The sequence below is a fragment of the Labilithrix sp. genome (assembly GCA_019637155.1).
Lineage (GTDB): Bacteria > Myxococcota_A > Polyangia > Polyangiales > Polyangiaceae > Labilithrix.
On record JAHBWE010000008.1, the window covers coordinates 1 to 112,083 of the forward strand.

General features: G+C 70.7%; 107 protein-coding genes and 1 tRNA gene (1 of these 108 only partly in view). 58 read left to right on the forward strand and 50 right to left on the reverse strand.

The window, feature by feature from the left end; translation table 11 throughout:
• Positions 1-618: sigma-70 family RNA polymerase sigma factor (locus KF837_17740; GenBank protein ID MBX3229166.1), on the reverse strand; the 618-nt coding region annotated here is incomplete at its 3' end.
• A 142-nt stretch (positions 619-760) separates the two neighbouring features.
• Between KF837_17740 and KF837_17745 the strand changes: the two genes are divergently transcribed.
• A complete protein-coding gene (locus KF837_17745) occupies positions 761-1,750 on the forward strand; it encodes a hypothetical protein (protein ID MBX3229167.1) in 990 nt (329 codons plus the stop codon).
• A 24-nt stretch (positions 1,751-1,774) separates the two neighbouring features.
• Here the strand turns inward: KF837_17745 and KF837_17750 are convergent, their stop codons facing one another.
• Positions 1,775-2,539 (reverse strand): hypothetical protein, encoded by a 765-nt coding sequence (locus KF837_17750; GenBank protein MBX3229168.1) that lies wholly within the window; start codon positions 2,537-2,539, stop codon positions 1,775-1,777.
• A 219-nt stretch (positions 2,540-2,758) separates the two neighbouring features.
• On the opposite strand from KF837_17750, the gene KF837_17755 reads away from it, so the two are divergent.
• The gene (locus KF837_17755; protein MBX3229169.1) at positions 2,759-3,985 is read left to right on the forward strand and encodes a PQQ-dependent sugar dehydrogenase; all 1,227 of its coding nucleotides are present in this window, start codon (positions 2,759-2,761) and stop codon (positions 3,983-3,985) included.
• Here KF837_17755 and KF837_17760 read toward each other — a convergent pair whose 3' ends face one another.
• Both KF837_17760 and KF837_17765 read right to left on the reverse strand, forming a co-directional pair.
• Positions 3,986-4,786, reverse strand: a complete 801-nt coding sequence (locus tag KF837_17760; protein ID MBX3229170.1) for an alpha/beta fold hydrolase — start codon at positions 4,784-4,786, stop codon at positions 3,986-3,988. It abuts the gene before it with no gap.
• A gap of 8 nt (positions 4,787-4,794) precedes the next feature.
• Positions 4,795-5,733, reverse strand: coding sequence for a hypothetical protein (locus KF837_17765; GenBank protein MBX3229171.1), 939 nt, complete (start codon positions 5,731-5,733; stop codon positions 4,795-4,797).
• A gap of 50 nt (positions 5,734-5,783) precedes the next feature.
• On the opposite strand from KF837_17765, the gene KF837_17770 reads away from it, so the two are divergent.
• The gene (locus KF837_17770) at positions 5,784-6,548 is read left to right on the forward strand and encodes a hypothetical protein (protein MBX3229172.1); all 765 of its coding nucleotides are present in this window, start codon (positions 5,784-5,786) and stop codon (positions 6,546-6,548) included.
• Positions 6,549-6,730: 182 nt separating this feature from the next.
• On the opposite strand, the gene KF837_17775 is transcribed toward KF837_17770, so the two are convergent.
• Positions 6,731-7,267, reverse strand: a complete 537-nt coding sequence (locus KF837_17775) for a GNAT family N-acetyltransferase (protein ID MBX3229173.1) — start codon at positions 7,265-7,267, stop codon at positions 6,731-6,733.
• 60 nt (positions 7,268-7,327) lie between these two features.
• On the opposite strand from KF837_17775, the gene KF837_17780 reads away from it, so the two are divergent.
• From KF837_17780 to KF837_17790, 3 genes are all read left to right on the forward strand, one after another.
• Complete coding sequence (locus KF837_17780; protein MBX3229174.1) at positions 7,328-7,645, forward strand: hypothetical protein; 318 nt, start codon at positions 7,328-7,330, stop codon at positions 7,643-7,645.
• A gap of 109 nt (positions 7,646-7,754) precedes the next feature.
• Positions 7,755-8,993, forward strand: coding sequence for a PH domain-containing protein (locus tag KF837_17785; protein MBX3229175.1), 1,239 nt, complete (start codon positions 7,755-7,757; stop codon positions 8,991-8,993).
• An 18-nt stretch (positions 8,994-9,011) separates the two neighbouring features.
• Positions 9,012-9,959: a serine/threonine protein kinase gene (locus KF837_17790; protein ID MBX3229176.1), complete on the forward strand. Its 948-nt coding sequence runs from the start codon at positions 9,012-9,014 to the stop codon at positions 9,957-9,959.
• 309 nt (positions 9,960-10,268) lie between these two features.
• Here KF837_17790 and KF837_17795 read toward each other — a convergent pair whose 3' ends face one another.
• Positions 10,269-10,664 (reverse strand): hypothetical protein, encoded by a 396-nt coding sequence (locus tag KF837_17795; GenBank protein MBX3229177.1) that lies wholly within the window; start codon positions 10,662-10,664, stop codon positions 10,269-10,271.
• Positions 10,665-11,976: 1,312 nt separating this feature from the next.
• On the reverse strand, positions 11,977-12,453 hold the full coding sequence (locus KF837_17800; GenBank protein MBX3229178.1) for a hypothetical protein: 477 nt from the start codon (positions 12,451-12,453) through the stop codon (positions 11,977-11,979).
• 260 nt (positions 12,454-12,713) lie between these two features.
• Here KF837_17800 and KF837_17805 point away from each other — a divergent pair, with 260 nt between their 5' ends.
• The gene (locus tag KF837_17805) at positions 12,714-14,291 is read left to right on the forward strand and encodes a serine/threonine protein kinase (protein ID MBX3229179.1); all 1,578 of its coding nucleotides are present in this window, start codon (positions 12,714-12,716) and stop codon (positions 14,289-14,291) included.
• 34 nt (positions 14,292-14,325) lie between these two features.
• Here KF837_17805 and KF837_17810 read toward each other — a convergent pair whose 3' ends face one another.
• The gene (locus tag KF837_17810) at positions 14,326-15,249 is read right to left on the reverse strand and encodes a pyridoxal-phosphate dependent enzyme (GenBank protein ID MBX3229180.1); all 924 of its coding nucleotides are present in this window, start codon (positions 15,247-15,249) and stop codon (positions 14,326-14,328) included.
• A 64-nt stretch (positions 15,250-15,313) separates the two neighbouring features.
• Here KF837_17810 and KF837_17815 point away from each other — a divergent pair, with 64 nt between their 5' ends.
• From KF837_17815 to KF837_17825, 3 genes are all read left to right on the forward strand, one after another.
• A complete protein-coding gene (locus KF837_17815) occupies positions 15,314-15,652 on the forward strand; it encodes a P-II family nitrogen regulator (protein ID MBX3229181.1) in 339 nt (112 codons plus the stop codon).
• A gap of 10 nt (positions 15,653-15,662) precedes the next feature.
• Entirely contained in the window at positions 15,663-17,078 is a 1,416-nt protein-coding gene (gene glnA / locus KF837_17820; protein MBX3229182.1) for a type I glutamate--ammonia ligase, read from the forward strand.
• A 364-nt stretch (positions 17,079-17,442) separates the two neighbouring features.
• On the forward strand, positions 17,443-18,432 hold the full coding sequence (locus KF837_17825; protein ID MBX3229183.1) for a phosphatase PAP2 family protein: 990 nt from the start codon (positions 17,443-17,445) through the stop codon (positions 18,430-18,432).
• Between the two features lie 56 nt (positions 18,433-18,488).
• Here KF837_17825 and KF837_17830 read toward each other — a convergent pair whose 3' ends face one another.
• The 3 genes from KF837_17830 to KF837_17840 all read right to left on the reverse strand — a co-directional run bounded on the left by KF837_17830 (position 18,489) and on the right by KF837_17840 (position 20,911).
• A complete protein-coding gene (locus KF837_17830) occupies positions 18,489-19,544 on the reverse strand; it encodes a serine/threonine protein kinase (GenBank protein ID MBX3229184.1) in 1,056 nt (351 codons plus the stop codon).
• 162 nt (positions 19,545-19,706) lie between these two features.
• Positions 19,707-20,531 (reverse strand): bacteriocin family protein, encoded by an 825-nt coding sequence (locus tag KF837_17835; protein MBX3229185.1) that lies wholly within the window; start codon positions 20,529-20,531, stop codon positions 19,707-19,709.
• A 14-nt stretch (positions 20,532-20,545) separates the two neighbouring features.
• A complete protein-coding gene (locus tag KF837_17840) occupies positions 20,546-20,911 on the reverse strand; it encodes a ferritin (GenBank protein ID MBX3229186.1) in 366 nt (121 codons plus the stop codon).
• A gap of 80 nt (positions 20,912-20,991) precedes the next feature.
• On the opposite strand from KF837_17840, the gene KF837_17845 reads away from it, so the two are divergent.
• Both KF837_17845 and KF837_17850 read left to right on the forward strand, forming a co-directional pair.
• On the forward strand, positions 20,992-22,101 hold the full coding sequence (locus tag KF837_17845) for an S-(hydroxymethyl)glutathione dehydrogenase/class III alcohol dehydrogenase (protein MBX3229187.1): 1,110 nt from the start codon (positions 20,992-20,994) through the stop codon (positions 22,099-22,101).
• A 45-nt stretch (positions 22,102-22,146) separates the two neighbouring features.
• Positions 22,147-23,553, forward strand: a complete 1,407-nt coding sequence (locus KF837_17850; protein ID MBX3229188.1) for a hypothetical protein — start codon at positions 22,147-22,149, stop codon at positions 23,551-23,553.
• Here KF837_17850 and KF837_17855 read toward each other — a convergent pair.
• The 3 genes from KF837_17855 to KF837_17865 all read right to left on the reverse strand — a co-directional run bounded on the left by KF837_17855 (position 23,525) and on the right by KF837_17865 (position 27,442).
• Positions 23,525-24,865 carry an SH3 domain-containing protein gene (locus tag KF837_17855; protein MBX3229189.1) on the reverse strand — a complete coding sequence of 447 codons (1,341 nt, stop codon included), beginning with the start codon at positions 24,863-24,865 and terminating at the stop codon, positions 23,525-23,527. The genes KF837_17850 and KF837_17855 overlap by 29 nt on opposite strands.
• A 273-nt stretch (positions 24,866-25,138) precedes the next feature.
• Entirely contained in the window at positions 25,139-26,410 is a 1,272-nt protein-coding gene (metK, locus tag KF837_17860) for a methionine adenosyltransferase (protein ID MBX3229190.1), read from the reverse strand.
• Positions 26,411-26,530: 120 nt separating this feature from the next.
• The gene (locus tag KF837_17865) at positions 26,531-27,442 is read right to left on the reverse strand and encodes a class I SAM-dependent methyltransferase (GenBank protein ID MBX3229191.1); all 912 of its coding nucleotides are present in this window, start codon (positions 27,440-27,442) and stop codon (positions 26,531-26,533) included.
• Positions 27,443-27,545: 103 nt separating this feature from the next.
• Between KF837_17865 and gcvT the strand changes: the two genes are divergently transcribed.
• The 3 genes from gcvT (at position 27,546) to KF837_17880 (ending at position 30,715) form a co-directional block, all read left to right on the forward strand.
• The gene (gcvT, locus tag KF837_17870; protein MBX3229192.1) at positions 27,546-28,640 is read left to right on the forward strand and encodes a glycine cleavage system aminomethyltransferase GcvT; all 1,095 of its coding nucleotides are present in this window, start codon (positions 27,546-27,548) and stop codon (positions 28,638-28,640) included.
• 16 nt (positions 28,641-28,656) lie between these two features.
• Entirely contained in the window at positions 28,657-29,040 is a 384-nt protein-coding gene (gene gcvH / locus KF837_17875) for a glycine cleavage system protein GcvH (protein MBX3229193.1), read from the forward strand.
• A gap of 193 nt (positions 29,041-29,233) precedes the next feature.
• A complete protein-coding gene (locus tag KF837_17880; protein ID MBX3229194.1) occupies positions 29,234-30,715 on the forward strand; it encodes a serine/threonine-protein kinase in 1,482 nt (493 codons plus the stop codon).
• An 11-nt stretch (positions 30,716-30,726) separates the two neighbouring features.
• Here KF837_17880 and KF837_17885 read toward each other — a convergent pair whose 3' ends face one another.
• Both KF837_17885 and KF837_17890 read right to left on the reverse strand, forming a co-directional pair.
• On the reverse strand, positions 30,727-33,129 hold the full coding sequence (locus tag KF837_17885; protein ID MBX3229195.1) for a DUF2309 domain-containing protein: 2,403 nt from the start codon (positions 33,127-33,129) through the stop codon (positions 30,727-30,729).
• A complete protein-coding gene (locus KF837_17890) occupies positions 33,126-34,748 on the reverse strand; it encodes an NADH-quinone oxidoreductase subunit L (protein MBX3229196.1) in 1,623 nt (540 codons plus the stop codon). Before KF837_17890 ends, KF837_17885 begins: the two co-directional genes overlap by 4 nt.
• A gap of 130 nt (positions 34,749-34,878) precedes the next feature.
• Between KF837_17890 and KF837_17895 the strand changes: the two genes are divergently transcribed.
• The 4 genes from KF837_17895 to KF837_17910 all read left to right on the forward strand — a co-directional run bounded on the left by KF837_17895 (position 34,879) and on the right by KF837_17910 (position 38,227).
• Positions 34,879-35,196: a hypothetical protein gene (locus tag KF837_17895; protein ID MBX3229197.1), complete on the forward strand. Its 318-nt coding sequence runs from the start codon at positions 34,879-34,881 to the stop codon at positions 35,194-35,196.
• Between the two features lie 134 nt (positions 35,197-35,330).
• Positions 35,331-36,800: an FAD-dependent monooxygenase gene (locus KF837_17900; protein MBX3229198.1), complete on the forward strand. Its 1,470-nt coding sequence runs from the start codon at positions 35,331-35,333 to the stop codon at positions 36,798-36,800.
• Positions 36,797-37,309, forward strand: a complete 513-nt coding sequence (locus KF837_17905) for a damage-inducible protein DinB (GenBank protein ID MBX3229199.1) — start codon at positions 36,797-36,799, stop codon at positions 37,307-37,309. The genes KF837_17900 and KF837_17905 overlap by 4 nt, the downstream gene beginning before the upstream one ends.
• Before the next feature lie 24 nt (positions 37,310-37,333).
• Positions 37,334-38,227, forward strand: coding sequence for a serine acetyltransferase (locus KF837_17910; GenBank protein ID MBX3229200.1), 894 nt, complete (start codon positions 37,334-37,336; stop codon positions 38,225-38,227).
• A gap of 29 nt (positions 38,228-38,256) precedes the next feature.
• Here the strand turns inward: KF837_17910 and KF837_17915 are convergent, their stop codons facing one another.
• The 4 genes from KF837_17915 to KF837_17930 form a co-directional block, all read right to left on the reverse strand.
• A complete protein-coding gene (locus tag KF837_17915) occupies positions 38,257-39,870 on the reverse strand; it encodes a HEAT repeat domain-containing protein (GenBank protein ID MBX3229201.1) in 1,614 nt (537 codons plus the stop codon).
• A gap of 6 nt (positions 39,871-39,876) precedes the next feature.
• Positions 39,877-40,524 (reverse strand): hypothetical protein, encoded by a 648-nt coding sequence (locus KF837_17920; protein ID MBX3229202.1) that lies wholly within the window; start codon positions 40,522-40,524, stop codon positions 39,877-39,879.
• 450 nt (positions 40,525-40,974) lie between these two features.
• Positions 40,975-44,040, reverse strand: coding sequence for an FAD-binding oxidoreductase (locus KF837_17925; GenBank protein ID MBX3229203.1), 3,066 nt, complete (start codon positions 44,038-44,040; stop codon positions 40,975-40,977).
• A 139-nt stretch (positions 44,041-44,179) separates the two neighbouring features.
• Positions 44,180-45,151: a hypothetical protein gene (locus KF837_17930; protein ID MBX3229204.1), complete on the reverse strand. Its 972-nt coding sequence runs from the start codon at positions 45,149-45,151 to the stop codon at positions 44,180-44,182.
• A gap of 27 nt (positions 45,152-45,178) precedes the next feature.
• Between KF837_17930 and KF837_17935 the strand changes: the two genes are divergently transcribed.
• Together KF837_17935 and KF837_17940 are read left to right on the forward strand one after the other, a co-directional pair.
• Positions 45,179-46,468, forward strand: coding sequence for a TIGR02996 domain-containing protein (locus KF837_17935; GenBank protein MBX3229205.1), 1,290 nt, complete (start codon positions 45,179-45,181; stop codon positions 46,466-46,468).
• Positions 46,469-46,532: 64 nt separating this feature from the next.
• Positions 46,533-48,764, forward strand: coding sequence for a carboxy terminal-processing peptidase (locus tag KF837_17940; GenBank protein MBX3229206.1), 2,232 nt, complete (start codon positions 46,533-46,535; stop codon positions 48,762-48,764).
• 41 nt (positions 48,765-48,805) lie between these two features.
• On the opposite strand, the gene KF837_17945 is transcribed toward KF837_17940, so the two are convergent.
• On the reverse strand, positions 48,806-49,546 hold the full coding sequence (locus tag KF837_17945) for a methyltransferase domain-containing protein (GenBank protein ID MBX3229207.1): 741 nt from the start codon (positions 49,544-49,546) through the stop codon (positions 48,806-48,808).
• 50 nt (positions 49,547-49,596) lie between these two features.
• Here KF837_17945 and KF837_17950 point away from each other — a divergent pair, with 50 nt between their 5' ends.
• Both KF837_17950 and KF837_17955 read left to right on the forward strand, forming a co-directional pair.
• Positions 49,597-50,121: a DUF1697 domain-containing protein gene (locus KF837_17950; protein MBX3229208.1), complete on the forward strand. Its 525-nt coding sequence runs from the start codon at positions 49,597-49,599 to the stop codon at positions 50,119-50,121.
• Positions 50,122-50,179: 58 nt separating this feature from the next.
• Positions 50,180-50,755: a hypothetical protein gene (locus KF837_17955; protein MBX3229209.1), complete on the forward strand. Its 576-nt coding sequence runs from the start codon at positions 50,180-50,182 to the stop codon at positions 50,753-50,755.
• Between the two features lie 13 nt (positions 50,756-50,768).
• Here KF837_17955 and KF837_17960 read toward each other — a convergent pair whose 3' ends face one another.
• A complete protein-coding gene (locus KF837_17960; GenBank protein ID MBX3229210.1) occupies positions 50,769-51,188 on the reverse strand; it encodes a YeeE/YedE family protein in 420 nt (139 codons plus the stop codon).
• Positions 51,185-52,384 (reverse strand): sulfite exporter TauE/SafE family protein, encoded by a 1,200-nt coding sequence (locus KF837_17965; GenBank protein ID MBX3229211.1) that lies wholly within the window; start codon positions 52,382-52,384, stop codon positions 51,185-51,187. Before KF837_17965 ends, KF837_17960 begins: the two co-directional genes overlap by 4 nt.
• Before the next feature lie 103 nt (positions 52,385-52,487).
• Between KF837_17965 and KF837_17970 the strand changes: the two genes are divergently transcribed.
• Complete coding sequence (locus tag KF837_17970; protein MBX3229212.1) at positions 52,488-53,525, forward strand: hypothetical protein; 1,038 nt, start codon at positions 52,488-52,490, stop codon at positions 53,523-53,525.
• A gap of 6 nt (positions 53,526-53,531) precedes the next feature.
• On the opposite strand, the gene KF837_17975 is transcribed toward KF837_17970, so the two are convergent.
• On the reverse strand, positions 53,532-54,374 hold the full coding sequence (locus KF837_17975) for a sigma-70 family RNA polymerase sigma factor (GenBank protein MBX3229213.1): 843 nt from the start codon (positions 54,372-54,374) through the stop codon (positions 53,532-53,534).
• Positions 54,375-54,440: 66 nt separating this feature from the next.
• Here KF837_17975 and KF837_17980 point away from each other — a divergent pair, with 66 nt between their 5' ends.
• Positions 54,441-55,784 carry a hypothetical protein gene (locus KF837_17980; GenBank protein MBX3229214.1) on the forward strand — a complete coding sequence of 448 codons (1,344 nt, stop codon included), beginning with the start codon at positions 54,441-54,443 and terminating at the stop codon, positions 55,782-55,784.
• Here KF837_17980 and KF837_17985 read toward each other — a convergent pair whose 3' ends face one another.
• Positions 55,785-59,513 carry an AAA family ATPase gene (locus KF837_17985; protein MBX3229215.1) on the reverse strand — a complete coding sequence of 1,243 codons (3,729 nt, stop codon included), beginning with the start codon at positions 59,511-59,513 and terminating at the stop codon, positions 55,785-55,787.
• A gap of 468 nt (positions 59,514-59,981) precedes the next feature.
• On the opposite strand from KF837_17985, the gene KF837_17990 reads away from it, so the two are divergent.
• The 3 genes from KF837_17990 to KF837_18000 all read left to right on the forward strand — a co-directional run bounded on the left by KF837_17990 (position 59,982) and on the right by KF837_18000 (position 61,643).
• Entirely contained in the window at positions 59,982-60,194 is a 213-nt protein-coding gene (locus tag KF837_17990) for a hypothetical protein (GenBank protein MBX3229216.1), read from the forward strand.
• 460 nt (positions 60,195-60,654) lie between these two features.
• On the forward strand, positions 60,655-60,840 hold the full coding sequence (locus tag KF837_17995) for a hypothetical protein (GenBank protein ID MBX3229217.1): 186 nt from the start codon (positions 60,655-60,657) through the stop codon (positions 60,838-60,840).
• A 332-nt stretch (positions 60,841-61,172) separates the two neighbouring features.
• Positions 61,173-61,643: a hypothetical protein gene (locus KF837_18000; protein ID MBX3229218.1), complete on the forward strand. Its 471-nt coding sequence runs from the start codon at positions 61,173-61,175 to the stop codon at positions 61,641-61,643.
• Between the two features lie 34 nt (positions 61,644-61,677).
• Here the strand turns inward: KF837_18000 and KF837_18005 are convergent, their stop codons facing one another.
• The 4 genes from KF837_18005 to KF837_18020 all read right to left on the reverse strand — a co-directional run bounded on the left by KF837_18005 (position 61,678) and on the right by KF837_18020 (position 64,759).
• Positions 61,678-62,481, reverse strand: a complete 804-nt coding sequence (locus KF837_18005; GenBank protein MBX3229219.1) for a hypothetical protein — start codon at positions 62,479-62,481, stop codon at positions 61,678-61,680.
• Entirely contained in the window at positions 62,478-63,089 is a 612-nt protein-coding gene (locus KF837_18010) for a hypothetical protein (protein ID MBX3229220.1), read from the reverse strand. The genes KF837_18005 and KF837_18010 overlap by 4 nt, the downstream gene beginning before the upstream one ends.
• Before the next feature lie 72 nt (positions 63,090-63,161).
• Positions 63,162-63,992 (reverse strand): hypothetical protein, encoded by an 831-nt coding sequence (locus KF837_18015; protein ID MBX3229221.1) that lies wholly within the window; start codon positions 63,990-63,992, stop codon positions 63,162-63,164.
• A gap of 293 nt (positions 63,993-64,285) precedes the next feature.
• The gene (locus tag KF837_18020; GenBank protein ID MBX3229222.1) at positions 64,286-64,759 is read right to left on the reverse strand and encodes a hypothetical protein; all 474 of its coding nucleotides are present in this window, start codon (positions 64,757-64,759) and stop codon (positions 64,286-64,288) included.
• A 149-nt stretch (positions 64,760-64,908) separates the two neighbouring features.
• Here KF837_18020 and KF837_18025 point away from each other — a divergent pair, with 149 nt between their 5' ends.
• Positions 64,909-65,466 (forward strand): recombinase family protein, encoded by a 558-nt coding sequence (locus KF837_18025; protein MBX3229223.1) that lies wholly within the window; start codon positions 64,909-64,911, stop codon positions 65,464-65,466.
• 64 nt (positions 65,467-65,530) lie between these two features.
• On the opposite strand, the gene KF837_18030 is transcribed toward KF837_18025, so the two are convergent.
• Entirely contained in the window at positions 65,531-66,052 is a 522-nt protein-coding gene (locus KF837_18030; GenBank protein ID MBX3229224.1) for a hypothetical protein, read from the reverse strand.
• Between KF837_18030 and KF837_18035 the strand changes: the two genes are divergently transcribed.
• A complete protein-coding gene (locus KF837_18035) occupies positions 66,024-66,725 on the forward strand; it encodes a zinc ribbon domain-containing protein (GenBank protein ID MBX3229225.1) in 702 nt (233 codons plus the stop codon). The genes KF837_18030 and KF837_18035 overlap by 29 nt on opposite strands.
• A gap of 49 nt (positions 66,726-66,774) precedes the next feature.
• On the opposite strand, the gene KF837_18040 is transcribed toward KF837_18035, so the two are convergent.
• Positions 66,775-66,848 (reverse strand) — tRNA-Met (locus KF837_18040).
• Positions 66,849-67,274: 426 nt separating this feature from the next.
• Between KF837_18040 and KF837_18045 the strand changes: the two genes are divergently transcribed.
• Complete coding sequence (locus tag KF837_18045) at positions 67,275-68,837, forward strand: SulP family inorganic anion transporter (GenBank protein ID MBX3229226.1); 1,563 nt, start codon at positions 67,275-67,277, stop codon at positions 68,835-68,837.
• A gap of 40 nt (positions 68,838-68,877) precedes the next feature.
• Here the strand turns inward: KF837_18045 and KF837_18050 are convergent, their stop codons facing one another.
• A complete protein-coding gene (locus KF837_18050) occupies positions 68,878-69,384 on the reverse strand; it encodes an SRPBCC family protein (protein ID MBX3229227.1) in 507 nt (168 codons plus the stop codon).
• Positions 69,356-69,709: a winged helix-turn-helix transcriptional regulator gene (locus KF837_18055; GenBank protein ID MBX3229228.1), complete on the reverse strand. Its 354-nt coding sequence runs from the start codon at positions 69,707-69,709 to the stop codon at positions 69,356-69,358. The genes KF837_18050 and KF837_18055 overlap by 29 nt, the downstream gene beginning before the upstream one ends.
• Positions 69,710-69,794: 85 nt before the next feature.
• On the opposite strand from KF837_18055, the gene aceK reads away from it, so the two are divergent.
• From aceK to KF837_18070, 3 genes are read left to right on the forward strand one after another with little or no spacing between them, the layout of a single operon-like run.
• Positions 69,795-71,528 carry a bifunctional isocitrate dehydrogenase kinase/phosphatase gene (aceK, locus tag KF837_18060; GenBank protein MBX3229229.1) on the forward strand — a complete coding sequence of 578 codons (1,734 nt, stop codon included), beginning with the start codon at positions 69,795-69,797 and terminating at the stop codon, positions 71,526-71,528.
• A gap of 34 nt (positions 71,529-71,562) precedes the next feature.
• On the forward strand, positions 71,563-72,687 hold the full coding sequence (locus KF837_18065; protein MBX3229230.1) for a hypothetical protein: 1,125 nt from the start codon (positions 71,563-71,565) through the stop codon (positions 72,685-72,687).
• A gap of 9 nt (positions 72,688-72,696) precedes the next feature.
• A complete protein-coding gene (locus KF837_18070; GenBank protein MBX3229231.1) occupies positions 72,697-73,101 on the forward strand; it encodes an RpiB/LacA/LacB family sugar-phosphate isomerase in 405 nt (134 codons plus the stop codon).
• Positions 73,102-73,105: 4 nt separating this feature from the next.
• Here the strand turns inward: KF837_18070 and KF837_18075 are convergent, their stop codons facing one another.
• The 3 genes from KF837_18075 to KF837_18085 are packed head-to-tail and all read right to left on the reverse strand — an operon-like array spanning position 73,106 to position 76,268.
• Positions 73,106-74,197 (reverse strand): response regulator, encoded by a 1,092-nt coding sequence (locus KF837_18075; protein MBX3229232.1) that lies wholly within the window; start codon positions 74,195-74,197, stop codon positions 73,106-73,108.
• Positions 74,194-75,333: an HDOD domain-containing protein gene (locus tag KF837_18080; GenBank protein ID MBX3229233.1), complete on the reverse strand. Its 1,140-nt coding sequence runs from the start codon at positions 75,331-75,333 to the stop codon at positions 74,194-74,196. The genes KF837_18075 and KF837_18080 overlap by 4 nt, the downstream gene beginning before the upstream one ends.
• Entirely contained in the window at positions 75,330-76,268 is a 939-nt protein-coding gene (locus KF837_18085) for a HAMP domain-containing histidine kinase (GenBank protein MBX3229234.1), read from the reverse strand. Before KF837_18085 ends, KF837_18080 begins: the two co-directional genes overlap by 4 nt.
• Positions 76,269-76,425: 157 nt before the next feature.
• Between KF837_18085 and KF837_18090 the strand changes: the two genes are divergently transcribed.
• On the forward strand, positions 76,426-77,775 hold the full coding sequence (locus KF837_18090; protein ID MBX3229235.1) for a PAS domain S-box protein: 1,350 nt from the start codon (positions 76,426-76,428) through the stop codon (positions 77,773-77,775).
• A gap of 10 nt (positions 77,776-77,785) precedes the next feature.
• Here the strand turns inward: KF837_18090 and KF837_18095 are convergent, their stop codons facing one another.
• The 4 genes from KF837_18095 to KF837_18110 all read right to left on the reverse strand — a co-directional run bounded on the left by KF837_18095 (position 77,786) and on the right by KF837_18110 (position 84,110).
• A complete protein-coding gene (locus KF837_18095; protein ID MBX3229236.1) occupies positions 77,786-80,950 on the reverse strand; it encodes a hypothetical protein in 3,165 nt (1,054 codons plus the stop codon).
• A 65-nt stretch (positions 80,951-81,015) separates the two neighbouring features.
• On the reverse strand, positions 81,016-82,554 hold the full coding sequence (locus KF837_18100; protein ID MBX3229237.1) for a uroporphyrinogen-III synthase: 1,539 nt from the start codon (positions 82,552-82,554) through the stop codon (positions 81,016-81,018).
• A 15-nt stretch (positions 82,555-82,569) separates the two neighbouring features.
• Positions 82,570-83,565, reverse strand: coding sequence for a hypothetical protein (locus KF837_18105; GenBank protein ID MBX3229238.1), 996 nt, complete (start codon positions 83,563-83,565; stop codon positions 82,570-82,572).
• Positions 83,562-84,110: an AgmX/PglI C-terminal domain-containing protein gene (locus tag KF837_18110; protein ID MBX3229239.1), complete on the reverse strand. Its 549-nt coding sequence runs from the start codon at positions 84,108-84,110 to the stop codon at positions 83,562-83,564. Before KF837_18110 ends, KF837_18105 begins: the two co-directional genes overlap by 4 nt.
• Here KF837_18110 and KF837_18115 point away from each other — a divergent pair.
• From KF837_18115 to KF837_18125, 3 genes are read left to right on the forward strand one after another with little or no spacing between them, the layout of a single operon-like run.
• Positions 84,109-84,786: a methyltransferase gene (locus tag KF837_18115; protein ID MBX3229240.1), complete on the forward strand. Its 678-nt coding sequence runs from the start codon at positions 84,109-84,111 to the stop codon at positions 84,784-84,786. The genes KF837_18110 and KF837_18115 overlap by 2 nt on opposite strands.
• Before the next feature lie 9 nt (positions 84,787-84,795).
• Positions 84,796-85,782 carry a porphobilinogen synthase gene (gene hemB, locus KF837_18120; GenBank protein ID MBX3229241.1) on the forward strand — a complete coding sequence of 329 codons (987 nt, stop codon included), beginning with the start codon at positions 84,796-84,798 and terminating at the stop codon, positions 85,780-85,782.
• Between the two features lie 12 nt (positions 85,783-85,794).
• The gene (locus KF837_18125; GenBank protein ID MBX3229242.1) at positions 85,795-86,298 is read left to right on the forward strand and encodes a hypothetical protein; all 504 of its coding nucleotides are present in this window, start codon (positions 85,795-85,797) and stop codon (positions 86,296-86,298) included.
• A gap of 3 nt (positions 86,299-86,301) precedes the next feature.
• Here the strand turns inward: KF837_18125 and KF837_18130 are convergent, their stop codons facing one another.
• Entirely contained in the window at positions 86,302-86,832 is a 531-nt protein-coding gene (locus KF837_18130; GenBank protein ID MBX3229243.1) for a hypothetical protein, read from the reverse strand.
• Between the two features lie 149 nt (positions 86,833-86,981).
• Between KF837_18130 and KF837_18135 the strand changes: the two genes are divergently transcribed.
• Genes KF837_18135 through KF837_18175 form a run of 9 tightly spaced genes read left to right on the forward strand, consistent with a single transcriptional unit; the run spans position 86,982 to position 93,216 of the window.
• On the forward strand, positions 86,982-87,635 hold the full coding sequence (locus KF837_18135; GenBank protein ID MBX3229244.1) for a riboflavin synthase: 654 nt from the start codon (positions 86,982-86,984) through the stop codon (positions 87,633-87,635).
• A gap of 6 nt (positions 87,636-87,641) precedes the next feature.
• On the forward strand, positions 87,642-88,793 hold the full coding sequence (ribB, locus tag KF837_18140; protein MBX3229245.1) for a 3,4-dihydroxy-2-butanone-4-phosphate synthase: 1,152 nt from the start codon (positions 87,642-87,644) through the stop codon (positions 88,791-88,793).
• A gap of 2 nt (positions 88,794-88,795) precedes the next feature.
• Positions 88,796-89,284 carry a 6,7-dimethyl-8-ribityllumazine synthase gene (locus tag KF837_18145; protein MBX3229246.1) on the forward strand — a complete coding sequence of 163 codons (489 nt, stop codon included), beginning with the start codon at positions 88,796-88,798 and terminating at the stop codon, positions 89,282-89,284.
• A gap of 3 nt (positions 89,285-89,287) precedes the next feature.
• Entirely contained in the window at positions 89,288-89,698 is a 411-nt protein-coding gene (nusB, locus tag KF837_18150; GenBank protein MBX3229247.1) for a transcription antitermination factor NusB, read from the forward strand.
• Positions 89,695-90,228, forward strand: coding sequence for a leucyl aminopeptidase (locus KF837_18155; GenBank protein MBX3229248.1), 534 nt, complete (start codon positions 89,695-89,697; stop codon positions 90,226-90,228). Before nusB ends, KF837_18155 begins: the two co-directional genes overlap by 4 nt.
• A gap of 16 nt (positions 90,229-90,244) precedes the next feature.
• Positions 90,245-91,063, forward strand: a complete 819-nt coding sequence (locus tag KF837_18160) for a hypothetical protein (GenBank protein MBX3229249.1) — start codon at positions 90,245-90,247, stop codon at positions 91,061-91,063.
• Positions 91,036-91,560: a helix-turn-helix domain-containing protein gene (locus tag KF837_18165; GenBank protein MBX3229250.1), complete on the forward strand. Its 525-nt coding sequence runs from the start codon at positions 91,036-91,038 to the stop codon at positions 91,558-91,560. The genes KF837_18160 and KF837_18165 overlap by 28 nt, the downstream gene beginning before the upstream one ends.
• A 50-nt stretch (positions 91,561-91,610) precedes the next feature.
• Complete coding sequence (locus KF837_18170) at positions 91,611-92,768, forward strand: glutathione-dependent formaldehyde dehydrogenase (protein MBX3229251.1); 1,158 nt, start codon at positions 91,611-91,613, stop codon at positions 92,766-92,768.
• A gap of 10 nt (positions 92,769-92,778) precedes the next feature.
• Complete coding sequence (locus tag KF837_18175) at positions 92,779-93,216, forward strand: hypothetical protein (protein MBX3229252.1); 438 nt, start codon at positions 92,779-92,781, stop codon at positions 93,214-93,216.
• A 4-nt stretch (positions 93,217-93,220) separates the two neighbouring features.
• Here KF837_18175 and KF837_18180 read toward each other — a convergent pair whose 3' ends face one another.
• Complete coding sequence (locus KF837_18180; protein ID MBX3229253.1) at positions 93,221-94,876, reverse strand: N-acetylmuramoyl-L-alanine amidase; 1,656 nt, start codon at positions 94,874-94,876, stop codon at positions 93,221-93,223.
• 29 nt (positions 94,877-94,905) lie between these two features.
• Between KF837_18180 and KF837_18185 the strand changes: the two genes are divergently transcribed.
• From KF837_18185 to KF837_18195, 3 genes are read left to right on the forward strand one after another with little or no spacing between them, the layout of a single operon-like run.
• The gene (locus KF837_18185) at positions 94,906-95,370 is read left to right on the forward strand and encodes a YbjN domain-containing protein (GenBank protein ID MBX3229254.1); all 465 of its coding nucleotides are present in this window, start codon (positions 94,906-94,908) and stop codon (positions 95,368-95,370) included.
• 27 nt (positions 95,371-95,397) lie between these two features.
• Positions 95,398-96,576, forward strand: a complete 1,179-nt coding sequence (locus KF837_18190) for a hypothetical protein (GenBank protein ID MBX3229255.1) — start codon at positions 95,398-95,400, stop codon at positions 96,574-96,576.
• 20 nt (positions 96,577-96,596) lie between these two features.
• The gene (locus tag KF837_18195) at positions 96,597-97,682 is read left to right on the forward strand and encodes a hypothetical protein (protein ID MBX3229256.1); all 1,086 of its coding nucleotides are present in this window, start codon (positions 96,597-96,599) and stop codon (positions 97,680-97,682) included.
• Between the two features lie 10 nt (positions 97,683-97,692).
• Here the strand turns inward: KF837_18195 and KF837_18200 are convergent, their stop codons facing one another.
• A complete protein-coding gene (locus KF837_18200; GenBank protein ID MBX3229257.1) occupies positions 97,693-98,058 on the reverse strand; it encodes a hypothetical protein in 366 nt (121 codons plus the stop codon).
• A 294-nt stretch (positions 98,059-98,352) separates the two neighbouring features.
• On the opposite strand from KF837_18200, the gene KF837_18205 reads away from it, so the two are divergent.
• Positions 98,353-99,465, forward strand: a complete 1,113-nt coding sequence (locus KF837_18205; protein MBX3229258.1) for a response regulator — start codon at positions 98,353-98,355, stop codon at positions 99,463-99,465.
• Positions 99,462-99,812, forward strand: coding sequence for a PDZ domain-containing protein (locus tag KF837_18210; GenBank protein ID MBX3229259.1), 351 nt, complete (start codon positions 99,462-99,464; stop codon positions 99,810-99,812). The genes KF837_18205 and KF837_18210 overlap by 4 nt, the downstream gene beginning before the upstream one ends.
• Before the next feature lie 2 nt (positions 99,813-99,814).
• Here the strand turns inward: KF837_18210 and KF837_18215 are convergent, their stop codons facing one another.
• Together KF837_18215 and KF837_18220 are read right to left on the reverse strand one after the other, a co-directional pair.
• Positions 99,815-101,131 (reverse strand): hypothetical protein, encoded by a 1,317-nt coding sequence (locus KF837_18215; GenBank protein ID MBX3229260.1) that lies wholly within the window; start codon positions 101,129-101,131, stop codon positions 99,815-99,817.
• Positions 101,132-101,151: 20 nt separating this feature from the next.
• Positions 101,152-102,420 carry a sigma 54-interacting transcriptional regulator gene (locus KF837_18220; GenBank protein ID MBX3229261.1) on the reverse strand — a complete coding sequence of 423 codons (1,269 nt, stop codon included), beginning with the start codon at positions 102,418-102,420 and terminating at the stop codon, positions 101,152-101,154.
• Between the two features lie 77 nt (positions 102,421-102,497).
• Here KF837_18220 and KF837_18225 point away from each other — a divergent pair, with 77 nt between their 5' ends.
• The 3 genes from KF837_18225 (at position 102,498) to KF837_18235 (ending at position 106,403) form a co-directional block, all read left to right on the forward strand.
• Positions 102,498-104,237 (forward strand): hypothetical protein, encoded by a 1,740-nt coding sequence (locus KF837_18225; GenBank protein MBX3229262.1) that lies wholly within the window; start codon positions 102,498-102,500, stop codon positions 104,235-104,237.
• Positions 104,222-104,965 carry a transporter gene (locus KF837_18230; protein MBX3229263.1) on the forward strand — a complete coding sequence of 248 codons (744 nt, stop codon included), beginning with the start codon at positions 104,222-104,224 and terminating at the stop codon, positions 104,963-104,965. The genes KF837_18225 and KF837_18230 overlap by 16 nt, the downstream gene beginning before the upstream one ends.
• Positions 104,966-105,056: 91 nt before the next feature.
• Positions 105,057-106,403, forward strand: coding sequence for a HAMP domain-containing histidine kinase (locus KF837_18235; protein MBX3229264.1), 1,347 nt, complete (start codon positions 105,057-105,059; stop codon positions 106,401-106,403).
• Positions 106,404-106,499: 96 nt separating this feature from the next.
• On the opposite strand, the gene KF837_18240 is transcribed toward KF837_18235, so the two are convergent.
• Entirely contained in the window at positions 106,500-107,981 is a 1,482-nt protein-coding gene (locus tag KF837_18240) for a chloride channel protein (GenBank protein MBX3229265.1), read from the reverse strand.
• A gap of 34 nt (positions 107,982-108,015) precedes the next feature.
• Here KF837_18240 and KF837_18245 point away from each other — a divergent pair, with 34 nt between their 5' ends.
• The 3 genes from KF837_18245 to KF837_18255 all read left to right on the forward strand — a co-directional run bounded on the left by KF837_18245 (position 108,016) and on the right by KF837_18255 (position 109,462).
• On the forward strand, positions 108,016-108,270 hold the full coding sequence (locus KF837_18245) for a hypothetical protein (GenBank protein ID MBX3229266.1): 255 nt from the start codon (positions 108,016-108,018) through the stop codon (positions 108,268-108,270).
• A gap of 84 nt (positions 108,271-108,354) precedes the next feature.
• Positions 108,355-109,104, forward strand: coding sequence for a response regulator transcription factor (locus KF837_18250; GenBank protein ID MBX3229267.1), 750 nt, complete (start codon positions 108,355-108,357; stop codon positions 109,102-109,104).
• Positions 109,094-109,462, forward strand: coding sequence for a response regulator transcription factor (locus KF837_18255; GenBank protein MBX3229268.1), 369 nt, complete (start codon positions 109,094-109,096; stop codon positions 109,460-109,462). The genes KF837_18250 and KF837_18255 overlap by 11 nt, the downstream gene beginning before the upstream one ends.
• Positions 109,463-109,467: 5 nt before the next feature.
• Here the strand turns inward: KF837_18255 and KF837_18260 are convergent, their stop codons facing one another.
• The 4 genes from KF837_18260 to KF837_18275 all read right to left on the reverse strand — a co-directional run.
• A complete protein-coding gene (locus tag KF837_18260) occupies positions 109,468-110,964 on the reverse strand; it encodes an Hpt domain-containing protein (GenBank protein MBX3229269.1) in 1,497 nt (498 codons plus the stop codon).
• Positions 110,951-111,346: a hypothetical protein gene (locus tag KF837_18265; protein ID MBX3229270.1), complete on the reverse strand. Its 396-nt coding sequence runs from the start codon at positions 111,344-111,346 to the stop codon at positions 110,951-110,953. The genes KF837_18260 and KF837_18265 overlap by 14 nt, the downstream gene beginning before the upstream one ends.
• Positions 111,343-111,861, reverse strand: a complete 519-nt coding sequence (locus tag KF837_18270) for a hypothetical protein (protein ID MBX3229271.1) — start codon at positions 111,859-111,861, stop codon at positions 111,343-111,345. Before KF837_18270 ends, KF837_18265 begins: the two co-directional genes overlap by 4 nt.
• Positions 111,862-111,937: 76 nt before the next feature.
• Positions 111,938-112,083, reverse strand: the 3' end of a protein-coding gene (locus tag KF837_18275; protein MBX3229272.1) for a serine/threonine-protein phosphatase. It continues 1,150 nt past the right edge of the window; only the last 146 of its 1,296 coding nucleotides appear in the window; its start codon lies off the right edge, out of view — the gene reads right to left on this strand; its stop codon occupies positions 111,938-111,940.

Genomic DNA, 112,083 nt, shown 5'->3' on the forward strand with positions numbered 1-112,083 from the left:
CATCGGCTGCGCCGCGGCGGCACGCGGCGGCGGCGCTCCGCCGAAGCTCATCGGCTGCGCCGCGGGGGCGCGAACGGTGTCGAGCTCGAGGACCTGCCGCATCCGCGCGAGCGCGCGCGACACGCGCATGCGGACGGTGCCCTCTCGAAGCCCGAACGCGTGCGCGAGCTCGTCGTAGTCGAGGCCGTTCTTGAAGCGGAGGACGACGAGCGCGCGATCGCCCTCGGCGAGCGCGTCGAGCGCCCGGAGGACGAGCGATCGATCCGCGAGCCACTCGCTCCCGAACGCGGTCGTGTCGGGATGCTCGTCGGGATCGGGCGCGCCTTCGTCGAGCGTGCCGCCCCACGGGTCACGCTTCCGCGCGCGCAGGTAGTCGATGCAACGGTTCCGCGCGATCGAGAGGAGCCACGTCCGCGGCGCGGCGTCGCCGCGGTACGAAGCGAGCCCGCGGATCGCGTCCCCGAAGACGTCCTGCGTGAGGTCCTCCGCGGCGGAGCGATCGCGCACCATCGCGACGCACGTCGCGAGCACGTCCGAGCCGTACGCGACGACGAGCGACGACGCCGCGCGGCGGAGGTTCCCGGCCTTGATGTGCTGCTCGAGCTCGGACGAAGACACGACGCCGAGGATACGACGAACGGCGCCCGTGATCTGTCACACGGCCCTCGACGATTTTTCGCAAACGCCGGTAACGACGCGACTCTTTCACCATCGCACGGAGACCGTGTGACGGCGCGCGGAGGTCGTTCGTCCCATCGGCATGACCCTCCAAGACACCCTCGCGCTCGGCGACGGCCTGACCGTCTCGTTCCTCCGCACGCTCCGCATCCCCGACGACGGCAAGACCTACCCGCTCCCGCCCGGCCTCGGTCGCTTCCCGATCCGGCGCGTCGACGACTACGCCTCGAAGGTGCCGGCCGAGTGGCGCGAGCACGGCGGCGTCTTCCTCCCGATGTACCAGCGCGAGGCGATGTGGATCTCGTTCGCGGGCGAGCACTGGAAGCCGCGCGCGGTGAAGGTCGGCCTCGGCAAGGTGTGCGCGCTCACCGGCGAGCGATGGAAGGACGGGCTCTCGTCGCGTCCGCAGAACTACCTCGTGACGCCGCCGCAGCCGTGGCTCGACGGCATCGCGGTGAAGAAGGGGATCATCCGCCAGTTCGTCGCGATGCCGCTCGGCCTCGGCTACACGGTCGAAGGTCAGGTCACCGGCGACGAGTCGGTCGGCGGCCTCCAGCTCCAGGTCTTCGAGCCTAAGCCGGGCCGCTTCCCGAACGAGCCGCCGGAGCGGCTCTGGCGCGCCGGCTTCGGCGGCGCCCCGTGCATGCCGATGTGCGCGGCCCCGGCGCCGGGCGGGGCGATGGGGCTCGCCGCCGGCGGACGCATGAAGCAGAGCATCTACCCCGATCCGCACGGCATCGACGCGTGGGACCCGGCGCGGACGTCCCGCGTCTTCGTCCACATCGTGAGCTCCGAGCTCTGGCGCGAGATCACGGGCGAGGAGCCGCCGGCGTCGCCGATCACGGCGCGCGACTACGCGCAGCACGGCCTCCCGTGGTTCGAGCTCTACGACGAAGCGCGCGGCGCGATCGCAGGCAGCGATCGCCTCGCCGGGATCAAGAGCGTGAAGGAGATGGACATGGAGAAGAGCAAGCTCCCGCTCCAGGACGACGCGCCGGTGAACGTCGGCCCCGTCACGAAGCTGTGGAACGCCCTCGGCCACGCGGTCGGCGTCCGCGACGGCAAGTGGTGAGCGCGCCTTCGATCCTTCTGCTCCTCATCGTGGGGGCGCGCCGCAGTTGGGGCACGACGGGGTCTGCCGGACGAGGAAGCGCGAGCGACAGTACGAGCACGTCATCGGCTCGGAGCCGGAGAGCGACGGGGGCGCGCCGGGAGGAGGGAGCGGCGCCGGGTCGACACGCGCGATCCCGAAGGCGACCTGACCGAGCAGCCATGCTCCCCGCGCGACCCGGTCGAAGACGCCTGCCCCGAGCTGGTGCAAGCCGTCGGACCACATGAGGAACAGAGAGCCTCCGTCGCGAACGAGGAGCCGCGAGATGCGGTCGCCGACCATGCACGCAGCGAGGTTCTGCCGAACCTCGGGGGGCAACGCGTCGTAGATCGCGAGCACGCGCGGGAGCTCGGCGCTCGTCGCTTCGACGAAGTACCCTCGCCCGAAGAAGACCTTCTCCTTCTCCTTCGCTCCTCGATCTTCCCAGGCGCTCGCGTTCGCTCCGCTGAAGGCTCCCGCCTTGGGGATCGCGTCCTCGTCGAAGCACAGGTGGATCGTGGTCGCGGTCGGGTTGGGCGCCCGCATCTCCCACTCGAAGAGCGCGAAGTTGGTGTCGATCTTCCCGCGCACGGGCGCGCCGTGCCAGGTGCCGCGCATCTCGACCTCGGCGTCGGCGCCGCGCTCGACGATCTCGTGCCCTTGCAGGTACTGCCTGCCGATGGCGTCGAGGAACGCGCGCGCCATCGACAGCTTCGCCGGGTCGGCCTCGTCGAGGGCGTAGAGCTGTTGGACGTGCTGCTCCCAGGACATCGCCTTCTCCAAAATCTCCGCGAGCAGTCTAGCAGACCTGCGAGGACGTCGACCCGTGACGCCTCACGTGCCCCTCGACGGCCGGCGCGGCGCTCGCTGCGGCGCTCGGCGCGGCGTCGGGTGCGGCGCCCGGCGCGTTCGTCTTCTCCTGACACGCGACGACGGTGAGGCGAGAACGAGCGCGTATCTTTTCATCATCCGCGCGCGATACTACATGCCATGTCCCGCGTCCGCCTCGCCTCGCTGATCGCCCTCGTCGCTCTCGCCGGCTGCAGCAAGAAGGCGACCGGCCCCGGCAACCAGGTGCCGGGGCAGCCGGTCGAGACGAAGGCGGCGAACGCGCCCGAGCAGCGAGCCGCGTTCGCGGGGCAGACGCGCGCGCCCTTCCGCGGCGCCGGGGTCGCGTTCGACGTGCGCGTCGTCGCGCGCGGCCTCCATCATCCGTGGTCGGTCGCGTTCCTCCCCGATCGGCGCATGCTCGTCACCGAGCGCCGCGGGCGCCTCCTCTTGATCGGGACCGACGGCGCGAAGTCGGAGGCGCTCGCGGGCGTGCCGAAGGTGATGGCGGAGGATCAGGGCGGCCTCCTCGACGTCGCGGTCGCGCCGACGTTCGCCGAGGACGGCGTCGTCTACCTCACGTTCTCGGAGCCGCGCGAGGGAGGAAACGGGACCGCGCTCGCGCGCGCGAAGCTGCTCCTCGACGGTACGCCGCGGCTCGACGGCGCGCAGATCGTCTGGCGCATGACGCCGACGCTCGAGTCGACGAAGCACTTCGGCGCGCGCATCGTGTTCGCGCCCGACGGGAACCTCTTCGTCACCCTCGGCGAGCGATCGATCCTCGAAGGCCGGCGCCAGGCGCAGCGCCTCGACAGCGCCTTCGGCAAGGTCGTCCGCCTCCGCCCGGACGGGAGCGCGCCGCCGGACAACCCGTTCGTCGGACGCGCCGGCGCGCTGCCGGAGATCTGGTCGATCGGGCATCGGAACATCCAGGCCGCCGCGCTCCACCCGCAGACGAAGGAGCTCTGGGTCGTCGAGCACGGCGCGCGCGGCGGCGACGAGGTCAACGTCGCGCGCAAAGGAAAGGACTACGGCTGGCCGACGATCGCGTACGGCATCGAGTACGGTGGCGGGAAGATCGGCGAGGGCATCACGCAGAAGGAAGGGATGGAGCAGCCGGTCTACTACTGGGATCCGATCATCGCGCCGTCGGGCGCCGCCTTCTACGACGGCGCCGCGTTCCCGGCGTGGAGAGGCAGCTTGTTCGTCGGCGCCCTCGCGGGCAAGCACCTCGCGCGCCTCTCGCTCGAGGGCGATCGCGTCGTCGGCGAAGAGCGGCTCCTCGTCGATCGCGCGCGCGTCCGCGACGTCCGCGTCGGCCCGAGCGGCACGCTCTTCGTCCTCACCGACGCCGAGGACGGCGAGCTGCTCGAGCTGGTCGCGAAGTAGCTATTCGTCGAGGAGCGCGCGGATCGCGGCCTCGGCCTCGGCGGCCGCCTCGATCCAGAACATGTGACCGATCCCTTCGAGCATCACGAGGCGCGCGCCGGGGATCGCGTCCGCGAGGAGCCGCGCGTTCCCGGGCGGGATCACGCGATCGAGATCGCCGGTGAGCACCAGCGTCGGCGCGCGGATGCCCGGGAGGCGCGCCGCCGCGTCGTGGCTCGCGACCGCGGCGAGCTGTCCTTGGAAGCCCGCCGGCGTCATCCGGTTCGCGAGCCCGTACGTCACGAGCTCCTCGAAGACGTCCGCGCTCGCCGCGAGGAAACGCGGGCTGAAGTTGAGCGCGAGGAGGCGGCGCACCGTCGCCTCCGCGCCGCCCTTCCCGACGTTCGCGAAGGAGGCGAGGACGTCGGGCCCCGGGAGGATCGCCCCGCGTCCGCCCGGCGTCGTGCAGGCGAGGACCAGCTTCGCGACGCGATCGGGCGCGCGCAGCGCAAGCTCCTGCGCGATCATCCCGCCCATGCTCACGCCGAGGACGCTCGCCTCCGCGACGCCGAGCTGATCGAGGAGCGCGAGCGCGTCGCCCGCCATCTGCGCGGTCGAATACGGACCGGCCGGCGCCGACGTCTCGCCCGCGCCGCGGTTGTCGAACGTGACGACGCGGTAGCGGTCCTCGAAGCGCGCCGGGAACCCGCGCCAGTGTCCGGACGTCCCGCTGAGCCCCATGATCGCGAGGAGCACCGGCGCGTCGTCCCTCCCGCGCGACTCGTAGGCGAGCTCGAGATCCCCGATGACGACCTTGGGCATCGCTCGTCCTACCGCGCCGGGAGGGCCGTCGACGGCGGCGGCGGCGGCGTGGCGGCGGCGGACGGTCCGGAGAGCTGCGGCAGGTTGAAGGGGTTGGGCGCGGCGAGGATCATGTTCCCGCGCGCGCCGGCCTCGCGGTAGATCTCGGGCAGGCGGAGCACGAGCTCGTACTGCACGTAGGCCGGGTTCTTCGCGAGCGCGGCGCCGACCTTCTCGATCTTCACGACCGCGACCTCGGCCTCCTGCTCCGCGAGCTTGCGGCGGATCGTCATCGTCTCCACCTCGGCGGTGACGCGCTCGCGCTCCGCGATCGACTTGTCGCGCATGACCGCCTGCGCCGCGCGCTCCAGGTTCGCGGTGTCGAGCGCCTGCGGGAACTGGAGGTGAGAGATGTTCACCTCGTAGACCTTCACCAGCTTCTTCTCGCGCGTCGCCATGATCTCGTTGAAGCGCCGCTTCACCCCGTCGGCGACGGCGGCCTGCTTCTCGTTCAGCTCGTTCGCGCGGAGCGGCGACACGAACTCGCGCGCCGCCTCGCCGATCGCGGGCTGCACGTAGGTGTCGTAGACGCGCCGCGCGCTCACGGTGTCCTCCTGATCGGGACGCAGGTTCGTGATGAGCTGCTGGACTCCTTCGTCCGAGCAATCGGCGCTGAAGCGCACGACGATGTCGAACCCGAAGTGCACGCCGTCGTGGGTGAGGGTGTCGAGCGACTCGCGGACGGTGGTGGTGGAGCAGTCGACGATGCGGAGCTCGTTGTACAGACCGAGGAAGTGCGTGCCGGGATCGAGCACCGGTCCGCTGATGCCGTCGCCGCCGGTGTAGAGCGCGAAGAGACCGGTCCGGGAGAACTTCCGCCCGCGATGGGCCTGCGGGATGTCCATCGTCGCGCAGCCGGACGCCGCGACGCACAAGAGCAGCAACGAGATGAGTGAACGAATGCGCATGATTCCGTCGTAGCCGAAAAACCGCTGCCCGCGTGCGGTATGCTCCGCGCATGGTGCTGCTGCCCGAGATCGAGGCCCTCGACCTCCGGCCCGACGAGACCGTCGTCGCGGAGTGGCTCGTCGACCACACCCAGGGCGGCGCGCCGAAGCACGGGCAGCTGACGCTGACCAACCAGCGCCTCGCCTTCCAGCCGGTGAAGCTCGGCGTCGCCGTCCACGCCGCGCTGCTGGTCTCCGGCGCGCCGGCGAGCGGCGGCGATCCGTGGGCGACCTGGCTCCTCGACGTCGCGAAGGTCGTCGAGGAGCCGGAGACGGAGCGGCTCGGGGAGAAGGGGCGTCCGCTCGTCATCGAGCAGCGGTTCGGCCTCGACGACGAAGCCTTCTTCGTCATCGGCGGCACCGGCGAGGCCGCGTCCGCGATCCGGGACGCGATCGCGAAGGTGGTCCCCGGCGCCGAGCCCGCGCACGAGCGCTGGAGCGTCGACGCCGACTGGGTGCAGGGGGTGCTCGCGGTCGGCGGGAGGCTCGCGCAGATCGGGACGTCGCTCGTCTTCTTCCCGAGCAGCTTCGAGAAGGCGATGGACACGATCCTCTCCGCGCTCGGGCGCGACACGCCGCCGGAGGTCCGCGCGATCCCGCTCGCCGACGTCGCGGCGATGGCGAAGCTGGAGGGAGAGCTGAGCATCGAGAACGCCCTCGCGGGCGGCCTCCGCGATCGCCTCGAGCTCCGGCGCAAGAGCGGCGGCGCGGAGCAGTTCGTCGTCGGCGACATCGAGAAGGTCATGAAGCGCATCGAGCGCTGCATCGCCGAGTGATACGTTCGAGGCATGTGGCTCCTCTTCGGCAAGAAGGTCACGACCGAGCGCGTCCCGAACGGCAAGCGCGTCGAGCGGCATTGTTCGGCTTGCCAAGACCGCATCGGCCCGTAGCGACGAGGGGACGCTCAGCGGACCGCGAGCACGAGGTCGACGATCCCCGCCTTCGGATCCCGATGAGCTCACGCCCGGCGCGCTTCGTACACGAGCATGCGCGCGCCGCCTTCGACGTGCTCGCCGACCTGCTTCATGCCGACGTGCTCGAGGAGGCGCTTCGAGGCGCGATGCCAGTCCGTCGTCGTCGCGCGCACGCTCGAGCACTCGGGCTGCGCGAGGGCCCACGCGATGCACTCGGCGAGCGCCTCGCGCGCGTAGCCCTTCCCCTGGCTCGCGTCCTCCACGCCGAACGCGACCTCGGCGACCCCGTCGGGGCCGGGCCGGCCGTGAAACACGACGCTGCCGACGACGCGCGCGGGCGCCTCGCGCGTGACCATCAAGCGATCGCCCCAGAGCCGCGTGTCGGGCGCGGCCACGATCGCGTCGAGCGACGCCGAGAACGCCTGCTCGACGAGCGCGCGGCTCGGCCACGTCCACGGCAGCTCGGCGCCGACGAGCGCCTCGAGCTCCGGGCGCGGCCGCCCTTCGAGGAGCGCGCGCACCACGGCGAGAGAGAAGGGTCGAAGCTCGAGGCGCGCCGTCGTCAGGGCCGCGGAGGACATCGCCCCATCGTACGCGCATGTCGCGCACGCGCGCAGTACGATGTCGGTCCGGAAGCGGTCATGATCAAGCGCGACTATCTCGAGGCCCTCATCGAACAGCTCACCGCCGCCGTCGAGCGGGCGCTCGGGCACGTCGGCTCCAAGCGCCCCGACGACGCGCGTCGCGAGATCGACGCGGCGTACCAGCAGGTCGGTCTCTCCGCCCTCGTCGTCGATCGCCTCGACGCAGCGTCGGTCCGCATGATGGCGGGCGACAAGGTCGAGGCGCTCGTGCACCTCCTCGAGGCCGACGCGCGTGTCTCCTCGCTCCTCGGCGACGAAGCGCGCGCGAGGCGCCGGGCCGCGCTGTGCGCCGCGCTCCGTCGCATGGTCGAGTGATCCTCGACCGGTGACAGGTGAGGGCGCGAGGACGCTGCCGGCGCTCGAGCTGGACCACGAAACGCACGTGATCCGCGCTTGGCCTGCCGCTTGCTCTCGCGCGCGAGGAATGACGCTCACGACCACGGTGCGGACGCGGCGACGCTGGCTCCTCCTGCTCCTCGCGCTCGGGTCGACGGTCGGTCTCCTCGCCGGCGTGGTCTGGACGCTCACGTTGCTCGGCGAGTCGCTCGCGACGGTGCTCGTCCTCCTCGCGTACCTCGGCGCGCACGCCGCGGGGCTGCGCGCCTGGTACGGCTCGCTCCGCGAGCGGCGGGGCGTCGTCGGCGCGAGCGCGGACGAGCTCACCCTCGACGGCCGGAGGCTCCTCCGGCGCGAGGACATAGGCCACGCCTTCGTCTTGAAGGACGGCGGGCGAACGTTCGTGCGCTTCGGGAGGCTGCTCCAGCCGATCGACGTCGAGGTCGACGACGACGGCGCGGCGCTGTTCGAGGTGCTCCGCCTCGACCCGAAGCAGTCGCTCGCGAGGCAGGCGCTGGGCTTCCGGAGCTGGCGCCGATCGCTCGCGGTCGGGGCGCTCAACACCGCGGGCCCGATCGGAGCCCTCGTCGCCCTCGGCGCCCTCGCCTTCCGCGCGCACGTCGTCCCGATCGGGTGGCTCGGCGTCGCCGCGGTGCTGACGTACGGGTGGATGATCGCCGCCGCGCTGCACGAGATCGTGACGCTCGAGGTGGGCAGCGACGGGATCACGATCCGTCACTGGATCGGGCGGAGGCGCTTCATCCCGTTCTCCGCGGTGGAGGGCGCGGCGCTCCGAAACGCGGACCTCGAGATCCGCCTGCGGAGCGGCGAGGTCGTCACGATGCACAGCGCGGCGGCGCGCAAGAACCGCCGCGGCGGCGCGCTCCTCAAGGACGGGCACAAGGCGCCCGACGCGCTGCTCGAACGGATCGAGACGCAGCTCGCCGCGCACCGCGCCTCGACGCTCGAGGCGGCGGCGTTCGAGCGCCGCGGGCGCTCCGCCGAGGAGTGGCTCGCGAGCGTGAGCGCGGCGGTCGACACGCGCGCCTCCTTCCGGACGTCCGCCACGCCGCCCGACGTGCTCTGGCGCATCGTCGAGGACACCGCGGTCCCGCCGACCGCGCGCGCCGGCGCGGCCGCCGCTCTCCGCGGAGACCTCGACGACGACGGCCGCCAGCGCCTCCGCGACCTCGCGGGAGCGTGCGCGGGCGAGCGCCTCCGCGTCGCGCTCGTCTCCGTCGCCGACGACAGCGATCTCCACGCGTCGTTCGACCCGCTCGACGACGAGGCCGCGCCGAAGCGCGCCGCGCTGCGCAGGCACGCGTGAAGAGGGTATCTTGGCCCCATGGGCGGGCGCATCATCGACGGGCGGTACGAGCTCGTGCGGCTCCTCGGGCAAGGCGGAATGGGCGCGGTCCACGAGGCGATCGAGCGCCCGTCGTCGCGGCGCGTCGCGCTGAAGCTCATCGTCTCGGAGGCGCTCGCGAACGAGCCCGACATCGTCGCGCGCTTCGAGCGCGAGGCGCAGGCGAGCGCGGCGATCGACTCACCGCACGTCGTCGAGGTCCTCGCGAGCGGCGTCGATCCGGCGACGAACGACGCGTACATGGTGATGGAGCTCCTCGCGGGCGAGGACCTTCACGCGCTGCTCCACCGCCTCGGTCCGCTCGCGCCAGACCTCGTGCTCGCTTTGATTCGGCAAGCGTGCAGCGGGCTCGAGCGCGCGCACCGGAGCGGCGTCATCCATCGCGACCTCAAGCCCGCCAACATGTTCCTCGTGAAGCGCGACGGCGAGGACGCGCGCGTGCTCAAGCTCCTCGACTTCAGGATCGCGAAGGTGCGCCGCGACGCGCTCTCGGCCACCGACACGACGAGCCACGCCCTCACGCGCTCGGGCACGATGCTCGGCTCGCCGGTCTACACGTCGCCGGAGCAGGCCAAGAGCGCGAAGGACCTCGACGCGCGCGCGGACATCTTCTCGCTCGGCGTCGCGATGTACGAGCTTCAGCTGACGCGTCTCGGCGCTGCCAGCAAGCCAGCGCTCAATGAGCGGACGAAGGCGCGTCACCTCGTCCACTCCTCGCTCGGCGGCACGAGTGGCCGTGCGCGACCTCGTGCACGACGGCGTCGGTCAGCTCGCAGCCGCGCTCGAGGCCGAGCGCCACGGCGGCTTTCGTGTAGCGAGCGATCGTCTTCCGATCCGCGCCCGTCTCGCGCGATCTTGCGGTCACCGTGCTTCGCCGACCAGCGGCGGAGCACTTCTTTCACATCGATCATGGTGAGCTCCCGGTAGGGCATCGATTCCTCCCGACGGCGACCGGCGCCGTCGTCGGGAGCGAATCCGATTCACTCCAGGTCGATCACCCCGGGTGGCCCCATGAGTCTGCGAAAATCCTCTCAAGCCTCCTTCGCCGGTGGCCCCTTCATGCTGCGAAGGGGTGGCCCCATGACCCTGCGAAAAACTGCTTCTGCTGGCCCCATGAGTCTGCGAACCGGCACAAGCTCTCCGCCGCGCGCGCCCGCGTGATCGCGAGGCGCCCCAAATCGCGTCGCGGACATGCGGGCGCGCGCGGGCGGAGTGAGTGAGGTTTCCGTTCGTGTCTCAGTTCGGGCAGCCGGCTTCTTTCCAGTCGCGGAGGATGCGCTTCAGGTTGGCGGGCTTGGCGCCGAAGGAGTCGTTGCTGTTGCCCTTCGCGGTGGGCATTTTGAGGAAGGCGTTGACGCGCTTGCAGAAGCTCTCGCGGTCCTGGTTCTTCGCCCAGCTGTGGCAGGCCGTGCACGCCTTCTCGTCGGCGCGGATCTTTACCTTGGAGCTCGTGACGATCTCGCCGAGCGAGTAGTCGGCGTGGAGGCCGTTCTCTTCCGTCGCCTCGACGTCGGTCTTCCAACCGTAGCCGAGGTCGGAGTCCTCGCTGTCGTCCGCGTTCTGCGCGGAGTTCACGCGCGAGATCGTCGGCGGCTCGAACTCTCCGCACGCCACCGTCGTCGTAAGAAGCAAGCAAGAGCCGACGATCGCCATCCATGCATTCTGCATCGTTTGCCCCTTCGTCCCTCTGACGTCTCACACTGCAGCGGATGGGCCATGATCATGATCTGGAGTGTCCACGTACGACTTGAGCGCGACTGGAACGAAGGGGTGATCCGCTCGACTTTCACCGGAACTCTTCACGGATCCGTAACGCCCGCTTTCCACCGGGGTCAGCAAGCGATCCGAGGGATCCCGCTCGCCATGTCGAAACAGATCATGTGGGACGCCACCGTAGATACCCGACACCAATGATGTTTTTGAGGCAACAAGTGCCTACGAGGCAACATATATATGCACAATACACATTCCTGTCCCCAACGGTCTCCGCGGAGAAGGACAACGGCAGCGCGCTCGCGACCGCCCACGATGGTCGAAGCTACGCCATCGCGGAGTGCGATTACTTCGCTCGCGTCGACGACGCTTGATCGCGCAAGCGCGCTGCAACGCCCTGCCCGACCGTCATGGTGCGACGGCCTCCGGCGTCCTTGCGACGAGCGCGTGCACCAGCGCGGATCCGGAAGCGAGCGACGCATGCGAACACTTCAGCGTGTCGGCGCTCGGATCCGCACCAGCGCGGAGCGCGCTGCAGCGACGCCTGCCCCGACCTTCACGCTGCAACTGCCTTCAGCGTCCCTTGCGTCGAGCGGCGTTTGATCCGCACCAGCGCACCAGCGCGGATCCGGGTGCGCGCTGCATCGACGCTGCCACGACCGTCACGCTGCGGGTGCTTCCGGCGTCCCTCGCGTCAGCGGCGCTTTGAGCCGTACCAGCGCGGATCCAGGAGCGACGCCTCCTCTTCGCGTCAGCGCGCTCGATCCGCACCGGCGCGGATCCGGGCCAGCCGTCGCGCTGCGAGTGCTCCTCTTCGCGTCAGCGGCGCTTGATCCCGCACCAGCGCGGATCCGGCGAGCGCCTGTCATGGTCGTCACGCGGCGAGTGCTTCCGGTGTCCTCGCGTCGGCGGCGCTTGCGTAGCGCGGATTCGGAGCGCGCGGTGAGGCGAAGAGCGGCGGTCTGACGAACGAACCGAGGTATGGCGGTTGGTCTCTCGGTTGGGGCGCGGTCCGCGGCGACGCGGCCGGGCTTGCGGGCCGGAGACGGATTCGCACCGAAGCCACGAGCCGAAGGCGTAGCGAAAGGCAGATCCTCGAAGCGCCCCAGACCGAAGGCGTAGCGAACGGCAGGTGCCTCGTGCGAGGCCCATTAAGAGATCTCTCGGATGAAATGGATGCGGCCCCGAAGCTGGGCTTCGAGGCCGGAGTCCGCTCGCGCGTGGGCGCTCGTTACTTCTTGCCGCGGGCGCGCTTCGTCTTGGCCTTGTGGTGGGCCTTGGCGCCGGGGAGCTTCGTGTCGGCGTTGGGGTCGACCTGCGGCTGGAGGGCGACGTCGGGGGTCGCGAAGAGCGGCATGCCGACGAGCGGCGCCTGCGCGCCCGGCTGCGCCGGGACGGTCGGGGCGTACGCGACCTGCTGCACCTGCCCCGGAACCTGCGGAACGGCCTGGACCGGCGTCAGCTGACGCGGCGACTGCGCCTTCGCGACGACCTGCTGGCTCGTCGGCGTGCGGGTCGGGAGCTTCGGCGCGAAGAGTGCATCACGGACCTGGTGGTCCGCGCCGAGCGCGACGAGCACGTACATGCAGCCCGCGAAGACGATCCACTGCGCCCACGGCTTCCGCTTCTTCGGCTTCAGCGCACGGAGGCCTTCCACCAGCGCCCCGTACTGCGCTTGGGCCTGCATCTGGAAGACGTCCGCCTGCATCGGTGGGACTTGTCGCAAGGAGCGCACCAGCTCGGAACGACGGAAGCACCTTCAAAAAGCAGGGGAAATTCGACGTTGGCGACAATGTAACCCTGGATAGAGGCCGGGTTTCGAGTGGGGTCCATGTTGTCCATCGGAGGGCTCCCACCATCAACTCCGGTGCGCGCGGATCTGCGCGGATCCAGGCTCGCTCGCCGTCGCGTGTATCTGCGCGAAAGGTGCCTCGCTGGCTACCCGGGCCGTCGCTATCCTGGAGCCCCTTGGCCGCGACGTTCAGCTCTCTCGTCGGCGTGGCGGTCGGCGGGAAATACGAGATCAAGCGCGTCCTCGGCGCGGGGGGCATGGGCGTCGTCTGCGAAGCGGTGCACAACGACCTCGGCAAGCGGGTCGCGCTGAAGCTGATCGACAAATCGATGAAAGAGAGCGAGCTCATCGTCGCTCGCTTCCGCCGCGAGGCGCGCGCGGCGGGACAGATCGACTCCGAGCACATCGTCGACGTGTTCGACGTCGGCGCCGATCCGCGCGTCGGCCTCTACATGGTCATGGAGTACCTCACCGGCGAGGACCTCCAGGAGCGCCTCGAGCGCGACGGCAAGATCGACACGCGCACCGCGGTGATGATCGGACAGCAGGTCGCGCGCGGCCTCGCGAAGGCGCACGCCGCGGGCGTCGTGCATCGCGACCTGAAGCCCGCGAACGTGTACCTCACCCAGCGCGACAACGGTCAGCTCCTCGTGAAGCTGCTCGACTTCGGCGTGTCGAAGCTCGTCGACGTCCCGAACGACGCCCGCATCACGGGCCAGGGCACGCCGATCGGTACGCCGCTGTACATGTCGCCCGAGCAGGCGGAGGGACGCGACGACGTCGACGGGCGCGCCGACATCTGGTCGCTCGGCACGGTGCTGTACGAGGCGCTCTCCGGTCGCTCCGCGTTCGCCGATCGCGGCAGCTACCACAACACGTTGATGGGCATCCTCACGTCGAAGCCCGCGCCGCTCCACGAGGTCGCGCCGTGGGTGCCCGCGTCGCTCGCCGACGTCGTTCACGCGATGCTCGTCCACGATCGCGACGCGCGGCTCCCCGACGCCGACACCGTCACGCAGCGCCTCCACGACGTGTTCCCCACCGTGATGCCCGACGGGACCGGCAAGCACAGCGCCGTCATCGTCCCGAAGGCCGAGTCGCCCGTCGACGCGACCGGCGACACCGAGGTCTTCACCTCGGCGGCGATCCCCTCCGCGCCGCCGTCGCGCGCGAGCCGGCCGTCCTCGGATTCGCTCGACACCGTCGGCGGACCGAAGACGTTCCCGCTTCCGCCGTCGTCGTCGTCGCACTCGGGGCCGTTCGTCCCCGCCGCGACCTCGTCGTCGGTGTCCGCCGTCTCGAAGCTCGAGACGCTGAAGATGACGCCGTCCGAGATCGCGCCGCTCTCGTCACCGCCGCGTTCGCTCCGCGCCGAGCTCGAAGACGAGCCCGCGCGACGGAGCCCGATCTTGCTCGCGTCGGTCCTCCTCGCGATCGTCGGCATCGGCGCGGGCGCGTACCTCGCGAACAAACGCGCGCCCGCTCCTGCGCCCGCGCCGGTCGCGACGACGACGGAGCCCGCGCCCGCGCCCGCGCCGACGCCGACGCCCGTGCCGATCCTCACCGACGCGCCGCAGCTCGCCCTGCCCGAGGTCGCGCCCGCGCCCGCGCCGAAGCCGAAGAAGCCCAGGGCGAAGCCGAAGTCGGTCGCGTCGGCCGAGCCGAGCGCCACGCCCACGCCCTCCGAGCCCGCACCCACGCCGGCGGCGGCGTCCGAGCCTGTCCCCACTGAATCCCCTGCCCCAGCCGAGTAGCACCCGCGTCAACGCGGCGCCTGCCGCACGCGGACTAGCGGAATAGGCGCTCGAGGTCGGCCGGGAGCGGGGCGGCGTCGTCGAGCGGCGCGCTCGACAGCGTGTGCCAGTAGAGGACGCGCGCGCCTTCGTTCGCGCGCTCGAGCGCGGCGGCGTACGCCTTCGCGGTGTACGTCGCGTCGAGGGTGAGGCCGTGACGCGCCGCCTCCGCGATCGCGCGCTCGGCGTCGCGTGTAGAGTACCCGTATCCGCGGCCGAGCCAGCGCCGATCGAAGACGAGGCGCTCGAGCGCCCGCCGCGCGTCGACGCCCGCGAGCGGCGCCGTCTTCCGCACCATCCGGCGCGCGAGCTCCTCGACGAGGCGGAGCGGCGACGAGATCGCGACGCCGGCGACGCGCGCGCGCAGGCCGGCCGCCTCGAGGCCGATCGCGAGGCCCGCCGCGGTGCCGCCCGAGCCGAGCGGCACGACGATCACGTCGGGCTCCGGCATCGCGCCCGCTTCGATCTGCGCCGCAAGCTCCTTCGCCGCGTCGACGAAGCCGAGCGTGCCGAGCGCGTTCGAGCCGCCGAGCGGGATCAGGTACGCGTCGCGGCGGACGAGCGACGTCACGAGCGACGGCGCCGCCGCCCACGACGTCGCGACGATGGGACGGAGACCGTGCGCGAGCGCGACGCGGAGGTTCTTCTTCGCGTGATCGCTCGCCGGTTGGGCGACGACGACGGCCTCGACCTCGAAGCGTTGCGCGGCGCCGTAGATCGCGGTCGCGACGATCTGATGGCTGCCCGCCGCGCCGATCGTGACGAGGCGCTTCGCGTCGCGGCGCCGCGCGTCGTCGAGCAGACGCTCGAGCTTTCGCACCTTGTTGCCGCCGTACGCCGGCGCGATTTGGTCGTCGCGTTTTATCCACAGGTTTCCCGCTGGCTCGATCGGCGTTGGATATGTCCCGAGGCGAAACACTGCGGAAACCGGCCCTTGTCACGATGCCGCCCCAGGTGTCTGATGGCGCCGGGACGACAGCGTAATGAAGAAGATCGAGGCCATCATCAAGCCGTTCAAGCTCGACGAAGTCAAAGACGCGTTGAGCGAGGTCGGCGTCCAGGGAATGACCGTCACCGAGGTGAAGGGCTTCGGCCGCACCGGCGGCAAGAAGGAGGTCTACCGTGGCTCGGCGTACGTCGTCGACTTCGTCCCGAAGGTGAAGATCGAGATCGTCGTCCCGGACGAGCTCGTCCACGACGTCCTCGACGCGATCGAGAAGAGCGCCAAGACGGGAAGGATCGGCGACGGGAAGATCTTCGTCAGCCCGATCGAAGAGGCCGTGCGCATCCGCACGGGCGAACGCGGAAAAGAAGCGATTTGAGAGGACAAGCATGAACGCCAAAGAGGCCATCGAGCTCGCGCACAAGAACGACGTCAAATTCGTCGACCTGAAGTTCATCGACTTCCCGGGCATCTGGCAGCACACGACGCTGCCGGTCTCTCGCCTCGATGAAGGGCTCTTCGAGGACGGCATCCAGTTCGACGGCTCCTCGGTCCGCGGCTGGCAGCCGATCAACGCGTCGGACATGACGATGATCCCGGACGCGGAGACGGCGAAGCTCGATCCGTTCTTCGCCCACCCGACGCTGTCGCTCGTGTGCTCGGTCTACGACCCGATCACGAAGCAGCCGTACTCGCGCGACCCGCGTCACATCGCGAAGAAGGCCGAGGCGTACCTGCGCCAGAGCGGCATCGCGGACACGTCGTTCATGGGCCCGGAGGCCGAGTTCTTCCTCTTCGACGACGTGCGCTTCGATCACTCGAAGCCGAACGAGGGCTACTACTACCTCGACTCGATCGAGGGCGCGTGGAACTCGGGGCGCGAGGAGTACCCGAACCTCGGCTACAAGACGCGGCACAAGGAGGGCTACTTCCCGGTCCCGCCGACCGACACGCTCGCGAACGTGCGCCAGGAGATGATGCTCGCGCTCCAGGCGTCGGGGATCGAGGTCGAGGTCGGTCATCACGAGGTCGCGTCCGGCGGCCAGTGCGAGATCGGCATGAAGTTCAACAAGCTGCTCGCGTGCGGCGATCAGCTGATGTGGTTCAAGTACATCGTCAAGAACGTCGCGCGGAAGCACGGCAAGGCAGCGACGTTCATGCCGAAGCCGCTCTTCGGCGACAACGGCTCGGGCATGCACGTGCACCAGTCGCTGTGGAAGGAGGGCAAGCCCCTCTTCGGCGGCGACGGCTACGCGGGCCTCTCCCAGCTCGCGCTCCACTACATCGGCGGCATCATCAAGCACGCGAAGTCGCTCGCGGCGTTCACGAACCCGACCACGAACAGCTACCGCCGCCTCGTGCCCGGCTTCGAGGCCCCCGTCAACCTCGCCTACTCGAGCCGCAACCGCTCCGCCTCGGTCCGGATCCCGATCACGGGGCCGTCGCCGAAGACGCGCCGGATCGAGGTTCGCTTCCCCGATCCGAGCTGCAACCCGTACCTCGCGTTCAGCGCGATGATGCTCGCCGGCCTCGACGGCATCCAGAACAAGATCGACCCGGGCGATCCGCTCGACAAGGACATCTACTCGCTGAGCCCCGAGGAGCTGAAGGCGGTGCCGCACATGCCGGGCGGCCTCGACGAGGCGCTCGACGCGCTCGAGAAGGACCACGAGTTCCTCCTCAAGGGCGACGTCTTCACGAAGGACGCCGTCTTCGAGTGGCTCGACTACAAGCGCACGAAGGAGCTGAACCCGATCCGCATGCGCCCGACGCCGCACGAGTTCGCGCTCTACTTCGACATCTGAGCTTTCTTGTTCGAGAGGGCGCTGCCCTCTCGAGCTCTCCCGCCGGGGGCCGTCGCGCGGAGACGCGCTCCGCGCCCCCGGACCCCCCGAGAGGGCTCTGCCGGCTCTGCTCTCGAGCTCTCCCGCCGGGGGCCGTCGCGCGGAGACGCGCTCCGCGCCCCCGGACCCCCCGAGAGGGGAGCCGCGGCGGCTCGCGCTCTGATTCTGAGCGTACGCCGGCGCCGGGACGGTCGCTACGCGGCCGGCTGCGTAACTGCGCACTGGTTGAACCACTTTGGATCATTGGTTCAACCAGCAGACGACTTGATGACTGCGGTTTTCTCCGCGGTTCCGGGGCGGCGCGCGTCTTGCGTCGACGACGGGAATGGGTCGTCGATGGGTGCGTCAGCTGGCGGTGCAGGACTGGGTGGTGCTCGCGTATCTGCTCGTCTTGCTCGGGGCGGTGGTCGCGGGGCAGGGTCCGCGGAGGAGCACGGCGATCGTCTGCGCGGCGTGCGACCTCGCGCTCTTCGTCGCCGCGCTCGTCGTCACGCGCGGCGAGTGGGTCCGCGGGGAGTGGGTGCGCGGCGCGGCCGGCGCCCTCGTGTACCGCGCCGGCCTCTTCGTCGCGATGTTCGGATCGTTCTCGCACCTGCAACACATCCTGCCGACCGCGCGCGCGGTCGTCGTCGACGCGGAGCTCTACGCGCTCGACCTTCGCGTGCTCGGCTTCGAGCCCGCGCTCGCGTTCGACCGCTACGTGACGCCGGCGACGACGGAGTGGTTCTCGTTCTTCTACTTCGGCTACTTCCTCATCGTCGCGGGGCACGTGTTCCCGATGCTGCTGACGCGGCAGCCGCCGCGGCTCCTCGCCGAGTTCGCGCTCGGGTTCCTCGCGCTCTTCTGCGTCGGGCACGTGCTCTACATGATCGTGCCGGGTCACGGGCCGTACCAGCACCTCGCGGGCCGGTTCGAGCACGACCTGAGCGGGCCGGTCTGGTGGCGCGCGGTGAAGTCGACGGTGGACTCCGTCGAGGTGACCGCGCGGACCGACATCTTCCCGAGCCTCCACACCGGCGCGCCGACGTACCTCGCGCTGTTCTCGATCCGCCATCGCCGCCTGATGCCGTTCCGCTTCACGTGGCTGCCGCTCACGATCGCGACCTCGCAGATTGTCCTCTCGACGATGTTCCTCCGCTGGCACTACGCCGTCGACGTCGCGGCCGGCCTCGCGCTCGCGACGGCGGTGGCGACGATCGCGCCGCGCGTGGTCGCCTGGGAGACGCGACGGCGCGCGCGGCTCGGCGCGGGCCCGGTCTGGACGATGCCATGGGAGCCGGCCCGCGCTCCCGCACGAGCGCCCGCGCTCGCGTGACGTCAGCGCGAGTGGCGGAGCGGTGGGTGGGAGCGAGCGCCCGCGCTCGCGCGACGTCAGTGCGAGTGGCGGAGCGGTGGGAGCGAGGGGATCGGGAGCCGGGGCGTCGGGGCGGAGGCGCTCACGCGGATGGGGCCCGGCGACGGACGCTGGAAGGAGCGGAGCTTCGCGGTCGGCGGCTCCCACTCGCCGCTGCTCATCATGGCCTGACGATGCGCCGCGCGGGCGTAGGCCGCGAGCTCGTCCTTCACCTGGCAGAGCGCGTCCTGCATCTCGGCCGCGCTGCGGAAGCGGCTCTTGGGATCGCGCGCCATCGCGCGGGCGACGAGCTTGTCGAGCGATCGCGGGACGTCGCGCCGGATGTCGCGCAGCGGGCGGAGCCGCTTGTTCATGACGCCGCTCAGGATCTCGCGCACGCTCTTCGCGAAGAACGTGCGCTCTCCGCTGAGGCACTCGTAGAGGACGACGCCGGCGGCGTAGACGTCGAGGCGCACGTCGGGCTTCGTGCCGAGGACCTGCTCCGGCGCCATGTACTCGGGCGTGCCGACGATCGCGCCGTCGGCCGTCATCGTCGCCTCCGGACCCGTCATCGCCGCCTCGCGCCCGGAGCGACGGCAGAGCCCGAAGTCGACGAGCTTCACGATCGGATCGCAGCCGCCGCGACCGACGAGCACGACGTTGTCGGGCTTGATGTCGCGATGGATGATCCCGACCGCGTGGACGGAGTCGAGCGCGGAGAGGAGCTGGAGGCCGATCGAGATCGTGTCGTTGACGCCGAGCATCGTCCGGCGCCCGAGGACCGAGCGGAGCGACTCGCCGAAGAGGCGCTCCATCACGATGAACGGCGTCCCGCGCGAGGTCTCGCCGTTGTCGAGCACGGCGCACACGTTCGGATGATGGATCGACGAGATGACGCGCGACTCGCGCTGGAAGCGTCCCGTCTTCACGGGATCGCCGGTGAAGCCGAGGGGGAGCTTCACCGCGACGATCCGGCCGAGCCGATGGTCGTGCGCCTCGAACACGACCGCGCAGCCGCCGCGCCCGATCTCGCTCGTCAGCTCGTAGCGCTTCACGAGCATCGTCCCGAGCGCGGGAACTTCGACGGCCGCCATGCCTCCCTTCGTGCACGAGCGATGCCGGCGACGATCGTTGAAAATGGCCGCGATTTCGAGCGCTCGGAGCCGGGAGAGCGTCACCGCCACGCAACAGCGCGGACCAGGAAGATCCGGCGGAAAGGTGCGACACGCACCGCGCGCTCAGTGCTTGCGCGCGCTTCAGGCCTTCACGACGTCGGCGGCGGCGATGCACACGGCGGCGCTCGGCTCGAGGACGCGGAAGGTGAACGACTCCGTGATGTAGAGCTCGACCTCGTCCTTCGTGTGGTACGCGTAGCCGATCGAGAGGTCCTGGCCGACGGTGAGCTCGTAGTCGCCGCCGCGGAGCGAGACGACCGCCGCGCCGCGGACGCCCTCCGCGCGGATGATCGGGCGATCGACGAGCTGCTGCTCGATGCGCTTCGCGAGCGGGTAGCCCTCGTCCGTCGTCGCGTAGACCTGATCGTAGAGGTACGGGCCGAGCACGAGCGCGTAGGGGCCGTTCACGCCCGCCTTCCGCAGCACGTCCTTCGCGCCGAGGATCGCGCGCGGAAGGTCCGTCGCGTCGTTGTGGAGCGGGAACGTCGGGTGCGGGCTCGACTCGAGGATGCCGTGCATGTGCGCGGTCGCGAGGCCGTGGAAGATCGCGCGGTTCTCGACCGCCGCGATCTTCTCCGCCGCGCGGACGACCGGCTCGAGATCGGGATCGTCCGCGCCGCGGGCGACCGTGTCGAGCTCCATGATCGACAGCTTGATCGGGATCCGCACCTCGATGAGCGGCTGCACCTCGCGGATGCCGAGGCCGACGTCGGACCCGAGCGACTCGTCGTCGAGGAGCTCGAGGCGGCCGGTCGACACCGCCGCCTTGCGCCAGCCCTTCGGGCCGTCGAAGTCGACGATCTTGCGGCCGGCGAGGTGGAGCTTGAGGACGCGCGTGGCCTCCTCGTCGATGAGCTTCCAGGCTTCGGGGAGGATCGGGGCGAGCTTGCGCTTGAGGAGGTCCACTTTGTCTTTCCTGATCAGGTCTTGAGGCTGCCGATGCCGAGCGAGCCGTCGTCGGGCTGCTCCGGCTCGCCTTCGCCTTCCGTCGCCGCGTCTTCGACCTCGGTGATCGGTCCCTCCGAGAAGAGGTACGTCTTCGCGTTCGCGTCGAAGGTCGGGTTCCGGCGGCGGATCCACTCGAGCACCATCATCGCGTGCTCGATCTCCTCGTCGCGGTTGTGGCCGAGGATCGCCTTGAGCTCCTCGTCCGTCGTCGCGTCGACGCGCTGCTGGTACCAGTCGACCGCCTCGAGCTCCTCCATCAAGGAGGTGATCGCGCGGTGCATGTCGCGCGTCTCCGGCGTCAGGTCTTCGAAGCGTTCGTGGAAAGTCTCGCTGGCCACGCGCCCGAACCTAAGCCGAGTGGCGGCCGGATCCAAGCGACTCTTGTCCGCGGAGGCCGGGTCGCGCGAGACTGGGCCGCATGAAGACCCGCGCCGCCGTCGCCCACAGTGCGAAGTCCCCCCTCACCGTCGAGGACGTCGAGCTCGAAGGCCCCAAGGCCGGAGAGGTCCTCGTCGAGATCAAGGCCTCCGGCATCTGCCACACCGACGAGTTCACGCTCTCGGGCGCCGATCCGGAGGGCCTCTTCCCCGTCATCTTCGGACACGAGGGCGCCGGCGTCGTCGTCGACGTGGGCGCGGGCGTCACCACGCTCAAGAAGGGCGACCACGTCATCCCGCTCTACACACCCGAGTGCCGCGCGTGCAAGTCGTGCCTCTCGCGCAAGACGAACCTCTGCACCGCGATCCGCGCGACGCAGGGCAAAGGGGTGATGCCGGACGGCACGAGCCGCTTCTCGATCGGCGGCACCAAGGTCCATCACTACATGGGCTGCTCGACGTTCGCGCACCACACCGTGCTCCCCGAGATCGCGCTCGCGAAGATCCGCGAGGACGCGCCGTTCGAGAAGGTCTGTTACATCGGCTGCGGCGTCACGACCGGCATCGGCGCCGTCATCAACACGGCGAAGGTCGAGGCCGGCGCGAACGTCGTCGTCTTCGGCCTCGGCGGCATCGGCCTCAACGTGATCCAGGGCGCGAGGATGGTCGGCGCGGACATGATCGTCGGCGTCGACATCAACCCCGCGCGCGAGGCGCTCGGGCGCAAGTTCGGGATGACGCACTTCGTGAACCCGAAGGAGGTGAAGGGCGACCTCGTCCCCTACCTCGTCGACCTCACGAAGGGCGGCGCGGACTACAGCTTCGAGTGCGTCGGCAACACCACGCTGATGCGGCAGGCGCTCGAGTGCTGCCACCGCGGCTGGGGCGTCAGCGTCATCATCGGCGTCGCGGGCGCGGGGCAGGAGATCGCGACGCGCCCGTTCCAGCTCGTCACCGGCCGCGAGTGGAAGGGCACCGCGTTCGGCGGCGCGCGCGGCCGCACCGACGTCCCGAAGATCGTCGACTGGTACATGGACAAGAAGATCGACATCGACTCCCTCGTCACCCACGTGATGCCCGTCGACAAGATCAACGACGGCTTCGAGCTGATGCGAAAAGGCGAGTCGATCCGCGGGGTCGTGACGTTCTGAAGCGCGCGCCTGGCGCGCCGGCCGCCGTGCGCTAGACCCCGGCGCATGCGCTTCTTTGCTTATGGGCTCGTCCTGGGGCTCGCCGCCCTCGCCGGCTGCGCGGCGGAGTCGGCGGAGTCGGCGGAAGAGGAGGCCGCGGCCTCCGACGCCGACCTCACCTCCGCGCCGTCGCCGCAGCAGATCGCGTGGGCGCAGTCGCTGCGCGCGACGATCGACGCGATCGACGTGAACACCGCCGTCGCGCCGAGCGCGCGCGTCGATCGGACGGCCCTCTACGCCCGCCTCGAGCAGGAGCTCTTCGCCGCGCCCGAGGCGCCGGCCGCGTTCATCGGCGCGCTCCGCAAGGCGACGCTCGCGTACCCGAGCGGGCACCTCGGCTTCTGGACGAACGACAACGCGTGCTGGTCGGGCGGCGACGTCGCGCTCGCGAGCACGACGAAGCTCGCGGCGTGCACGCAGCCGTACGGCGATCACGCCGTCGTGTCGGTCGCGGGGCCGGGCTCGATCCTGAAGGCCGGCGACGAGGTCCTCGCGGTGGACGGGCGGCGCGGCGAGGAGATGCTCACCGCGTCGCTCGAGCAACCGATGTGCACGTCGGCCTCGGCGTCGCCCTCGAACCGCCGCTACACCGCGGCGACCTCGCTCTTCGCGCTCGCGAAGCCGGGGATGCAGATCGAGGTGAAGCACGTCGACGGCACGATCGAGACGAAGACCGTCACCGCCGTCACGCAGCCGCTCGAGTGCCGCGACGCGTTCGGCCGCGACACGCGCTTCGTCGCGAAGTCGTGGATGCAAGGCGACGTCGGCGTCGTGCGCGTCCCGAGCTTCAACACGCCGCAGCGTGACGGCGAGACGATGGAGCAGGCCCAGGAGCGCATGCACGCCGAGCTCGTCGCGGCGTTCGAGCAGGTGAAGCACGCGCGCGCGATCGTCTGGGACCTCCGCAACAACGGCGGCGGCACGACCCCCTTCGGCCTCGAGATCGTCGCCGGCTTCCCCGGTGCGCGCGCAGGCGCGGCGGCGGGCACCTACCGCGGCCGCCACGCGGGCACGAACGTGTTCCGTGACCCTTACACGTATCGCCTCCCCGCCCGCGGCGTCTTCGCCTACGACGGCAAGGTGGCGATGCTCATCGACGGCCTCACCATCAGCGCGGCGGACTACACCGCGCGCGCGGCCAAGCTCGCGAGCGACGCGGTCCTCCTCGGCGCCCCCGCCGCCGGCGCATACGGCGGCGGCGGCGAGACGGTCACGGTCGGCCAGTTCCCGAGCGTCGTCGTCCGCACCGATCCATGGCTCGGCGTCGAAGACGACGGCTCCGTCCTGGAGGGCAAAGGCACCGAGCCGACGATCGCGGTCGAGCTCGAGCCGGAGGACCTCGCCCGCGGCGTCGACACCGTGATGGAGCGCGCGCTCGAGGTGCTCAGAGCACCTGCGGGACCAGGAACTTGAAGTTCGCGGAGGCGTAGCAGACGCGGGAGTTGGCGCGGATGTGGATCCACGGGTTGCCCTCGGTCGAGTAGCGGACGCGGTCCGGCTCGATCGTGACGCGCGTGCCCATCGGCATTTCCGTGAGGACCGGGTACTCCGTGCCGGGGCCCGAGCGGCAGTTCAGGCGCAGGGTGGAGATCGCGTAGTCGTCGATCTCGTCGATCGTCGAGTACGGGATCGGGCCCTGCGGCATGATGAACTGGAGGCTCGCGGACGCGTAGCAGGTGGCGCCGTTCGCCTTGACCTGGATCCAGGGGCGGCCCTCGGTCGAGTAGCCGATGCGGCCGGTGGAGCGGATCGCCGCGCCCTGGAGGAGCTTCTGCACGACCGCGTGCTCCGTGCCCGCGCCGGCGCGGCAGTTGAGCTGGATCGCGGCGACCTCGTAGTCGAAGACCTCGCGGAGCGTGGTCTCCGGGATCGGGCCCGTCGGCGGCTCGGCGATCGCTGGCTCGTCCTCGCGGCCCGGGTGCGTGTAGATCGGGTCCGCCTTCGGGTTGCAGAGGATCGAGCCGAACACGTTCGACGTGAGCTGCGCCGGCTTCGCGATCCCGTCGCAGCTGCGAACGCCCGTCTTCACGGCGCGGAGCGTGGCGGCGAGGCCGAGCTTGTCGTCTTCCGTCAGCGTCGCCGACTCGCCGTTCATGACCGACGGCGGCTGCTCGCCCCTCCAGTCGTTCTTGCCGAGGATGCGGTACGTGTCGCCGAGGCCGAGGAGATGGCCGTACTCGTGGAGGACGGTGAAGCTGTCGAGCGGATCGACCTCGCGGTAGCGGTTCCACGGACCGAGCGAGAAGGTGCGGCGACGCCACGAGGCGGCGGCGGAGCAGCCGTCGGCCATGTTCGACTTCGCGCAGTACTCGTTCTTGAAGCGCTCGACGTCCTTCCAGATGTTGACGTTGAAGCCGGTGTACATCATCTGCGTGCACTCGGTCGTCTGCAGCATGTAGTTCGGCGAGATGCGCGCCTTGAGGCGCCACATCGGGTTGCCGACGAGGAGCGCGTTCCACTGGTTCGCCGCGCTCGTGATCGCCGCGGTGAGCCGCGCGTAGGCGGCGGGGCGCTCGGCCTCGGAGTAGCCGATCATGCCGACGCAGACGTCGGGCATGCCCTCCGAGACCTCGATCGCGGAGAGGATCGACGAGGTGCTGTCGACGGGGAGGACCGCGAAGTCCTCCTCCTTCACCTCTTCGCCCGCCCCTTCCGGCTCCGCGGCGCAGCCGGCCGCGAGCGCGAGGAGAGAACCGAGGACCACCCAACGAACCGTCGACTTCATGATGCGAGGTAGGTGAGCAGCCCACATGCCACGCAGGGTGATCCCTGAAGATGCCGCGGGGATCCGCGAAAATCAGGGGTCCCGCCAGGTGCCTACATCGGGCACACGCCGATCCCCGCCCGCTCAGCACGCGCGACCATGATGATCCGGTCGATCTTGGAAAATTCCAGCGACGCGCACAAACGGCGGCGAGCGCCGCTCCGTGAGGAGGGGCGCTCGCTTCGCGGACGTAGTGGACGTCGCGGACGTCGCAGACGTGGAGCCGCGCGGACGTCAGGCGCTCGCCGAGGCGGAGCGCTCCTTCTTGCCGGACTTCTTCTTGTCCTTCTTGTCGGCCTTCTTCGCGGTGCCGTTGGTGCCGTTCGTGTGCGCGGCGCCCTTGCCCTTGCCGCCGAGGAGGTCGGCGGTGAGCTGCGCGGCGCGGCTCGTCTTCTCCCACGCGAACTCGCTGCGGCCGAAGTGGCCGTAGCCGGCGGTCGGGAGGTACTGCGGCGCGAGGAGGCCGAGCTCGTCGATGAGCGCCTTCGGACGCATGTCGAACTTCTCGAGGATGTACTTCTCGAGCTTCTCGTCGTCGACCTTGCCGGTGCCGAACGTGTTGATGTGCACGCCGACCGGCTTCGCGACGCCGATCGCGTACGCGATCTGAACCTCGCAGCGCTTCGCGAGGCCCGCCGCGACGACGTTCTTCGCGATGAAGCGCGCGTAGTAGCAAGCCGAGCGATCGACCTTCGACGGGTCCTTGCCCGAGAAGGCGCCGCCGCCGTGACGGCCCATGCCGCCGTAGGTGTCGACGATGATCTTGCGGCCGGTGAGACCGCAGTCGCCCATCGGCCCGCCGACGACGAAGCGCCCGGTCGGGTTGACGTGGAACTTCGTGTTCTTGTCGAGGAGCTTCTTCGGGAGCACCTTCTCGATCACGAGGTCGACGATGGCCTCGCGGAGCGTCTTGTACTTCACGTCCTCGTCGTGCTGCGTGGAGACGACGACCGCGTCGATGCGGACGGGGACGTTGTTCTCGTACTCGAGCGTGACCTGCGTCTTGCCGTCGGGGCGGAGGAAGTCGACCTTCTTCGCCTTGCGGACCGCGGCGAGCTGGCGCGCGAGCTGGTGCGCGTAGTCGATCGGCGCCGGCATGAGGTTCGGCGTCTCGTCGCACGCGAAGCCGAACATGAGGCCCTGATCGCCCGCGCCCTGCTCCTTGTGGAGGCCCTCGCCCTCGGTCACGCCCTGCGCGATGTCCGGGCTCTGCTGCTCGATCGCGGTGAGGACCGCGCACGAGGCCGCGTCGAAGCCCATCTCCGAGCTCGTGTAGCCGATGTCCGCGACCGTCTTGCGGACGATCTTGGCCATGTCGACCCAGGCCGACGTCGTGATCTCGCCGGCGACGACGACCATGCCGGTCTTCGCGAGCGTCTCGCACGCGACGCGCGCGCGCTTGTCCTGCGCGAGGATGGCGTCGAGGATCGCGTCGGAGACGTGGTCACACAGCTTGTCCGGGTGCCCCTCGGTGACCGATTCCGACGTGAATTGATAACGTGCCATGCGCTCGTGCTCCGGTGGGTTGAGGGTTCGGGCACCCCAATACCGCGGCCCCGCGCCGAGAGAAAGCCTAAACCGTCCGTTATTGCGGACGTCTCCGTTATAACGGATGGGCTCGGACCCTCAGTCTCGGAACGGATCGTCCTTGTAAGGGTCGACCTGCGGCTTCGACGGCTCCGGGTTCGGGACCGCCGAGGCGGAGCTGAGCGGCGGCACCGTCACGCGCGAGCGCGTCGCGAGCTCGACCTCGGCGCCGGGCAGCGCGGCGATGGCGCAGGTGACGGCGGGCTCGAACGTCATCGGCTCGGTCGGGCCGCCGACGCGATCGTAGAAGCGCGCGGTGACGAGGCCCATCCGCTCGTCTCCGAGCTCCTGCCAGACGCGCCGCCACGTGCGGCCCTCGCGGATCGCGGCGATGAACGCCTCCGCGCTCGGGAACGTCAGCGTGTGGCGGAGCACGGTGTGGCGCACGAGGGAGAGGCCGCCGTCCTCGAACATCCGCGCCATCGACTCGCGATCGGAGTCGATGCGCGCCGGGGTCGCGACGGCGTCGGGCTCGAGCTCCCGCAGCGACTGCGCGAGCAGCTCGAACGGGTCCTCCTGATCGGGCGGCCCGAAGATGAGGACGCCCACCTTGCCGGTCGGGACCAGCGCCGAGGCCCACGCCTTCATGAGCGAGACGCGGTCCTTGACGCTCCAGAGGCCGAACGCGCAGACGATCGCGTGCCAGCCGCCGGCGCCGACGTCGTCCGGCTCGGCGCGCTCGCAGGTGACGCCCGCGAAGCCGGCCTTCGACACCTGCTCCTGGCACATGCCGACGAGATCCTCGCTCGGATCGGTCGCGCGGACGACGCCCTTGTCACCGACCGCGCGCGCGAGGGCGAGCACCTCCGCGCCGAGGCCCGCGCTGACGACGAGGACGCGCTGCCCCTGCATGAGCGTGAGCTCCTGCACGAGATCGAGGTGGTAAGGCACGAAGCGCGGGACCCACTCGTCGAGGTACTTCGTCGCCGCGCGATCCCAGGGCGTGCCCATCGACGCGGAGGATAAGCGATCGGCTCCCTCTGTCGAGAGCGGCAAGAAGCGCCGCTTGGCGCGCTCTTCCGATGTCGGCGCATCCCGAGTACCTTGGCTCCGCATGACGGAAGCTACACGCCGGACCTCGCTCTACGATCGCCACGTCGCGGCCAAGGCCCGGATGGTGCCGTTCGCCGGCTTCGAGATGCCGATCCAGTACACCGGCATCGTCGACGAGCATCAGGCGGTGCGCACCGGCGCCGGCATCTTCGACGTGTCGCACATGGGCGAGCTCTCGATGTCGGGCGAGCACGCCGCCGCGGTCGTCGACTACCTCGTCACGAACGACGCGTCGAAGCTCGTCGACGGGCAGGCGATGTACACCTGCGCCTGCAACGAGAAGGGCACGATCCTCGACGACCTCATCGTCTACCGCGCGGCGAAGGACCAGTGGCTCATCGTCTGCAACGCGTCGAACCACGAGAAGATGGCGGCGCACTTCGCGAAGGCGGCCGTGGACCACTGCGAGTTCAAGGACCAGACCGACGCGACCGCGCTCCTCGCGCTGCAGGGACCGAAGGCCTTCGATCTGCTCGACGCGCTCGGCGGAGACGCGGCGAAGCTTCGCGAGCTCAAGAGCTTCCACTTCCGCGACGCCGAGATCGCGGGCGTCCACTGCACCGCCGCGCGCACGGGCTACACCGGCGAGGACGGCGTCGAGATCTTCTGCCCGTGGGACGACGCGCCGAAGGTCTGGGACGCGCTCGTCGGCAAGGGCGCGAAGCCGATCGGGCTCGGCGCGCGCGACACGCTGCGGCTCGAGGCGCGCCTCTCGCTCTACGGCAACGACATCGACGAGACGACGAACCCGATCGAGGCCGGCCTCGGCTGGGTGACGAAGCTCGACAAGGCGATGTTCGTCGGCAAGGAGGCGCTCGCCGCGATCAAGGCCGCGCCGCTCCCGCGGAAGCTCGTCGGCTTCGAGGTCACCGGCCGCGGCATCGCACGCGGCGGCTACCCGCTGAAGGACACGAGCGGCAAGGTCGTCGGCGCGTGCACGAGCGGGAGCCCCGCCCCCACCGTCGGCAAGAACATCGGGCTCGGGTACCTGCCGGCCGAGCTCACCGCGATCGGCACCAAGCTCCTCGTCGACTGCCGCGGCAAGGACGTCGAGGCCGTCGTCGTGAAGACTCCGTTCTACAAGCGCGCCCAATAAGGAGAAGACAAGCGAGATGGATTTCCCCGCAGATCTCAAATACACCAAAGATCACGAGTGGGCGAAGGTCGACGGAAAACGCGTCAAGGTGGGGATCACCGCCTTCGCGGTCGAGCAGCTCGGTGACATCACCCTCGTGACGATCGACGCGAAGGTCGGCGACCAGCTCGTCGCGGGGAAGACCTTCGGCACGATCGAGAGCGTGAAGACCCTCTCCGATCTCTACGCGCCGATCAGCGGCAAGGTCGTCGAGGTCAACGGCGCCCTCGACGCGTCCCCGGAGTCGGTGAACGCCGACCCCTACGCCGCGTGGATGATCGTGATCGAGACCGACACCCCCATCGACGGCCTGATGGACCAGTCCGCCTACCAAACCCACGTAAAAGACTCCGCCCATTGACCCGACAGAACCGCAAAGCCCCTCCCGGGGGCGGCGGGGGCGGCGGGGGCGGCGGAGCGCGCCCCGCACGCGGCTCGAGAGGACAGCGCGGGCAGCGCCCTCTCGCGGGGGTCCGGGGGCGGCGGAGCGCGCCCCGCGCGCGCAGCGACCCCCGGCGGGAGAGCTCGAGAGGGCAGAGCCCTCTCGAACCTGCATGAAGAACCTCGTCGTTCCCGGGTACGAGGTCTGGGGGCACCTCGGCGAAGGGGGGATGAGCGAGGTGTGGCTCGCGAAGCACGTCGCGCTCGCGGCGCCGGTCGTCGTGAAGACGCTCCGCCGCGAGCTGCGCGCGACGACGCCCGACGCGGCGGACCGCATCCTCTCCGAGGCGCGGCTGATGGCGCGCGTCTCGAGCCCCCGCATCGTGCGCGCGCTCGACGCCGGGCACGTCATCGACGAAGGGCAGCCCACGCCGTACCTCGTCCAGGAGTACGTCGACGGCCTCGACTTCGCCGAGCTCGACCGCCGCCGCCGCGTCGCGCTCGGCGTCGGCCTGCCGCTCTGGACGGTCTGCCGCGTGATGTGTGAAGTATGCATGGGTCTTCGCGCCGCGCACCAGGCGGGCGTCATCCATCGCGATCTCAAGCCGTCGAACGTGTTCGGCGATCCCGAGATCGGCATCCGCCTCGGCGACTTCGGCATCGCCGTCGCGCGGAGCGACACGAGCGTCCCCGAGGGCGCGGTCGGCGCGGGCACGCCCGCCTTCATGGCGCCGGAGCAGCTGCGGCGCGGCGAGATCGGCCGCTTCACCGACGTGTGGGGCGCGGGCGCGACGGCGTGCGATCTCCGCTACGGCCGCGGGCCGTTCGCGAACGTCGAGGAGCTCCTCGATCCCGACACGCCGCCGCGGCTCCCGCAGCCGGCGTCGCCCGCGGAGGCGTACTTCCAGGACGTGATCCGGCGTATGGTCGCGAAGGACCTCGCCGTGCGCCCGCGGGACATCCTCGCGCCGCTCGCGCACTTCACGATGCTCTCGAACGCGATCGAGCCGCCGCCCCCCGTCGCGACGCGCACGCTCGCGCACGAGCTCGGCGTCGGCCGCGTGCAGCTCCGCTTCGTCGTCGGCGACATCGCCGACGCGTCGGTGGCCGCGATCGTGTCGAGCGCGAACTTCAAGATGCGGATGGAGCTCGGCGTCGCGGGCGCGCTCAAGGCGCGGGGCGGCGCCGAGATCGAAGAGGAGGCGATGCGGAACGGCGAGCAGGCGCTCGGCTCCTGCGTGCGCACCGGCGCGGGCGCGCTCGAGGCGCGTCACGTGTTCCACGCCGTGAGCGCGTGGAGCGAGGTCTCTTGCGTCGGCCGCGCGTTCGCGCGCGCGCTCCTGCTCGCGGACGAGCAGGGCTGCGCCACGCTCGCGGCGCCGGCGCTCGGGACCGGCGTCGGCCGCGTGAGCATCGAGATGTGCGCGAGCGCGATGATGAACACGCTCCGCCGCCACGTGATGCTCGGCGGCACGCGGCTCCGCGAGCTCACGATCTGGCTCGACTCGGAGGCGAAGCGCGCCGTCTATCAGGACGTCGCGGAGGAGGTGCTCGGCATCTACCACCGCCACACCGGCCCGGCCGACATCGGCCTCACCGACGACAGCGCCGCCCGCGGCGACGCCGCGACGTGCGTCGACCCGGACAGCCACTGACGCCGCCGCGGCTACGCGACGATCGCGACCCACTCCCCGTTTCGGCGCGCGTGGACGCCGCGCTCGGTCGTGTCGATCTGGAACAGGTGGACCCACTCGTTGTCGACGAGGTTCCGGACCGTGGCGTGCTTCTCCAGCACCCGGTCGATCGCGGGGCGCGGGGCCTCGATGAAGACGCTGAGCCGCAGCGGCGCGTGCATCCAGCGCTCCCCGTCGTGGAGCGACTGGATCGAGAGGCCGATGCGGAGGTCGCCGCCGTTCCCCTCGTACACCCCGAGGTGCCCGCCCACGACGTTGTGGAGGACCTTGTTCCCGCTGCCGTAGCGGCGGTTGTCCACCATCGACGCGTAGTACTGGAAGTTGATCCAGTGCGAGACGACCAGCGGCGCCGTCATGATCAGCTCGAGGATCGCGCCGTCCTGGTCCTCGTCGAAGCGGTAGTCGTGCAAGAACGCGCGCCCGCTCAGGTCGAGGTGCCGCGTCCGCTCGCGCGGCGCCACGATCAGCGTCGCGTTCCCGGCGAGGCCCCACTCCGGCCGCACCTCCGCCCAGTTCTTCGCGCGCTCCAGCACCGCCGCGTGCACCTCGGCGTCCGAGCGCCCCCCGAGCCCCAGCTTCGGCGCGCGCTCCCGCCGCGCCGCGACGCTCGCCCGCTCGAGCACGCCGCGCAGCTCCCCCATCGAGGCCGCCTCCTCGAACAACACCACGTCGTCCGTCGTCGTGTTGTGGAGGCCCGCCACGAACCGCGTCGTCGCCGGGATCTCGATCCCCCGCCCTGCCAGCCCCGCCCGGACCTCCGCGTCGTTCAGCAGCGCCGCCGCCGCGCGCGCGTTCACCTCGCCTGTCTGCCCGCAGCACGCGCCGCAGTCGAGCCCCGCGGCGTGCGGGTTGTTCCGCGTCCCCGCCCCGTGCCCCACGAGGAGCACCGTCCGCGCGAACCCGCGCGTCAGGCTCATCGCGCGCAGCATCCCCTCCGCGAGCTCGCACCGCTCCGGGAGCGAGATCGGCGCGCCGTCCACCCGGCTCGTGATCCGCGGCGCGCGCGCGACGTGCTCCTTCGGGTCGAGGCCCACGCTCTCATGATAAGCCGACGGCCGCGCGCCTCTTCCGAACGACTCACGGAGGATGTCGGCGCCGAACAAGAGGCCAATCGCGTCCACGAACGCAAAGCTCGACAGCGAATTGGAGCGGAATGCCTTCCACGCCTGCGCCGCGTAGAGGCGCGATTTCCGCTTTTCTTCGAGCCCCGCCGGCGCGCCGACGTCCGTAACACGGTATTTCGGCGCGAGGAGACCCGGCAATTGCGGCCGCGCGCCGTCGGCCGCGAGCGGCGAATACTCCACCGGCAATCCGAAGAAGCCGGCACACGCGAGCGTCTCGATGTCCTTGCTCTCTGCCTCGAGCGCGCGACGGTAAGGCTCCGACCGCACGTCGAGGCAGAAGACCGCCTGCAAATCGGGATTCGCGGACCGCGCCGCGGCGAACCCCCGCGGCAGGTTCTCCGTTATCCGCGACGTCCACGCGATCTCCGCCGCGCGCTGGAGGAGCCAGTCTTCGGTGCGCGACATCTGCGCCGCGTTGTCGATGACCGGCCAGCTCGCGAGGGCGTGACGCCAGTCGGCCCGGAGCTCCTGCCCGCCGGCGCGGAGGAGGATCCACTCCCAGGCGACGCGGATCGCGAGCAGCTCGACGATGTGATGATCGTCTCGATCGGCGAGGCGCGCGGTCCAGCGGAGATAGGCGCACCACGACGACCAGCCGTTGATGTCGAGGAGGAGGGCGGTGAGGTAAGCCTCGCGCTGCTCGGCGGGGACCTCGAGCTCCGCCCACGCCGTAGCGAGCATCTCGTCCGCCGTCTTCGGGAGCGCCGCGACCGCGGTGCGGTATTCGTCGAGCCCCATGAAGAGGGAAATGCCCCGATCGCGCCGGGCCTGCGCGCGCCACGTCTTGTAGAGGCCGCCCTTGCGATCGGGGTGAATCTGGGCCTGGCCGTCATCGAAGTAGGAAGCGCAGAAGAGGCCAAGACGCGCGACGATGAAGTCCCGCCACGAGAGCTCGAGCGCGCGGTGGCAGCGCGTGTCCATGACGTCGACGACGAGCGGGCGCCGCGGCGGCGGCTTGTCCTCGATCCAGAAGAGCGCCGTCAGCTGCTCCTCGGTGAGGTGGGAGCCGAGCTCGCCGATCGCGGCGCTGAGGTGCTGCTGGCGGAGGCGGCCTTCGCGCCACTCCTCCGCGAACCACGCCCGCGGCATGATGAGGCGCGCGCCCGAGAGCGCGGCGAGCTCGCCGGCGACGCGGGGGAACGGCTTGTCGATGTGGCCCCAGAACGGGTTTACCGCGATGAAGCGATCGAGCGGCCACACCGGCGCGATGCGGGCGCACGCGCGCTCCGCGATCTCCTTCGGCTCCGTCACCACTGCCGCGACTCCAGCGGCGCGCGCGGGCGGATCGAGGAGGGGCTCGGGGCGGTGGTGCGCTCGACGCGCGGCGGCCAGAGGCGGAACGTCACGCGCGTGAACCAATCGTCGATGTAGAGGCCGCTGAGGAGGTGGGGATGGAGGAAGCGCGCGAGCCCGCCGCTCGGGCTCGTTTGAACGACGACCTGCACGACGAAGAGGACCCCGAGGCCGGCGACGACGACGGTCCACTGGAACGGCGAGGCCGCCCCCGCCTCGAGGGGAGGCACGATCTCCTCGAAGAGCACGTGACCCGCGAAATACGCGGCCGCCGCGCCGGCGGTGAAGAGCGCGGTGAGACCGAAGGCGCGCCACCCCGCCGCGAGGGCGCGGCCGACCATCGGGACGAAGCTCAGCCCGAGCACCAGCGCGAGCGAGGTGAGCGACGGCGACGCGTGCCCGCCGGCCAGCTTGAAGAGGGCATAGAACGGAGCGGCGGCGACGGAGAGGACGAGGACGGCCGCGGCGACGACGCCGAGCGACGGCTTCTTCGGCTGCACGAGCGACGCGCCGCGCCAGGTCGACACGACCGACCCGGCGGTGAGGAAGGCGTGCGCCTTGTAGAAGGAGTGCGCGAGGAGGTGGAGGAGCGCGAGGTGCCACACGCCGAGGCCGCACTGCATCAGCATGAAGCCCATCTGCGCGATCGTGGACCAGGCGAGCACGACCTTGATGCTCAGGCGCGTCGTCATCACGAGCGAGCCGATGATCGCGGTGGCGAGGCCGAAGCCGACGAGCATGCCCTGCGCGATGGAGGCGTGGGCCATGAGCGGGCTCAGGCGGATCATCACGAAGCCGCCGATGTTCACGACGCCGGCGTGGAGGAGCGCGGAGACGGGCGTGGGGGCCTCCATCACGGTCGTGACCCAGCCGTGGAACGGGACCTGCGCCGTCTTGAGGAGGACGCCGACGACGAGGAGGACGGTCGCGACGTGGAGCGGCGAGGTGAACGCGGACGCCTCCGCCGCGTACGCGTTGACGACGTCGATGCGGAGCGAGCCGACCTCGGCGGAGAGGAACGCGAGCGAGCCGACGAAGAAGAGGTCCGCGAGCCGGCTGAGGAGGAACGTCTTGTGCGCGACGATGACCGCCTGGCGCCGCGTCCGATAGAACATCAGGAGCTGGTGCAAGAAGACGCCGGCCGCGAACCAGCCGCCGATGAGGAACACGAGGTGGTTCGAGACGACGAGCATCGTGACCGACGCGAGCGTCATCAGCAGCGAGCGCACGTAGCGGTCGAGGCCGCGCTCGCCGGCGAGGTAGGTCCGCGAGTAGCGCACGACGACGATCGCGAGCGTGCTCACGAGGAGGAGCATCGCGCTCGAGACGAGGTCGAGCTGCACGAGCGCGTGGAGCGCGGCGCCGAGCTTCGAGGTGGACGGCGCGACGCCGAGCAGCGCGATCGTCGCGCGGAGGAGGACCGCGACGGCGGAGAGGCCCGCCGTCAACGCGGTGGCGAACGTGGCGGCGCGGAAGGGCGCGCGCTTCGCGGCGAAGGGCGCAGCCAGGACGAGGAGCGTGGGGACGAGCGTGGCCACGATGAGCGGCGACAGCTCGAGCAGGTCATGGGCGAACAAGGATTTATGCCCCGACTCTCAGCAGGCCGCTCACCATTCCCCTTCATCTTAGAGGGGATGCCGGTCGCAACGGAACGGTCTCGCACGACGGTCCGTCGGTTGCAGGTCCGGGAGCGAGAGGTGGGCGGCCATGAAACTGAAGCATGCGCTCGGGGTTGTCGCGCTGGTGGGGCTCGGGGCGGTCGGCGCCTGCGGCGACGAAGACCAGGACGACGGCGAGACCACGACGACGGGGCCGAACTGCCCGCTGCCCGGATCGGGCACGAGCGGCGCGACCGAGGGCAGCGGCGACAAGGACAACACGAACACGGGCCGCGAGCCTTGCACGACGGACGGCACGAGCGGCGGGCCGGGCGTCGGGGCGAGCGGGAGCGTCGGCGCGAGCGGCACCGTCGTCGGCTCGACCGGCGGCCCTACCCCCATCGGCTCGACCAGCGGACCGATGTGATCGCGAAGGCCGCGCCATGGAAACGAAAAAGGAGCGCCACCAGCGCCCCTCTCATTTCCAATCTATGCCAGAGCCGGGGGCTTGCGGCAAGCCCCCGGTCGTGCCGCAAAGTCACGCGCATGCGGAGGTCTGAGATGCAGGACAAGAGCCACGAGGTGGTGATCGCGGGCGGAGGCCCGACCGGCATGATGCTGGCGGCGGAGCTGGCGCTCGCGCGCGTCGACGTCGCCGTCGTCGAGCGGCGCGAGGACCAGGACGTCCCCGGCTCGCGCGCAGGCGGCCTCCACGCGCGCACGATCGAGGTGCTCGACCAGCGCGGCGTCGCCGAGCGCTTCCTCTCGCAGGGGCAGGTCGCGCAGGTCGCGGGGTACTCGTTCATCCCGCTCGACATCAGCGACTTCCCCGCGCGTCACAACTACGGGCTCGCGCTCTGGCAGGAGCGCATCGAGCGCATCATGGCCGACTGGATCGGCGAGCTGCCGGTGACGACGTACCGCGGCCGCGAGGTGACGGGCTTCACGCAGGACGACGCCGGCGTCGACGTCGCGCTGTCCGACGGCCGCTCGCTCCGCGCGAGGTACCTCGTCGGGTGCGACGGGGGCCGCAGCCTGGTCCGCAAGAAGGCGGGCATCGATTTCCCGGGCTGGGACGCGTCGACGAGCTACCTCATCGCCGAGGTCGAGATGACGGAGGAGCCGGCGTGGGGCGTCCGCCGCGGAGAAAAGGGCGTCAACGCGATCGGCAAACGGGACGGCAAGTGCGGTGTCGTCCTGGTCGAACAGCAAGTGGGCAACAGCGACGAGCCGGCGCTCGAAGACCTGCGCGCCGCGCTCATTGCCGTTTACGGGACGGACTTCGGCGCGCGCAATCCAACTTGGCTATCCCGATTTACGGACATGGCGCGGCAGGCGGCGTCGTATCGCGATCGCCGCGTGCTCCTCGCCGGAGACGCCGCGCACGTGCACGCCCCCGCCGGCGGACAGGGGCTCAACATCGGAGTCCAGGACGCGGTAAACCTCGGCTGGAAGCTCGCGCAAGTGGTCAAAGGCACCTCGCCGGAGGGCCTCCTCGACACCTATCAGGCGGAGCGGCACCCCATCGCCGCGCGCGTGCTCCGCCTCACGATGGCGCAGACCGCGCTCGGCCGCGGCGACGACCGCACGGAGGCGCTGCGCGAGGACGTGACGGAGCTCCTGAAGATGGACGAGCCGCGCAAGCGCTACGCCGGGATCATGTCGGGCCTCGACGTCCGCTACGACCTCGGCGAGGGGCACCCGCTGCTCGGGCGCCGCATGCCCGACCTCGACCTCGGCGCGCGCCGGGTCTACTCGCTCCTGCACGAGGCGCGGCCGGTGCTGCTCGACCTCGGTGCGCGCTTGGACGTCGCGCCGTGGGCCGATCGCGTGCGCCTCGTCGAGGCGAGCTACGCCGGCGCGTGGGAGCTCCCCGTCCTCGGCGCGGTCCCTCCTCCGACCGCGGTCCTGATCCGCCCCGACGGCTACGTCGCGTGGGTCGGCGAGGGCACGGACGCCGGCCTCCACGACGCGCTGACGAAGTGGTTCGGAGCGCCATCGCAGGCTAAAGTACGCTCCGTCATCGCATGACGCCCGAGCACGCCCGCGTGATGGCACGCTACAACCGGTGGATGAACGACAAGCTCTACGCGACGGCGGAGAAGCTCGCCGACGCGGAGCGAAAGCAGGATCGCGGCGCGTTCTTCGGATCGATCCACCGCACGCTGAACCACCTCCTCCTCGCCGACCGCGTGTGGCTCGGGCGCTTCACCGGCGCGGCGCTCGCGGAGGGAGAGATGGGACCGGGCGGGATCCGGACGCTCGATCAGGAGCTCTACGCCGATTTCGTCGAGCTCCGCCGCGAGCGCGCGAAGACCGACGACGAGCTCGACGCGTACGTCGCGGCGCTGACGGCGGACAAGCTCGCCGGCCCCCTCTCCTTCGTCCGCCGCGGCAGCAGGAACGAGCTCCCGCTCTGGCACGCCGTCGCCCACCTGTTCAACCACCAGACCCACCACCGCGGCCAGGTGACGACCCTCCTCATGCAGGCGGGCCACGACCCCGGCGTGACGGACCTCGTCGCGATGCTCCGCGGCTGAGCGAGCTCGAGTACGGTAACGACCATGGCAACCGAGCCGAAACGTTTTCGCGAGCTGGAGTCGGCCATCGACGGCGTCGTCGCCAGCTACACCGGCGCGCTCGAGATCGACAACCTGGAGAGCGCGGCGCTGCCGAGCAAGCGCCGGGTCATCGAGGCGCTCGAGCACCTGAAGTCCGCGCTCTTCGTGGGCTTCTACGCCACGCGCGCGCTCCACCGCGACAACCTCCGCCAGGCGATCGCCGAGCACCTCTACGCCGCGCATCACATCCTCGTCGACCAGATCGAGCGCGCGCTCTCCTACGACCACTGGATGAAGCGCACCGAGAAGCCGCTCGCGGCCGGCTCGGGCGAGGGCATCGTGCTCGCGCTCTTCAACGCCATCCCCGAGCTGCGCCGCCTCCTCAACGACGACGTGCGCGCCGCCTACGCCGGCGATCCCGCCGCGAAGAACGTGGAGGAGATCGTCTTCGCCTACCCGTCGCTCGAGGCGATCGTCGCTTACCGCATCGCGAACCGCCTCTACCGCGCCGGCGTCCCGATGGTCCCGCGCATCATCACCGAGCACGCCCACTCGCGCACCGGCGTCGACATCAGTCCCGGCGCGACGATCGGCGAGCACTTCTTCATCGACCACGGCACCGGCGTCGTCATCGGCGAGACCACGCTGATCGGCAATCACGTAAAGCTCTATCAGGGCGTCACGCTCGGCGCGCTCAGCGTCCCGCGCCGCGACGATCAGAAGAAGCGCCACCCGACCCTGGAGGACGAAGTCACGATTTACGCCGGCGCGACGATCCTCGGCGGCGACACCGTGATCGGCAAAGGCTCGGTCATCGGCGGCAACGTGTGGCTCACGCACTCGGTCGCGCCGGGCTCGAAGGTCTTCGGCCGCCCGCGCGAAGAAGAGCCGGGGTAGCGTCCGGCGACGGCGACGGCGACCGCGCGTCACAGGCGGCCGCGCTCGCGCAAGGCGTCCTCGAGGACGACGGCGGCGTCGGTGTCACCGTCGCGGGCGCGGCGCGCGAGGTCGGCGAGCGTGGGATCGTCGTCCTGGCAGGCGGCGAGGAGGACGCTCGCGTGGATCTCCGCCGCGCGCTCGCGAATGCGAACGATCGCGGCCCGCACGAACGAGGCGTGCGGCCCGTGGAGGCGCCGCTCCAGCACCGGGATCGCCCGCGTGTCGCCGCACTGCGCGAGCGCGGTGCAGACGAGCGGCGCGGAGTCCCCAACGTCGTGATCGTCGAGCGCCGCGACGAGCGCCGTCGTCGCGGCAGGGTGGCCGGTCTCGCCGAGGGCGTAGAGCGCATGGCGCTTCTGGAGGCGATCGGTCGCCTCCGCCGCCCGCTGCGAGAGCATCGCGACCGCGTCCGCGCGCGCGTCGTTCGAGGGATCGCGCGCGATCGCGACGTACAGCGCGCGGCCGCCGTCGTGCAGGTTCGCAGCGAGGTCCATCCACCGCGGATCGCGCAGCGCGCCCGGTGCTTCGACGACGACATCGTACCAGCATGCGTCGACGAAGCCGTCACCGGACGCGGACACGAGGAGCGCGTAGACGTCCGCCGCGGCGGCCTTCGCCAGCGCGGCCCTCCGCACCTCGGGACCGAGGCGAGGAGCGCGCTCGATCACCGCGCGCGCCGCGATCGGCCCGCGCGCCATCAACGCCTCCGCCGCGTCGCGATGGCACGCGGTCAGCCGACGGTCGTCGAGGAGCGCGAGGAGCGCGTCCGTCTCCGTCGCGAGGTCGAGCACGCGCCGCACGGCCGCCGCCGCGGTGTCGGGCAGACCTCCACGCCGCTCGATCGCGACGAGGAGCGGGATCGCGAACGAGGGCGGAACGTACGGGATCGCGCGCGGCAGGAGCACGTCGAGCCGTGCGTCCTCGAGCGCGTCCTGTGTCTCCTCCGCGATCGACGAGACGAGCGCCGCGACGAGCCGCGTCTCGCCGCCGCCGAGATCGGGGCAGCCGACGCGAGCCCACGAGGCGAACGCGGTGAGCGCACCGACGTGCGCGCCGCCCGCGATCCAACGACGAAGCAGCGCCTCGCTCCCGCGCTCGGACCCGAGCCGGCGCAGCACCTCCGCCGCCGCAGGCTGCTCCGCCGGCAGACGCGCATCGTCGAGCACGGCGAGGAGCAACCCCGCGAGCGCCTCACGCCGCGCGGGATGATCGTCGAGCCTCGCCGCGTGCGCCGTCGTGGGCGCGAGCACCTCGAGCGCGGCGAGCCGCTCGCGTGCGCCGTCCGCGTCGAGGGCGGGGAGCTCACGGCGCAGGTCTTCGTAGAGCTCCGCGAGCACGGCGGGCGTGAGCCGCTCCGGCACGAGCGTCAGCGTCCGGTCGGCGGCGATCCTCAGCGCGGTGGCGGCGTCGGCGACCCAGCACAGGCTCCGCCCGATCGGCCGACGCGACGCCGCGCGCGCCGCGTCGAGGACCTCCAGCAACACCGCGCGCGCACGCGCCGCGTCCACCGCCACGAGCCTCTTCGCCGCCGACTCACGCTTCTTCGCCGTCCCTTCGCGCAGGTCCCTGAACCATGCCTCGATCGTCTTCGCGCTCGCCATCGTCTTCTAATCGTCGCGCGCGCGGAACATCGAGCCAACCTCCTCGAGCTCCGCGGCGGCGGCGGTCGCGTCGTCGACCGTCACGGCCGCGATCCGCACGCGGACGTCCTCGTCCGAGGTCGCACCTGCGATGCGCTCCGGCGACTCCCGATCGCGTACCCGGAGGACGCGGGCCGCGGCGAGCCGGACGTCGATCGGCGCGTGCGCGTCCGCGACGGTCTCGAAGAGGAGCTCCCGTGGCGCCGACTCGCCGCGATAGCCCTCGCCGCGATCGAGCGCGTCGATCCGACCGAGCCACGCGGTGACGCTCTCGTCGCGTCGAGCGAAGAGGTCGACCCTCACCCGCGGCGGCGCAGGCGCGACGGTCAGACGTTCCTTGAGGTGGCGCCGGACGTGCCGCTCGATCGGCGATCGATCGAGCCGGCGCGCGGCCCCCATCGCGCGGGTCACGCCCCAGCGCAGCTCCATCGGCGCGCGCGTACGAAGCACCACGAGGACGGCGAGGAGCAGCGAGAGGAACCCACCGATGAACCACAGGCCCTCGATCCTCGCGTCGCTCGCGTAGTAGTAGAGCGGGAACAAGAGCGCGTAGACGACGGCGACGAGGGAGAACATCGCGACCGCGAGGACCGGCGACTGGCGCGGCAGCGTCAACGCGAGATCGCCGTCCGCGGGGAAGCGCCTTCGCAGCGCGGTCGCGATCCGGCGCGCGTCGTCGAGCGAGTCGACCTCGAGGAAGGTCGTCGTCGCGCCGGTGCACCGCGACGCTGAAGCCGTGGCCGTCGGGCGCGACGCTGAGCCCCGTCACCTCTCCCGCGCGCAGCGTCGTCGTGCCGGCGCGAACGAGCCCGTCCTCGAGCGTCAGCTTCGACGATCGCGCGCGGCGGAGGAGCAGAAGAAATGGAACGAGCGCGGCGACGACGAAGGCGACGCTCGTGGCGACGAGCATCGCGTCCGAGATCGCCCGCGCGTGACGGTAGGCGAGCGTGGAGTCGTGAATCGACTCCGGGATCCACCAGTCGGGCAACGTCCCGACCGAGACGAGCCCGGCGAGCGCCGTCCCCACGATCGACGCGACGAGCGGGACGACGTGCCGTCGAGCGATCACGCGCGCGCGCATGGAGTCGTCGCGGAGAGGTGGGCGAGGAGCACCTCGGCCGGGTGCCGCGGCGCGATCTTCCCGAAGCGGTGGGCCTGGCTCCGGCACGAATACCCGGTCGCGAGGACGAGCGAGGGATCGTCGCCCATCCAGCGCTCCCACGAGAGCTCCCAGATCCCCTTCGACTCGTCGCGGTGGACGCGCTCGTGGCCGAACGCGCCGCTCATCCCGCAACATCCGGTCGCGACGAGCTCGAGGCCGAGCCCGAGCCGCGCGAAGACCTCGGCCCACTGCTTCTGCGAGGCCGGCGCGAGCGTCTTCTCGGTGCAGTGACCGAACAGCCGATAGCGCGGTCCCCTCGCCTTCGTCGCGCCGGCGTCCTTCGGGACGATACGCACGAGCAGCTCCTGGAGGAGCGAGACCTCGAAGCCGAGGTCCTTCCCGAGCGCGTGGCGGTACTCGTCGCGGTAGGTCAGCCCCACCGCCGGCTCGATCGCGACGAGCGTCGCGCCCGACGCCGCGAGCTCGCGGAGGAGGCCGGCCGTCTTCCGCGCGCGCCGCTCGAACGCGCGGAGGAACCCCTTCACGTGGAGGCCCTTCCCGTTCGGCTCGTACGGCGCGACGTGCACCTCGCAGCCGAGGCGCGTGAGCAGCTCCCGCACCGTGAGCACCAGCTCCGGCTCGTAGAAGCTGGTGAACGCGTCCTGCACCAACACGACGCGCTCCTTCTTCGACGCCGCGATCTCGCCACCTGCGAGGACCGGGATCCCGCGATCGCGGAGGAGCGCACGAAGCGGGCGGCGCGCGAGGAGCGGCGTGTCGACGAGGCCGGAGAGGCGGCCGAAGACGCGCTGGAAGAGCGACGAGCGGAGGAAGAAGTTGAAGAGCCACGGCGCGAAGGCCATCACCGCGAGCGCGCCCTCGAGCCCGGCGACGAGGTGATCGCGGACCGGGCGGAGGTAGCGCGTGTGGTAGCTCTGCAGGAACTCGCTGCGGAACGCGGGGACGTCGACCTTCACCGGGCACTGCGTCGCGCACGCCTTGCACGCGAGGCACCCCTGCATCGCGCGGTTCACCTCGTGCGAGTAGTCGAAGCGCCCGAAGCTCTTCGCGAGGGTGTGGACCGCGCGGAGCGGCGTCGCGAGCGCGGTCGCGACGGCGCCGGGCGCAGGGTCGACGCCGGGGAGCGGTCCCTTCGCGTTCGAGAGCTGGCGCAGCCACTCGCGCATGACGCCGGCGCGCCCCTTCGGGGTGTGGATCCGGTCGCGCGTGACCTTCGACGAAGGGCACATCACGTGGTCGGGGTCCCAGTGGAAGCACTGCCCGTTGCCGTTGCAGTCGATCGCGAGCGCGAACGCGTCCTGCGCCGCGCGCGCGATCTGCCGGTCCTGCTGGCCGCGCGTGGGTTGATCGATCGTCGCGAGGTGGCGCCGCTTCCCCGGCGGCGTCGCGATCTTCCCGGGGTTCAAGCGCTCGCTCGGGTCGAAGAGCCCCTTCACCGCCTCGACGTGGACGAACAGCTCGCCGAAGTGGAGCGGGCTGTACTCCGAGCGAAAGCCCTTGCCGTGCTCTCCCCAGATGACGCCGCCGTACTTCGTGCATAGCGCAGCGACCTGATCGGAGATGCGCCGGACGCGCGCCTCGTCCTCGGGATCGCGGAGGTCGAGCGCGGGCCGCACGTGGAGGCAGCCGACGTCGACGTGACCGAACATCCCGTAGGTGAGGCCTTCGCCGTCGAGGACGGCGCGGAACTCGGCGACGTAGGCGGCGAGCTTCTCCGGCGGCACGACCGTGTCCTCGACGAAGGGCACCGGCTTCCGCCTCCCCTTCGTGTTGCCGAGGAGCCCGACCCCCTTCGCGCGGAGCTGCCACAGCGCGTTCCGGTCGGCGTCGCTCTTCGCGACCGACCACTCCATCGGCCAGCCTGGCTCGCCGCGATGCTGCTCGCACGCCGCGACGAGGTCGGCCATCTTCGCCTCGACGGCGGCCGCGTCGTTGCCCTCGAACTCGACGAGGTTGATCGCGGCCGTCTTGGGGAACGGCGCCGGCCGCGACGGGAGGTAGGCCGCGACGGCGGGGAAGATCACGTCCTCGCGCGCGAGGTCCATCACGCGCTCGTCGACGGTCTCGATCGACGACGGATCGCGCGCGATGACGATCTCGGCGGACGAGAGCGCGGCGTCGAAGCTGGGGAACTCGAGGACGGCGAGGCGGCGCGCGGTCGGGACGGGCACGACGCCGAGCCACGCGCGGGTGACGATCCCGAGCGTGCCTTCGGCGCCGGTGATGACCCACTTGAGGTCGAACGTATCGGTCTCGGGATCGTACGCGCGCTCGAGGTTGTAGCCGGTGAGGAAGCGATGGAGCCGCGGGAGCTTCTCGACGAAGTCGCCGCGCACGCGCATCGCGAGCTCGAGGACGGCGCGCGGGATCCGCTCCGCGAGCGGCGCGTCCGCGTCCCACGCCGGCAGCGCGAGGGCCTCGTCCCGCTTCATCGGCCGCGTGCGGAGCACGGAGCCGTCGGAGAGCACGACCTCCAGCGCGGAGACGTGCTGCGAGGTCTTGCCGTACACGCGCGAGCCCTGACCGCAGGCGTCGGTGGAGATCATCCCGCCGATCGTCGCGCGCGAGCTCGGCGAGAGGTTCGGCGCGAAGAACACCCCGTCGGGCGCGAGCGCGGCGTTGAGCTGATCGAGGACGACGCCCGGTTCGACCTCGACGACGTCCCCGTCGCGCGCGCCGATGCGGGTCATGTGCCGCCCGACGTCGACGACGATCCCGCTCGTGAGCGACTGCCCGTTCGTCCCGGTCCCTCCCCCGCGCGCGGTGAGCTTCAGTTCCCGGTACGCCTCGCCCGCCGCGGCGCGCATGAGCGTCGCGACGTCCTCCGTCGTCCGCGGGTAGACGATGGCCTGCGGGAGGATCTGGTAGATGGAGTTGTCCGTCGCCCCGACGACGCGCGTCGCGAGATCGTCCGCGCAGTCCCCGCCGAACCCACCCCGCCGGATCTCCTCCAGGAACGCGAGCGTCCTCGCCGAAGCGGGCTCGAGCTCCGTCAAACGCGGGATCACGCGCCGTCTCTTACCACACGAAGCCTCCACCTCGCCTGGCGCGCAGCGCGCTCAGTCGAAGTCGCGCATCCTGGCGAGGCGGAGGGTCTTGGTGAGCGCCTTCACCGAAGCGGGCAAGACGCGATCGCACGGCGTCAGGTTACGGGAGCCCCCACTTGGAGCGAAGGCCCTTCTCGAGCGCGACGACCGCGGCGTCGGGGCGGCTCTCGTTCCAGTACACGAGCTCGCCGAGCGCGCCGTCGAAGTAGTTGTTCTCGCCGCCGGTGCGGCCGACGTTGACGGGTTGGCCGTTGCCGCCGCCGCCGGAGAAAGAGCCCGGGATCGTCTCCCTCTTCACGAGGGCGCCGTTGACGCGGAGCTCGAGCGTCGCCCCCGCGCGCCGCGCGGTCACCACGATCGGGCCCACGACGCGCGCGGTCGTGACGGCGGAGACCGATCGCGTCGCGTCGACGCCGCCCTCGGTGCCGAACTGCAAGCTGATGCCGAGGCGATCGGTCCGGACGAGGTCCGTGCCGCCGGGCGCGGCGGCGAAGGCGAAGTTTGCCCCGAGCTGAGGGCCCTTGAAGTGGGGCGCGGCCGGCTCGTTGCGCTGGAACACGATCCCGGACGCCTCGGTCAGCGGCGTCTTCGTGCCCGCGTAGCGCATGACGGCGACGAGCGTGAAGTTGCCGGACGCGGAGTCCAACGACGCGGCGGCGGCGGCGGGGAGCGTGAACCCGTGACGCTCGAAGACCACGGCCGGACGCCCGCCGAGCGCGGCGGGACAATAGACGCCGCCCGAGCTCGTCGCGCCGAAGGACGCGAGCGTGGGTCGTGACGGCGCGGCCTGCACCTGCGGCCATTCGGCGATCGCGCGCGCGGCGCCGCCGAGCTTGCACGCGTCGACGTGCAGCTGAGGCGCCCCGTACTCGGTCGTGGGATCGGCCCCGCACGCGGCCGGCGGCGTCGTCCCGCACAGGCGATCGAGCTCCGACGTCCCGGAGGTCCCCGACGTCGCGGACCCCACCGGCGCCCCCGCGGCGGGATTGGGGCTCCGCTTGTCGCACGCGACGACGAACGTCGCGCACGCGCCCATGACCACCAGCCCGCGGAAACGTCCTGCCCCGATCATCTCGGCATCCTCGCCTAGGATGCGGCCATGGGGAACCACGGATCGACCATCGACGCGTTGCTCGCCGCCGTGCTCGCCGAGCCGGAGGACGACGCCGCCCGCCTCGTCTACGCCGACGCGCTCCAGGCGGCGGGCGATCCGCGCGGCGAGCTCGTCGCGGTGCAGTGCGAGCTCGCGCGGCTCGGCTGCGGTCCGAGCGATCGACTCTTCCTCGAGTGGGTCGGCGACGCGTTCGCGGACGAGACGGCGCTCGCCGGCGGCCGCATCGCCAAGCTCCGCGCGCGAGAGGCGGCGCTCCTCAAGAAACACGGCGCGGCGTTCCACGCGGCGTGCCTCCCGCGCGGCGTGGCCCCCGCGCGGGTGACCTTCTGGCGCGGGTTCCCCGAGCGCGTCGCGTGGGACCTTCGCGCCCGCGTCGACGGCGGCGTCGAGGCGGTCGCCGCGCGGACGCCGCTCGACTACGTGATGCCGAGCAACGCGAAGAGCGCTGCCGAGCTCGCGGACTTCCTCGCGCGCCCTGCCCTCGCGCGCGTCCGCGAGATCTACGACGTGCACGGCCACGGCCTCGCTCCGTACGCCGACGCCCCGCTGCCGGGTCTTCGTCGCCTGCTCCTCAACCACACCGGCGGCCCGCACGAGCTCGCGCTCCTGCGCCGCGCGAAGTGGCTCCCGCGTCTGACGGGCCTCGTGCTCGGCGGCTTCTCGCTCGCGGACAGCGCCGCCGACGCCGCCGCCCTCGTCGCGAAGACGCCGAAGCTCGAAGAGCTGCAGCTCGTCGACACGCGCATCGGCGCCGCGGCGCTCGGCGCGCTCTCGCTCCCGAAGACGCTGCGCGTCCTCGCGCTACGGCACGCGAAGCTGGGGCCTGGAGAAATCGCGCCGCTCCTCGCCGAGCTCGCGGCGTCGGGCCTCGCCGCCCTCGATCTCCGCACGAACAAGCTCGGCGCGGCGGACACGAAGGCGCTCGGCGCCGGCTTCGCCGCGCTGCGCGTGCTCGATCTCGGCAACAACGACCTCCCCCGAGGTGCGCTCGCGGCGCTGGCGAGCGGCGAGGGCCTCGGCGCGCTCCGCAGCCTCGGGCTCCAGAAGTCCGGCGTCACCGACGCGACGCTGGCGACGCTCGCGAAGTCCCCGCTCTTCGCCCGCCTCCACGCGCTGGACCTCCGCAAGAACGCGTTGACCGACGCCGCGATCCCCGCGCTCGCCAGGGCGAAGAGCCTGCGGACGCTCCACGTCGGCGGCAACGGGCTCACGCCGAAGGGCAAGAAGGCGCTCCAGGAGACCAGGTCCCTCGCGAGCGCAAAGCTCTACGTTTGACGCCCCGCCGCGGCGCGGCCGACCGCCGCCGCAACCCTCCCCGATCGCGTGATACTTTCTGCGGATGCGTCGTTCGCTCCTCCTCCTCCTCGTGCTCGCGCTCTCGTGCGGCTCGCCGCGCCCCGCGGACAAGCGCGACGGGACCGCCCCGCCGCCGTCGGCGACCGCGTCGGCGCGCCCCGTCGACGCCGATCTCGCAGAGGCCCCGCGCGATCCGCGCGAGCCCCTCCTCGCGAGCGCGGCCGGCACGCTGCTCGGACAGCAGCACGTCCGCGCGCACGCGATCGACGACGCGATCTCGAAGGAGGCCTTCCAGCGCTTCATCGAGGAGCTCGACAGCGGCAAGCTCTTCCTCCTCGAGAGCGACGTGCAGCGACTCGCCCGCTTCGAGACGGTCATGGACGACGAGCTCCGCGCCGGCGACCTCGCGCTCGGACGCAAGGGCGTCGCGCTGCTCACCGGCCGTCGCCGCGTCGTCGCCGACGTGATCGCGCGGACGCTCGCCGCCCCGCTCGACTTCAGCGCGAACGAGACGATCGAGACCGACCCGAAGAAGCGTGCATTCTGCAAGACGGAGGAGGAGCTCGCGGCGCGGTGGCGCGGCGTCCTCAAGCTCCAGGTCCTCGAGCGCGCGCAGCAGCTCGAGGACATCCTCGAGCGGAAGGCCAACCCGAAGCCGGGCGACAAGCCGGCCGACGCCGACGACGCGCGGCGCGAGGCGGCGGCGGAGAAGGCGCTCGGCGAGATCCCGGCGACGTTCGAAGGGCGTCGCGACAAGGTGCAAAAGGAGATCGCCACGCGCTACGCGACGCAGTTCGTGCGCCTCGCGACCGCGGACAAGCTCGAGCCGGCGCAGACGTTCATCAACGCGCTGAATGCCGTTTACGATCCGCATACGAATTACCTACCCCCGGCGGAAGAGGCCGATTTCGATATTGCGATGACGGGCCGGCTCGAGGGAATCGGCGCCACGCTCCGCGAGCAAGACCATTACATCCTCGTGAACGACCTCGTCCCCGGCGGCGCGGCGGAGCAGCAGGGCAAGCTCGAGATAGGCGATTTGATCCTCGCCGTCGCGCAAGAGGGCAAAGAGCCCGTCGACGTGACCGACATGCCGATCGGCAAAGTCGTGAGCATGATCCGCGGCCCGAAGGGCACCGTCGTCATCCTCACCGTGAAGAAGCCCGACGACAGCATCAAGACGATCTCGATCACGCGCGACGTCGTCCGCATCGAGGCGACCTACGCCCGCGGCGCCGTCCTGAAGACGAAGGCGAACGGCGACGTCGGCTACGTGCACCTCCCCGGCTTCTACGGCGAGGGCGGCAGGCCCAAGCCCGGCGAGCGCAACGCCACCGCCGACATGCGCGCGCTCCTGACCCAGCTCACGAAGAAGGGCGTGAAGTCGCTCGTCTTCGATCTCCGCGGCAACGGCGGCGGCCTCCTCACCCACGCGCGCGACATCAGCGGCCTCTTCATCAAAGAAGGTCCCGTCGTCCAGACCAAGGACGGCAGCGGCGCGGTGGAGGTGCTGCGCGACACCGACGCCTCGATCGCGTTCGACGGCCCCGTCGTCGTCCTCGTCGATCGCTTCTGCGCCTCCGCGGCCGAGATCGTCGCGGGCGCGCTCCAGGACTACGAGCGCGCCGTCGTCGTCGGGTCGAGCGCGACGCACGGCAAGGGCACCGTCCAGGCGGTGCTCGACCTCGATCGCACGGTGAAGCAGCCGCCGCAGGCCGATCCGCTCGGCGTCTACAAGATCACGGTCCAGGAGTATTTCCGCGTGAGCGGCGGCTCCACCCAGCTGAAGGGCATCGTGCCCGACGTCCTCCTCCCCGATCCGACCTCCTTCGTCGAGTCCGGCGAGCGCACGCTCTTCCACGCGATCCCGTGGTCGACGATCGCCCCCGCCTCCTTCACGAAGGTGCCGCACGCGTGGAAGACGGCCGCCCTCGCGTCCGCGAGCGCCGCCCGCACCGGCGCGAACGCCGATCTCGCGACCGTCACGAAGTTCGCGAAGCTGATGGAAGCGCGGCGCGACAAGACGATGCGCCCCCTCGCGCGCGACGCGTGGCAGGCCGAATACAAGCGCATGAAGTCGGAGCTCGACGCGCTCGACCCGAAGAAGAACGAGCCGAAGCCGCTGCTGGAGGTCGTGCCGCTCACGGCGCAGGACGCGCCGGCCGCCGATCCGCGCGCGCAGAAGCGCGTCGACAAATGGAAGGACAGCCTCGCGCGCGACCTCTGGGTCGACGAGACGACGCGCATCCTCGCCGACATGATGAAGGCGCGCTGACGCCTCGCGCGCCCGTCGCGACCGCCGACCGAGCCCGAACGTCAACCGAGCCCGAACGTCTGCCGCATCGCGCGGCTCGCGTCGGTGCGCGCGCCTGCTTCGTCGCGCATGACCACCTGGGCGTGCTCCATCGCGCCGCGAGCTGCGCGGGCGCAGGTCCACACCGAGAAGAGGCTCGAACGTCCGGCCCTCGGCACGACGTCGACGCGCCGCACCGGCACGAGCCCCGCCGCCGCCGCGCCGCGAGCGACGCGCTCGGGCGCGCGCCCGTCGGCGCAGACGACGACCACGCCGTCGGGCGAGAGCACGCGCGCCGCGGCGGCGAGGTAGTCCTCGACGCCGCCGCGGAGCTCGATGCGCGCCGCCGCGCGCTGCGGATCGGGCGACGCCGACGCGGTCCCGAGCGGCAGGTACGGCGGCGTGCCGGTGACGAGATCGCAAGCGCCGTGCGGCCAGCCGCGCGTCGCGTCGCGGAGGTCGCCGTGAACGAGCCGCACCCGCTCGTCGAGCCCGTTCTCGCAGACGTTCCGCCGCGCGAGCTCGATGCTGACGTCCTGCGCCTCGATGCCGAAGCCGCGCGCCGCGGCGAGGCGCCATGCCACCATCAGCAGCACCGAGCCGATGCCGCACCCGAGATCGAGGAAGCTCGCCGCCGCGGGCGCGGCGTGCACGGCCTCCCACGCGGTCGCGAGATCGTCGACCGAGAACCGATGCCCCCGCCGCCGCTGCACGATCCGAAACGACGCGGTCAGGGCGTCGCTGGTGAGCTCACCGGCATCCATCAAGCGACGTCGATGATAGACGAGCGCGGGCCGGATAGAATGACCGCGAAATGACGAAGTCGCTCGTCCGCTACGCGGCGCTCCTGCGCGGCGTGAGCCCCATGAACTGCAAGATGCCCGAGCTCGCGCGGGCCTTCGAGGCGGCGGGGTTCGTGGACGTGAAGACGGTGCTGTCGAGCGGCAACGTCGTCTTCAGCGCTCGCGCCGCCACGGAGGCGACCTTGGCGAAGAAGGCCGAGGCCGCGATGTCCGAGCACATGGATCGCTCGTTCGCGACCATCGTGCGCGCGGTCGACGATCTGCGGGCGATCCTCGCCGCCGATCCGTTCGCGAAGGTTCGCTCGGCGCCCGGGGCGAAGCGCGTCGTGACCTTCCTCCGGACCCCACCTCGCGCCACCCTCGAGCTGCCGATCGAGGTCGACGGCGCGCGCATCCTCCGCGCCACGGACCGCGAAGTCTTCACCGTCTACGTCCCGAGCCCGCGCGGCGCCGTCTTCATGACGCTCATCGAGAAGACGTTCGGCAAGGACGTCACGACGCGCTCGTGGGAGACGGTGCAAAAGCTCGCGCGGTAGTCGTGACTGCGGCGCCCTCCTCGGCGAGCCGACGTCCGCATGGTGTACGTTGGGTTGGATGAGCACGACCCCGTTCGATTTCGAGGCTCTCGAGGAGCATCTCTTCGACGGCTGCGCCGAAGCGATCGCCTCCGTCCAGAGCGAGATCGGTCGCGAGGATCCGGCCGTCTTCTTCGCGATCGACGCGAATCCGTACTACGGGGAGTTTTTGCCCTCGCTCGATACCCGCTCGAACGCGGCCGCCGTCATGAAAGGCCACCAGGCCTCGGTCCTCGAGAGGCGCGCCTGGCTGAAGGACACCTCGGACGAAGCGTGGAAGAACGCCCACGAACATGCCCGTTTCGAATCGCTCCCGCTCTACAACCACGAGGTCGCCGACTTCTCGCATCACATGCTCGCCGACCTGAAGTACGCGCCCCTGGCGAGCTTCGTCCGCGACCCGATCTACGCGACGCTCAACGCGACCGCGTCCAAAGACGGATGGGTCGAGGGGCACACCCGCGCGGTGCTCGCGCGCGTCGTCGATCGCCTCGTCGACGGCGGTCACTTCGCGTCCCTGCCGATCGCCGCGCCGTTCGGCGTCGGCTACGCCTATCACGGCGAGCCCATGATCGTCTGTCGCGTGGTTCTCTAGCGGGTCTGCGACGTCAGAGCGCTCGCGACGCGAGGTGCTCCGCCTTCATGCCCGCGGTCATGCCCGCCACGAACAGCAAGGCAGGGAGCGCGCCGGTCATCGCGCTCACGAGGCCGGGACCTGGGCAGTAGCCGCCGAGGCCCCAGCCAACACCGAAGATCGCCGCCCCGAGGACGAGCCGAACGTCGATGTCCTTCCGCGTCGGGAGGTGAAAATGCGGATTGAAGAGCGGCGAGCTCCACCGGCCGATCCGGCGAAGAGCGACGACGTGCACTCCGATGGCGCCGAGCATCACGAAGGCGAGGCTCGGGTCCCATGCTCCGAAGACATCGAGGAAACCGATGACCTTCGACGGCTTCGTCATTCCGGACACCGCGAGGCCAATACCGAATAGCGCGCCGGCGCCAAAGCCAATCACGATTCTCTGCCTCATCGTCCCCCTCCGAGGATGTGCCGCACGACGAACACCGTAAAGCCCCCGGTCAACATGAACGTCATCGTCGCGACGAGCGAGCGAACCGAGAGCCGGCTGAGCCCGCACACACCGTGACCGCTCGTGCAGCCATTGCCAAGTTGGGTACCAAATCCCACCAACAGACCCGCGGCGAGCGCGAGGACCGGCGCCGGCGACCACGTCGTCTCGAACGCCGCAGGATGAACCGCGTGAACCAGCGCGCCGGCGGCGAGGAGCCCGGCGATGAAAGCGATTCGCAGCGGCATATCGCCGGCGCCTCTCCGGAAGATGCCCCCGTACAACCCGCTGACTCCAGCGACCCTTCCGAGCGCGAGCAACAGCAGCGACGCGCTCGCCCCGACGAGCGCGCCTCCCATCAGGGCGGAGACATCGACCGCGGCGACGAGCATCGCCATGATCGCCAGGAGCGAGAGCTGCTTTCCAAGGACGAAGATCCCCATCGCGAGGACCAACCACGCGAAGCCGCGCCGGAGGACCTCGGAGGGCACCTTCCCTCCGAAGAACGCGCCGGCGAGGCTGCCCGTCACCGTCGCGCCCGTAACCAGCGCCGCGAGGGCCCAGTTCACCTCGACGTGACCGACGTGGCCGGCGAGCCCGGCGAACGACTGCAGCGTGATGACGAAGAGCGAAGTCCCGACCGCCTCGCGCATCGAGAGCCCCCCGAAGAACGTGAGCGCAGGCACGATGAGGAAACCGCCGCCCGCGCCCACGAGCCCCGAGAGCATCCCGACCGCCGCGCCGAGCGCCAGGATCCGCAGCGGCGCCGGCGCCCGCCCCGCTCCGTCGCGCCCCGCGCGCCCCCTGAACATCGCCGCAGCGGTCACGAGCATGACGACCGCAAACGCAACGAGGAGCGCCGTCCCCGGGACGAAGCGGGCGAGGCGCCCTCCCATGAACGCGCCGCCCATCGCGGCAGCGCCGAAGGTGGCGCCGATCCTCCACCGCACCCGCTTCGCGCGAGCATGCGTCGCCGAGCCCACCAGGCTCGTCGCGCCGACGACGAAGAGGGACGTCGCGATCGCGGCCTTCGGCTCGACGCCGGCGACGTAGACGAGCATCGGAAGGGTCAAGATCGCGCCGCCACCGCCGAGCATCCCGAGGACGACGCCGATGAGCAGGGCGAGCCCGCCGGCGACGAGCATCGTCGTGGTCACGTTCCGCCTCGCAGCATGCCGTGTACGAGCCAGCGCGGACGAAAAGGGTTCGCCGAAATCGGAACCCAAACGACGAGGAGCGGCTCTCACCGGCGAGGCCACCATGAAGATCGAACGCGCGCGGCTCCTCCTCGCCTGCGTCTCGACGTGCGCCCTCACCTCGACGGCGCACGCGGCCGACTGGCCGATGGTGCAAGGCACCGAGGCTCCGGACGCCCCCGCCGTTCGCCCGTTCGGCGTCGTGCAGGTCACCGCGTCGCCGAGGCCGACCGTTCGCCGAGCGCGCCCCGGCCTCCGCGGCGCCCTCCCCGGCACGGACGGTCGCGTCTCCTACTACCTCACGGCCGAGCTCGGAACGGCTCCGATCGCGCGCGACGGCCCGACGCTGGCCGACGCGTCGATCACCCTCGGCTACATCCCCGGCGCGCGCGTCCGGATCGGACAATTCCGCCTTCCGCTGATGGATGAAGGCGTGGAGTCGAACGCCCAGGCGGCGGAGTGGATCAACCTCTCGCTCCCGGCGTCGGCCCTCGTCATGGAGGACCCCGTACGGAACGGGCGCTTCAGCGGAGGCGCCTCGGGCTTTCGCGATGTCGGCGTCGAGGTGTTCGACACGTACCAGCGCGGGCACGTCGCGCTCTCCTACGCGCTCGCGCTCTCGAACGGACAACGCCGCAGCTTCGATGCAAACGACACGAAAGACATTACGGCGCGGACGACGGCGTCCTGGGTCTTCTCGGGCGACGTCACCGATCCGCACCGCCAGGAGCTGTCGCTGTTCGCTTGGGGACAGCGCGGAGAGCGGACGCTCGACGGCGTTCCCACGCAGCGGATCCGCTCGGGCGTCGGCGTCCACCTCGAGAAGGAGCCGCTGCGCGTCCGCGCCGAGCTCGTCCACGCGAGCGGCGCGCTCTCCGTCGGGCAGCGCGCGATCGGCGGAACCGTGCAAGCGCGAGCCCGCGTCTTCGGTCGCGCGCGCGTCGGCCTTCGGTACGACGCCGTGCGTGCCTCGAAGTCGCTCGCCCCGATGCTCGAGTACGACGTCGTCCCTCGCGTACGCCTCCAAGCGACGTACGAGAAGCGCTGGCTCTCCCTTCCGGACGGCGATCGCCTCGGCGCGCAAGTGACGGTGATCTTCTGACGGTCATCATGGACTCTCTTGGAGGAAGTCCTTGAGCGCCCGCTTCACCGCGCTCTGAACCGAAGTCGGCACTTCGGTCTTGGGGCCCGTCGTGCGGCAAAGGGCGAGGGTCTGCTTGAGCGAGTCGCAGGCGTCGCGGCAGCGGACGCACCCTTCGAGGTGCCGCTCCATCGCATGGCAGACCTCCGCGCTGATCTCGTCCTCGAGGTGCTTCGAGAACAGCGTGAGGACGTCCGGGCACGCGCCGGCCGCGGCAGGCGCATCGCCGGGGATGCCGAGCACCGGAGCGACACCGTCACGCACGGCGACGCGCGCGCGATGCAGTCGGCTCTTCACCGCCTGCGCGCTGATGCCGAGGACCTCGGCGACCTCGGGCGCGGTGAGCCCCTCGACGTCGCGAAGGATCAGCACCTCGCGATACATCGGCTCGAGCGCGCGGATCGCATGCTCGAGCGCCTGCTCGACCTCCTTGCCCGCGAGGACCTCGTCCGGCGCTCGCCCCGGATCGCCCTGCGCTTCGACCTCGCTCGCGTCGGCGGCGTCGAGCGACGTCTCGTTCGGCGCGAACTTGCTGCGGCGGCGCTTCTTGATGCAGAAGCTCCGCGCGACGGTGTAGAGCCACGTCGAGAGAGACGACGCACCGCGGAAGTCTCGAACCCCGCGCGCCATCGCGAGCAGCGTCTCCTGCAAGACGTCCTGCGCGTCCTCGGGATCGCGGCACATCTTCATCCCGAACCGGTAGACCTGCGCCTGGTAGCGCTCGAGTAGCGTCGAGAGCGCGGCCTTGTCCCCGCCGCGCGCAGCGGCGAGCAGCTCGGCGTCGGAGGCGGTATCGAGAGACGTGCTCATTTCTTTCCCTCCTGTAGCCGAAGAAGCGGTAGCGACCGAGCGCGACGTCTCGGGTATCTTCGGGGCGTGAGCGATCAAGACGGAGGGCTCGAGGAGGCGCGCGCGCAGTTCATCCGCGGGGAGCTGGACGGCGCGCTCGTCGCGGCGCGTGCTTGCCTCGCTGCGGCGAAGGCCGCCGGCGACATGACCGCGACGGGGCGCGCACGGACGCTCTGCGGCGAGATCGCCTACGATCGGCTCCGCTACCCGGAGGCCCGCGACGAGCTGAAGCGCGCCGTCACCGAGCTCGAGTCGAGCGGAGCCGACGAAAACGACGTGCGCTACGCGCGCGCGTCGCTCGGCATCGTCCTCCACACGCTCGACGACGTCGACGGCGCCACGGCGCAGCTCGCGCAGGTGGACCCCGACCCCGCCGCCGGGCCGGCCGAGGACCTCACCGTCGCGCACGCGGGACGATGGATCGTCCTCGCCGTGCTCCATCAGGCGTTCGGCGGAACGCCACGCGCACGCGCGATCCTCGAGCGCCTGCTCGCGGTCATGCCCGACTCCGACTCCGACTCCGACGACGCACGTCGCGCGGCGCGCGCGACCGCGCATCTCCAGCTCGCGGCCACGCTTCAGACGGAGGGCGCGAACGCGGCGGCGATCGAGAACGAGGAGCGCTGCGTCGAGCTCCGGACGAGCCTCTGGGGGCCCACGAACGTGCGCGTCCTCATGGCGAAGCTCAGCCTCGCGCAGCTCCTGCTCGCGAGCGGACGGACCGACGACGCGTGCCCTCTCGCGCGGGACGCGATGGCGACGCTCGAGGCCATCGGCCGCGCCGACGATCCGCGCGCGTCGGTCGCGCACGCGACGCTGGGGCTCGTCGAGCTGACGTCCGGCGACGTCGCGGCGGGCGCGAAGCGGCTCGAGCGTGCGTGCGCGATCGAGGAGAAGACGTTCGGAGGCGCCAGCCCGCGAACGGCGAAGATGCTCGTCATGCTCGCGCAGGTCGAGGCGACACGGCAGCAGTGGGGCCGGGTCATGGGCCTCTGCAAGAAGATGATCCCGGCGCTCCGCGGCGACGCTCGCTCGACGGACGCGTACTTGAGCGCGTGCGGTCTCGACTGCACCGCCCACATCGCTCTCGGGCGCGCCGCCGCGGGCGCCGACCGCCTCCGCGACGCGCTCGCGAACCTCGACCGGCGCGGCGCCGCCTTCTCCGAGGAGCTACGGCGCATGATCGCCGAGCTCTGGCTCCTCCTCGGCCGAACCGAAATCGCCACCGGCCGGCGAAGCGGCGTGAGCACGCTCGAGCGAGCGCGCGCGCTGGCGATGGATTGCGGCGCGAGCGACATCCTCGACGCAGCCACCAACGACTTGGAGCACGTCCGGCGCGGCGGCGGCATGGGCCTCAAGAGCACGTCCTGATCACCGGGCGAGCTCGGCGGCGACACGTCGAAGCCGCTGCGCGAACGTGCACGTCAGGAAGCGCTCTCGTCGCGCGGGCTCGTCGATCGCGTCCGCGCGGCGCGCGATGACCTTCTGCCCGCGCGCGAGCACCATCCGGCACGCATCGACCTGTCCGACGGCGAGCATCGTCTCGGCGCTCGTCGCGAAGAAGTCGAGGTCGAGCGCGCCGTGAAGATGCCGGTGCTGCGTCGCCGCGACGACGGTCATGCACTCCGCGGCGGCCTCCTCCGCGCGGCCGGCTTCGAAGAGCGCGCCGGCGAGCTGCATGTGGCAGGCGCAGTCGACGGCGAAGGCCGGCTCCTGCGACAGCACCTTCGTCAGCGTGTCGATCGCGCCTTCGGGATCGCCGAGGATGCGCTGCACGTGAGCCGTGAGCACGAGCGAATACGCGCCGAAGACGCCGTCGCCCAGCATCGAGGCGCTGCGGATCGACTCTTCGACGCGCGCCCTCGCCGAGGCGGGATCGGGCATCGCGAGCGCGGTCACCGGGAGCGACCACGCGTTCAGGATCGGCAACGAGTACTTCTGCGCCTGCGCGTACCCGCGTGTACCGTACGCCGTCGCCTCTTCACGCGCGTCGAGCGAGAGCTCCGCGATGACGAGCTGGCTGAGCGAGTGGCCGTAGCCCGCGGGGTCGCGCGCCTCCTCGAAGGCCCGCTCGCTCTCCAAGCACGCCGCTCGATCGAGCCACGTGTTCCCCAGGCTGAAGCGGGCGTGCTGCGCGCGGCTGTGCGCGTTCCAGCCGCGCGCCCGCGGATCGGGATCGTCGGGCAGGAGCGCGAGCTTGGCGAGCACCGCGTCGGCGCGCTCGCGCTCGCCGTCCCAATAGAGCGCGACGACGACGAAGCTAGCGGCTTGCTGGTAGTCGTCGCCGGGGCACGTGGCGGGGTCGAGCGACTCGAGCGCGTTCGCGGCGCGCCTCGTCATCGACGCGTCCATGTTCATCGCGCCGCTCATCGCTGCCCACGAGACGACGGCCGGATCCGCGCTCGCGGTCGCCGTCTCGCGCAACGCACGGTCGAACGATCGCCAGCCTTCCCTCACCTTGCCACGCCAGCTGAGCGCGCTCCCTTCGGCGAGCAAGAGTCGATGCAGGTCGCTGCCGGTGGCGCCGAGCGCGATCCCGCGCGCAGCGCACAGGAGCGCCGCGTCGAGATCGTTGGCCATCGAGGCTTCGCGCGCGGCGACGACGAAATGTGGGATCGCCGCCGCCGGCGTCTCGGAGCGCTCGTAGTGCTCCGCGAGCGAGAGCGCGTCGCGTTCACCGGCGGCCCGGAGCCACTCCGCCGCGAGGCGGTGCCCCACCTTGCGGTCTTCGCTCGTCAAGGCGGCGTAGGCGGCGTCGCGGAGCAGGCCATGGCGGAAGCGCACCTCGCGCTCGCCGGCGAAGCGCGACGCTTCGAGGGGCACCAGCCACTCCTTCTCGACGAGAGAAGCGACCGCGAGCTCGATCTCGGACGCGGCTCGTCCGGCGAGCAGGGCGATACCGTCGAGCCACGCGCGCTCGCCGAACACCGCCGCCGCGCGCAGGACGAGGCGCTCGTTCGACGGCTCCCGCGCCAAGTGCGTCTGGATGACGGCGAGGAGCGAATCGGGCGTCTCCGCGGAGTCGCCCCCGCCGTGCCGGAACAGCTCTTCGAGCCAGAGCGGGCTGCCGCCGGCGCGATCGACGGCGTGGCGAACGGCTTCGCTGCTCGCGCCGGGCCGAAGGGCGAGCGCGAGCGCCTCCGCGGCCTTGCGCGCGAGCCCGGCGAGGCGCAGCTCTTCGACGCCCTGGCTCGTCCAGATCCCGGGGAACGTCTCGTGAAAGGTCGGCCGCGCGGCGCCGACGATGAAGATCGGGTGCTCCACCGCGTGCACGAGCGACTCGAAGACTCGAAGGCTCGGCGCGTCCGCCCAATGCAGGTCTTCGAGCATCACGACGAGCAGGCCTTCGCCCGCGCCCGCCGCGCAGAGGGCGAGGGCCGCCTGCCGGATGTGCGTCGCCATGACGGACGGGCTATTCTGCGCCGCGCGCAACGCGGCGCTCGGCGCTTCATCGACGAAGCCCGCGACGTGCGCGAGCAGCTCGAGCGCGCCTTCGTCCGCGACGAGCGCGCGGAGGGCGCGGACGAAGGCCCCGCGATCGGTCGCCGTCGCGCTCATTCCCGCGGCGCGCCGAAGGAGCTGCGAGAGCATCGTGTAGGGCGAGCCCGGGCGCATCGGATCGCCGCGCGCGATCCAGACGCGCTCGGGAGCGCTTCGTCGCAGGAGCTCGCGCAGGAGCCGCGACTTCCCCGCGCCGGCCTCGCCGGTGACGAGGATCGCCCGCGTCGTGCCGTCGGCGACGCACTCGTCGAGCAAGCTCGTGATGAGCCGCATCTCGCGGTCGCGTCCGACGAACGGCGTTCGGTCCGCGATCTCGTGCGCGCGCGCGAGCTCCGCGCCCAGCCGCGCGCCGTCGATCTCGAAGCGATGGCGCAGGATCTCGATCGACGCGGGGTCCAGCGCGACGGAGACCTCGCCCGCGCGCGAGACGAGGCTCGCGGCGCGATCGATGACGCCGCCGACCGCGTTCGAGCCGGCGCGCTCGCCGAAGCCGGTCGCGAGCGCGATCGTGTATCCGCCTTCGTGCTGCAGCGCGAGCGCGAAACGCGCGGCGCGGATGGTCTGATCGCGCGCCGAGTCGAGCTCCCAAACGAAGAGGAAGAGGCCGCCCGGCAGCCATTCATGCCGTGCATGTGCGGCCGCGGCCGCATGCGCGAGGCGCTGTCGCTTGCGCTCTTCGGAGGCCTCCGCTTCGGTCGCGCCGCTCGGGTCGAGCCCATGCGGGCGCGCGAGCACGACGGTGAGCGCCTGTCGTTCGCGGTCGGTGAGCTTCGAGGGCGGGACCGACTTCGCCGCCGCGCCCGACGCCTCCGCTTCGAGCGCGCGGATCGCCCGCGCCACGGCGGCGCCGTCCGAGAGGCGCTGCTCGAGCGGCGCGAGCAACCGCGCGAACAATGCGTCGTACCGCGCGAAGCTCGGGTCGACGCTGCTCGGCGCGGGCGGCGCCTCGGTGAGGAGCTTCCCGACCACGGCGGCGGCGTGCTCCGCGTGATAGGCGGACCGCCCGGTGAGGCACTCGAAGAGCAGACACCCGAGCGAGAAGACGTCGCTCCGCGCGTCGACGGGCTTGCCGCGCGCCTGCTCGGGCGAGAGATAACCGATCGTACCGACCATCATCCCGGCGGCCGTGATCGCCGTGCCGCGGAGCGGCTTCGCGATCCCGAGATCGAGCAGCCGCACGTCCTTCGGGTCGCGGCCGACGAGGAACACGTTGCTCGGCTTCACGTCGCGATGGACGACGCCGGCGCGATGAGCGGCGCCGAGCGCCTCCGCGACGAGCGCGGCCACCTCGAGCGACTCCGCCGGCGCGAGCGCCTTTCGCGCGAGCCGCTCCCCGAGGTCTTCGCCATCGAGCCACTCCATCGCGAGCCACGCGGCGCCGTCGTCATCGATGCCGTGCGCGACGTAGCGCACGATGCCAGGATGGCTCACGGCCTCGAGGAGCCGGCTCTCCCGCAAGAAGCGCTGCGTAGCCTCCGCCTGAACGGTGCGCATCCGCTTCACCGCGACGACGTCCCCCGTCACGCGATCGACCGCGCGATACACGTCCCCCATCCCGCCGCCGTTCACACGCGCGCCAAGCTCAAAGCGCTCCCACACGCCCGGAGGCTAACACGAGGCCGCGACGAGGCCGCCGAGGCGGAGAGCGCAGGAGCGGCCATGCCGCGCCGTACGACTTCGCCGACGCCTTCTGGGACGGATGCCACGTCGCACCGGCCATCCCCGACCATCGCCGCCGTGATCGAGCGCGCGATCGCCGAGCCCCCGGCGCCCGATTCCCATCCGCCCGCGCGATGCGCCTCTCATCCAGGCTTCCTTTGCATCGAAGCGAACATCTGCTCGTCACGCGCCGCCGCCACGCGGAGCACCGAAACGAGCGCGCCTTGCTCGTGCACGAACCACGATCGGACCGTACGTCGCCCGTTTGGCGGAGATGACGCTTGCACGGTACCCGCGCCCGGAGCTCGGCTACCGCGCCGTGCTCGGCGGACCGTTCCAGGTGTCGTTTACGGATGGAGCACGGCGACCCCGACGCACGGGTCATCGCACTTGAAGTTGAACGGTCCCGTGCAAGCCAAGACGCCTGCCGTGCAGACGGTCCCGGGGCAGTCGCGCGGGAGTGATGTGCCCGTCGCGCGGCACGTGCAGGTCAGAGCAGGCGAGTCGAGATCGATTGCGCAGGAGGCGCCAGCGCAGCTCGGCAAGATCTTCATGCCGTCCGCCACCAGTTCGGCGCGCGTCGACGTGTTCGTGCAGTCGCAGCCGCCGGCTATCTCGTAGCAGGTCCACTCGCGCTCCGAGAACCCCTCCCACGTCGAGGAGGTCTCGCCCTTTTTGCATTTCGGCGCGACGCACTGACCGCCGCAGAGGATGCCCGCGCCCTTCGTATCGGGACAGCACCGGTCGACGCAGGACGACGACGCACCGCAGGACTCCAAGCAAGACGGGTCACAGTTCGAGCCGGTGATGACGCACGACTCGCCGTCCTGCTTCGTGCCCGTCTCGGATGTCGAGGCGTCCGTCGCTGGGACGCACTTCCCTGCGGAGCAGACCTCGTCCCCGTCGCATTCGACCTCGCACGGCACAGTTCCACCGGCCGTGCTCGATGAGCTGCACGCCGCAACCACGGCCAGCAACGCCAACAGCGCGTGAGGGATGACGAAACGAATCCGCGTGCTCCGCTGACGCAAGACGACCATGACCGCGCTTCCGAGCCGACCATACCTGAAGGGGACGCCACTTGTCACTTCGTGGCGAACGCTTCGCAGCCGCCGTCCGCGGACGCGCGTTCAAGATCACCACCGAGGCCGACGACGCGTCGCCGCGGCCGCCGGGCCTCGCGCCGCGAGAGTTCCACGCCGAGCGACCGAACCAGCTCTGGGTCGCCGACCTCACCTACGATGCGACCTGGGCGGGCGTCGTCTAGGTCGATCGTCGGCTGGCACGTGTCGAACTCGCTCAAGAGCGACAGCGCGCTAGCGGAGACGGTCATCTTCACGGCCGACGTGATTCGCCGACGAGGCCCTTGGCGGAACGAAGTGGATGGCCACGAGGGGTTCTTTTGAGGGACGGCAGTAGCCAACAATGGAGACCGCTACGGCGATGCCTTCCTCACGTTGCCGCCCGAGCTCGGTGGCCCGAAGACGACGAGCGTCGCGATCATGTCGTCGGACTTCGCCGAAGGGGCGCGCGCTTCCGGGACGCGCGAGCTCGTACCTCTTCTCCTCGCTCCTTGTCTGCGGGGTCTGCGGTTCGTCGATGGTCGACTTCATCGCGGACGGCCAAGGTTCGCCGACGATCCGCGAACGGTTGAAGACGCTCGAAACCGAAGCGAAGGTCCTCCGTCGCCAGGTAAAGGCCCTCGAGCGCGACGCCACGGTGCCGATCTCCCTCCCGACGCCGGAGGGGATGACCGCGCTGGTCTTCGATCTCGAGCGTCGCCTGATGGCGGACGTCTCCAAGGGACGGGAAGAGCTCAGGCGCCTCTTCCATGACGGGAAGATTCGACTCAACCCTCAACCGGGCGGGTTCTACGTCGCCGAGTCCGAGATCCTCCCGCTGGTCCTACTAACGACTCCGCCCTCCGTGGCGGACCAGGGAGGGCGGCGGGGTGCGGACCAAGATCCGCGGTATTCTGCGAGTAGTTGCGCGGGGGCGATACGCGGGCCGTACCACGACCTCAGGCAGCGTGTCGGCGTCCGGCTGTGTCGTGTAGACGACGTGTCTTAGGCGGGAAGTTGCTACGAGCTGCTTGCGGCGGGGTTCAGGGAATCTTGCCAGTCGAGGCCAGGAGTTGCCGACTGATAGCCCCGCAAACCTCCCAGAACACACGCGCGTCTTCCGCGCCTATCAAGATGCCATCGGTGTGTTCCTTGTGCGGGTGAATGTAGTTCCGAAAGTCTCTAAGGACGTTCCCGACATCCTTGGCGGACTTCGTTATCCATCCAACTTCGTGCGCAACTTCTACCATGGCGACCAACTTCCAGTCATTGAGCGACAGTGTCTTGCCGGCCTTGTCCTTGGGTGCATTCTTCGCAGTGTAGATGGGGGCTTTGTTCGCGACGACGTTGATGCGCGCAAGAAGCAGCGTCTCCATTAGGCCGCCCATCATCACGGTCGCCGCCAGATTGGCTCCCGCGTTGATGCAGGTCTGCACCTCAGTCCATCGTCGGGTGAGAATCTCCTGCATGGCGACATCTCCGGTAAGCGACGCAAATGGCGGCGGCGCATCCGCTGTCGTCTTGCTATTCCGGACAGGGACTGCAGTCACAAGGCGACGGAGAGTGACGAGCGCGTCCTTTGCCGCCTTCAGCGTGCTCACGTAGGTAGACCGAGCGGCGGCCTTCGCGGTGGCGTCGAGAACCTTCTGGTATGCATTGTCGACAGCACTCACGTCGAGGTCTCCGACGCGCGGCTTGTGGGTCTTGAACCACGCATAGGCCACGGCCTTCAGACCGTCACGTTCTTCGGCGCCACGGACTTGGGGGGACTTTGAACGCTGCACTGCGCTTCGTGCCCGTGCCACCTCGGCGATGGCCGCCTCGATATGTCCGAGTGTGTCACTCATCCCTTGCCGGACTTCCGTGACTTCTTTGCTCCCGCCTTCTTCGATGGTCGCCGCTTCCCGCGGCCGCCCTTAGTTGAACCAGTCGTGGCCGTCCCCGGAAGTGTCATGGACACCAGGTTCTCGCCCACTGCATTCAATCGGTACGTGCCTCTTCCAGAGCCGTTCATGTAGCCTTGCCGCACAGCGTTGCCGAGTGTCTTGCTCGGTTTCGCGAAAACGGTCCAGGGGGCGAGACGCGCTGCGTCCTGGAGGTCTGCAGACGAAATCGCCTCCTTGCGGTCAGCGGCGGGTGCCATGAAGCGGTGGTAGTACGCGGCCACGGCCACGAACTGAACATCGTTCTTCGGCTGCTTCTCTTGGAAGAAGCTTCGAAAGTCCTTGGGCCCTGCCTCTCCGTCTCTGGGCCTCGAGGGCGTGTCCGCAAGCGTCGCGGGAACGTGAACGCCCGGGTGCGCGTGTTCGACCTTCGGCTTGACCGCTGCACCGGCAAGCTCAAGGCTCTCACTCACCCATCGGACGATGCGTTCCTGTTCTGCCTTTTGCCGACCGTGCAGAATCTTCTTAATCTCTTCCGCCGCCATAAAATCAGACTTCGCATCTTCGCTCATAAAGCTTCCTGTCCCCAATGGCGCTCTTGCGCTCGCACGAAAATGAATATTGGATATGAATGAACTCAGTTGTCAGGCACTGAGCACAGACCAGTTTTTGAGCAGGAAACGGCGACAGTACTGAGCCGCTGTAAAGGCGGCGTACTCCTGCCACGCGTCGTCCTTCGCGGCAGCAAAGTCACAGACTGACTTGAAGCTCACGTAGAGAGGCTTCGGCCGCGGGGCCTCATGCGCAGCACGGTAGAGGGCATACGTCTCCATCTCGACGCCGATCAACTTTCGCCAGTTCTTCTTGATATCGAGGATTCGCTTTTCGCTATCAACCACTTGGTCCGCTGCCCCGAGTGCACCAATGTGGATATTGAGCGAAGTTCGGGGCCGGGCGCCGCCCCAAGTACCAGCGATCTCGTCCAGTCCCTCTCTCGTACGTCGATCTTCCTGGACCAGCGTGTGCAGTCTGGAGTCGACCGGCAAGGGAAACGGATCGGGCTGAAATGTCTCAACGCCGTCAACTACCGCAATCTTGCCGGACGCGTAGTCCACGCTGGGGTTAGCGACCAAGATGTCACCGTAGTTTCGTCCCGAGGCCTTCGTGCCCGCTGCAATTCCGACCATCACGATGAGCCGAGGTCTAAACATGAGCAGCATTTGCGTGGAGATGATGGCAGTTGCAGTAAGCCCCATGTGCGTGGGGGCTCCGGCCACAACACTCAGAGGCGGTGCGCCCGACAACGGCACGTCAATTGATTTGTATATGTGGGTTTGACCGAAGTCGGGCTGGCTCTGCCATTTCGACTCGCCTCCGAACGCGTTCAGAACCTCGTGAAGTTCAGGACTGTGCAGAGCGCAGACAATGGCGACATCGAACGACCGAGCAGGCGGTGCCGCCTTCTCCTGCGACACTTGAAGTCCGTATGATCGAAGCTCGTCGACACCTGTCCTCGTGAGATGCCAACGCAGTCCGCTTTTAGCGACCCGAGTGCATTCCACTCGAGGAATGGCCTTCCTCAAAACGTCAGGCACATTGCCAGGAGCCGCCTTGCCGAGGCGCAGTTTCAGCTCAGCCGAAATGGCATTACTGTCGACGGCCGAGGCGGCTTTATCCGCGCGAAGAACGAGGAGACCGAGAAGAACGGCATTCCTTGGAGACCTTTTCCCCCGAGGTAGCTGCGCATACAGCTCCGAAAACGTCTCACTCATTTTTCGCGCGGCAGGTCCAGGTCGACCGTCACCTCTCCGTCGTGGCTCAACTTCCAGAGTCCCTTCTTCGTCCCAGGCTCGATGTACGCGTAGCGGCGACGGCAGTCTGTAAGCGTCTGCGTCATGTTCCCCGGCGGCTTCACGCGGCCTTGGAGGAGCGCCTTCCGTATCTCGTCAGAGTTCAGTTCGCTCTGCTCGCGGAACTTTTGGTGGTGATAGAGAACGCACGCGATGGCCTCGTAGGAGTTTTGAGGCTTCTTCTGCTCAAGGAACGTCTTGAGCGACACCCTCGAACCTTCCTCGCCAGCCTTTTCGCCATCGTTGGTGGGCGGTTCATCCGCGCTATCATCCTTAACATTCGGCTTGTCGAACAGGTCCCTCAAGCTCTCGAAAGTGCTCGTTACGAAGGCCTCGGGCCCCTCAATCTCGACCTGAGTTCCGCGTCGCAAGACCGAAAGACGAACTGTCATCCAAGAATGATGATGGCGACCTGGATGGATGTCAAGCCGCCTGGCGCAGCCAAGTGGAAGCCATCGGAATGGGGTACTTGCCGTTTACGAGATGCCCATCTCGAAAACGAGGACCACCCCGGGGTACCCCTTCGCAAGGAGGTGACGCCTTGGGAACACGCGTGGTCGGGTACATCCGGGTCAGCACGGACGGTCAGGCGGACGCCGGCACCTCCCTCGAAGCACAGAGGGCCAAGCTCACCGCCTACGCAGAGGCGATGGACCTCGACCTCGTCACCATTGAGGAGGACGCGGGCATCTCCGCGAAGACGGTGGTGGGCCGACCCGGACTGCTCCGCGCCCTCGGGCGCCTCGACGCCGACGAAGCCGACGGACTTCTCGTCGTGAAACTCGACCGCCTAACCCGCAGCGTCCGCGACCTCGGCGACCTCGTCGAGCGGTACTTCTCCCGGCGCCACTCCCTACTCTCCCTCGGCGACTCCATCGACACCCGTACCGCCTCGGGACGTCTCGTGCTCCACATCATCGGGTCGGTGGCGCAGTGGGAGCGCGAGGCCATCGGAGAGAGGACCCGCGATGCCCTTGCCCACCTGCGTCGGCGCGATGTGCGTCTCGGCGGTGAAGCGCTCGGCTGGTGCCGGACCTCGACCACGACCGACGTCCGAGATGCTCGTCATGCTGACGTACCCGGTGTACGCGATGACTAGTACCCTTGCCGGCAAGCAAATCGCCGTCTATGCACGGCACTCGTCGGCCCTGCAGAACGAACGGTCAACCGATGACCAAGTACGACGGTGCGTGGAAGCGGCGCGAGCGTCGGGAGCCGAGGTGATTCCCGCGCTCATCTTCAAGGACGAGGCCGTCAGCGCCGCTAGCCTCCAACGCCCGGGGTTCGAGCGGCTGATGAAGGCCGTCGAAGAGAAGCGGGTCGACGTCATTCTCGTCGAGGACATGTCGCGCGTGTCGCGAGACTTCGCCGACGCGGCGTTCATCTTCAAGCGCCTCCAGTACCTCGACGTCGCCCTCATAGGCGTCGCCGATGGCGTCAACACGGGACTGAAGACGGCCAAGCTGACGTTCACGATGTCGAGCCTGGTCGCCGACCTCTATCTCGACGCTCTTCGCGACAAGACTCTGCGCGGGCTTGAGAGTCAGTTCAACGCCGGCTACTCGACCGGCGGGCTCCCGCTTGGATACTGCAGCGTCCCCGACAAGAGTCCGGACCCGTCTCGCCGAAGTACGGAGTCGATACACGGTAAAGCGGATGACGCGGTCTGCGCCCGGCGCCCGCACGGCCTACCCTCTCTCCGGACTCCTCATCTGCGCAGCGTGCCACTCGCCGATGGTCATCTCCGGCGGCTCCCGAGCGGAGGTCGACGGCAAGGCGGTCGGACCGCGAACTTCGTACTATCGCTGCGGGGACTCGAAGAAGCGGGGCGTCTGCAAGAACGCCCTGTCGGTACGAGAGGACCTCGTCCGCGCCCGCATCTATGGCGCGCTTCGTGAAGCCGTCTTCACACCGGCTGCGGTGGCCCACCTTCGCAAGCGCATTGCAGAGCACCTCGGTGAGGCCGCGCGGCTCGCACAGCACGAGATGAAGGAGAGGCTCGACCGCCTCGCCCGGACGGAGCAACGCATACGCGGGCTCGTCACCTTCATCGCCGACGGCGACCATTCCAGTTCGGTCCGCGACGCCCTTCGGGACCTTGAGGCACAAGCTCTCACGGAACGCACGGCGATTCAGAACATCAAGGACCGGATGAACGCTCCCGTGGACCTCCCGACCCCGACCGCGTCCTCGAACGCGCGAAGGACCTCGACGCCGTGCTCGCCGCGGACCCCCTCCGCGCCCGCGAGGCTCTACGCCGGATGTTCGAAGGCGGACGAATCCTGCTCACCCCCGGAGACGACGGCGTCTACGTCGCGGAGGCAACCTTCCTCCCGCTCGTCGCGCTCGCCGAAATGACGAAGCCCCCGGCGGAGGGCCGAGGGCTGGGTCGTGGTACGGCTATCAGTTGCGCGGGTAGGATTTGAACCTACGACCTTCGGGTTATGAGCCCGACGAGCTACCAGGCTGCTCCACCGCGCGTCACGTCCGTCGAAACGGAACGATGTCGTAGTAATGCGCGGCGTGACGGAGGTCAACACCCTTCGCGCGGCTGTGGTTCGGTGCGGATCTTCGCGCGGTTCGCGTAGGGCGCGGGCGCTTCGCGGAGGGGTTGGTGCTTGGGATGCTTCACGTAGCTGGCGTACGGGCTCCTCGGTGAAGGCACGGACGAACGCTGATCGCTGGAGCACCTCGGCGCCGTGAGCCGCGCTCCTCCTCGTGGAGCAGAGCTCGGCTCTTCGAGCGGACCGCGCGCGATGGCGGCCAAGACGCGATCGACGTTGCGCTCCTCACCAACGCTCCTGCCTGCTCGCGCGCGCGGCGCGTTTGACGAGCCGAACGGGACTGGTTCGTGTGGCGTGAGCTCGGCCGATGCATGGCGGCACGCGCGTTGCTGATTGCGACATCATGAACGCTGCGAATCACGACGAACATGGCGGGGCGCGCGCGGCGATCGTGCGTGACCTCCTTGCCTCGATCGTCGTGTTTCTCGTCGCGTTGCCGCTCTGTTTGGGGATCGCGATCGCGTCGGGGGCGCCGCCCGCGGCTGGGTTGCTCACCGGTGTGATCGGGGGGCTCGTCGTCGGATTCATCGGGGGCGCGCCGTTGCAGGTGAGTGGGCCCGCGGCTGGGCTCGCGGTCATCGTCTGGGATCTCGTGCAGACGCATGGGTTCGCGGCACTGGGGCCGATCGTCGTCGTCGCTGGTGTGGTGCAGATCGTTGCAGGTGTGGCGAGGCTCGGGCGGTGGTTTCAGGCCGTGCCGCATGCGGTCGTGCTCGGGATGCTGTGTGGCATCGGCGTGCTGATCTTCGCGAGCCAGTTTCACGTGATGGTGGACGACGCGCCGCGTGGGGGCGGGCTCGCCAACCTCGCCGGGATCCCCGGCGCCGTCTGGAAGGGCGTGATCCCGCACGCTGGGTTGCCGCATGACGACGCGGCGCTCATCGGCTCGCTCACGCTCGTGACGATCCTCGGGTGGAACGCGGTCACGGCGAGGTGGCTGCCGCGCGCGAAGATCATTCCGGGCACGCTCGTCGGGATCCTCCTCGCCACCGTCGTCGCCAACGTCGTGCACGCGCCGATCGCGCACGTGGACATGCCGGATGGGCTCGTCGCCAACGTGCAGATCCCCACCGCGCCGACGTTCGCGGTGCTCCTCGACGCGCGTGTCCTCGGCGCCGCGCTCGCGCTCGCGTTCGTGGCGAGCACGGAGACGTTGCTCTGCGCGACGGCGACCGATCGGATGCACGAAGGGCCGCGCACGAAATACGACCGCGAGATGCTCGCGCAAGGGATCGGCAACACCCTCGCCGGGCTCGTCGGCGGGCTGCCGATGACCGGCGTCATCGTCCGCAGCAGCGCCAACATCCAGGCCGGCGCGACGACGCGGCTCTCCGCGATCATGCACGGCGCGTGGCTCCTCGCCGCCATCGCGGCGGTGCCGTTCGTCTTGCGACTCGTCCCCGTGTCGGCGCTCGCGGCCCTCCTCGTGTACACGGGCGCGAAGCTCGTTCGTCAGGACGTGCGCACGATCCTCGCGCGCGGCGGGCGCTTCGACGTCGCCATCTTCTTCGTCACCGTCGCGATGATCGTGTCGACCGACCTCCTGAAAGGCGTCCTCACCGGCCTCGTCCTCGCGCTCGGCAAGGTGCTGTGGATGCTGACGCAGCTCCGCGTCCGCCTCGAGCACGACGCGGAGATGAAGCGCTCCGTGCTCGTGCTCGAAGGGTCGGCGACGTTCCTGCGCCTCCCCGCCCTCGCGTCGACGCTCGCGAAGATCCCCGCCGGTCACGAGGTGCACGTGTACGTCGACGCCGTGAACCACATCGACCACGCCTGCTACGAGGCGCTCGCCGCGTGGGAGAAGCAACACGTCGCGAGCGGCGGGCGCGTGCACCTCGACTGGTCGCGCATCGCCAAGCTCGGCAAGACGCCGCCGCGCCTCGACGTGCCCGCGACGAGCTCGTGACGAGCTCGTCGACGAGCTCATGACGAGCTCGTGAACGACGTCAGCGCGTGGTGTGCATTTCGACGACGAGCTCGTCGAGCTGGTCGTACGTGACGCGGAGGCCGTCCTCCATCCCCGACGCGACCGCGGCCTGGCGCGCCTCGGCGGAGGGGTAGACCTCGTGCGACACGACGTGCGTGTGCTCGCCGCGCGCCTCGAAGGTCACCGTGACGACGGACGCGCCCGCGTCCTTCATCGGCTCGAAGAACATCGTGTAGACGAGGCGGCTCGGCGGCGTCACCTCGCTGTACGTGCCCGAGAACGCGAGCTCCTGATCGCCGGCGCGCGTCACGTAGCGGTAGGTGCCGCCGGCGCGCACGTCGGCGCGGACCTCGCTCATCTCCGCGCCCATCGACTTCGGCGCCCACCAGCGGCGCACGAAGTCGGGGTTCGTCCACGCCTCGAACACGACGCGCGGCGGCGCGCGGAAGGTGCGCTCGATGACGATCTCGCGATCGCCGCGGAGCTCCACCTTGGTGTCAGTCTTTGCGCTTGGTTTTTCGGCCATGGCTCGTCTCCTTCTTCTTCCTGAGCTCCTCGAGGAGCTCGTCCATCTCTTCGAAGCGTGCTTCCCAGAGCTGCCGGTATCGTTCCAACCATCCGTGGAGCTCGAGCAGCGGCTCCGAGCGCAGCGTGTAGACGCGCTGCTGCGCGCGCGGCTGCACCTCGACCAGCCCCGCCTCCTTGAGCACGCGGAGGTGCTTCGAGACCTGCACCTGATAGAGCGACAGGCCCTCGGTGATCTCGCTCACCGCGCGCGGCCCCGTGCGGAGCAGCTCGACGATGCGGAAACGGTTCGGCTCCGCGAGCGCCGCGAGCGTCGTCTGAAGCATGAGGATTATATGCTCTGAAAGGTATGTACTCGTCAAGGTATATTTGTGCCGGCGCCGTGAGCCGACGGTGTAGAGTGGGGCGGCAATGCCCGACGCGGTCTCGATTGCTCGCACGATCCTGGATGGGTTCGACCGCCACTACCGGCTCTTCCGCGCCACGAGCGCGCGCGCGAAGGAGCGCTGGGAGCGGCAGGACTGGGCCGAGGTCCGCGAGGCGTCACGGACGCGCATCGACATGTACGATCAGCGCGTCCGCGAGGGCGTGGACGCGATCCACGTCGCGCTCGAGGGCGCCGTGATCGAAGAGGCGCTGTGGCCCGCGATCAAGCGCGCGTACATCGGACTGCTCCACGACCACTACCAGCCCGAGTGCGCCGAGACGTTCTTCAACTCCGTCGCGCGGCGCATCCTCGACCGGCGGTACTACCGGAACGACTACATCTTCTCGCGGCCCGCGACGTCGACCGAGCACCTCGAGGGGACCGAGCCGACCTACCGCTGCTACTACCCGCACGACACGGACCTGAAGGAGACGCTGAAGCAGGCGCTCCTCGATTTCCAGCTCACGACGCCCTTCGCCGACCTCGACCGGGACCTCGCCTACGTCCAGCGCGCGGTCGCGGACCACTTCCCGAAGGGGTTCGAGCGGCGGCCGAACTTCCAGATCCAGATGTTGCGGTCGCTGTTCTTCCGCAACAAAGCCGCGTTCGCGATCGGGCGGGTGGTGAACGGGGGCGTGATTACCCCTTTCATCATTCCCATTCGGCACGACGACGACGGAAAAGCCGAGCTCGACGCCTTCTTGCTCGACGAGAAGAACATCGGGCGGATATTCAGCTTGGGCAGATCGTATTTCTTCGTCGATATGGAAGTACCGTCGGCCTACGTGGAGTTCCTCCAGACCGTCGCGCCGGCGAAGTCGAAGGCGGAGCTCTTCACGATGGTGGGGCTCGGCAAGCAGGGCAAGACGCTCTTCTTCCGTGACCTCCAGCACCACCTCCGCCACTCGACCGACACGTTCGTGCTCGCCGAGGGGACGAAGGGCATGGTCATGGTCGTCTTCACGCTGCCGTCGTACCCGTACGTCTTCAAGATCATCCGCGACTGGTTCGTGCCGCCGAAGGACACCGACCGGAAGAGCGTCGAGGAGCGGTACAAGTTCGTGAAGCTCGCCGACCGCGTCGGCCGCATGAGCGACACGCTCGAGTACACCCACGTCGCCTTCCCGTTCGACCGGATGGATCCGAGCCTCGTCGCCGAGCTCGAGGAGCTCGCGCCGTCGCTCCTCGAGCGCGACGGCGACAAGCTCGTCATCCGCCACCTCTACGTCGAGCGACGGCTCGTGCCGCTCGACGTGTACCTGAAGGACCCGAAGAACCAGGACCCCAGAAAGCAGCGCGCGGCGATCGACGAGTACGGGCGCGCGCTGAAGGAGCTCGCGGCGGCGGACATCTTCCCCGGCGACCTCCTCCTCAAGAACTTCGGGCTGACGCGGTTCGGCCGGATCGTGTTCTACGATTATGACGAGCTCGTGACGATGAGCGAGTGTCGGTTCCGCACCCTCCCGAAGGCGCGCGACCACGACGACGAGATGAGCAGCGAGCCGTGGTTCAACGTCGAGAAGGGGGACGTGTTTCCCGAGCAGTTCCCGACGTTCCTGTTCCCGCCGGGGCCGCAGCGCGACACGTTCACCGAGCTCCACCCCGACCTCGCGCGGGCCGACTTCTGGCGCGAGCAGCAGGAGCGCCTCCGCGCCGGGATCCAGGAGGACCTCTTCGCCTACTCCGAGGCGATGCGCTTCACGAACCGCTACGGCTAAATGGAGGCCAAACGAGGTATCATCCCGCCTAGCGATGGCGGAACAGGACGAGCGCGAGGGACCGAGCTCCGATCGCGTCCCCATGTCCGAGCCGCGGCCGCCCGAGCCGCGGCCGTCGGAGTCGATGCCCGTCTCGAACCCGATGCCGAACTCGGCCGGGTACATGACGGCCGCGGCCAAGCTGTCGCTCGCCGAGATCGCGCTCGCGCTCCGCGACGAGCAGCTCGAGGCGCAGGTCATCCACTACCGCGCCGAGCTCGAGACGAACCCCGATCTCGACGCGATCACGGCGCAGGTGGTGCACGAGCTCCAGGGGCTGCAGACGGCGGTGAAGTACGCCCAGTCGGTCACGCCGAACGCGCGGCCGGCGCCGGTCCTCGACCGCGCGCAGCTGGAGCACGACCTCATCCAGGGCCTCGCCGACATGCTCGGGCGCATCTTCCGCCCCGACCGCCTCGCGACGATGATCGAGCGGAAGCTCGGCGAGGTCGCGAAGCGCTTCGCGCGCGTCTTCTTCGAGAGCGAGCTCGCGGAGAAGATCCGCGGCTCGCAGGACGAGCTGAAGACGATGCGCTTCTACGAGCAGGCGCTCTTCCACGCGCTCCAGCACGCGGAGCCGACCATCTTCGCCGCGCTCGACGGCTTCGCGTTCGACCCGGAGAACGACGTCCGCGAGAAGGCCGCCACCAAATATTATGAATTACTGAAACAGCTCCGGAACGATTTCCTCGCCCGCACGACGCCGGAGCTCAATACGCTGATCAGCTATCTGAACGAGGTCCTCTCCACCTTCTTCACGCGCGAGCTACCGCCGAACCTCTTTTTCCTCTCGCTCGACGTGGTCAAAGCGGCCTCCCTCGCCGACCGCGGCACGACCGGCGGATACAAGATCAGCGCGACGACGTTCCCCGTCTTCCGCGTCGCCTTCGAGCGCCATTTCATGCGCCGCCTCGTCCCGTTCGTGGAAGAGGAGATGCTCTCGCGCGTGCGCCTGCAGAGCAGCCAGTTCCGCTCCGAGACGATCCGCTTCATCGCCGACCCTGTCATCTTCAGCGAGGTCTGCGAGGTCGTGTGCGACGCCGTCTACGACATGCTCTACAACGACGGCTTCTTGGATTTGCCGTCCGACTGGCGCGCGCGGCTCTCCGCCGGAGGATAGAGGGGATAGATGCGATTCTTGATCGGCAGTGACGAGGACCGCCCGGTGGTGGCGCACCTCGCGGCGCGGCTCCGCGAGAAGGGCCACGAGGCGACGGTGGCGCCGGTGACGACCTGGGGCGCGATGGCGAAGGGCGTCGCCGAGCGCGTCGCGAAGGGCGAGTTCGACCAAGGCGTGGTGTGCTGCTGGACCGGCACCGGCGCGTCGATCGCGGCGAACAAGGTGCCGGGCGTGCGCGCGGCGCTGTGCACCGACGCCGCCACCGCCGCGGGCGCGCGGAAATGGAACGACGCCAACGTGCTCGCGCTGAGCCTCCGCCTCTTGTCGGAGCCGGTCGCCGACGAGATCGTCGACGCCTGGCTCGACGGGACCTACGCGGGCAGCGAGGACGAGAGCCTGAAGCTGCTCCGCTAAGCGGCTACGCCGCGACGCGCACCGTTCCGCTCGGGAGGACCGGGACGTAGTTGCGGAGGCGCTCCACCAGCGCCTCCGTGATCGTGTGGCCGCGGGCGACGACGAGGATGCCCGTCGTCGTGCGGACGTCGGCGGCGATGACCATGCCCTCCTTCAGCGCCGCGATCGAGATCTCGCCCTCCGCGCGCTCCGCGCCGAAGAACACCGCCGCGAGGGCGTCGACGACCTCCGGGCGATGCCGCGTTTCCATGCCGCGCACCGCGGCGAGGGCGGTCTTCGTCGAGCCGATCTCCTCGTGCTCCTCGAAGTCGAGGGCGGCGCGGAGGATGTCGGCCTCGAGCTCGCACACGCACGGGCCCGCGAGCGCGTGGCGGATGATCGAGACGATCGGCTCGAGGCGCGGGATCGGGGCGAGGAGCTGCTCCGTCAGCACCGGCACCCGCTCCAGCATCGCCACCTCCGCCACGCCCAGCGTCTCGCGCAGCGCGCGGCGCTCGTACACGCCCGCCGGGAGCGAGAGCGCGCCGAGCTGGCAGAGCATCGCCGCGATCTCGAGCTTCCACGTCGACGCGAGGCCCAGCTTCGCCGCCATCGCGCACGCGTTCTGCTTCACGCGCGTCGCGGCGCCGAAGACCGTCGGCGACGTGATCGCGAGCGCCTCGGTGAGGGCGTGGACCGCGCCGCGGAGGGTCTGCTCGAGCAGCTCGCGCTCGGCGCGGACGAGGCGGTTCTGCTCCGCCGCGGCGAGGAGCGCGGCGCGCATGTCGGCCGGCGCGCACGGCTTGCGGAGGAAGCGGAAGATGTGGCCCTGGTTCACCGCCGCGATCGCGTCGTCGAGGTCGGACTCGCCGGTGAGGAGGAGGCGCGTCGCGTCGGGGTGGAGCGCGCACGCCTCCGCGAGGAACGCGGCGCCGCTCATGAGCGGCATCCGCATGTCCGAGACGACGGCCGCGACGGTGGGGTCCTTCGCGAGCGCCTCGAGACCGGCCGCGCCCGACGAGGCCGTGATCACGTCGAACGATCCGCGGAGCACGCGGCCGAGGCTCTCGAGGACGCGCGCGTCGTCGTCGACGATCAGGACGCGCGGCGCGCTCACGCCGCCCTCCGCTGCACGACCCGGTCCAGGATGCCGAGCCGCTCGAGGTACGCGCGCTCCTCCGGCGCGGAGCCGTAGGCGCCCTCCGTGTCGAGGAGGCGGCGCGCGACGTAGACCGCGTCGGCGGGGCGGAGCGGGCCGCGGCCGGTGCCGTCCGCCGTCGCCTGCTCCGCGATCGCGGTCACGACGCCGGCGGGGAGGCCCCAGAGGTTCAGGAGGTAGACCGCGTTCGACACGTAACACGCGTCGGGAGCGGCGGCGTACGCGGCCGGCATCGCGATCGCGGTCGCGAGGCGCCCCACGTCGTGGAGGACGCCCGCGACGAAGGCGCCGTCGCCGGCCGCGCCGGGACCGGCGAGCGCGCGCGCGAGCGTCGCGACCTCGACCGCGCGCTCGTGGTGCCGCTCGACGTCGAAGCCCACCGAGCTCGAGGTCGCGGGGCTCATGATCCCGCCGTAGATGCAGACGCGCTCCATCAGCTCGGGGCCGAGGTACGAGACCGCCTCCGCGACGCAGCAGATCCCTTTGCGGACGCCGAAGAAGGAGGTGGAGACGATCTGGAGGACCTTCGCCGCCATCGCCGGATCGCGCTCGACGAGGCGCGCGATCTCCTCGACGGAGGCCTCCTCGTGAAGGAGGACGCGCGCGAGAGCGCGGCAGAAGGCGGGCGGGCTCGGGAGCGATTCGATGCCGCCGAGCGCGGCGCGGGCGGCGTCGCCGACGGCCGACTGCGCCGACGCGCGGCGGGCGAGGAGCTCGCCGAGGACCGACGGCTCGGTCGGCTTCGTCAGGAACTGATGCGCGTACGGCACCGCGCGGAGGGCGGCGTCCATGTCGGTCTGGCCCGAGAGGACGATCCGCATCGTCTGCGGGCGGACGACGCGCGCCTGCGCGAGGAGCGCCGCGCCGTCCATGCCCGGCATCCGCATGTCGGTCACGAGGACGTCGAAGTGCGTCGCCTCGAGGAGCGCGAGCGCGGCGGCGCCGGAGGTCGCGGTGTGGACCTCGATCGTCTTGCGATGCGGGCGGAGCGCGCGCTGCATCGCGTCGACGACGCGCGCCTCGTCGTCGACGAGGAGGGCGCGCTGCTTCGGGAGGCCGGGGACGACGGGAGAGGAGGAAGCTTCGAGGTTCATGCTGCTCGGACGGAAGAAGAAGGAGCACCCGCGATCGGAAGACGGACGAAGAAGGTGGTGCCGGCCCCCTGCTCCGTCTCGAAGCGGAGCGTGCCGCCGTGCTTCTTCACGACGCCGAAGGCGAGCGCGAGGCCCTGCCCGGTCCCGCGGCCCGGATCCTTCGTCGTGAAGAACGGCTCGAAGATGTGGCCCTGAGCGTGATCGGGGATGCCGCCGCCGGTGTCGGAGACGGCGACGACGACGTGATCGCCGTCGAGCGCGGTCGAGACCGCGATCCGCCCGAGCACCCCGGTCCGCTTCACGACGTCGGCGGTGGCGTGGGCCGCGTTCACGATGAGGTTGAGGAAGACCTGCGAGAGCTCGCCGCGACAGCAGACGACGCGCGGGATGTCGCCGAAGTCCTCGACCGTGTGCGCGATGCTCTTCAGCTCGTGCCCGGCGACGGTGAGGGTCGTGCGGAGCACGGCGTTGAGGTCCGTCTCCGTCGCCTCGCCGCGATCGTTGTGCGCGAAGTTCTTCATCGAGCGGACGATGCTCGCGACGCGCGTGAGGCCCTCGAGCGTCTGCTTGATCGCGCACGGGATCTCGTCGCCGAGGTACCCCCAGTCGGCGTCGGCGACGGCCTCGCGCGCGGCGTCCTCGCTCGAAGCGAGCGCGACGAGGCGCGTGACGAGGTCGGTGACGGTCTCGAAGGACGACTGCAGGAAGTGGACGTTGTCGCTCACGAACTGCACCGGCGTGTTGATCTCGTGCGCGATGCCCGCCGCGAGCCGCCCGACCTCCTCGAGCTTCTGACGGTGCCCGACCGCTCGCCGCTCCTCGTCGACCTCGACGAACCGCGCGTTCATCGCCTCGACGAACGCGCTCCACTGCTCCGCGCTCGGGGGCTCTCGGCCGTCGCCGGCGATCCCCAGGCGCGTGAGCTGCCGCTTCAACTCGCTGTGCACTCTCGTTCCCCCGATCGTTTCATGCTCACCCCCGATCCAAACGGCCCGATCGGCGGCGCGTTCAGTCCCCGTTTCTCTCTCAAGGCCCGCCCGATCGCGCCGTACTGAGGGCAAGATGGGTCGAAGGACCGCGAAACCTTGTGTGGTGGCCGTCATCGCCACCGTGGTGACGATGTGGGCGGCGCCCGCGAAGCTCGCGCCGGTCGCGACGGTGCTGATCGCCGCGACCGGCACGCTGATCGTGCGCTCGCGACAGCAGCGCGAGCTCGAGGCGCGCGTCGAGGAGCGCACGCGCGAGCTCACCGTGAGCCGCGAGGAGTACCGCCAGCTCCTCGAGACGACGCAGGCGATCCCGTTCCGGATGGCGCCCGAGAGCCTCCGCTTCACCTACGTCGGGCCGCAGGCGGTCGCGATCGTCGGGCACCCCATCCGCGCGTGGACCGACACCGACTTCCTCGAACGCCACGTCCACGCGGAGGACCTCGCCGACCTCCGCCGCGCGCTCGGCTCCGTCGCGGAGGGGACCCATCGCGAGGTCGAGCTCCGCCTCGCCGCCGCGGGCGGGAAGGAGCTCGTGCTCCGCGGCATCGTGCAGACGCTGCTCGACGCCGAGTCGCGGCCGTTCCTGAGCGGCATCTTCCTCGACGTCACCGCGCGCCATCGCCTCGAGGCCGAGCTGCGATCGGCGCAGAAGCTCGAGTCGCTCGGCCGCCTCGCCGCCGGCATCGCGCACGAGATCAACACCCCGGTGCAGTTCGTCGCCGACAGCGTCCACTACATCAAGAGCACCTTCCCCGCGGTGAGCTCGGTGATCGAGAGCTACCGCGAGGCCGTCTCCCTCGCGCCGCCCGACGTGATGGAGAAGGCGCGCGACGCCGACGAGAGCGCCGACACCGACTTCGCGCTCGAGAACGTCCCGATCGCGCTCGACAACGCGCTCGACGGGCTCCAGCGGATCGGCCACATCGTAAAATCGCTGAAGGACTTCTCGCAGCCGGACCGGACCGAAAAATCGGCCGTCGACCTCAACGCGTGCATCCGCAGCACGCTCGCGATCGCGGCGCCCGAGTACGCCGAGGTCGCGGAGCTGCAGACCGAGCTCGGCGAGCTCGCCCCGGTGCACTGCCACGGCGGCGAGGTGAACCAGGTCTTGCTCGATCTGATCGTGAACGCGGCCCACGCCGTCGCCGACGCGAACCACGGCGCGGGCACGCGCGGCCGGATCAAGGTGCGGACGTGGCAAGACGACGGCTGGGCGCACGTCTGCGTCCGCGACACCGGGAACGGGATCCCGGTCGCGATCCGCGACAAGATCTTCGACCCGTTCTTCACGACGAAGGAGGTCGGCCGCGGCACGGGGCAGAGCCTCGCCATCGCCCGCCGCATCATCGTCGACAAACACGGCGGCGAGCTCACCTTCGAGACGGAGGTCGGCCGCGGCACCGCCTTCATGATCCGCCTCCCCGCCGCGCGCCGGCTCCCGAACGCGGCGTGAGCGGCGTGAGCTACGCGCCGCGGGTGGCGGCGCGGCTGAAGCGGACGCGGCCGACGTGCTCCCACCAGTCGCGGAACCTCTGCTGCGAGCGCTCGCGCTCGCGGCGGGGGAGGTCGTCGTAGTAGCCGAAGGACTCCTTCGTGATCCACTTCAGCTCCTCGCCCGCGAGGCCGCGGATGCGACGCTGCTCGTGCATCAGCGAGTCCATCAGCCACTCGAGGCGATGACGGCCCTTGTTCGCGTCCCACCACGCGGTCCACTTCTCGAGGTCGAGCCCGAAGTCCTGGCGCGTGAGGAGGACGAGCCCCTTCTGCGTCGCGATCGCGACCTCGCTGTCGTTCTCGTCGAGGAGCGGCAACAGCACCTGCACCGCGCTCGGCTCGCGCGTCTCCGCGAGCGCCTCGATCGCGCGGATGCGCAGGTCGACCGTCTGCGCGAGGGTGAGCTCGCCGAGGCGCTCCACCACCGCTTGCGGATGCGACTCCGCGAGGGCGTGGACCGCGGCCCGCGCGGCGCGGCGGACCTTCGCGTCGTCGTCGAACGCGCGCGCGATCGCGGCGTCGATCGCGTCGGGGTAGACGAGCTCGGTGAGGAGGTACGTCGCCCAGAAGCGCGACTCGGCGTCGGGCGCCTCGACGTGGGCGAGGACGAACGGGAGCGCGGTCCGCCGCTGCGAGGCGATGAGGCGGATGACGGGACCGCAGTCGGCGACGCGCGGGAGGGCGTCGAGGTCGAGGCGCTCCGCTTCGATCGTGATCGGGCCCGGGAACTTCGCCATGATCGCCGGCATCGCGTAGCCGCCGGCGCGGAGGAGCTGCGCCTCCGCCTCCTCGTCCTCGCCCGCGATCGCGCGCTCGACGAGGCCGACGTACTCGCTCGAGACGTCGACGATGACGCTCGGGAGGACGCGCGAGTGATCGCTGTGCGACGACGGCGGATGGTGCGGGCCGACCGAGACCTGCCCCTCCGACGGCGGCATCGGCTTCTGCTGAAAGGACGGGATCGGCAGCGGCGCGTCGCCCTTGCGCGTCGACAGCGCGAGGACCGGCTCGCTCCGGAGCACCGCCGGCGCGGCCGGCGTCTCGCCCTCGATCACGGTCGGCGCGACCGGCGTCGCCTCCGGATCGAAGACCGGCATGTCCGCGTCCTGATCGAGGTTCTGCACGACGAGCTGGGAGAACGACGCCGCCTCCTCTTCGTCGAAGAGCGGCTCACTGGCGACGAACGTCCTCGGCTCCGCGAGCTCCACCGGCGGCGGCGGCTTCGAGGGCGGGAGATCGAGGCTCGGCGGCGAGGGATCGGTCGTGTGGCCGACCTTCGTCGCGAGCTGATCCTCGCTGAAGTCGGGGACCGCCTCGCTGATGGGACCGATCTGGATCGGCTGCGGAGACACGTCCGTGATCGGGGCCGCGCGCATCGGCGGCGGCGACTCCGCCTTCGGCGAGTGCGGCGCGTCGCTCACCGGCGGGACGCCCTCCGCCCACGGATGCGCCGGGAGCGAGACGCCGGGGACGGGATCGCGCGTCGTCGACGGCGCCTCGTTCCCGGTCTCGAGCGCGGTCTCGAGCGCGCGCGGTGACGGCGGCGGCGGCGCGGTCACCGCCTCGTGGATGTTCGGGACCGGATCGCTCGCCGGGACACTTGCATGATGCACGTGAATGACGGGCAGGCCCTCGGGGCGCTTGCTCTCGCTGACGATGCTCGGCTCCGACTTGAAGCCGAACTCGAAGCTCGGGGCGGTCGCGCGGCGGCGCGGCGGGTTCGTCGCGCCGGGACGTCCGCTCGGCGGCGGCGGCCCGCTCTCGATCGGCAGCGGCGGCCGCGCGCTGATGGGGGGCTCGGGATCGAGGCGAACGACGTGCCGCTTCGACGGCGGCTCCATCATGATCTCGCGGATCGGCGCCGCGAGCTCCTCCGCCGAGATGCGGTCCTCCTGCTGCGCCGGCTCGGAGACCATCGTCGGCGGGGGCGGAACGGTGTCCTTCTTCCCCTTCGCGTCGGAGGGCGCCTCGCCCTTCAGCTTGCGGCGCATGATGACGCGCTCGAACGCGCCCGCCGCCGTGTCGATGAGGCTCTCGACCTGGCGCACGCCGATGTCCTCGATCCCGCTCGTGCCGCCGTCGCCGAGGATGAGCGACACGACGCGCGTGCGCACGACGATCGGGAACACGATGCACTCGGTCTGCCCGTCGCGGCCGAGGTCCGTCATCAGCACCGCGTCGGCGACCGCGCTCGGCCTCCGGCGGACCGGCTTCTTCTCCTTCCGCGCGCCGCCGAGGATCCCCTCGTCGTCGAGCGGCACCGCGAGGCGCGCGACCTTGTCGCGCGGGGCGCCGTCACCGAAGGCGTCGCGTCCCTCCGCGACGTCGCCCTGGACGACGAAGAGCGCGGTGTAGTCGAAGAACTGGCGCGTGAACTCGAAGAGCACGTCGAAGATGAAGTCGCGCTCGACCGACGCCTCGAGCTCCTCGACCGCGACCGCGAGCGTGAGCGGGCCGCGACGCCGGCGCGGCGGACGCGCCTGCTGCGGCTCGATCTCGCGCACGTAGGTGCCTTGCGGGGCGGCGGCGGTGCGCGGCTCCACCGACATCTTCGGCGACGCGGGCGCGGGCGCGACCGGCGGCGGGATCATGCTCGGCGGTCGCGGCGGGACGCGGATCTTCGGCGCCGAGTCGAGCGGCGGCGGGAAGGTGCTCGCGATGATCGGACCCTTCGTGACGACCTTCTGGATCAGGCGCGCGATGCGCTTGTCGATCGGGATCCCGTAGTCGCGCGCGAGCGCCTGCCGGATGCGGAAGAGCGGCGCGACCTTCTGCTCGATCGGGAGCGCGAGCGCGAAGGTGAGCTCCTGCTCCGCCTCCTTCGAGAGCGGCTCCGCGACCGCGACGACGAGCGACGCGCCCGCCTCGAGCGGCACGAACGTGCGCTCCTGCACCACGTCCGCCGCGACGATGCGGAGCGCGGTCCCCGCCGGCTGCGGCAGCTCCCCGGGCGGCGCGGCCGGCAGCCCGTAGAACTCGCCCACCACCGGCATGAGCGCGCCCTCTTCGACGCGGCTCACCTCGAGCAGGTTCGTGACGAAGTCGCCGCCGTACAGCACTTGCCGCGCGAGCGCCTCTTCGATCTCGCGGATCGTCGCGACGCCGCGCTGAACGATGAGAGAGCTGAGGGACATGGGCCGCGGGCGACCTCGCCGGCTTTGCGAGGGAGAAACGAGAGTCGCTTGCGACGATGATCAAGTCAACTTGTCGAAACCCTTCGCATCCCCGACAGCGCGAGGTCGCTCAGGCCCGCAAAATGGGCCTCGATCGCGGCGACGAGGCCGGGGACGGTATGCGTGTCGGCCGTCACGTCGACGCGGATGCCGAGCCGCTCCGCCGTCTCGGTCGTGATCGGTCCGATGCTCGCGACGCAGGTGTTCGCGAGGAGCGGGACCGCGCGGTCCTCGAGCGCGGCGACGAGGTGCTCCACCGTGCTCGACGACGTGAAGGTCACCGCGTCGATCTCCTCGCCTTCGAGGAGCGCCGCGAGCGCTTCGATAAGCGGCCGCGGCGGGCTCTTCGTCTCGTAGACCGCGACGACGTCGACGGCGTGGCCCGCCCCCTTCAGGGCGTCGGGGACCACGTCGCGGGCCACACGAGCGCGCGCGAGGAGCACGCGGACGTTCGCGTCGCCGATCGCGCGGAGGAGCTCGGCGGCGAGCCCCTCGCCCTTGTGCTCGCGCGGGACGAGGTCGGCGGTGAGGCCGTGGCCCGCGAGCGCGGCCGCGGTCCCGGGCCCGATCGCGGCGATCTTCGCGCGCCCGAACGCGCGGGCGTCCTTGCCCTGGCGCGCGATCTCGGCCCAGAGCTTCTCGACGCCGTTCGCGCTCGTGAGGACGACCCAGTCGTAGCGATCGAGGCCGGTCACGGCGTCGACCACCGGGGCCGGATCGGGCGGCGGATGGATCTCGATCGTGGGGACGACGACGGGATCGGCGCCCTTCTCGCGGAGGAGCGCCGCCGTCTTCGTCGCCTGCTCCTTCGCGCGCGTCACGAGGATGCGACGTCCGAAGAGCGGCGTGCGCTCGAGCCACGAGAGCTCGCGGAGCCGCGCCGCGCGATCGCCCACGACCACGACCGCGCGCGACGCCTTGATCCGCGGCAGGAGCGGGACCTGCGAGAGCGTGGTGTCGGTGACGGTCTGGGTCGGGAGCGAGACGTTCTCGACGATGGTGACGCGCTCGCTCGGAGGGCGGCCGTAGAAGACGAGCGAGCGCGCGGTCTCGGCGATGCTGTCGGCGTCGCAGACGATCGCGAGCGTGTCGGTCGCGAGGGCGAGCTTGTCCCACTCGTGCAGCGTCTCGTGACCGCGCGTGACGCTGACCGCGGCGACGCTCGGCGACGCGTCGCTCGTGCGCGTGAGGGCCGCGCCGGCGAAGGCGCCGACCGCGATGAGCGGGCCGATGCCGGGGACGACCTCGATCGGCACCTCGTGCCGCGCGACGGCGAGGCCCTCGACGTCGCCGTGGCCGAAGAACAGCGGGTCCGCCCACATGATCCGGACCGCGTGACGCCCCGCCTTCGCCTCCGTCGCGAGCATCTGCGCGACCCGCTCCGGCGTGAGCGGCGGCTGGACGGGGTGGCGCGGCGTGCCTTCGGGCAGGCGCCCGAGGACGTCGGGGTGGACCTCCGGATCGAAGAGCACGTAGTCGGCGGACTCGAGTACCTCCACCGCGCGTACGGTGAGGAGGCGCGGATCGCCGGTGCCCGCGCCCACGAACGTGACTTTGCCCTCCACCTCCCGCTCCTCCTCTCAGTTCTGCGGCGCGCAGGTCGACACGCCCGCGCCGACGATGATGGTGCCGGGCGGCGCGGACGCGACCGTCTCGACCGTGTCGTCCGCCGGCCGCCAGCGGGTGATGAGGGTGGCGCCGATCGAGGACGGCGCGTGGAACATGTAGAAGTCGCCGCCCCAGAACGCGAACGCCCATCCTTGGCCGAGCTCGACGGTCGGCAAGTGGCGCTCCGCGCGGATGAAGCCGCTCTCCTGGTCGACCTCGCCGATGTACGAGTCGCCGAAGCCGTCCGTATGCCTGTAGAATGCAAACAACCGGCCGTCGCCGGTGCCGGTGAGCTCGGCGGAGTCGAACCGAGGATCGTCCCCGATGACGGTGAGCTTGAAGGTCTCGGGATCGATCGACGCGATCCCGCGCGCGCCGTTCGGATCGCCCGAGCCGACGTTGTCGTCGTCGCCGGCGACGTAGAGCCTCTCCTCCGGGCCGCCCGCGATCGTGACGAAGCCCATGCCGAAGCGCGCGAAGTTGCTCTGGCGCGGGACGTACGGCGTCTCGATGCAGGCGCCGTTCGACGTGCTCGCGCGGTAGATCTTGTAGTCGGTGAAGAGGATGTACGCGGTGCCCTTGCGATCGACCGCCATCGAGAACGGCGTCGCGCCGGGCGAGGCCGGGCACGAGATGCGCCCGACGTCGCGGAAGGTCCCCGCCGCGGGGTCGAAGCTCTGGAGGCGGTGGTCGTTCGTGATCGTGTAGACGAGGAGCGCGTCGCTGTCGGGGCAGTCGGCGCGGTACACGTCGACCGGCGGCGGCCGCGCGTCGATCGGCGGCGGCTCGCCGTCGATGAAGCCGCTCGCGTCGAAGCGGACGCGGACGTCGACGCTCGCGTCGGCCTCGATGATGATGCCGCCGGGGCCGTCCTCGTCGCCGAAGAGCCCGGTGCGCGATCCGCACGCGACGAGCACGAGCGACGTGAGCGCGACGTGGCGGACCGCGGCGCGACGGCGGCGGCTCATTTCTTCGGCGGCCCCGCGTCCGCGGCCGCCGCGACCGGCGCGGCGGACGGCGTGCCGAACGTGAACGCGACGACCTGGCTCTTGCGATCGGGCGCGAACACCATCGCCTTCACCGCCGACGTCAGGCAGCTGATCATGTCGTCGCTGAGGCCGTCCTTCTTCACGAAGCGCGCGGCGGTGACCTTCCCGTCCTTGCCGATCGTGGTGTCGAAGGTGACGCTGCCGGCGACGCCGGGCGTGGCCTCGAGCGCCTTCTTGTAACATGCACGCAATCGCGGCCTGATCGGCGCGACCGCGCGCTCCACCGTCGCCTCCTGCGGACCGCCGATGTTCGCGTCGTCCGCCGGCTCGGCAGGAGGCGCGGCGGCGCTGGTCTCCGGCGGCGGCGGCGGCGCGAGAGCGGCGCTCTCGATCGGGACGACCTCCATCTTCACCTCGGTCGTGTCGGCCGGGCGCGGCTTCGGGGCGGGGGTCTCCGGCGGCGGATCGTTCCCGCACGCGATGAGCAACGCGAGGCTGGCGAGCGACGTCCGCCGAACGAACATGTGCCCACGATACACCCTGCTACGGTTCCGCGCGATGCACGATCACGCCGGCTTCGTGCGGGAGCACACCGTGCTCGCGGCCGTTCCGCTCGTGCCGGAGGTGCGGATCCACACCGCGACGGAGGTGCTCCCGATCTGGCGCGCGACCTCGGCGTGGCTCGACGCGCACGACCTCGGCGTCCCGTTCTGGTGCGTGCCGTGGGCCGGCGGGCAGGCGCTCGCGCGCTGGGTGCTCGATCGCCCGGAGGTCGTCCGCGGCAAGCGGGTCCTCGACTTCGGGACCGGCAGCGGCCTCGTCGCGATCGCGGCCGCGCTCGCCGGCGCGGCGAGCGTGCGCGCGGTCGACGTCGACGCGTTCGCGATCGCGGCGTGCCGGATCAACGCCGCCGCGAACGGCGTCACGATCCATGCACAGTGCATGGACCTCGTCGGCGCCGCGGTCGAGGAGGACCTCCTCCTCGCCGGCGACGTCTGGTACGAGGCCGGGCCCGCGCGGAGGTTCGCGGCGTGGTTCGAGGCGCTGCCGGTCGCGGTCGTGACCGGCGATCCGGGGCGGCACTACGTCCCGGCCGCGGCGCGGGAGCTCGCGCGCTACGAGGTCCCCACCACGCTCGAGCTCGAGTCGGCGACGACGCGCACGACGCGCGTGCTCGCGCTCGGCGGCCGCGCGGTATAGTGCGGGGCGATGCGATTCCCCGTCGTCCGTCCGCGCCGTCTCCGTGCGACCCCCGAGCTCCGCGCGCTCGTCCGCGAGACGACGCTCGCGCCGAACGACTTCGTCTACCCGCTCTTCTTCAGCGCGGCGATCGAGGAGCCGAAGGCGATCGGCACGATGCCCGGCGTCGAGCAGCTCCCGGTCTCGCAGGCCGCCGCGACGGCGCGCATGATCCGGACGCGCGGCATCAGCTCCGTCATCCTCTTCGGCCTCCCGAAGACGAAGGACGAGCGCGGCTCCTCCGGCCTCGATCCCGACGGCCCCGTCCCGCGCGCCATCAAGGAGATGAAGAGCGCGGTCCCCGACCTCGTCGTGATGGCGGACGTCTGCGTCGACGAGTACACCGACCACGGTCACTGCGGCGTCCTCCGGAAGCGCGCCGACGGGACGATGGAGGTCGACAACGACGCGACGGTGGAGGTGCTCGCGAAGATGGGCGTCCTCTTCGCGCAGGCCGGCGCCGATGTCGTCGCCCCGAGCGACATGATGGACGGCCGCGTCGCCGCGATGCGCGCCGCGCTCGACGCGGAGGGCTTCACCTCGACCTCCCTCCTCTCGTACGCGGTGAAGTACGCCTCCTCTTTTTATGGTCCGTTCCGCGAGGCGGCCGACTGCGCGCCGAAGTTCGGCGATCGCGCGGGCTACCAGATGGACCCCGCGAACGCGCGCGAGGCGATCCGCGAAGCGGCGCTCGACGAGGCGGAGGGCGCCGACATGCTGATGGTGAAGCCCGCCCTCTCCTACCTCGACGTCATCCGCGACGTCCGCAAGGCCTCGAACCTCCCGCTCGGCGCGTACAACGTGTCGGGCGAGTACTCGATGCTCCACGCCGCCGCGGACCGCGGAATGATCGACCGCGATCGCGCCATCCTCGAGGTCCTGACCTCGATCCGCCGCGCGGGCGCCGACTTCATCTTGACGTACCACGCCCTTCGCGCGGCGGAGCTTCTGGGGTAAAGAGGCGGGCGAGTGAAGGCCCGCCTCTTCCTCTTCGTCGGTCTCTGGGTCGCGGCCGCCGCCGGCATCTTCGCCGCGCCGTCCTGCTACCCGCGCACGTGCGAAGGCCAGATCGAGTTCTTCGGCGTCGACGCCGGGCAGGGCTCGATGGTCTCCGACACGATGTGGGAGTCGACGCCGATGGTCGGGCCGTGGCTGCCGTTCGAGCGGCAGTCCGGCTACGTCTTCGACATCCGCGCCCTCGGCGGCCGCACGCCGGCGGACGTGAGCGTGTTCCTCTCCGCGGCGCCGGAGCCGAACGTCCCCGGCCCGAACGCGGGCAACCAGACGACCGGCGCCGGCAACATCGCGCTCGTGCAGAACGTCGGCCCGAACCGCGTCGACGTCTACAACGACACGTGCTCCGACTACTACGTCCGCGTCGTCGTCCACGTCCCGCCGTTCCCGCCGGCGCCCGACGGCGGCCCCGTCGTCCTCGATCCGCCCTCGGACGACGACGACGCCGGCGTGCCGTAGCGCCTATTTGAAGCAGGAGCGCCCGCAGGCGGCGTACTTCTTCTTGCAAGTCGCGCACGGCTTCGACGCCGCCCCTGCGTCGCCCTCGCAGGTCGGGGCGCAGGCGCGGTAATCGCCCATGCAGCCGTCGACGCAGCTCTGGTTCGGCGCGACGAAGGTGACGACCGGCGCGGGCGCGCCGGCGTCGATGTACGGGACGTCCGCCGCCGTCTCGATCGGATGCCCCGGCGTCAGCGTCTTCTTTTGCTCCCCCGAGTCGAGGACCTTCGGCGGAGGCGCGAACGCGTTCGACGGGGTCGGCGCCGTGATCGTGCTCGTGCGCGAGGCCTCGCCCGGAGCCGCCATCATCATCGCCTCGTCCGTCGGCGCGGTGGACATCTGCGAGAGCGCGACGTAGCGCGAGATCGCGTACTGCACGCGATCGCGCGTCTGGCCGAACGTGTAGCGCTCCGACCAGTCGCGCCAGCACGACGCCTTCTCCGGCATCGGCTTCTGCGGGTTCTCCTCGAGGGCGTAACAATGCTCGAACCGCACGTTCCCCTCGTAGACGGCCTGAAAGCTCGGACCGCACGCCGCGAGCCCGAACGCAAGGCCAAGTATGGGAAAAGTCACCCGCTTCGCCACTGCCCGGAGCCTACCACCCCTTTGACGCTCGACCGATCCTTCACTACCTAAGCAGCGGCATGTTCACCGGCCTCGTCCAGGCGAAAGGCTCGCTCGTCCGCCGCGCCCAGCGCGGGCCGGACGCGCGCCTCGTCCTCCGCGGCGCGCTCCCCGGTGAGCCGCTCGTGCTCGGCGAGTCGATCAGCGTCGACGGCGTGTGCCTCACCGTGGACACGATCGTCGAAGCCGACGTCTTCGAGGTCGACGCCTCGAGCGAGACGCTCGCGAAGACGACGCTCGGCGGCGTCGCGATCGGCGGCGCGGTGAACCTCGAGCGCGCGCTCGCGGTCGGCGACCGGCTCGGCGGCCACCTCGTGAGCGGCCACGTCGACGGCGTCGGCACGGTCGTGGAGAAGACGCCGTCGGGCGCGGCGCTCAGGGTCACCTTCGAGGCGCCGCCCGACCTCGCGCGCTTCATCGCGGCGAAGGGATCGATCTGCGTCAGCGGCGTTAGCCTCACCGTGAACCACGTGAACCGGAGCCGCTTCGACGTGATGCTCATCCCCCACACCCTCGAGAAGACCTCCCTCCCCGCGCTCTGTGTCGGCTCGCGCGTGAACCTCGAGGTCGACGTGCTCGCGCGGTACGTCGCGCGCCTCCTCGAGGCCGAGCGCGAGGAGCCCGCGCCCGACTCGCGTCTGCTCGATCGCCTCCGCGCCTCCGGATACCTCTGAGCGAACATGGCCCCTGCCCTCAACATCGAGCCGAAGCTCCTCGAGCGCGTGAACGGCGCCATCGCCGACATCCGCGCGGGGAAGATGGTCATCCTCGTCGACGACGAGGACCGCGAGAACGAGGGCGACCTCACGATGGCGGCGCAGTTCGTGACGCCCGAGGCGGTCAACTTCATGGCCATGCACGGCCGCGGGCTCATCTGCCTCACGCTGACGGAGGAGGCGATCGGCCGGCTCGGCCTGCCGATGATGGCGCAGCCCGGCCGCTCCACGCCGAGCCTCGGCACCGCGTTCACGATGAGCATCGAGGCGCGCCACGGCGTCACGACCGGCATCAGCGCGGCCGATCGCGCGCACACGATGCGCCTCGCCGCGTCGCCGGAGTGCAAGCCGGAGGACCTCGTCACCCCCGGCCACGTCTTCCCGCTCCGCGCGCGGAAGGGCGGCGTGCTCGTGCGCACGGGGCAGACCGAGGGCTCGGTCGACCTCGCGCGCCTCGCCGGGCTCACCGCCGCCGGCGTCATCTGCGAGATCATGCGCGACGACGGCACGATGGCGCGGATGCCCGACCTCGAGCAGTTCGCGGCGAAGCACGGGCTCCGCATCCTCTCGATCGCGGACATGATCCAGTACCGCCTCCAGACCGAGCGCCTCGTGAAGCGCGTCGGCCAGGGGCAGCTCCGCCTCGACGAGACCGGGACCGAGTGGACGGCCAACGTCTACGAGTCGGCGACCGACGGGCGGCAGTTCATCGCGCTCGTGCACGGGACGCTGCCGCCCAACGAGCCGGTGCTGTGCCGCATGCACGGGGGCTCGCTGCTCGGCGACGTGTTCGCCTCGACCGCGCGCGAGGGCGGGAAGAACCTGCGCGAGTCGATCCACCGCATCGAGGCCGAGAAGCGCGGCGTCATCGTGTACCTCCCCGCGCGCACGTCGCCGGCGGAGGAGCTCGCCGCGCTCATGCCGCCGCTCACGAACGGCGCGGCGAAGACGGGCTCGTCCGATCACCCGCTCCGCGAGTTCGGCCTCGGCGCGCAGGTGCTCGCCGACCTCGGGCTCCATCGCATCCGGCTCCTCACCAACAACCCGCGTAAGATCGCCGGCCTCTCGGGCTTCGGGCTCGAGGTGGTCGACAGCGTCACCCTCGGAGGCAACTGATCATGGCCGCGCGCATCGTCGAAGGTAACCTCGTCGTTCCGAAGGGAGCGCGCTTCGGCATCGTCGCGAGCCGCTTCAACCACTTCATCGTCGACCACCTCACGAGCGGCGCGGTCGACGCGCTGGTGCGGCACGGCGCGAACGAGGCGAACATCACGATCGTCCGCGTCCCCGGCGCGTGGGAGGTCCCGCACGCGGTGCGGCGCCTCGCGAAGGCGAAGCAGAAGCTCGACGCGATCATCGCGCTGTCCGCCGTGATCCGCGGGTCGACCCCTCACTTCGACTACGTCGCGGGCGAGGTCTCGAAGGGCGTCGCGGCGGTGTCGCTCGAGGCCGGGATCCCGATCGCGTTCGGCGTGCTCACGACCGACACGATCGAGCAGGCGATCGAGCGCGCCGGCACGAAGGCGGGCAACAAGGGCTGGGACGCCGCCGTCTCCGCGATCGAGATGGTGTCGCTCGATCGCGCGCTCGACGGCGCCGGGTTCTGATCGATGGGTGCGCGCCGCTCCGGCCGCGAGGCCGCGCTTCAGATGCTCTTCCAGCTCGAGGCCTCGGGCGAGCGGGCGCCGCGCGTGATCGAGCTGTTCTGGCGCTCGTTCGAGGCCGATCCCGAAGGCCGGCCGTACGCCGACGAGCTCGTGAGCGGCGTCGAGTCGAGCCTCGCCGAGGTCGACAAGCGCATCACCGCTGCGTCGCAGAACTGGCGCCTCGAGCGGATGGGGCGCGTCGACCGGAACCTCCTCCGGATGAGCACCTGGGAGCTGATCGCGAAGAAGGAGGTCCCGCGCGCGGTCGTCATCGACGAGGCGGTCGAGCTCGCGAAGTCGTACGGGACCGAGGAGTCGAGCGGGTTCGTCAACGGCGTGCTCGATCGCATCGCGACCGATCTCGGCCGGACATGATCGTCGACCTCCGCTTCGTCGCGCCGGACCTCCGTCGCCTCGACGAGACGAGCGCGGAGCTCATCGCCTGCGGCGTCTACCGCGACACGCGCCCGCTGAACGGCCTCGCCGGCCTCGTCGACTGGCGCCTCGCGGGCCGCCTCTCGAAGCTCGCGAAGCAGGGCTTCCTCCTCGGCGAGGTCGGCGAGATCCTCGCCGTCCCGGTGCGCCCGCGCCTCCCCTTCGACAAGCTCCTCGTCGCCGGGCTCGGCCCGCGCGCCTCGTTCGGCGACGCGACCTTCAAGAAGGTGCTCGATCGCATGATCACCTCCGTCGCGGGCCTCCACGCGAAGAAGGCGATCCTCGAGCTCCCCGGCCGCGGCGACGGCGCGATCACGGCCGAGCGCGCGGCCGACGTCCTCCTCGACCTCATCGGCGACGACGAGCGCGACGTCCTCACCTTCGTCGAAGACACGACCGGCAAGGAGCGCATCGAGCGCCGCGCCCACGAGCGCCGCCGCGAGGCGATGCGCTCCGAGGCGGTCCGTTGACGTAAGATCGCGGACGATGCTCGACCTGAAGATGGACCGCGACGCCGTCGCGCCGAAGGACGCGGCGACGGTGGTGCTCGTGCGCGACGGGGAGGCGGGGCTCGAGGTCTTCATCGTCGAGCGGAGCAAGGCGAGCAAGTTCATGGGCGGCGCGATCGTCTTCCCCGGCGGGAAGGTCGACGCGGCGGACGCGGACGCCGCCTGGGCGCCGCTCGTCCGCGGCGACGCCGACGCGCACCGCATCGCCGCCTGCCGCGAGACGCTCGAAGAAGCGTGCATTTTACACACTTCCGAGCCGCTCGACGACGCGACCCTCGCCGCGCTGCGCGCGCGCCTCGCGGCCGACCCCGGCGCGCTCCGCGCCTTCCTCGCCGAGCGCGGGCTGAAGCTCGACCTCGCCGCGCTCCACCCGCTCTCGCGCTGGATCACGCCGACCGCGGAGGCGCGGCGCTTCGACGCTCGCTTCTTCGTCGCGATCGCCCCGCCGGGGCAGGCCGGCGCGCACGACGCGTACGAGACGGTGCGTAGCTTCTGGGCTACGCCGGCGGAGGTGCTGCGGCGCTGGGAGGCGGCGGAGGTGCAGATGGCGCCGCCGACCCACGCGACGATCGCGCTCCTCGCCACCGTGACGCGCGCGGCCGACGCGATCGCCACGGCCGCAGAGGCGTCGCTCGAGCCGGTGTGCCCCAAGCTCGTGCCGCAAGGTGACACGCTCGCGCTCGTCTTGCCGGGCGATCCCGAGCACGAGGTGAAGGAGCGAAGGCTCCGCGTGCCGGACGCGACGCGCTACGTGCTCCGCGGAGAGCGATGGGTGCCCGCGGACGCGCCGCGCTGAAGGCGGCGGCGCGGCGGCCGCTCGTCTACACCGCGCAGGACGTCGCGCGCTTCTGCGAGGTCGACCTCAAGACGATCCATCACTGGTGCGACGCGGGGAAGATCCCGCACCGCCGCACGGAGGGGCGCCACCTCCGCTTTCGCCGCAACCACGTGCTCGCGTTCCTGCGCGCGCACGGCTATCCCCTCCCCGCGCAGCTGACGCAGGCGAAGCCGACCGTGTTCCTCGCGACGACGGACGCGAGCACGGACGAGACCGCGCGGAAGCTCGCGCAGCGCTGCTTCGTCGTCCGCTTCGAGAACGCGCTCGCGGCGGTGGCGCGGCTGCTCTCGGAGGAGCCGGACGCGATCGTCGTCCTCGACGGCGACGCGACGTGGACCCCGGCGGCGGCGGAGGCGCTCGCGCGCGATCCCGAGACCTCGTGGGTGCGCGTCGTCGTCACGAGCGACCTCTCGCGCTTGCACCTCGAATTGCCGCGCTCGCTCGACGTCGAGTGAACGGCGCGGACCTTGAAAGGAGCGTGGGCCGAAAGGAAAGGAACTGACTCATGCTCGCACTGACCTACCGCGGACCGAACCGGATCCGCGTGGAGAAGAAGCCCGCGCCGAAGCTCGAGCACCCCAACGACGTGATCCTCCGCGTCACCCGCACCGCGATCTGCGGCTCGGACCTCCACCTCCTGCACGGCCTCATCCCCGACACGCGCGTCGGCTGCGTGTTCGGCCACGAGTTCGCCGGCGTCGTCGAGGAGGTCGGCCCGGGCGTCGTCTCGCTCACGAAGGGCGACCGCGTCGTCGTGCCGTTCAACATCTCGTGCGGCACCTGCTTCTTCTGCCAGCGCGGGCTCACCGGCAACTGCGAGAACACGAACCCGAGCGCGAACGTCGCGTCCGGGGTCTACGGCTACTCGCACACGACCGGCGGCTACGACGGCGGCCAGGCCGAGTACGTGCGCGTGCCGTTCGCCGACGTCGGGCCGATGAAGATCCCGGACGACATGACGGACGAGCAGGTGCTCTTCCTGAGCGACATCCTCCCGACCGGCTACCAGGCGGCGGAGATGGGCGAGATCAAGCCGGGCGAGACCGTGGTCGTGTTCGGCTGCGGCCCGGTCGGGCTCTTCGCCCAGAGGTCGGCGTGGCTGATGGGCGCGGGCCGCGTCATCGCGGTCGATCCCGTCGCCTACCGCCTCGACTTCGCGCGCGCGTACAACAACGTCGAGACGGTGGGCTTCGAGGACGCCACCGGCGGCGACGTCGTCTCCCTCCTCATGAAGATGACGGACGGGCGCGGCGCCGACGTGTGCATCGACGCGGTCGGCTGCGAGGCGGAGGGCTCCGTCGCGCAGAGCTTCCTCGGCGTGAAGGCGAAGCTCATGGCGGGCTCCGCCACCGCGATCAACTGGAGCATCGCGGCGTGCCGCAAGGCGGGCAACGTGGTGCTCATCGGCGTCTACGGTCCGCCGTTCAACGCGGTCGACATCGGCAGCGCGATGAACAAGGGCCTCACGCTCCGGATGAACCAGGCGAACTGCAAGCGCTACATGCCGAAGCTCCTCGATCACATCCGCGAGGGCCGCATCGACGCGGAGGGCATCATCACCCACCGCGTCCCGCTCGAGCACGCGGCGGACGCCTACGAGCTGTTCGAGAAGAAGAAGGACAACTGCATCAAGTGCGTCCTCGTTCCACCCATGGCCGCGTGAGGAGACGACGATGAATTCCCAGGTCGAGAAACAGATGCAGATCGCACCCATCCCCGGCGCCGGCGTCGACGGCTCGCAGGAGGCGCGCCCCGGCGTGCCGATGGAGAAGGAGACGCCGGAGCCCGCCGGCAACGCGCACTGGCTCACGCCGCAGCGCATGCCGGACCCGGGCTGGATCCAGAAGCGCGCGGGGCTCGAGGAGCTCACGCCCGTCTTCGGCACCACCGTCCCGCCGCGCGGCCTCTCGGGGCTGATGCGGAGGGCGGCGTACCGGATCCCGGAGCACTTCACCTCCCACTGGCTCGTGCTCCTCGCGGCCGATCGCGTCGACGTGCTCGAGGATCGGCTGAAGACGATCCTCCCTTTCGTCGTTCCGCTCGCCGCGGCGGGCGTCTACTTCGGCGTCCGCGCCCAGCGGAGGACGTGGTGGCGCGCGCTCCTCGCGTGAGCGCTCAACGTCCTTCGCGGTAGGCCTTCACCGCGTTCGCGATGCCGTCGGCGAGGCGCTGCTGGTACCCCGCCGACGCGAGGCGGCTCTCCTCGATCGGGTTCGAGATGTAGCTCGTCTCGAAGAGGACCGCCGGCATCCGCGCGCCGACGAGGACGTAGAACGCGGCGCGATGGAGGCCGCCGTCGGTGACGTCGGGGTACTGCGACGAGAGCGACACGACCGCCGCGCGCTGGAGGAGCTCGGCGAGCCGGGTCGAGCGCGTCGCCTGATCGGCGAGGCGCATCGAGGCGAGGAGCTGCGCGACCTCGTTGCTCGCGGCCTGGCTCGTCGCGTTCTCGCGCGCGGCGACGCGGCCGGCCATGTCGCTCGTCGTCGTGTCGAGGACGTAGGTCTCGACCCCGCGCTTCGCGCTCCGCTCCGCCGCGTTGCAGTGGATCGAGATGAACAGATCCGCCCCGAACGCGTTCGCGCGCGCGGTCCGCTCCTCGAGCGTGACGTAGCGATCGTCGTCGCGCGTGAGCGTGACCTGGATGCCGTTCCGCGCGAGCACCGGCGCGAGCTTGTGCGCGACCGCGAGCGTGACGTCCTTCTCCTGCACGCCGGTCGGCCCGCGCGCGCCGGGGTCGTTGCCGCCGTGCCCGGCGTCGATCGCGACCCGCGCCACCGCGCGGCCGCCCTTCGCGTCGCCGGGCGGGTTCTTCGCGATGTCGATGACGACGCGGAACGGCTCGAGCAAATGGAACACGCGCCGGTAGGCGGGGCCCGCGAGATCGAGCGCGACGCGCGACCCGGTCGTGGTCGGCTCGGCGACGATGCGGCTCACGATGCCGCCGATCGGCGTCTCCTTCGCGGTCGTGCCGAGCTCGACGCCGTCGAGGTCGACGTACGTCCGCGCGCCCTGGCCGGAGGCGCTGCCGACGTCGCCGACGCGGAAGCGCGAGGACTTGTCGAGGTGGACGACGACGCGCGCGGCCTCGGGGCCGCTCCACTGCTCGATCTTCTGGATGCGCGGGGCGACGAGGACGCGCGCGGGTCCGGCGTCGAGGACGGCGAGCGCGATCGCGCCTTCGCCGGCGAGGCCGCGGTCGATCGCCTCGAGCACGGCGGCGGGGGGGCGGAACGGCGCGAGCATCGCGAGCGGCTCGTCGATGGTGTGGCCGCACGCGCTCGCGCCGGCGCCGGCGTCGTTGTCGTCGGGGCCGAGGACCGTGCCGCGCCGCTGGATGCGATAGAGCTCGGCGTAGGTGGTCTCCGCCGTCTTCGCGATCTCGCCGGCGAGCTTCGCGCCGCGCGCGCCGGCCTCGCACGCGCCGCGGAGGGAGAGGTCCTTGCTCGCGGCGCGGTAGAGATCGAGCGCCTCCTTCCCGTCCTGCTCCCGGTGCTCGACGCGCCAGACGCGCTCCTCGAGCTGGGCGGCGAGGGCGTGCAGCTCGACCGCGCGCGCGCCGGCGCCCTCCTTGAGCGCGAGGGCCTCGACCGACTGCGCGAGCGCGATGACCTCCGGGCGCGGGGGCAGCGGGGTGCGCGGGTCGAGGAGCGTGGTCGCGCGACCGACCTCCCCCCCCGCCCCGGCGTCGGCGCCGCCGGACCCTCCGCCGCTGCACGCGGCGAGGACGGCGAGGGCGGCGAGGGCAAGGGCGGCACGAGTGATCCCCATCGCGCGCGAGCGAGGCTATCATCGCCGCCGTGGAAACCCGAAGCGAGGACGCACCTATCTACTCCGACCGGTTGACGGGCCGCCGCTTCCCCGACGCGAAGTCGATGGTCGACGCGTACCTCGAGCGCTACGCGGAGCGCGATCGCGTCGAGCTGAAGCCGCTCGACGAGAACGGCTACACGCAGACGCGGCGCGGGTCGGCGACGATCGGCGTGAACGTCCTCGAGGACCACGGCGTCCTCTTCTTGGTCTCGTACGTGATGCCGGTGCCCAAGCACGGACGCGAAGCGCTGTACCGCCGCGTCCTCGAGCTCTCGTTCCTCGCGACGTCGGACGCGTCGTTCGCGATCGACGAGAGCAAGGATGAGATTTACGTGCGGGCGGTCCGGCGGCTCTCCGGCCTCGATTACGAGGAGTTCGAGGACCTGATCGTGACGGTGGGCCGCGTCGCCGACGAGTGGGACGACGTCCTGAAGCGCGAATTTCCGGCGTGAAGCGCGCGAGTGCTACGCTGAGGGCTCATGGGCGAGAAAACCCCTGACTTCGACGCGATCGACGAGGCCGCCGAGTCGTTCCGCCCCTCATGGGCGGAGTCGGGAGAGAACGCCGCGGCGGAGCTCGAAGCGCCCCCGATCGTGCCCGCCCCCGCGGTCATCGTCGGCGCCCCCGTGATCGCCATCGGCCCCGACACCGCCGCGGTCGCCGCGCCCGCGGTCGCCGCGCCGGGCGTCGCGAACGTCGCCGCGCCGGTCATCGCGAATATCGCGAACGCCGCCGCGAAGGCGAGCGGGAGCACCTCGCCGGGGGTCGCGCCGCCGGCGCCTGGCTCGACGCCGACCGCCGCGACTCCGGCCGGCGGGATCGCCGTGGTCACCGCTCCGGCCGTCGCTTCGGCCGCCGCGGTCACCGCGCCGGTCGCCTCCCCTCCCGTCGCGACCCCCTCCGTCGCGGCGATGAAGTCGACGGCGATCGGTGGAGCGGTCGCGCCTGACGTCGCGGCGATGGTCGCGGCCGCGCAGGCGAAGCTTCGCGCCGCCGACGCGGAGGCCCCCGCGCCGATCCCGCCTCCCGTCGCGGCGGCGCCGCCCGTGGATTCACCGCCTTCGCCGGCTTCACCGCCTTCGCCGGTACCCCCGATCGTCGAGGCGGCGCCGGTGAAGAAGGACATCCCGATCCCGATCGCGGCCGTAGATCCGTTCGGGCCGAGCGCGCCGCCGATCGAGGCGCCCGACGACGACGACATCGTCTTTCCGAAGCGCTCGGGCGGAAAGGTGGCCGCGTTCGTGGTGGTCGGGCTCGGCCTCCTCGCCGGCGCCGGCGCGTTCGTGAAATTCGGATTGCTCGCCGACAAGCCCGAGCCCGTATCGACCGCGACGCCGACGGTGGCCGCGCCGCCGCCGACGGCGGAGGACATCCCGCCGCCGCCGGACAAGGAAGAGCTCGCGGCCGCTGCTGCCGCGGCGTCCGCGGAGACGGCGAAGAGCGCCGAGCCGGAGCCCGAACCTGCGCCCGCGCCTTCGCCGGAGCCCGCTCCCGCCGCACCCGCGCCCGAGCCCGTCGCGGCGCAGGTCAAGCCGAAGGCCGCGACCGCGCCGCCTCCTGCTCCCGTCGCGAAGCCGCGACCGGCGCCGGCCCCTGCCGCCAAGCCGGCGGGGAACAAGCCCTCCGGTGGAGGGATCGTGCGCGACAGCCCGTTCTGAGCGTATCCTCGCGTCGCTCCATGCTGACGCGATCGAACTCAGCTCGCCGCATCACCGCCGCGGCGCTCATCAGCCTGCTCGCGCAGACCGTCACCGTGCCCGCGTGGTCGCAGCAGGCGGACGATCCGGTCACGCTCCAGGCGCGCGCGCGCTTCAAGGAGGGCGTCGAGGCGTTCGACAAGGGAAAATACGAGGAGGCGAGGCTCGCGTTCCTCCAGGCCTACACGTTGAAGAAGCACCCGGCGGTGCTCCTCAACCTCGCGCAGAGCAGCGCGAAGTCGAACCACCCGCTCGAGGCGGCGGGCTACTTCAAGCAGTTCTTGAAGGAGGCGACGACCGCGACCGCGCAGCAGAAGAAGGACGCGGCGCAGGGCCTCGAGGAGGTGCGCAAGCAGCTCGGGCGCATCGAGGTCGTCGCGCCGGCGGGCACGGAGATCACGGTCGACGATCAGAAGGTCGGCGCCGCGCCGGTGGAGCCGGTCGACGTCGAGGCCGGCACCCACACGGTGAAGGGCGGCGCGCAGACGGTGACGGTGACCGCGGTCGTCGGGCAGAAGGCGAAGGCGGACCTCACGCCCCCGTCGACGCCGGCGCCGGACACGCCCGCGAAGCCGGAGACCACGCCGCCGCCGGAGCCGCCGCCCGCGCCGAAGAAGGCGGAGGCCAGCCTGACGACGCCGCCCGATCCGATGTGGCCGGTCTGGGTCGGCCTCGGCGTGGGAGCGGCGGGCCTCGTGAACGCGGTCGTCTTCGCGGCGCTCAAGGGCACGGCGCAGTCGAACGCCGACCGGACCGCGCAAGAGATCCGCACGAAGGCGGTGGAGTACGGAGAGCCCGCGCAAGGCGCGTGCAACAACCCGCGGCTCCCGCCCGAGTTCGGCGCCGCGTGCGCGAAGCTCCGCTCCAGCAACGACGACGTCGACGCCGACGCGCTCGTCGCGAACATCTCCCTCGTCGTGATGGGCATCGGCTTCGTCGGCGCCGGCGCCTACTACCTGTTCGGCCCCAAGCGCGCCTCGGATGACTCCAAGACCTCGCGCCTGCCCACGATCACCCCCTGGGCCGGCTGGCAGAGCGGCGGCCTCACGATCGGCGGCTCGCTCTAGCGTCTAGCGTCTAGCGTCGCGAGCCCACTCGCTCCGCGATCGTGCGGATCCAGGTGCGAAGGAGGGCGACGTTCGCGTCGCCGGGAGCGACGCCGACGACGACGAGGTCGTGACGGTCGGGGACACGCGCGTAGGCGTGGACCCAACGTCCCGACGCGACGAGCGATTCGTCGAAGTCGGCGAGCTCCTCCTTCGTCGGGGACGTCGTGCAGACCGCGGAGAGCGCCGCCTTCTCCGCGTCGTCGTGGAGGACGTCGACGCGCAGCTCGAGGCCGAGGACCAACCCCGCGCGCGTATCCAGGCAAGCGAGCGCGACCGCGTCGGTGCGGCTGGCGAGCTCTTCGCGCATCGTCACGCCGAGACCGGCGGCGCTCACGACGTCCCGCCGAGAGGGTCGTCCGCGCGCGGCTCGAACACGTGATGGGGCTCATGGGGCATGTCGGCTCTCCTTCGGTGATCGGCGCTTGGTCGCTTCGCGCCAGCCGATCCGAAGTCGCAAGCGGCATGCCGCGGAGAGCTCCTCGTTTTGCGCGCGCGTTCGCTCGCCGGTGTCCGGCCCTCCGGACGGTGGCGTCCGGAGCGCCGGACGGGTCGCGCCCCGTTCGGAGCCCGGATTTCGCGAAGACGCGGGCTTGCGCCGGCGGCATGTGCGCTGCAGCAGGGCGCGCCGATGACCGCGCGTCGGATCGTGCTCGTCGACGACGAGGAGGCGCTCACTCGATCGCTCTCGAGCCGCCTCGCGCGCGCGTACCCCCGCCACCGAATCGAGTCGGCGAACGACGGCGCGGCGGCGCTCACGCTCCTCGAAGGAGCGGTCGATCTCCTCATCACCGACGTCCACATGCCGGGCTTGAGCGGCATCGATCTCGTCTTCGCTGCGCGCAGCGTCCATCCCGAGCTCCCCGTCATCGTCATGACCGCCTTCAAGTCGGTCGACATCACGAGCCTCCGCTCCGGTCCGTTCACCGGCTTCCTGGAGAAGCCGTTCAAGCTCGATCTGCTCCTTCAGCAGATCGACGAGGCTCTCTCTCCGCCGTCGTCGGGCTTCTCCGGAGCGGTCCTCGTGCAGACGCTCCCGGACATCGTGCAGCTCTACGTCCACTCGAGCGCCACCGGTCAGCTGACGGTCCGCCACAAGACGCTGGAGGGGCACGTGTTCTTCTCGCAAGGGGTCGTCCTCCACGCGCAGACGCCGCACGCCGTCGGTGACGAGGCCTTCTACGAGATCATGACCTGGAGCGCGGGGGAGTTCTCGATGCGGACCGGCGCGACGACGAGCGGTCGGTCCGTGCGCTCGGCGTGGCAGGCGCTCCTGCTGGAGAGCGCGCGCCGGGCCGACGAGCGGCTGAACGCGGGCAATACCCATTTCGATTCCGCGACACCCAACTTCAACAACGCATCAGCAGCAGCGAGGGATCTGTCCATGAACATCAAAGAAAGCCTCCACAAGCTCAATCAGGTCGACGGATTCGTGGGAGCGGCGATCGTCGACTCCGAGAGCGGCATGCTCCTCGGGCACGAAGGCGGAGGGAACCTGAACCTCGAAATAGCGGCCGCCGGCAACACCGAGGTCGTCCGCGCGAAGCGAAAGACGATGAGCAACCTCGCGCTGAAGGACGGAATCGAGGACATCCTCATCACCCTCGGCAAGCAGTACCACCTCATCCGCCCTCTCCGCTCCCGCCCGACGCTCTTCTTCTACGTCGCGCTCGATCGCCAGCGCGCGAACCTCGCGATGGCGCGCATCGCGCTCGCCGACGTCGAGAAGGAGCTCCACGTCTGATCGCGAAGTCGTCGCTCTTCGCCCTCGCCAAGGCGCTCGAGGGGATCCCGGTACTGGGCGCGCTCGGAGGCACGCCCGCCGCGCGCGCCGGGATCCGCTACGGCGACGTCCTCCTCTCGGTGAACGGGAAGCGGACCCGCACGATGAGCGACTTCATCGAGGCGAAGGCGCTCCGGAGCGACGCGATGGACGTCGTCGTCTTCCGCGCCGGCCGCGAGGAGACGAACGAGCTCCGCTACGACGAACCCGGCGCGCCCGTCGACGTGGCCGCGATCCTCGCCGAGCTCGTCACGCTCCGCGTCGGCGCCGGCGGCCTCGACGAAGGCGGCGGCTCCTCGGCGGAGTGAGCTCACCAGCGAATGACGCGCGCGTAGCCGGGCGTCTTCGCGTCCTCGGCGTCGTGGCGGACGAGCGCGACGGCGAAGCACTTCGCGCCGTCGCAGCCGGCGTCGACGATCGCGTCGGCGGGCTGATCGAGGTGGGTCGCGATCGGCGCGCCGAGGAGATCGACGTGCGTGTGCGTGAGGCCCGCGATCGGAGCGCGGGCCTTGCCGACGCCGGCGGTGCGCTCGACCCACGCGACCGAGAGCTGGTCCTCGAGGACGCCGGTGAAGAACGGGCCGTTTTCGCCCCCGCAGCGCGCGGGCGCGAGCTCCACCACCGACTCCTCGAACGAGCGGCGATCGACGCGGAGCGCCATGACGCGCGAGCCCGTCTCGTCCGCTTTGCAGCCGGCCGCGTCCTGGGTGTAGACGATCACGACCATCTTCGACGTCGCGTCCACCGCGACCACGTCGTCGTCGCGGCCGATCGTGGTCGCCAGCTTGTGCAGCGCGTCGGGCACGCCCGCCTTCGTCTCGCGGAGCGCGACCGCGCCGGAGAGCGCGAGGCGCACGACGCCGACCTCGTCGCCGACGGTGTACTCGGCGAGCTCGCGCTGATCGTCCTCGCCGAAGTCGCTCTCACGCGTCATCACCACCGGCGCGCCCGCGTCGTCGTGGAGCGGGAGGATGCTCGTCTGCTCGTCCTCCTCGAGGACCGCGTACGCGCGCGTCGCGGAGCAGAGGAGCGCGGCCTCCTTGTCCTTCGGCAGCGCGAAGGTCGCGCGGTCGCCGCTCCACCCGACGCTCGTGACGAGCGCGGCGTCGGCGAACCAGATCCCCGCCCGCGTCGCGCACGACGCGGCCGCGACGTCGATCGGCGCGCCGCGCTTCGCGAGGTCGGGGCCGAAGAACGCGAGCTCGCGCACGAGCTTGCCGCCGCGGAGACCGCGCCACGTCACGAAGGCGCCCTCCGCCGACGCGGCGACCTTGAGGTCGGCGTCCGTCGACCACGCGACGTCGTCGAACGCGGGCTCGTTCGCGACGACGGCGTCGAGCTTGTCGATGCGCTGTACACGGATCGTCCTCGTCGGCACGTCGAGCCCCGCGACGACGACGTCTCCGCCCGGCATCCACGCCGCCGCGATCGGCGCGCTGAGGCCGACCTTCGATTTCGGCAGCGGCGCCGCGACGACGGGCGGCGCCGCCGACGGCTCGGGCGCGACGACGACCGGCACCGGCTTCGGCGGAGGGCCCCCGCCGCAGACCTTCACCCCGGTCCCCACCAACAAGAGGACGGCGAAGGCGCCGAGCCCCCACTGCTTCAGCGCGTCCGTATCGGGCATCCGCTACGACCTTTCGCATGTCATCCCGTCCTCGCCAAGAGCTTACGGAACGTAGTCCGCGGCATCTTCGCCGCGCGCGCGGCGGCGCTCACGTTGCCGGCGTGGCTCGCGAGCCAGTCGCGCGCGCGATCGGGCGTGAAGCCGAGGACCTTCGGCCCGGCCCGCGGCGCCATCGCGCGCGTGATCGCCTGCGCGTGGATCCACCGCGACTCGTTCGAGAGCCCCGCCGCGCGGAGCAGCACGTTGCGCAGCTCGCGGACGTTGCCGGGCCACTCGTGCGCGGTGAGGAGCGCGCTCGCGCCGGGCGTGAGATCGCGCTCGCCGATCTGAGGCTCGAGCTGCTGGAGGATCGTGCTCGCGATCGGGAGGATGTCGCCCGGACGCGCGCGCAGCGGCGGGATCTCGACGACGAAGACCTCGAGCCGGTGGAAGAGGTCCCGCCGGAAGCGGCCCGCGCGGACGTGCTCGAGGAGCGGCACGTGCGTCGCCGCGACGACGCGCACGTCGGTTCGTTTCCCCGAACCGGCGCCGCCGACGCGGCGGACCTCGTAGCCGTCGAGCGCGCGGAGGAGCTTCGGCTGCGCGTCGCTCGGGAGCTCGCCGATCTCGTCGAGGAACAGCGTCCCGCCCTCGGCCTCGACGAACGCGCCGTCGCGCCGCGCGGTCGCGCCGGTGAACGCCCCGCGCTCGTGGCCGAAGAGCTCGCTCTCGACCAGCTCGCGCGGGAGCGCCGCGACGTTGAGCGCGACGAACTCCGCCTCGCTCCGCGCGCCTTCGCGGTGGAGCGCGCGCGCGACGAGCTCCTTCCCGACCCCGGTCTCACCGGTGACGAGCACCGGCGCGGCGTGGTTCGCGAGCCAGCGCACCTGGCGCGCCACGCGCAGCATCGCGCTCGACGCCCCCGCGATGCCGGGGAGCGGCGCGCCGGTGACGACGTCGGCCTCCTCATCGCCGCTCGCCGCCGCGCAGACGATCGTGACGCGCCCCGCGACGATGACCGCCCCCGGCGCGCCCCAACCGTCCCGCACGCGCGCGCCGCCGATGAACGTCCCGTTCTTCGAGCCGGTGTCGGCGACGTGCACGCCCTTGTCCTCCAGCGCGATCGTGCACTGCTGCGCGCTCACGGTCGGATCGTCGATCCGGATGTCGACGCCGGACGCGCTGCCGACCGTCATCGGTCGGTCTTCGAGCGGGACGCGCCGCGTGCGGCCGCCGTCCTGGACCTCGAGGAAGAGCCGCGGCGGCGCCTTGGCGGTGACCACGTCGATCTCGGTCGTCTCGTGCGTCATGTGTGTGCGCGTCGTTCGACCGCCCTTCGCGGTGGTTGCGCGGGATTTTCTCCACAGGGATGTAGTAAGAGGCGGTCGTGCCCGAGCCGTCCGTCGTCGTCCCCGTGCCGCTGCCGGAGGACGCGCCGAAGTTGTTCTACCGCCGCGGCAACCGCTGGCCGCGCGCGATCGCGTGGTTCGGCTTCAAATCGTTCTGGGGTCACCTCTGGCACCTCGCCGCGAGCGTCATCGCGACGGAGGACATCGACTCGCGCGACTGGATGCACCCCGCCACCGCGCGCGCGCTCACGCGCCGCCTCGCCGACACGATCGGCGCCGCACGCCCCGACGCCGACAGCCTCGCGGAGGCGCTCGACGGCGACGTCTGGATCGACTTCGTCTCCGACACCGGCGACGACTTCTCCGTCAGCAAGGCCGTCGCGCGCCTCATCGCGTCCGAGTACGAGGTCGACGATCCCGACGATCCGACGAAGAAGCTCGTCCTCCCGCGCGGCGACGTCCTCCTCTTCGGCGGCGACACCGCCTATCCGGTCGCGACCGAGGTCGAGATCCACAACCGCGTCTGCGTGCCGTTCAACACCGTGCTCCGCACCGTCGCGGACGACAAGAAGCGCGCGCTGCTCGGCGTCCCCGGCAACCACGACTGGTACGCCGGGCTCGACGGCTTCGGCCGCATGTTCCGCGCGCGGCGGCTCATGCTCGGGCGCGCGGAGAAGGAGGACGACCTCTCCGTCGATCGCTTCGGCCAGATCGGGCACTTCGTCGAGTGGGTCGAGGCCTTCCGCCTCGGCACCAACGTCGTGAAGCGCGCCGCCCTCGCGCTGACGGGCTACACGCCGGTGCAGGACGCGAGCTACTGGACCTTCCGCGTCGCGCCCAACCTCGATCTCTGGGGCGCCGACCGCCAGCTCCGGCTCGTCGACTTCCACCAGCGCGCGTTCTTCGCGGAGGAGCGCGACCCCGATCGCGGCATCGTGCTCTGCGTCGCCGACCCGCCGTACGCGTTCCTCGAGCCGAGCCGCGCGGGGCAGGAGATCCTCGCCGCGCTCGATCTCGGGATCGAGAAGGACGGCCTCCTCGTCCTCACCGGCGACACGCATCACTACTGCCGCCAGACGATGGGCCCCGGGATGCAGGTCCTCGCCGGCGGCGGCGGCGCGTTCCTCCACCCCGCGACGATCAACCGGCGCGGCCTGCCCGAGCCCGACGCCGAGTTCCCCGGCCGGACGACGACGGTCGTCCTCGCGCTCCAGGTCCCCTGGCAGATCGCGCACGGTCGCTCCGGCTTCGTCGTGCACACCGTGCTCGCGCTCGTGCAGGCGCCGATCTTCATGCACCAGTGGCGCACGCACGAAGGCGCCGGCTTGCTCAGCGTCGTCGTCGCGCTCGCCGCGTTCCTCGTCTGCTTCTTCCTCGGCGGCTTCCGCAAGAACCGCCTCAAGGTCGCGGCGCTCTCGCTCGTGTGCGGCTCCGTCATCGGTCTCCTGCCGCTCGTGGTGTTCGAGGTGCTGTTGTGGTTCCACATCGCGCGCGCGCTCACGTTCCTCGCGCTCGGCCTCGCCGGCACGGTGTACGTCGGGACCCTCGCGCTCGGCGCGTACCTGATGCTGCTCACGATGCTCGGCATCGAGCAGCATCAGGCCTTCAGCGCGCTCGCGCACCCCGGCTACAAGCACTTCGTCCGGCTGCGCTTCAAGAAGGATGGTAGTCACGCCGACGGGTGGGTCTTCGGCCGCGTCGATCCGCTGAAGAAGGACGATCCCGTCGTGCTCGTCGACCGCTTTCGCTGGAAGAACCCGAAGTGCGCCGCGCGCTGACCCTCGGCCTCGCGCTCGCCGCGCTCTTCGTGAGCGCCCCGGCGGCGGCGATCCGTCCGTTCATCACCGACGACGCGCGCGTGGTCGGCAAGGGGCACCTCCAGCTCGAGACCTACTGGCGCCGCGACGACCTCGCGCTCCAGCACTGGATCCTCCCCGCGATCGGCCCCAACGACTGGCTCGAGCTCACCCTCGGCGGCGTGCACGGCATCGGCAACATCAGCACGCGGGAGGAGGGCTACGACATCGCCGGCCCCGTCGCGCAGGCCAAGGTCCTCCTCCGCGAGACGATCCCGAACCGGCCGCCCGGCTTCGCGCTCTCCGCCGGCACCGTGCCGCCGCTCGGCCGCGGCGGCTTCTCCGCTCCGGGCTGGACGGGGTTCAGCTATTTGGCAATGACGCAGGCCTTCTTCAAAGAAGACGACTTCCTCATTCACGCCAACATCGGATTATCGGCGATCGCGGCGAAGGGCTTCGACCCCGTCAAATTCACGTGGGGCGTCGGCACGCAGGTCGAGACGATCTACGATTTTCACCTCATCGGCGAGGTCTTCTCCGGCGACCCGTACGTCGCGGGCGCGGGCGCGGCGTACCAGGTCGGGTTCCGCATCATCTTCAACGATCACCTCCAGCTCGACGGGACGTACGGCCGCGGCTTCACCGGCGACTCGCCGATGCCTCCCTTCTTCTCGAGCGGCTTCCGCGTCGTCAGCCACGAGCTGTGGTGAGAGTCGACGATCGACCTCGACCACGATTCGTCGGGAATGAATGGCAGGCCTTCGCTGTCGGGGCACAGTCCCGCAGCCGGAGGTGTCACGCATGCCGACCTCGCGCGTAGTCCTGCCCGCGATCTTCGCGGGCGTGGTCCTCTCGTTCGTCACCGCGACCGCGTTCGTGCACTGGGAATTGCGCGCGATCGACGACGCGGCGCTCGAGATCGCCGACGACTCCGCGCCCGGCATCGAGCACCTCGCCGCCGCACGCAGCGATCTGCGGCACCTCCTCCTCGTCCTCCGCCGCGAGCCAGTGGAGAACGCGGCGCTCGTCGACGCGCGCCACGTCCTCGATCGCTCGCTCGACGGCTACCTCACGCGCCCGCTCTTGCCCGGGGAGGAGGAGAGCTGGCGCGACGTGCGGCGCTCCAAGGACGAGCTCGACGGCATGTTGCGGCGCCTCGAGCGCGACGACGCGGACGTGGACGACGTCCTGCCGATCGTCGGCGACGTGTCGGACGCGATCACGGAGGCGCTCGAGGCGAGCGCGGTGCGAACGCGCGAGTCGGCGCTCCGCATCCGGCACCTCCGCGCGCAGTCGAGCCGCGTCGCCCTCGCGCTCGACGTCGTGTGCGCGCTCCTCGCGCTCCTCGGCGCGTACCTCGTGCAGCGCTTCGTCCGCGCCGATCGCGAGATCGCGGAGCGGCGGCGGCAGCTGCAAGAGGAGCGCGCGGCGGAGCTCGAAGGCTTCGCCGGCCGCGTCGCGCACGACATCCTGAGCCCGCTCGGCGCGATCGGCTTCGCCCTCGACATCCTCGGCCGGACCGAAGATCCGAAGCAACGCGCGCGCGTCGTCGAGCGCGGGACCTCGTCGCTCGAGCGGATCCAGCGCCTCGTGAACGGCCTCCTCGAGTTCGCGCGCGCGGGGGGACGGCCCGCCGTCGGGGCGCGCGCCGACGTCGCGCGCATCACCGCCGACCTCGTCGCCGAGCTCGAGCCCACCGTCGCGGAGAAGCGCATCGCGCTGACGACGAAGCAAGACGCCGACCTCGTCGCGGCGTGCGATCCGGGCGTCCTCACGAGCCTCATCGCGAACCTCGCGCGGAACGCGATCAAGTACATCGGCAACGGCAACGGCAACGGCAACGGAGAGGAGCCTCGCATCGAGATCCGCGCCCGCGAGCGCGGCTCCGCCGTCCGCGTCGAGGTCGCCGACAACGGTCCCGGCCTCGCGCGCGAGCTCCACGCCCGCGTCTTCGATCCCTACGTCCGCGCGCCGGGCACGAAGGAGCCCGGCGTCGGCCTCGGCCTCGCGACGGTGCGCCGCCTCGCGGAGGCGCACGGCGGTCGCGCCGGCGTCGAGTCGGAGGTCGGCCGCGGCGCGACGTTCTGGTTCGAGATCCCGCGCTCGCCGAAGGCACCGGCGCCGGCGCCGGCGAGCCACTACGGCTGAATCCAAATCGGATTCGTGATCGCGAGCGGACGGAGCGCGGCGGCGAGCCGCTCGAGCGCGTTCAGCGGGTCCGCGATCGGGTCCATGCTCCTCTCCTCACGAGTCGGGCGGCGCGGTCGAGTCGCGGTAGTCGCGGAGCGGGACGGGACGGCGCAAGAGCCCGCCGTGCTTTCGCAGCTGGATCCGCTGCGCGGGGTAGATCCCGCGGTGACCGGTCAAGATGTACGCGATGACCGAGACGATCACGACGTGCGGGAACGCCTCCGCGCCGAGCAGCTCGACCGCCATGATCGAGAGCGCGATCGGCGTGTTCGCGGCCGCGCCGAAGACCGCGGCGAGGCCGACCCCGGCGCCGAGCTCGATCGGCAGACCAAGGAGACGCGCCAGCACGCTCCCGAGCGTGGCGCCGACGAAGAAGAGGGGGGTCACCTCGCCGCCGAGGAAGCCCGCCGCGAGCGTCACCGACGTGAACACGAGCTTCGCCGCGAACGCGAACCACGGCAGGCTCGGATCGTCGAACGAGCGGACGATCATCGGCACGCCGAGCCCGAGGTAGTCGCTCGTCCCGATCAGCTTCCACATCACGACGACGCAGATCCCGCCCACGCACATGCGGACCGAGAGCCAACGGATCTTTCGCTCGAGGAGGTGCTTCAGGCGATGCGTGAGCTCGACGAACGCGATCGTCGCGAGGGCCATCGCCACCGCCATGACCGCGAGCTTCCCGAGGACGATCCCGGTGAGCTCGACGTGCGCGAGGCGTGGATACGGCGTGTGGACGATCCCGAGCCGGCGCGTGACGAGGTCACCGACGACGGACGCGACGAGCGCCGGCAAGAACGCGTCGTATTCGATGCGACCGACCGAGACGACCTCCATTCCGAAGACCGTCCCGGCGATGGGGGTGCCGAAGACCGAGCCGAAGCCGCCCGCGATCCCCGCCGCCAGGAGCTGGCGACGCGTCTCCTTGCCGACGCGCGCTCGATGGGCGATCTCGTCGGCGAGGCTCGCGCCCATCTGCACCGCCGTGCCTTCACGTCCCGCGCTGCCGCCGAAGACGTGGGTGAGGACGGTGCCGAGGAGCACCATCGGCGCCATGCGAAACGGGATCTGCGGCGCGCTCTCGTGCATCGTGTCGAGGACGAGGTTGTTGCCGCCTTTGATCGGCTTCCCCCAGCGGTCGTAGAGGAAGCCGATGACGAGGCCCGCGATCGGCAGCGTGTAGACGAGCTGCTCGTGCGACTCGCGGAGCTGCGTCGCGTGCTCGAGCAGCGTGAGGAAGAACGCCGACGCGCCGCCGCAGGCGAGCCCCACCGCCGCCCCGAGCCCGATCCACTGGAGGAGCGCGTTCGCCCGCCTCTTCAGGGCCGCCAGGATGTTCGATCGCACGTCACAACCTCCGCGTCGTGAAGCGCCGGAGGTTATCGATGACCTACGGCGCCAGTCATGGCACTGCCGTAGGAGCCATTGGCTCGCTGCCTTCGAGGGAGCGAACGGATGAGGGCGGACTCCACCGCCTCGGACGACGAAGATGACAGCCCAGGTGAGCGGAGTCAATCCTGCGCCCTCGCGCAGCATTGAAGAGCCGCGTGGATCGCGCTCTATTCAGCGGATGAGGAAGAGCATCGTCTTCACGTTCCGCGGGACCTTCGGCGCGCCGGAGATGGTCACGCTCCAGGCGCGGACCGAGGAGAACCTCCGCGCGCTCGGCCTGCCGAAGGAGAGCGGCGTGCAGGCGCGGCTCGAGAGCGACGGCCGCGGCGTGATCGAGGTCACGAACGTCGACGTCGCGATCGAAGAAGTGGTGCGGAAGACGGTCGCTGCGCAGATCACCGCCGCGCACGACGCCGTCATCACCGAGGAGTGATGCTCGCTCCCTATCGCACCGTTCGTCTCCCGGCGCGATGGAACGCTCTACGCGGCGCGCGAACGCACCGTTATCCTGATCGCAGTGACGACCGTGAGCGCACAGCGCAGCGCGATCTTGCGTGCCGAGCTCTTCCGCGACGGCTTCGCGGAGACGACGTGTGCCATCGAGATGACGGAAGAGTCGGTTTTCGTGATCACCGAGCTTCTCCCGCCTCTCGATCATCGCGTGAGCGTCGAGCTCTCGTTCCCGCGCATCTTCCGCCCGCTCCGCCTCTCCGCCGCCGTCACGCAGATCCGCGTCTCCGACGGTCCCGGCTCGCCGCCCGGCTTCGTCGCGACCTTCGACTTCGCCGACGAGCGGCAGCGAGAGCGCGCGCGTGAGGTCGCGCGGCGCATCCGCCCGGTCCCCGGCGCGCTCGCGAACCGCGAGCTCTCGGTCTTGCTCGTCGAGGACAACCAGCTCATTCGCGACACGTTCGCGTACGCGTTCGAGCGCTACTTCAAGCAACGCTCCGCCCGCCTCCGCCTCGTGCAGGCGGCGACGGCGGAGGAGGCGTGGCGCCTCGCGCGCCCCGACCTCGATCTCCTCCTCGTCGATCACACGCTGAAGGCCAGCTCCGGCACCGACTTCGTCTCGCGCCTCCGCGCCGACACCCAGCTCGGGCTCGCCTTCATCGTCGGGATGAGCGGCGCCGGAAGGGCGGCGCGCCAGGCGATGCTCGACGCCGGCGCCGACCTCTTCCTCGCCAAGCCGATCGCGCTGAAGGACCTCTTCTGCACGCTCGAGTTCCTGATCGGCGCGCCGCCGTGGAGCGAATACGGTGCCGCGTAGGATCCTCCTCATCGACGACAGCGCGCTCGTGCTCGACTTCACGCGCGCCGTGCTCGAGCGCGCCGGCTACGAGGTCGCGACCGCGACGACGGTCGCCGCGTTCGAAGCGGAGCGCCGGCGCGCCGCGCCCGACCTCATCATCGTCGACGTCCAGATGCCGGAGGTCTTCGGCGACGACCTCGCGAGCGCGCTCCGCGGCGCGTACAAAGTATCGTCGCCGATCCTCCTCCTCTCGAGCCTCGACGAGGAGGAGCTCGCCCGGCGCGCGGCCGAAGCCGAGGTCGACGGCTGGGTCACGAAGAAGGCCGGACCCGACGCGCTGCTCGCGAAGGTGAAGAGCGTCCTCGGCGAGGCGTGATCCGATCAGGGGCCGCGCGCGGTGAAGAACACCTCGGGGCGGAGGAGCAGGAGGTGCTCGCCGCCGAACGCGACGACCTCGAGCGGCTCGTCCGGCGACGTCGGCGCGATGCGCGTCGCGGCGACGCGCGAGACGGGGCCGCCGATGACGAGGCCGTGCTCCTCGCCGTCGCGCGTGACGACGATCTGACCCACCGTCGGCGTGGTCTGCTCGTTGCGCCGGAGCGCGAGCACGGTGACTGGATCGAGGTACGAATCGCTCTTGCCGCTCCGCACCGTCCACGTCGTCGGGATCGCGAAGGAGAGGCCGGCCTGCGTCGACGGGAGGCGATGCACCTCGACGACGCGCCGCGTGCTCGGGACCTCGAACGACACGATCGCCCCCACGCCGCGCGTGGACGCGATCCCTATCCGCCCGCCGAGCCGCTCGATCCCTGCGCGCACGGCGTCGAGCCCGATGCCGCGGCCCGACACCGTGCCCGCGGACTCGCGCACGGAGAAGCCGGCCGCGAACGTCAGATCGAGGAGCGTCGCCTCCGGCGCGGCGAGCGCGTCTTCGGCCGAGAGGAGCCCGAGCTTCGCCGCGCGATCGCGGATCGACTCGAGGTCGACGCCGCCGCCGTCGTCCTGCACGATCACCGCGACGCTGTCGGTCTCGGCGCGGACCTTCACGCAGACGTTGCCGCGGCGCGGCTTGCCCGCGGCGACGCGGGCGCTCGGCGGCTCGATCCCGTGATCGACCGCGTTGCGCAGGCAGTGGAGGAGCGACGTGTGGATCGTGTCGAGGACCTCGACGCCGACGCGCAGATCGGGGCCCTCGACGATGACGTCGACCTCCTTCCCCAGCTCGGCCGCGAGCTCCTTCGCCGACGCCGCGTGGTGGCGAGCGACGGGCATGAGCGGCACCGCGTCGAGGCCGGCGAGCTCGCCGACGAGCGTGTCCCACGCGCGGCGGAGGCGGATCCGGTCGGACGCGACGAGCATCTCGAGGAAGATCTGGGTCGCCGCGCCGCCGAGGCGCTGCCGGATCGCGACCGTGATCTTGCCGCCGTCGGCCGGGCGCATCGACGCGGCGCCGTTCGACTCCGGGCCCTCCGACTGGCGCGGCCACTCCGCGAGGACGTCCTCGATCTGCTTGAGGAAGCCGCCGATGTCGATCCCGCCGTTCGACGCGCCGGGGCGCTTCCGCACGAGCATGCGCGCGAACTGGATCGCCATCGTGACGAGCACGTCGACGTCCTCGTTCACGCGGTAGCGGCGGCGGCGCGCGGCGACGAGGAGGTCCTCGAGCCGCTGGATGATCAGGACGACGTCGGCGAACCCGACGAGGCGGGCCTCGCCCTTCAGCGTGTGGACGTCGTGGAACAGCTCCGACTCGTTCTCCGCCGTCGCGACGCCGTGCGCGAGCGAGCCCCACGCCTCTTCGATGCGTCCGAGGCGCTCCACCGTCGTCGCTCGAAACTGAGCGACGATGTCGTTCGGGAGCGCTTCAGCTGCCGACACGACGGGCTTTCGACTCGATATGAACGAGCTCGATCGCAAAGCACGAGAGCGCTTGGAGGCTCCGCCTCTGCCAGGCCTTCGTGTCGTCGGAGAAGAAGCGGAGGCGGTACTGCTGGTTCTCGTCGAGCTCCTGGATCTGCTCGAGCCAGACGACGAACGCCTTGAAGCACGACGAGTTCACGAAGTCGCAGTCGCGGAAGTCGATCGCGACCTCGGGCAGCTGGAGGCGCATCGCCTCGGCGTGGACGCGACGGAGCAGCTCCTGGATCGCGTCCTGCGAGCGCGAGTCGGCGCTGCCCGCGAACACGACCGAGAGCTGCCCGTCGGTGAAGGTCGGGGCCGCACGGAGATCGTTCGCGTCGATGTTCGGGATGTCGATCATGGGGCCCCTGTCAGCAGCGCGCCTTCTGCGCGTGGGAAATGCCCTTCGGCGGTGACGGCGATCGTGTCGCCGTCGATCGCGTACGAGAGCGCGAGGTCGGCCTCCGCGCGGATGCGACCGAGCCCGAGGCCGCTGCCGCCGTCGGTGCGCTTCGCGGCGCGATGCATGAGCCGGGTGTACATCGCCGAGGCGTCGGACGCGCCGAGCACCTCGTCGAGGTGGAGGCGCACCTTCTCGAGGCGCTCCGTCGTCGCGCGGTTCTTCGTCCGGATCGCGACGACGAGCTCGCCCTCGACGCGGCGCGCGGAGATGACGAGCTCGGAGCGCTGATCGATCGAGTAGTGGACCGCGTTCTCGAGCATCTCGTGCGTCGCCATCGCGAGGCGGTGGCTCACGTCGGCGTCGGAGAGGAGCTCGCGGTAGAACTCCGCGACGAAGCGACGCACCGTCGACGCGAGGGCCACCGTCGGCCGGAAGCGCAGCTCGAAGAGCGACTGATCGTCGTGCGTCGACATCGGCCCAGCGATCTTACTCGGCGTGTCGGCCGCTGCAACACGATCGCACGAATCCGTCTGGTTCGACGATTTCACCTCAGACGCTCCGGACGCTCGGCACACTGTCGTCCTCCACCCCGAAACGCAGGCCGACGAAGGTGCCGTCGTCCTCGAGCGCACCACCGGCGAGGAACTCCGTCACCGCGGCCAGCACCGCGGCGCCGGCCTTCTCTCCGCGGACGT

Excerpts from the sequence above, each read along its gene's own strand:
- KF837_17950 (MBX3229208.1), top strand. The coding sequence starts at position 49,597 with ATGACGAAGTCGCTCGTCCGCTACGCGGCGCTCCTGCGCGGCGTGAGC.
- KF837_17780 (MBX3229174.1), top strand. The coding sequence starts at position 7,328 with ATGATCAAGCGCGACTATCTCGAGGCCCTCATCGAACAGCTCACCGCC.
- KF837_17955 (MBX3229209.1), top strand. The coding sequence starts at position 50,180 with ATGAGCACGACCCCGTTCGATTTCGAGGCTCTCGAGGAGCATCTCTTC.
- gcvT (MBX3229192.1), top strand. The coding sequence starts at position 27,546 with ATGACGGAAGCTACACGCCGGACCTCGCTCTACGATCGCCACGTCGCG.
- KF837_17850 (MBX3229188.1), top strand. The coding sequence starts at position 22,147 with ATGCGCTTCTTTGCTTATGGGCTCGTCCTGGGGCTCGCCGCCCTCGCC.
- KF837_18035 (MBX3229225.1), top strand. The coding sequence starts at position 66,024 with ATGACGCGGTCTGCGCCCGGCGCCCGCACGGCCTACCCTCTCTCCGGA.
- KF837_18235 (MBX3229264.1), top strand. The coding sequence starts at position 105,057 with ATGCCGACCTCGCGCGTAGTCCTGCCCGCGATCTTCGCGGGCGTGGTC.
- KF837_18220 (MBX3229261.1), bottom strand. The coding sequence starts at position 102,420 with ATGACGCACGAGACGACCGAGATCGACGTGGTCACCGCCAAGGCGCCG.
- KF837_18170 (MBX3229251.1), top strand. The coding sequence starts at position 91,611 with ATGCTCGCACTGACCTACCGCGGACCGAACCGGATCCGCGTGGAGAAG.
- KF837_17975 (MBX3229213.1), bottom strand. The coding sequence starts at position 54,374 with ATGAGCACGTCTCTCGATACCGCCTCCGACGCCGAGCTGCTCGCCGCT.
- KF837_17800 (MBX3229178.1), bottom strand. The coding sequence starts at position 12,453 with ATGCAGGCGGACGTCTTCCAGATGCAGGCCCAAGCGCAGTACGGGGCG.
- nusB (MBX3229247.1), top strand. The coding sequence starts at position 89,288 with ATGGGTGCGCGCCGCTCCGGCCGCGAGGCCGCGCTTCAGATGCTCTTC.
- KF837_18045 (MBX3229226.1), top strand. The coding sequence starts at position 67,275 with ATGAACGCTGCGAATCACGACGAACATGGCGGGGCGCGCGCGGCGATC.
- KF837_18080 (MBX3229233.1), bottom strand. The coding sequence starts at position 75,333 with ATGAACCTCGAAGCTTCCTCCTCTCCCGTCGTCCCCGGCCTCCCGAAG.
- KF837_17765 (MBX3229171.1), bottom strand. The coding sequence starts at position 5,733 with ATGCGCATTCGTTCACTCATCTCGTTGCTGCTCTTGTGCGTCGCGGCG.
- KF837_17785 (MBX3229175.1), top strand. The coding sequence starts at position 7,755 with ATGACGCTCACGACCACGGTGCGGACGCGGCGACGCTGGCTCCTCCTG.
- KF837_17745 (MBX3229167.1), top strand. The coding sequence starts at position 761 with ATGACCCTCCAAGACACCCTCGCGCTCGGCGACGGCCTGACCGTCTCG.
- KF837_18270 (MBX3229271.1), bottom strand. The coding sequence starts at position 111,861 with ATGTCGACGCACGACGATCAGTCGCTCTTCGAGCTGCGCTTCCGGCCG.
- KF837_18190 (MBX3229255.1), top strand. The coding sequence starts at position 95,398 with ATGGGCGAGAAAACCCCTGACTTCGACGCGATCGACGAGGCCGCCGAG.
- gcvH (MBX3229193.1), top strand. The coding sequence starts at position 28,657 with ATGGATTTCCCCGCAGATCTCAAATACACCAAAGATCACGAGTGGGCG.
- KF837_17825 (MBX3229183.1), top strand. The coding sequence starts at position 17,443 with ATGGGTCGTCGATGGGTGCGTCAGCTGGCGGTGCAGGACTGGGTGGTG.
- KF837_18105 (MBX3229238.1), bottom strand. The coding sequence starts at position 83,565 with ATGAGCCGCCGCCGTCGCGCCGCGGTCCGCCACGTCGCGCTCACGTCG.
- KF837_18050 (MBX3229227.1), bottom strand. The coding sequence starts at position 69,384 with ATGGCCGAAAAACCAAGCGCAAAGACTGACACCAAGGTGGAGCTCCGC.
- KF837_17895 (MBX3229197.1), top strand. The coding sequence starts at position 34,879 with ATGAAACTGAAGCATGCGCTCGGGGTTGTCGCGCTGGTGGGGCTCGGG.
- KF837_18065 (MBX3229230.1), top strand. The coding sequence starts at position 71,563 with ATGGCGGAACAGGACGAGCGCGAGGGACCGAGCTCCGATCGCGTCCCC.
- KF837_18010 (MBX3229220.1), bottom strand. The coding sequence starts at position 63,089 with ATGAGCGAAGATGCGAAGTCTGATTTTATGGCGGCGGAAGAGATTAAG.
- KF837_18070 (MBX3229231.1), top strand. The coding sequence starts at position 72,697 with ATGCGATTCTTGATCGGCAGTGACGAGGACCGCCCGGTGGTGGCGCAC.
- KF837_17760 (MBX3229170.1), bottom strand. The coding sequence starts at position 4,786 with ATGCCCAAGGTCGTCATCGGGGATCTCGAGCTCGCCTACGAGTCGCGC.
- KF837_18095 (MBX3229236.1), bottom strand. The coding sequence starts at position 80,950 with ATGTCCCTCAGCTCTCTCATCGTTCAGCGCGGCGTCGCGACGATCCGC.
- metK (MBX3229190.1), bottom strand. The coding sequence starts at position 26,410 with ATGGCACGTTATCAATTCACGTCGGAATCGGTCACCGAGGGGCACCCG.
- KF837_18020 (MBX3229222.1), bottom strand. The coding sequence starts at position 64,759 with ATGACAGTTCGTCTTTCGGTCTTGCGACGCGGAACTCAGGTCGAGATT.
- KF837_17945 (MBX3229207.1), bottom strand. The coding sequence starts at position 49,546 with ATGGATGCCGGTGAGCTCACCAGCGACGCCCTGACCGCGTCGTTTCGG.
- KF837_17755 (MBX3229169.1), top strand. The coding sequence starts at position 2,759 with ATGTCCCGCGTCCGCCTCGCCTCGCTGATCGCCCTCGTCGCTCTCGCC.
- KF837_18135 (MBX3229244.1), top strand. The coding sequence starts at position 86,982 with ATGTTCACCGGCCTCGTCCAGGCGAAAGGCTCGCTCGTCCGCCGCGCC.
- KF837_17915 (MBX3229201.1), bottom strand. The coding sequence starts at position 39,870 with ATGGCGAGCGCGAAGACGATCGAGGCATGGTTCAGGGACCTGCGCGAA.
- KF837_17970 (MBX3229212.1), top strand. The coding sequence starts at position 52,488 with ATGAAGATCGAACGCGCGCGGCTCCTCCTCGCCTGCGTCTCGACGTGC.
- KF837_17845 (MBX3229187.1), top strand. The coding sequence starts at position 20,992 with ATGAAGACCCGCGCCGCCGTCGCCCACAGTGCGAAGTCCCCCCTCACC.
- KF837_17960 (MBX3229210.1), bottom strand. The coding sequence starts at position 51,188 with ATGAGGCAGAGAATCGTGATTGGCTTTGGCGCCGGCGCGCTATTCGGT.
- KF837_18165 (MBX3229250.1), top strand. The coding sequence starts at position 91,036 with ATGGGTGCCCGCGGACGCGCCGCGCTGAAGGCGGCGGCGCGGCGGCCG.
- KF837_17790 (MBX3229176.1), top strand. The coding sequence starts at position 9,012 with ATGGGCGGGCGCATCATCGACGGGCGGTACGAGCTCGTGCGGCTCCTC.
- KF837_18115 (MBX3229240.1), top strand. The coding sequence starts at position 84,109 with ATGTGCCCACGATACACCCTGCTACGGTTCCGCGCGATGCACGATCAC.
- KF837_17770 (MBX3229172.1), top strand. The coding sequence starts at position 5,784 with ATGGTGCTGCTGCCCGAGATCGAGGCCCTCGACCTCCGGCCCGACGAG.
- KF837_17930 (MBX3229204.1), bottom strand. The coding sequence starts at position 45,151 with ATGATCGGGGCAGGACGTTTCCGCGGGCTGGTGGTCATGGGCGCGTGC.
- KF837_18245 (MBX3229266.1), top strand. The coding sequence starts at position 108,016 with ATGAGGAAGAGCATCGTCTTCACGTTCCGCGGGACCTTCGGCGCGCCG.
- KF837_18110 (MBX3229239.1), bottom strand. The coding sequence starts at position 84,110 with ATGTTCGTTCGGCGGACGTCGCTCGCCAGCCTCGCGTTGCTCATCGCG.
- KF837_17910 (MBX3229200.1), top strand. The coding sequence starts at position 37,334 with ATGGCAACCGAGCCGAAACGTTTTCGCGAGCTGGAGTCGGCCATCGAC.
- glnA (MBX3229182.1), top strand. The coding sequence starts at position 15,663 with ATGAACGCCAAAGAGGCCATCGAGCTCGCGCACAAGAACGACGTCAAA.
- KF837_18160 (MBX3229249.1), top strand. The coding sequence starts at position 90,245 with ATGCTCGACCTGAAGATGGACCGCGACGCCGTCGCGCCGAAGGACGCG.
- KF837_18180 (MBX3229253.1), bottom strand. The coding sequence starts at position 94,876 with ATGGGGATCACTCGTGCCGCCCTTGCCCTCGCCGCCCTCGCCGTCCTC.
- KF837_18265 (MBX3229270.1), bottom strand. The coding sequence starts at position 111,346 with ATGATCGACATCCCGAACATCGACGCGAACGATCTCCGTGCGGCCCCG.
- KF837_17830 (MBX3229184.1), bottom strand. The coding sequence starts at position 19,544 with ATGGCGGCCGTCGAAGTTCCCGCGCTCGGGACGATGCTCGTGAAGCGC.
- KF837_18155 (MBX3229248.1), top strand. The coding sequence starts at position 89,695 with ATGATCGTCGACCTCCGCTTCGTCGCGCCGGACCTCCGTCGCCTCGAC.
- KF837_18145 (MBX3229246.1), top strand. The coding sequence starts at position 88,796 with ATGGCCGCGCGCATCGTCGAAGGTAACCTCGTCGTTCCGAAGGGAGCG.
- KF837_17880 (MBX3229194.1), top strand. The coding sequence starts at position 29,234 with ATGAAGAACCTCGTCGTTCCCGGGTACGAGGTCTGGGGGCACCTCGGC.
- KF837_18055 (MBX3229228.1), bottom strand. The coding sequence starts at position 69,709 with ATGCTTCAGACGACGCTCGCGGCGCTCGCGGAGCCGAACCGTTTCCGC.
- KF837_17900 (MBX3229198.1), top strand. The coding sequence starts at position 35,331 with ATGCAGGACAAGAGCCACGAGGTGGTGATCGCGGGCGGAGGCCCGACC.
- KF837_17865 (MBX3229191.1), bottom strand. The coding sequence starts at position 27,442 with ATGGGCACGCCCTGGGATCGCGCGGCGACGAAGTACCTCGACGAGTGG.
- KF837_17905 (MBX3229199.1), top strand. The coding sequence starts at position 36,797 with ATGACGCCCGAGCACGCCCGCGTGATGGCACGCTACAACCGGTGGATG.
- KF837_17775 (MBX3229173.1), bottom strand. The coding sequence starts at position 7,267 with ATGTCCTCCGCGGCCCTGACGACGGCGCGCCTCGAGCTTCGACCCTTC.
- hemB (MBX3229241.1), top strand. The coding sequence starts at position 84,796 with ATGCGATTCCCCGTCGTCCGTCCGCGCCGTCTCCGTGCGACCCCCGAG.
- ribB (MBX3229245.1), top strand. The coding sequence starts at position 87,642 with ATGGCCCCTGCCCTCAACATCGAGCCGAAGCTCCTCGAGCGCGTGAAC.
- KF837_18175 (MBX3229252.1), top strand. The coding sequence starts at position 92,779 with ATGAATTCCCAGGTCGAGAAACAGATGCAGATCGCACCCATCCCCGGC.
- KF837_18205 (MBX3229258.1), top strand. The coding sequence starts at position 98,353 with ATGACCGCGCGTCGGATCGTGCTCGTCGACGACGAGGAGGCGCTCACT.
- KF837_18240 (MBX3229265.1), bottom strand. The coding sequence starts at position 107,981 with ATGCTGCGCGAGGGCGCAGGATTGACTCCGCTCACCTGGGCTGTCATC.
- KF837_18195 (MBX3229256.1), top strand. The coding sequence starts at position 96,597 with ATGCTGACGCGATCGAACTCAGCTCGCCGCATCACCGCCGCGGCGCTC.
- KF837_18215 (MBX3229260.1), bottom strand. The coding sequence starts at position 101,131 with ATGCCCGATACGGACGCGCTGAAGCAGTGGGGGCTCGGCGCCTTCGCC.
- KF837_17855 (MBX3229189.1), bottom strand. The coding sequence starts at position 24,865 with ATGAAGTCGACGGTTCGTTGGGTGGTCCTCGGTTCTCTCCTCGCGCTC.
- KF837_17750 (MBX3229168.1), bottom strand. The coding sequence starts at position 2,539 with ATGTCCTGGGAGCAGCACGTCCAACAGCTCTACGCCCTCGACGAGGCC.
- aceK (MBX3229229.1), top strand. The coding sequence starts at position 69,795 with ATGCCCGACGCGGTCTCGATTGCTCGCACGATCCTGGATGGGTTCGAC.
- KF837_17940 (MBX3229206.1), top strand. The coding sequence starts at position 46,533 with ATGCGTCGTTCGCTCCTCCTCCTCCTCGTGCTCGCGCTCTCGTGCGGC.
- KF837_17815 (MBX3229181.1), top strand. The coding sequence starts at position 15,314 with ATGAAGAAGATCGAGGCCATCATCAAGCCGTTCAAGCTCGACGAAGTC.
- KF837_18000 (MBX3229218.1), top strand. The coding sequence starts at position 61,173 with ATGGTCGACTTCATCGCGGACGGCCAAGGTTCGCCGACGATCCGCGAA.
- KF837_18005 (MBX3229219.1), bottom strand. The coding sequence starts at position 62,481 with ATGAGTGACACACTCGGACATATCGAGGCGGCCATCGCCGAGGTGGCA.
- KF837_17935 (MBX3229205.1), top strand. The coding sequence starts at position 45,179 with ATGGGGAACCACGGATCGACCATCGACGCGTTGCTCGCCGCCGTGCTC.